This is a genomic window from Paenibacillus sp. FW104-T2 (assembly GCF_058789975.1).
Window position 1 is genome coordinate 1 of the sequence record NZ_JBYTCE010000001.1, and the last position, 115,343, is coordinate 115,343.

99 protein-coding genes, 1 tRNA gene and 1 rRNA gene (1 of these 101 running past the window's edge) are annotated in these 115,343 nt (G+C 46.7%); 81 read left to right on the forward strand and 20 right to left on the reverse strand.

Going from position 1 to position 115,343, the window contains the following annotated elements; translation table 11 throughout:
- The 3 genes from AC3WQ3_RS00005 to gyrA form a co-directional block, all read right to left on the reverse strand.
- Positions 1–655 (reverse strand): 16S ribosomal RNA (locus AC3WQ3_RS00005); the annotation flags it as partial.
- Between the two features lie 368 nt (positions 656–1,023).
- On the reverse strand, positions 1,024–2,130 hold the full coding sequence (locus AC3WQ3_RS00010; RefSeq protein WP_492471083.1) for an HD-GYP domain-containing protein: 1,107 nt from the start codon (positions 2,128–2,130) through the stop codon (positions 1,024–1,026).
- Positions 2,131–2,357: 227 nt separating this feature from the next.
- Positions 2,358–4,910 carry a DNA gyrase subunit A gene (gene gyrA, locus AC3WQ3_RS00015; protein WP_354480433.1) on the reverse strand — a complete coding sequence of 851 codons (2,553 nt, stop codon included), beginning with the start codon at positions 4,908–4,910 and terminating at the stop codon, positions 2,358–2,360.
- A 423-nt stretch (positions 4,911–5,333) separates the two neighbouring features.
- Here gyrA and AC3WQ3_RS00020 point away from each other — a divergent pair, with 423 nt between their 5' ends.
- On the forward strand, positions 5,334–6,269 hold the full coding sequence (locus tag AC3WQ3_RS00020) for a YheC/YheD family protein (RefSeq protein WP_336782679.1): 936 nt from the start codon (positions 5,334–5,336) through the stop codon (positions 6,267–6,269).
- Positions 6,270–6,341: 72 nt separating this feature from the next.
- Here AC3WQ3_RS00020 and gyrB read toward each other — a convergent pair whose 3' ends face one another.
- The 9 genes from gyrB to AC3WQ3_RS00065 all read right to left on the reverse strand — a co-directional run bounded on the left by gyrB (position 6,342) and on the right by AC3WQ3_RS00065 (position 17,380).
- The gene (gyrB, locus tag AC3WQ3_RS00025) at positions 6,342–8,252 is read right to left on the reverse strand and encodes a DNA topoisomerase (ATP-hydrolyzing) subunit B (protein ID WP_154894403.1); all 1,911 of its coding nucleotides are present in this window, start codon (positions 8,250–8,252) and stop codon (positions 6,342–6,344) included.
- 146 nt (positions 8,253–8,398) lie between these two features.
- Entirely contained in the window at positions 8,399–8,647 is a 249-nt protein-coding gene (gene remB / locus AC3WQ3_RS00030) for an extracellular matrix regulator RemB (RefSeq protein ID WP_095293520.1), read from the reverse strand.
- Between the two features lie 13 nt (positions 8,648–8,660).
- Positions 8,661–9,773, reverse strand: coding sequence for a DNA replication/repair protein RecF (gene recF, locus AC3WQ3_RS00035; RefSeq protein ID WP_095293519.1), 1,113 nt, complete (start codon positions 9,771–9,773; stop codon positions 8,661–8,663).
- 54 nt (positions 9,774–9,827) lie between these two features.
- Positions 9,828–10,043, reverse strand: coding sequence for a S4 domain-containing protein YaaA (yaaA, locus tag AC3WQ3_RS00040; RefSeq protein WP_056697580.1), 216 nt, complete (start codon positions 10,041–10,043; stop codon positions 9,828–9,830).
- 16 nt (positions 10,044–10,059) lie between these two features.
- Entirely contained in the window at positions 10,060–11,202 is a 1,143-nt protein-coding gene (gene dnaN / locus AC3WQ3_RS00045) for a DNA polymerase III subunit beta (RefSeq protein ID WP_127537619.1), read from the reverse strand.
- A 220-nt stretch (positions 11,203–11,422) separates the two neighbouring features.
- A complete protein-coding gene (gene dnaA / locus AC3WQ3_RS00050) occupies positions 11,423–12,769 on the reverse strand; it encodes a chromosomal replication initiator protein DnaA (RefSeq protein WP_095362173.1) in 1,347 nt (448 codons plus the stop codon).
- Positions 12,770–13,521: 752 nt separating this feature from the next.
- The gene (gene gntK, locus AC3WQ3_RS00055; RefSeq protein ID WP_336782672.1) at positions 13,522–15,069 is read right to left on the reverse strand and encodes a gluconokinase; all 1,548 of its coding nucleotides are present in this window, start codon (positions 15,067–15,069) and stop codon (positions 13,522–13,524) included.
- Positions 15,070–15,132: 63 nt separating this feature from the next.
- The gene (locus AC3WQ3_RS00060) at positions 15,133–16,494 is read right to left on the reverse strand and encodes a GntT/GntP/DsdX family permease (RefSeq protein WP_492471084.1); all 1,362 of its coding nucleotides are present in this window, start codon (positions 16,492–16,494) and stop codon (positions 15,133–15,135) included.
- A gap of 211 nt (positions 16,495–16,705) precedes the next feature.
- Positions 16,706–17,380 carry a GntR family transcriptional regulator gene (locus AC3WQ3_RS00065; protein ID WP_154894406.1) on the reverse strand — a complete coding sequence of 225 codons (675 nt, stop codon included), beginning with the start codon at positions 17,378–17,380 and terminating at the stop codon, positions 16,706–16,708.
- A gap of 807 nt (positions 17,381–18,187) precedes the next feature.
- Between AC3WQ3_RS00065 and rpmH the strand changes: the two genes are divergently transcribed.
- The 12 genes from rpmH (at position 18,188) to AC3WQ3_RS00125 (ending at position 30,092) form a co-directional block, all read left to right on the forward strand.
- Positions 18,188–18,322: a 50S ribosomal protein L34 gene (rpmH, locus tag AC3WQ3_RS00070; protein ID WP_024629517.1), complete on the forward strand. Its 135-nt coding sequence runs from the start codon at positions 18,188–18,190 to the stop codon at positions 18,320–18,322.
- 280 nt (positions 18,323–18,602) lie between these two features.
- Complete coding sequence (gene rnpA, locus AC3WQ3_RS00075; RefSeq protein ID WP_095293513.1) at positions 18,603–18,953, forward strand: ribonuclease P protein component; 351 nt, start codon at positions 18,603–18,605, stop codon at positions 18,951–18,953.
- Between the two features lie 74 nt (positions 18,954–19,027).
- Positions 19,028–19,906, forward strand: a complete 879-nt coding sequence (locus AC3WQ3_RS00080) for a YidC/Oxa1 family membrane protein insertase (RefSeq protein WP_127537615.1) — start codon at positions 19,028–19,030, stop codon at positions 19,904–19,906.
- A complete protein-coding gene (gene jag / locus AC3WQ3_RS00085; RefSeq protein WP_239305407.1) occupies positions 19,903–20,604 on the forward strand; it encodes an RNA-binding cell elongation regulator Jag/EloR in 702 nt (233 codons plus the stop codon). The genes AC3WQ3_RS00080 and jag overlap by 4 nt, the downstream gene beginning before the upstream one ends.
- A 148-nt stretch (positions 20,605–20,752) precedes the next feature.
- Complete coding sequence (gene mnmE / locus AC3WQ3_RS00090) at positions 20,753–22,129, forward strand: tRNA uridine-5-carboxymethylaminomethyl(34) synthesis GTPase MnmE (protein ID WP_154894408.1); 1,377 nt, start codon at positions 20,753–20,755, stop codon at positions 22,127–22,129.
- A gap of 216 nt (positions 22,130–22,345) precedes the next feature.
- Positions 22,346–24,235, forward strand: coding sequence for a tRNA uridine-5-carboxymethylaminomethyl(34) synthesis enzyme MnmG (gene mnmG, locus AC3WQ3_RS00095; RefSeq protein WP_336782665.1), 1,890 nt, complete (start codon positions 22,346–22,348; stop codon positions 24,233–24,235).
- Complete coding sequence (gene rsmG, locus AC3WQ3_RS00100) at positions 24,235–24,960, forward strand: 16S rRNA (guanine(527)-N(7))-methyltransferase RsmG (protein WP_127537612.1); 726 nt, start codon at positions 24,235–24,237, stop codon at positions 24,958–24,960. The genes mnmG and rsmG overlap by 1 nt, the downstream gene beginning before the upstream one ends.
- Positions 24,961–25,453: 493 nt before the next feature.
- A complete protein-coding gene (gene noc / locus AC3WQ3_RS00105; RefSeq protein ID WP_095293507.1) occupies positions 25,454–26,272 on the forward strand; it encodes a nucleoid occlusion protein in 819 nt (272 codons plus the stop codon).
- A 192-nt stretch (positions 26,273–26,464) separates the two neighbouring features.
- Positions 26,465–27,226: a ParA family protein gene (locus AC3WQ3_RS00110; protein WP_095293506.1), complete on the forward strand. Its 762-nt coding sequence runs from the start codon at positions 26,465–26,467 to the stop codon at positions 27,224–27,226.
- Positions 27,219–28,064 carry a ParB/RepB/Spo0J family partition protein gene (locus tag AC3WQ3_RS00115; protein WP_095293505.1) on the forward strand — a complete coding sequence of 282 codons (846 nt, stop codon included), beginning with the start codon at positions 27,219–27,221 and terminating at the stop codon, positions 28,062–28,064. The genes AC3WQ3_RS00110 and AC3WQ3_RS00115 overlap by 8 nt, the downstream gene beginning before the upstream one ends.
- Before the next feature lie 186 nt (positions 28,065–28,250).
- On the forward strand, positions 28,251–29,405 hold the full coding sequence (locus tag AC3WQ3_RS00120; protein WP_492471085.1) for an aminotransferase class V-fold PLP-dependent enzyme: 1,155 nt from the start codon (positions 28,251–28,253) through the stop codon (positions 29,403–29,405).
- 186 nt (positions 29,406–29,591) lie between these two features.
- Positions 29,592–30,092, forward strand: a complete 501-nt coding sequence (locus AC3WQ3_RS00125) for a DUF4446 family protein (RefSeq protein WP_127537610.1) — start codon at positions 29,592–29,594, stop codon at positions 30,090–30,092.
- Here the strand turns inward: AC3WQ3_RS00125 and yyaC are convergent.
- Positions 30,067–30,672: a spore protease YyaC gene (yyaC, locus tag AC3WQ3_RS00130; RefSeq protein ID WP_095362187.1), complete on the reverse strand. Its 606-nt coding sequence runs from the start codon at positions 30,670–30,672 to the stop codon at positions 30,067–30,069. The genes AC3WQ3_RS00125 and yyaC overlap by 26 nt on opposite strands.
- Before the next feature lie 162 nt (positions 30,673–30,834).
- On the opposite strand from yyaC, the gene AC3WQ3_RS00135 reads away from it, so the two are divergent.
- The 4 genes from AC3WQ3_RS00135 to AC3WQ3_RS00150 all read left to right on the forward strand — a co-directional run bounded on the left by AC3WQ3_RS00135 (position 30,835) and on the right by AC3WQ3_RS00150 (position 32,453).
- On the forward strand, positions 30,835–31,086 hold the full coding sequence (locus AC3WQ3_RS00135) for a putative Se/S carrier protein (RefSeq protein ID WP_095293526.1): 252 nt from the start codon (positions 30,835–30,837) through the stop codon (positions 31,084–31,086).
- Between the two features lie 15 nt (positions 31,087–31,101).
- Complete coding sequence (locus AC3WQ3_RS00140) at positions 31,102–32,061, forward strand: mechanosensitive ion channel family protein (protein ID WP_492471086.1); 960 nt, start codon at positions 31,102–31,104, stop codon at positions 32,059–32,061.
- Positions 32,051–32,260: a DUF951 domain-containing protein gene (locus AC3WQ3_RS00145; protein ID WP_336782654.1), complete on the forward strand. Its 210-nt coding sequence runs from the start codon at positions 32,051–32,053 to the stop codon at positions 32,258–32,260. Before AC3WQ3_RS00140 ends, AC3WQ3_RS00145 begins: the two co-directional genes overlap by 11 nt.
- A 102-nt stretch (positions 32,261–32,362) precedes the next feature.
- Positions 32,363–32,453, forward strand: a tRNA-Ser gene (locus AC3WQ3_RS00150).
- Positions 32,454–32,860: 407 nt separating this feature from the next.
- On the opposite strand, the gene AC3WQ3_RS00155 is transcribed toward AC3WQ3_RS00150, so the two are convergent.
- Positions 32,861–33,055, reverse strand: a complete 195-nt coding sequence (locus AC3WQ3_RS00155; protein WP_095362189.1) for a YjzC family protein — start codon at positions 33,053–33,055, stop codon at positions 32,861–32,863.
- A gap of 199 nt (positions 33,056–33,254) precedes the next feature.
- On the opposite strand from AC3WQ3_RS00155, the gene rpsF reads away from it, so the two are divergent.
- The 27 genes from rpsF (at position 33,255) to AC3WQ3_RS00290 (ending at position 64,997) form a co-directional block, all read left to right on the forward strand.
- Positions 33,255–33,548 (forward strand): 30S ribosomal protein S6, encoded by a 294-nt coding sequence (gene rpsF, locus AC3WQ3_RS00160; protein ID WP_024629534.1) that lies wholly within the window; start codon positions 33,255–33,257, stop codon positions 33,546–33,548.
- A 48-nt stretch (positions 33,549–33,596) separates the two neighbouring features.
- Positions 33,597–34,079: a single-stranded DNA-binding protein gene (gene ssb / locus AC3WQ3_RS00165; protein WP_154894413.1), complete on the forward strand. Its 483-nt coding sequence runs from the start codon at positions 33,597–33,599 to the stop codon at positions 34,077–34,079.
- A gap of 54 nt (positions 34,080–34,133) precedes the next feature.
- Positions 34,134–34,406 carry a 30S ribosomal protein S18 gene (rpsR, locus tag AC3WQ3_RS00170; RefSeq protein ID WP_062327715.1) on the forward strand — a complete coding sequence of 91 codons (273 nt, stop codon included), beginning with the start codon at positions 34,134–34,136 and terminating at the stop codon, positions 34,404–34,406.
- Between the two features lie 205 nt (positions 34,407–34,611).
- Positions 34,612–35,202, forward strand: coding sequence for a M15 family metallopeptidase (locus AC3WQ3_RS00175; protein WP_492471087.1), 591 nt, complete (start codon positions 34,612–34,614; stop codon positions 35,200–35,202).
- Between the two features lie 726 nt (positions 35,203–35,928).
- Positions 35,929–36,927 (forward strand): ABC transporter ATP-binding protein, encoded by a 999-nt coding sequence (locus AC3WQ3_RS00180; protein ID WP_127537608.1) that lies wholly within the window; start codon positions 35,929–35,931, stop codon positions 36,925–36,927.
- Positions 36,928–36,931: 4 nt separating this feature from the next.
- Complete coding sequence (locus AC3WQ3_RS00185; RefSeq protein WP_127537607.1) at positions 36,932–37,864, forward strand: ABC transporter ATP-binding protein; 933 nt, start codon at positions 36,932–36,934, stop codon at positions 37,862–37,864.
- 7 nt (positions 37,865–37,871) lie between these two features.
- Positions 37,872–38,834 (forward strand): oligopeptide ABC transporter permease, encoded by a 963-nt coding sequence (opp4B, locus tag AC3WQ3_RS00190; protein ID WP_127537606.1) that lies wholly within the window; start codon positions 37,872–37,874, stop codon positions 38,832–38,834.
- A 29-nt stretch (positions 38,835–38,863) separates the two neighbouring features.
- Entirely contained in the window at positions 38,864–39,778 is a 915-nt protein-coding gene (locus tag AC3WQ3_RS00195; RefSeq protein WP_127537605.1) for an ABC transporter permease, read from the forward strand.
- A gap of 17 nt (positions 39,779–39,795) precedes the next feature.
- Positions 39,796–41,622 (forward strand): oligopeptide ABC transporter substrate-binding protein, encoded by a 1,827-nt coding sequence (locus tag AC3WQ3_RS00200; protein ID WP_492471088.1) that lies wholly within the window; start codon positions 39,796–39,798, stop codon positions 41,620–41,622.
- Between the two features lie 302 nt (positions 41,623–41,924).
- Positions 41,925–42,818 (forward strand): D-alanyl-D-alanine carboxypeptidase family protein, encoded by an 894-nt coding sequence (locus tag AC3WQ3_RS00205; protein WP_492471089.1) that lies wholly within the window; start codon positions 41,925–41,927, stop codon positions 42,816–42,818.
- Between the two features lie 105 nt (positions 42,819–42,923).
- Positions 42,924–45,356, forward strand: coding sequence for a S9 family peptidase (locus AC3WQ3_RS00210; protein WP_492471090.1), 2,433 nt, complete (start codon positions 42,924–42,926; stop codon positions 45,354–45,356).
- A gap of 282 nt (positions 45,357–45,638) precedes the next feature.
- Positions 45,639–47,231, forward strand: a complete 1,593-nt coding sequence (locus AC3WQ3_RS00215) for an MFS transporter (protein ID WP_492471091.1) — start codon at positions 45,639–45,641, stop codon at positions 47,229–47,231.
- Positions 47,232–47,489: 258 nt separating this feature from the next.
- The gene (locus tag AC3WQ3_RS00220; RefSeq protein ID WP_492471092.1) at positions 47,490–48,524 is read left to right on the forward strand and encodes an LCP family protein; all 1,035 of its coding nucleotides are present in this window, start codon (positions 47,490–47,492) and stop codon (positions 48,522–48,524) included.
- A 175-nt stretch (positions 48,525–48,699) separates the two neighbouring features.
- Positions 48,700–49,125, forward strand: a complete 426-nt coding sequence (locus AC3WQ3_RS00225) for a CBS domain-containing protein (protein WP_153980486.1) — start codon at positions 48,700–48,702, stop codon at positions 49,123–49,125.
- Between the two features lie 184 nt (positions 49,126–49,309).
- Positions 49,310–49,612 carry a MazG-like family protein gene (locus AC3WQ3_RS00230; RefSeq protein ID WP_095290575.1) on the forward strand — a complete coding sequence of 101 codons (303 nt, stop codon included), beginning with the start codon at positions 49,310–49,312 and terminating at the stop codon, positions 49,610–49,612.
- Positions 49,609–50,529, forward strand: coding sequence for a DUF2232 domain-containing protein (locus tag AC3WQ3_RS00235; protein ID WP_251642846.1), 921 nt, complete (start codon positions 49,609–49,611; stop codon positions 50,527–50,529). The genes AC3WQ3_RS00230 and AC3WQ3_RS00235 overlap by 4 nt, the downstream gene beginning before the upstream one ends.
- Positions 50,530–50,540: 11 nt before the next feature.
- Positions 50,541–52,529 carry a DHH family phosphoesterase gene (locus AC3WQ3_RS00240; protein WP_095290577.1) on the forward strand — a complete coding sequence of 663 codons (1,989 nt, stop codon included), beginning with the start codon at positions 50,541–50,543 and terminating at the stop codon, positions 52,527–52,529.
- Positions 52,526–52,969 (forward strand): 50S ribosomal protein L9, encoded by a 444-nt coding sequence (rplI, locus tag AC3WQ3_RS00245; protein ID WP_095290578.1) that lies wholly within the window; start codon positions 52,526–52,528, stop codon positions 52,967–52,969. Before AC3WQ3_RS00240 ends, rplI begins: the two co-directional genes overlap by 4 nt.
- A 1-nt stretch (position 52,970) precedes the next feature.
- Positions 52,971–54,332 carry a replicative DNA helicase gene (gene dnaB, locus AC3WQ3_RS00250; RefSeq protein ID WP_095290580.1) on the forward strand — a complete coding sequence of 454 codons (1,362 nt, stop codon included), beginning with the start codon at positions 52,971–52,973 and terminating at the stop codon, positions 54,330–54,332.
- 441 nt (positions 54,333–54,773) lie between these two features.
- On the forward strand, positions 54,774–56,060 hold the full coding sequence (locus AC3WQ3_RS00255; RefSeq protein WP_153980485.1) for an adenylosuccinate synthase: 1,287 nt from the start codon (positions 54,774–54,776) through the stop codon (positions 56,058–56,060).
- A 171-nt stretch (positions 56,061–56,231) separates the two neighbouring features.
- Positions 56,232–56,993 (forward strand): dermokine domain-containing protein, encoded by a 762-nt coding sequence (locus tag AC3WQ3_RS00260; protein ID WP_336782637.1) that lies wholly within the window; start codon positions 56,232–56,234, stop codon positions 56,991–56,993.
- 551 nt (positions 56,994–57,544) lie between these two features.
- Positions 57,545–59,077, forward strand: coding sequence for a peptidoglycan DD-metalloendopeptidase family protein (locus tag AC3WQ3_RS00265; protein ID WP_492471093.1), 1,533 nt, complete (start codon positions 57,545–57,547; stop codon positions 59,075–59,077).
- 249 nt (positions 59,078–59,326) lie between these two features.
- Positions 59,327–60,049 carry a response regulator YycF gene (yycF, locus tag AC3WQ3_RS00270; RefSeq protein ID WP_095290587.1) on the forward strand — a complete coding sequence of 241 codons (723 nt, stop codon included), beginning with the start codon at positions 59,327–59,329 and terminating at the stop codon, positions 60,047–60,049.
- The gene (gene walK / locus AC3WQ3_RS00275; protein WP_492471094.1) at positions 60,049–61,899 is read left to right on the forward strand and encodes a cell wall metabolism sensor histidine kinase WalK; all 1,851 of its coding nucleotides are present in this window, start codon (positions 60,049–60,051) and stop codon (positions 61,897–61,899) included. Before yycF ends, walK begins: the two co-directional genes overlap by 1 nt.
- Entirely contained in the window at positions 61,883–63,163 is a 1,281-nt protein-coding gene (locus AC3WQ3_RS00280; RefSeq protein WP_492471095.1) for a YycH family regulatory protein, read from the forward strand. The genes walK and AC3WQ3_RS00280 overlap by 17 nt, the downstream gene beginning before the upstream one ends.
- Before the next feature lie 277 nt (positions 63,164–63,440).
- Entirely contained in the window at positions 63,441–64,184 is a 744-nt protein-coding gene (gene yycI, locus AC3WQ3_RS00285) for a two-component system regulatory protein YycI (protein ID WP_183523782.1), read from the forward strand.
- Between the two features lie 6 nt (positions 64,185–64,190).
- Positions 64,191–64,997: an MBL fold metallo-hydrolase gene (locus tag AC3WQ3_RS00290; RefSeq protein ID WP_175397035.1), complete on the forward strand. Its 807-nt coding sequence runs from the start codon at positions 64,191–64,193 to the stop codon at positions 64,995–64,997.
- Here AC3WQ3_RS00290 and AC3WQ3_RS00295 read toward each other — a convergent pair.
- Positions 64,966–65,178 (reverse strand): hypothetical protein, encoded by a 213-nt coding sequence (locus AC3WQ3_RS00295; protein WP_095290595.1) that lies wholly within the window; start codon positions 65,176–65,178, stop codon positions 64,966–64,968. The genes AC3WQ3_RS00290 and AC3WQ3_RS00295 overlap by 32 nt on opposite strands.
- Before the next feature lie 669 nt (positions 65,179–65,847).
- Here AC3WQ3_RS00295 and AC3WQ3_RS00300 point away from each other — a divergent pair.
- From AC3WQ3_RS00300 to AC3WQ3_RS00355, 12 genes are all read left to right on the forward strand, one after another.
- Positions 65,848–67,119 (forward strand): trypsin-like peptidase domain-containing protein, encoded by a 1,272-nt coding sequence (locus tag AC3WQ3_RS00300; RefSeq protein WP_154894427.1) that lies wholly within the window; start codon positions 65,848–65,850, stop codon positions 67,117–67,119.
- Between the two features lie 278 nt (positions 67,120–67,397).
- Positions 67,398–67,919, forward strand: a complete 522-nt coding sequence (locus tag AC3WQ3_RS00305; RefSeq protein ID WP_492471096.1) for a hypothetical protein — start codon at positions 67,398–67,400, stop codon at positions 67,917–67,919.
- Positions 67,920–68,200: 281 nt separating this feature from the next.
- Positions 68,201–68,368, forward strand: coding sequence for a CxxH/CxxC protein (locus AC3WQ3_RS00310; protein ID WP_068964251.1), 168 nt, complete (start codon positions 68,201–68,203; stop codon positions 68,366–68,368).
- A gap of 36 nt (positions 68,369–68,404) precedes the next feature.
- A complete protein-coding gene (locus AC3WQ3_RS00315; RefSeq protein WP_492471097.1) occupies positions 68,405–68,536 on the forward strand; it encodes a hypothetical protein in 132 nt (43 codons plus the stop codon).
- A gap of 318 nt (positions 68,537–68,854) precedes the next feature.
- Positions 68,855–69,334, forward strand: coding sequence for a 23S rRNA (pseudouridine(1915)-N(3))-methyltransferase RlmH (gene rlmH / locus AC3WQ3_RS00320; RefSeq protein WP_095362209.1), 480 nt, complete (start codon positions 68,855–68,857; stop codon positions 69,332–69,334).
- Between the two features lie 56 nt (positions 69,335–69,390).
- Positions 69,391–69,960 (forward strand): TetR/AcrR family transcriptional regulator, encoded by a 570-nt coding sequence (locus tag AC3WQ3_RS00325; RefSeq protein ID WP_127537659.1) that lies wholly within the window; start codon positions 69,391–69,393, stop codon positions 69,958–69,960.
- 153 nt (positions 69,961–70,113) lie between these two features.
- Positions 70,114–71,235 (forward strand): ABC transporter permease, encoded by a 1,122-nt coding sequence (locus AC3WQ3_RS00330; RefSeq protein WP_336782625.1) that lies wholly within the window; start codon positions 70,114–70,116, stop codon positions 71,233–71,235.
- On the forward strand, positions 71,235–71,930 hold the full coding sequence (locus AC3WQ3_RS00335) for an ABC transporter ATP-binding protein (RefSeq protein ID WP_492471098.1): 696 nt from the start codon (positions 71,235–71,237) through the stop codon (positions 71,928–71,930). Before AC3WQ3_RS00330 ends, AC3WQ3_RS00335 begins: the two co-directional genes overlap by 1 nt.
- Before the next feature lie 369 nt (positions 71,931–72,299).
- Positions 72,300–74,423, forward strand: coding sequence for a bifunctional metallophosphatase/5'-nucleotidase (locus AC3WQ3_RS00340; RefSeq protein ID WP_492471099.1), 2,124 nt, complete (start codon positions 72,300–72,302; stop codon positions 74,421–74,423).
- 576 nt (positions 74,424–74,999) lie between these two features.
- Complete coding sequence (locus AC3WQ3_RS00345) at positions 75,000–80,945, forward strand: DUF7601 domain-containing protein (RefSeq protein ID WP_492471100.1); 5,946 nt, start codon at positions 75,000–75,002, stop codon at positions 80,943–80,945.
- A 26-nt stretch (positions 80,946–80,971) separates the two neighbouring features.
- Complete coding sequence (locus AC3WQ3_RS00350) at positions 80,972–81,748, forward strand: class B sortase (protein ID WP_492471101.1); 777 nt, start codon at positions 80,972–80,974, stop codon at positions 81,746–81,748.
- Between the two features lie 271 nt (positions 81,749–82,019).
- Entirely contained in the window at positions 82,020–82,352 is a 333-nt protein-coding gene (locus AC3WQ3_RS00355) for a hypothetical protein (RefSeq protein WP_492471102.1), read from the forward strand.
- Between the two features lie 87 nt (positions 82,353–82,439).
- On the opposite strand, the gene AC3WQ3_RS00360 is transcribed toward AC3WQ3_RS00355, so the two are convergent.
- Complete coding sequence (locus AC3WQ3_RS00360) at positions 82,440–83,156, reverse strand: YheC/YheD family protein (protein WP_492471103.1); 717 nt, start codon at positions 83,154–83,156, stop codon at positions 82,440–82,442.
- A 301-nt stretch (positions 83,157–83,457) separates the two neighbouring features.
- Between AC3WQ3_RS00360 and AC3WQ3_RS00365 the strand changes: the two genes are divergently transcribed.
- The 4 genes from AC3WQ3_RS00365 (at position 83,458) to AC3WQ3_RS00380 (ending at position 86,768) form a co-directional block, all read left to right on the forward strand.
- Positions 83,458–83,988, forward strand: coding sequence for a GNAT family N-acetyltransferase (locus tag AC3WQ3_RS00365; RefSeq protein ID WP_492471104.1), 531 nt, complete (start codon positions 83,458–83,460; stop codon positions 83,986–83,988).
- Positions 83,989–84,752: 764 nt separating this feature from the next.
- Positions 84,753–85,460 (forward strand): ATP-binding protein, encoded by a 708-nt coding sequence (locus AC3WQ3_RS00370; RefSeq protein WP_492471105.1) that lies wholly within the window; start codon positions 84,753–84,755, stop codon positions 85,458–85,460.
- A gap of 98 nt (positions 85,461–85,558) precedes the next feature.
- The gene (locus AC3WQ3_RS00375) at positions 85,559–86,005 is read left to right on the forward strand and encodes an RrF2 family transcriptional regulator (RefSeq protein WP_336782610.1); all 447 of its coding nucleotides are present in this window, start codon (positions 85,559–85,561) and stop codon (positions 86,003–86,005) included.
- A 118-nt stretch (positions 86,006–86,123) separates the two neighbouring features.
- Positions 86,124–86,768 carry a nitroreductase family protein gene (locus tag AC3WQ3_RS00380; protein WP_336782608.1) on the forward strand — a complete coding sequence of 215 codons (645 nt, stop codon included), beginning with the start codon at positions 86,124–86,126 and terminating at the stop codon, positions 86,766–86,768.
- 118 nt (positions 86,769–86,886) lie between these two features.
- Here the strand turns inward: AC3WQ3_RS00380 and AC3WQ3_RS00385 are convergent, their stop codons facing one another.
- On the reverse strand, positions 86,887–87,978 hold the full coding sequence (locus AC3WQ3_RS00385) for a GntR family transcriptional regulator (RefSeq protein WP_221806015.1): 1,092 nt from the start codon (positions 87,976–87,978) through the stop codon (positions 86,887–86,889).
- Between the two features lie 461 nt (positions 87,979–88,439).
- Here AC3WQ3_RS00385 and AC3WQ3_RS00390 point away from each other — a divergent pair, with 461 nt between their 5' ends.
- From AC3WQ3_RS00390 to AC3WQ3_RS00470, 17 genes are all read left to right on the forward strand, one after another.
- Positions 88,440–90,056 (forward strand): xylulokinase, encoded by a 1,617-nt coding sequence (locus AC3WQ3_RS00390; protein ID WP_354485921.1) that lies wholly within the window; start codon positions 88,440–88,442, stop codon positions 90,054–90,056.
- Position 90,057: 1 nt separating this feature from the next.
- Entirely contained in the window at positions 90,058–90,753 is a 696-nt protein-coding gene (locus AC3WQ3_RS00395; RefSeq protein ID WP_492471106.1) for an L-ribulose-5-phosphate 4-epimerase, read from the forward strand.
- Positions 90,754–90,849: 96 nt separating this feature from the next.
- Positions 90,850–92,271: an L-arabinose isomerase gene (gene araA / locus AC3WQ3_RS00400; RefSeq protein WP_492471107.1), complete on the forward strand. Its 1,422-nt coding sequence runs from the start codon at positions 90,850–90,852 to the stop codon at positions 92,269–92,271.
- A 207-nt stretch (positions 92,272–92,478) separates the two neighbouring features.
- Positions 92,479–93,243 (forward strand): AAC(3) family N-acetyltransferase, encoded by a 765-nt coding sequence (locus AC3WQ3_RS00405; protein ID WP_492471108.1) that lies wholly within the window; start codon positions 92,479–92,481, stop codon positions 93,241–93,243.
- Positions 93,244–93,540: 297 nt separating this feature from the next.
- A complete protein-coding gene (locus AC3WQ3_RS00410; RefSeq protein WP_492471109.1) occupies positions 93,541–95,238 on the forward strand; it encodes a histidine kinase N-terminal 7TM domain-containing diguanylate cyclase in 1,698 nt (565 codons plus the stop codon).
- Between the two features lie 232 nt (positions 95,239–95,470).
- Positions 95,471–96,661: a WXG100 family type VII secretion target gene (locus AC3WQ3_RS00415; protein ID WP_492471110.1), complete on the forward strand. Its 1,191-nt coding sequence runs from the start codon at positions 95,471–95,473 to the stop codon at positions 96,659–96,661.
- Positions 96,661–96,990: a hypothetical protein gene (locus AC3WQ3_RS00420; RefSeq protein ID WP_492471111.1), complete on the forward strand. Its 330-nt coding sequence runs from the start codon at positions 96,661–96,663 to the stop codon at positions 96,988–96,990. Before AC3WQ3_RS00415 ends, AC3WQ3_RS00420 begins: the two co-directional genes overlap by 1 nt.
- Before the next feature lie 271 nt (positions 96,991–97,261).
- Positions 97,262–98,809 carry a nickel ABC transporter substrate-binding protein gene (nikA, locus tag AC3WQ3_RS00425; protein ID WP_492471112.1) on the forward strand — a complete coding sequence of 516 codons (1,548 nt, stop codon included), beginning with the start codon at positions 97,262–97,264 and terminating at the stop codon, positions 98,807–98,809.
- A complete protein-coding gene (gene nikB, locus AC3WQ3_RS00430; protein ID WP_492471113.1) occupies positions 98,809–99,756 on the forward strand; it encodes a nickel ABC transporter permease in 948 nt (315 codons plus the stop codon). The genes nikA and nikB overlap by 1 nt, the downstream gene beginning before the upstream one ends.
- A complete protein-coding gene (nikC, locus tag AC3WQ3_RS00435) occupies positions 99,753–100,610 on the forward strand; it encodes a nickel transporter permease (RefSeq protein WP_336782589.1) in 858 nt (285 codons plus the stop codon). The genes nikB and nikC overlap by 4 nt, the downstream gene beginning before the upstream one ends.
- Positions 100,607–101,407: an ABC transporter ATP-binding protein gene (locus AC3WQ3_RS00440; RefSeq protein WP_492471114.1), complete on the forward strand. Its 801-nt coding sequence runs from the start codon at positions 100,607–100,609 to the stop codon at positions 101,405–101,407. The genes nikC and AC3WQ3_RS00440 overlap by 4 nt, the downstream gene beginning before the upstream one ends.
- Complete coding sequence (locus AC3WQ3_RS00445; RefSeq protein ID WP_492471115.1) at positions 101,404–102,258, forward strand: ABC transporter ATP-binding protein; 855 nt, start codon at positions 101,404–101,406, stop codon at positions 102,256–102,258. The genes AC3WQ3_RS00440 and AC3WQ3_RS00445 overlap by 4 nt, the downstream gene beginning before the upstream one ends.
- Before the next feature lie 530 nt (positions 102,259–102,788).
- On the forward strand, positions 102,789–103,886 hold the full coding sequence (locus AC3WQ3_RS00450) for an iron-siderophore ABC transporter substrate-binding protein (protein WP_492471116.1): 1,098 nt from the start codon (positions 102,789–102,791) through the stop codon (positions 103,884–103,886).
- Complete coding sequence (locus AC3WQ3_RS00455; protein ID WP_492471117.1) at positions 103,879–104,919, forward strand: FecCD family ABC transporter permease; 1,041 nt, start codon at positions 103,879–103,881, stop codon at positions 104,917–104,919. Before AC3WQ3_RS00450 ends, AC3WQ3_RS00455 begins: the two co-directional genes overlap by 8 nt.
- Entirely contained in the window at positions 104,916–105,947 is a 1,032-nt protein-coding gene (locus AC3WQ3_RS00460) for a FecCD family ABC transporter permease (RefSeq protein ID WP_492471118.1), read from the forward strand. Before AC3WQ3_RS00455 ends, AC3WQ3_RS00460 begins: the two co-directional genes overlap by 4 nt.
- The gene (locus AC3WQ3_RS00465) at positions 105,947–106,756 is read left to right on the forward strand and encodes an ABC transporter ATP-binding protein (RefSeq protein ID WP_492471119.1); all 810 of its coding nucleotides are present in this window, start codon (positions 105,947–105,949) and stop codon (positions 106,754–106,756) included. Before AC3WQ3_RS00460 ends, AC3WQ3_RS00465 begins: the two co-directional genes overlap by 1 nt.
- 436 nt (positions 106,757–107,192) lie before the next feature.
- A complete protein-coding gene (locus tag AC3WQ3_RS00470; RefSeq protein ID WP_492471120.1) occupies positions 107,193–108,698 on the forward strand; it encodes a malate:quinone oxidoreductase in 1,506 nt (501 codons plus the stop codon).
- A gap of 148 nt (positions 108,699–108,846) precedes the next feature.
- Here the strand turns inward: AC3WQ3_RS00470 and AC3WQ3_RS00475 are convergent, their stop codons facing one another.
- Positions 108,847–109,920 (reverse strand): hypothetical protein, encoded by a 1,074-nt coding sequence (locus tag AC3WQ3_RS00475; protein WP_492471121.1) that lies wholly within the window; start codon positions 109,918–109,920, stop codon positions 108,847–108,849.
- Positions 109,921–110,316: 396 nt separating this feature from the next.
- On the opposite strand from AC3WQ3_RS00475, the gene AC3WQ3_RS00480 reads away from it, so the two are divergent.
- Positions 110,317–112,416, forward strand: coding sequence for a TerD family protein (locus tag AC3WQ3_RS00480; RefSeq protein ID WP_492471123.1), 2,100 nt, complete (start codon positions 110,317–110,319; stop codon positions 112,414–112,416).
- Between the two features lie 100 nt (positions 112,417–112,516).
- Here the strand turns inward: AC3WQ3_RS00480 and AC3WQ3_RS00485 are convergent, their stop codons facing one another.
- A complete protein-coding gene (locus AC3WQ3_RS00485) occupies positions 112,517–113,248 on the reverse strand; it encodes a glycosyltransferase family 2 protein (RefSeq protein WP_492471124.1) in 732 nt (243 codons plus the stop codon).
- Complete coding sequence (locus AC3WQ3_RS00490; RefSeq protein WP_492471125.1) at positions 113,248–113,985, reverse strand: glycosyltransferase family 2 protein; 738 nt, start codon at positions 113,983–113,985, stop codon at positions 113,248–113,250. The genes AC3WQ3_RS00485 and AC3WQ3_RS00490 overlap by 1 nt, the downstream gene beginning before the upstream one ends.
- 105 nt (positions 113,986–114,090) lie before the next feature.
- Between AC3WQ3_RS00490 and AC3WQ3_RS00495 the strand changes: the two genes are divergently transcribed.
- The 3 genes from AC3WQ3_RS00495 to AC3WQ3_RS00505 all read left to right on the forward strand — a co-directional run.
- Complete coding sequence (locus tag AC3WQ3_RS00495; RefSeq protein ID WP_336782565.1) at positions 114,091–114,228, forward strand: hypothetical protein; 138 nt, start codon at positions 114,091–114,093, stop codon at positions 114,226–114,228.
- Complete coding sequence (locus tag AC3WQ3_RS00500) at positions 114,203–115,075, forward strand: AraC family transcriptional regulator (protein WP_492471126.1); 873 nt, start codon at positions 114,203–114,205, stop codon at positions 115,073–115,075. Before AC3WQ3_RS00495 ends, AC3WQ3_RS00500 begins: the two co-directional genes overlap by 26 nt.
- Positions 115,076–115,298: 223 nt before the next feature.
- Positions 115,299–115,343 carry the start of an SMI1/KNR4 family protein gene (locus AC3WQ3_RS00505; RefSeq protein ID WP_336782563.1) on the forward strand. Its footprint extends 912 nt past the window's final position, so only the first 45 of its 957 coding nucleotides appear in the window; the start codon lies at positions 115,299–115,301; its stop codon lies beyond the right edge, outside the window.

Genomic DNA, 115,343 nt, shown 5'->3' on the forward strand with positions numbered 1-115,343 from the left:
CCAGTTTCCAGTGCGATCCGGGGTTGAGCCCCGGGATTAAACACCAGACTTAAATGACCGCCTGCGCGCGCTTTACGCCCAATAATTCCGGACAACGCTTGCCCCCTACGTATTACCGCGGCTGCTGGCACGTAGTTAGCCGGGGCTTTCTTCTCAGGTACCGTCACTCCTTGAGCAGTTACTCTCAAGGACGTTCTTCCCTGGCAACAGAGCTTTACGATCCGAAAACCTTCATCACTCACGCGGCATTGCTCCGTCAGGCTTTCGCCCATTGCGGAAGATTCCCTACTGCTGCCTCCCGTAGGAGTCTGGGCCGTGTCTCAGTCCCAGTGTGGCCGATCACCCTCTCAGGTCGGCTACGCATCGTCGCCTTGGTGAGCCGTTACCTCACCAACTAGCTAATGCGCCGCAGGCCCATCCTCAAGTGACAGATTGCTCCGTCTTTCCAGCTCCCTTCAGGCGAAGAAAGCACATATTCGGTATTAGCTACCGTTTCCGGTAGTTGTCCCAAGCTTGAGGGCAGGTTGCCTACGTGTTACTCACCCGTCCGCCGCTAACCATCAGAGAAGCAAGCTTCTCATCAAGTCCGCTCGACTTGCATGTATTAGGCATGCCGCCAGCGTTCGTCCTGAGCCAGGATCAAACTCTCCAATAAAGTATTGAAAAGAGCGATTAGCTCATTTTGAATCTGACGAGATTAAAAATCTCATTTGTTGATCTTGCAAGCAAGATCATTTACTCACTCGTTGTTCAGTTTTCAAAGATCAAACGTTATTGCGTCCGAGTATTGTTCTCTTCAGCAACTTTTATATCTTATCATATCCGAACCAATTTAGCAAGCACTTTTTTTCAAGTTTCTTTCGAAGCTTTTCAGTTTGCTTACCGCACCGTGTTTCTCGTGTTTTCTTGGCCGGAATTAGAATATACCATGTACAGATTTTTTATGCAAGTACTTTTTTGAAAAGATTTATAAAGAAAGAACCACCCCTAATAGAATGGCTCTCCTATATATACAAATAAGTCTTATCCTATAACTTCTTGGATATATAGCTGCCGCTGTTGCATAAGGTTAAGGATTGTCCCCTCCACGGAGACCATTGGACGAGTTGGATGATCCCGATCGGAGAAAATGATTTCACCAATTTGATTATTGCTAAGTTTAACCCGAATACCATTATGGATTTGCGTGGAACGCTGTATAAAGACATTGACGATGGCAGGATCCAATTTGCCAAATGCCTCACTTTTAATTTGTTCCAGAACGAGATATGGAGACTGTGCTTTACGATAAATCTTCTCCAGTGTCATAGCGTGGAAAATATCAGCGATGGCCACGATTTTGGCATAGATATGGATCTGCGTGCCGCTCAGCTGTAAGGGGTAACCTGAACCATCCACTTTCTCATGATGCTGCAGTGCTGCCAGCCTTGCTCCTTCATTAATGGCCTTGGCTTGTTTCAGAACCTGATAGCCATACTTCGTATGTTGTCGGATCTCTTCCTGCTCAGAAGCAGTTAGTGCAGTAGGTTTATGGAGAATCTGTGGGTCTACTTTGCTATTACCGATATCATGGAACAATCCTGCAAAGGCAACCTGCATCCAGTCCTTGGAGGGTAATTCCATCCACTGAGCCAACTGATACGAGGTCATTGCACTCAGTACAGCATGATGATAAACGTAATCATGCTCCTGCATCACTCTTGGACTAAAAGTCAGTACATTATATTGTTTGAGATGTACAAACAAGGCTTCGAGCTGAGTGCGCAGCTCATAAACAGGTAATTCAGCTGCCAGGGAGGATTGAAAGGCGTTCCTGGTCAATACCACCATCTTCTCATACTCTTCGTGTAAGGAGGATACTGCAGGGGCTGATACAGCAATACTACCTTTACCAGTCTGATCCCCATTTCTCTCACCGCTTGTTGAAGCGGCCGCCTTAGTACCTGCACCATTCGTTCCGACTCTTTCTTGTTCGATATCAATCTGGTGAATCATAAAGGCTCTTAGAACTTCTACATCCTTAGGCAGAATAACCTTGCCTTTCTGAAATAGAACGTTACCACGCACCGTATGTACGTCATTCCCCAGTTTAAGCCCAGGTTTGACTTCAGACAGGGTTATTAATCCCATATTAATTCTCCTCACTCTTCGTTCTTCTCAATGGTAAACAAGACTATAGTCCCGGTTTTCACGATATTTCCCATTATATTACTCATAAATCAGGCTGTACATCCTATATTCCTATATTTTTATATCAGGGAGAGACTATAAAAAAAGGAGCTCCCGAATAGGAACCCCTCTTTTCTTCATAATCTAACTTCCACTACTTCATGACTGGGTCATACTGTAAAGGTATTTTAAACCTCAGAATCAGAATCGTCGCCTTCAGCTTCCGCCTCTATACCTGCGTCTTCACTTGGGCTTACAGCTGTACCTTCCACATCTCCTGCTTCCAGTCCTTCCAGTAGCTCTTCATCTGGTTCTTCTTCATTTTTGTCAATCCGGCTGACTGTGGCTACGGCATCTTCATCACGAATATGGATCAGCTTCACACCTTGCGTATAACGACCCATCGTGGAAATGCCCTCCATACTCATGCGGATCAATGTACCACTCGACGTGATAATCATCAGATCCTCTTCCGTTTTAACCATTTTGAGACTGACTACCGCACCATTCTTATCTGTAACGTTAATGGTTTTAATCCCTTTACCGCCACGAGTCTGCATACGATAATCGCTGACAGGGGTACGTTTACCGTAACCTTTGGCTGTAACAATCAGAACGTCAAGCTCCTGATCGACAACGTCCATACCAATGACAACATCGCCCTCATCCAATGTGATCCCTTTTACCCCGGTTGCACTCCGTCCCATGGAACGAACATTACCTTCGGAGAAACGAATAGACATTCCGTTTGAAGTACCCATGATGATCTCTTGCTGACCATCTGTGAGTTTTACCTCTATGAGAGCATCGTCATCACGCAAGGAGATTCCGATCAGACCACCTTTACGGATGTTGGTGTAATCCTCAAGCGGTGTCTTCTTCACAACACCCTGACGGGTAGCGAAGAACAGATACTTGTCGCTCTCGAATTCCTGCACCGGAATCACGGCGTTAACCGACTCTCCCTGTTCAATCTGAATCAGGTTGATAATCGGTGTTCCACGAGCTGTACGTCCAAGCTCTGGGATCTCATAAGCTTTTAGACGGTATACCTTACCCTTGTCCGTAAAGAACATGAGATAGTTATGAGAGTTGGTTACAAATAGATGCTCGACAAAGTCGGTATCCTTGGTATCCATACCCACGACTCCACGTCCACCACGCTTCTGACTGCGGTATGTTGATACCGGCAGACGCTTCACATAGCCTGTGTGTGTAATGGTGATAATGACCTCTTCACGCGGAATCAGATCCTCATCCAGGATACTTTCTTCGCCAATAGTGATTTCTGTACGGCGATCATCACCGAAGCGCTCACGAATTTCTTGCAGCTCTTCACTGATAATTTCGAGTACCAGATGCTCATTGGCCAGAATCTCGCGATACTCCGCGATTTTGACCATAAGCTCGTTATATTCATTCTCAATGCGTTCCCGTTCCAGACCTGTAAGGCGCTGCAAACGCATATCCAGAATCGCTTGAGCCTGATCATGACTAAGCGAGAACCGCTCAATCAACCCTTCTCTGGCTGCGTCTGTATTGCTGGAGGAACGAATCAACGCAATAATCTCATCGATATGATCCAGTGCAATGCGCAAACCTTCCAAAATATGTGCACGGGCTTCCGCTTTTCTCAATTCGAATTGTGTACGTCTGCGAATAACCTCAATCTGATGCTGCAGGTAGTGATACAACACCTCACGCAGGTTCAGGATTTTTGGCTCCTTATTCACAATTGCAAGCATATTGATACCGAAAGTCGACTGCATTGCCGTGTGCTTGTACAGATTGTTCAGTACAACACCCGGGTTCACATCTCTGCGAAGCTCAATGACAATGCGCATGCCGGTACGGTCGGATTCATCCCGAAGATCAGTAATTCCATCAATTTTCTTGTCGCGAACCAACTCAGCAATCTTCTCCACCAGTCTTGCCTTATTGACCTGGTAAGGAATCTCGGTAACCACAATACGTGCCTTGTTGTTATTTTCCTCGATGTTCGTTTTGGCCCGCATTGTAACAGAGCCGCGGCCTGTCTGGTAAGCCTGACGGATTCCGGAGCGTCCCAGAATATAACCGGCCGTTGGAAAGTCTGGACCATGAATGTAATCCATCAATTCCATGGACGTAATATCCGGATTTTTGATCATGGCCTGAACGCCGTCAATCACCTCTCCCAGGTTATGAGGAGGGATGTTCGTTGCCATACCTACCGCAATCCCGCCGACACCATTGACAAGCAAGTTAGGAAAACGAGCAGGTAAAACAACGGGTTCGCTCTCTTCACCGTCATAGTTCGGTTGGAAATCGATCGTATCCTTGTTGATGTCTCTAAGCATCTCCATAGCAATCTTGGACAAACGTGCCTCCGTATAACGCATGGCTGCCGCCATGTCGCCATCGACGGATCCAAAGTTACCATGTCCATCAACATGCATATAACGCAGGGAGAAATCCTGTGCCATCCGTACCATCGTTTCGTATACGGCAGAGTCACCGTGCGGGTGATACTTACCGATAACTTCGCCGACGATTCTGGCTGATTTTTTATGTGGTTTATCGGGTGTCATGCCTAGCTCTGACATTGCGTACAAAATACGCCGGTGAACCGGCTTCAATCCGTCACGTACGTCAGGCAGGGCACGGCTAACAATGATGCTCATCGCATAATCCATAAACGATTCACGCATCTCGACGCCAATATCCCGATCTTTAATCTGCGAGTTCATTTCTTCCGCCATGCTGGACCTCCTTCTTGTCCTTCAACAAACGTTCCATTCAGTCATTAAAATAGTATATGTGAAAAGCCTAACAAGGCTAAAACCGCGCAAGAACGCTACTCTTTATTATATTACTTTCACAAAAGTTACACAATTAAACGTCCGCTGGGTAATAGCCTTTCTTCCGGGAACTTTAAGCAGTCTGGGGATTAGCCCTGCCTTCCTCTCCGTTTACACATACAATGCTAGAAAAGCGGCATATGTACTGCGTGTATTAAGGCTGGTGCCGTTCCCGTTCTACGTCCAAACTAGCAATTGTGCAGCCAAACGCACAAAACGTCATATTTCTCTATTATACCACTGATATCATCTCTTGTCCTTTGATTTCTCCGTACTGCTGCTCTTAGGGAACTCTGATAAAAACAAGAAAGGACTGGTGGCTTCTTGAGTATCCAGCGTGTCTCCAGCAAATGGACCAAAACAGTTGTGTTGCAGCGCAGCCGTACTGTGAATGAATATATCCCTGTCACAAGGCAATACGATCGCCAAACTCTTGAACGGATGACTGAACTGTTTGAGCTCAATTATATTAAGCCTGACCATGGGACCTACGGTAATGGGGTAATGCGAGTAAAGACAGTCCACTCCTTCAGTGAACCTCCAACCCCTGATCACTCCAATGCAGAGGAGAACATTACTGCCGAACCCTCCCTTGCTGAATCCAGCTCACAGGGTCTAGAGACTTCCTCACTCCAAGTTACATCCTATGAGCTCCAACATGGCACGAAACAGGAGTCGTATTCATCTCTTGAGGAGCTCCATCAAGCTCTGGAAGAGCGAATTCAGGGACACCTTTACCTTATTCAGCAGGGCATCCCTCTCCTCAAACACGAAGATCTGCCATTTGACTTACGCGTGCTCACGCAAAAGAATCTGAAGAACAACTGGGAGACGACGGGCATTCTCGGCAGAATTGCTGCACCGGGGAAAATCATAACCAATATTCATGGTGGCGGACGGCTGGCCACATTCGAAGAACTGGTTCTACCCCACCTCCAAGCAACCGGATTACAGAAGCTGCGCAGCGAGCTTTACCGACTTGGTGTTCATACTGCTGTTCAGCTGCAAAAGTCCTTTCCAAGACTCAAAGAGATCGGTATTGATATTGCCCTCGATGAAACAGGCCGCCCCTGGATCCTGGAAGTCAACACACTACCTGGTATCTATGCCTTTGGCTTACTGCCTGACAAAGAGGCCTATCGCAGGATTAAACGATATGCAATTGCCTACGGCAGGTTGCCCTCCAAAAAAAAGAAAACATCACGCAATGCTGCCAAACCACAAGCATCCTCTTCTAAAGTGAAAAGTCGGGCACGTTAGCCTTTGGATTTCCTGTTTTCAACAGCCCACTAAAGTGAAAAAGGCGCCCAGCAGGCGCCTCTTCCCGTATCATCAGATATCGAGGTTTTTCACATATTTCGCATTTTCCTGAATAAAATCACGACGAGGTTCAACATTATCTCCCATTAGGGTGTCAAACATTGCATCCGCGAGCATTGCATCACTGATCGATACTTGCAGCATCGTCCGGCTTTCAGGGTCCATCGTGGTTTCCCACAGTTGTCCGGCATTCATCTCGCCGAGACCTTTGTAACGTTGGACATTGAACTTGGCATTTTCACCGAGACTCGCAATAATTTCATCACGTTCCTTCTCGGAACCGGCATAACGAATTACTTTGTTGCGCTCAATTTTGAACAATGGCGGTTGTGCAATGTACACATAGCCTGCCTCAATAATTTTGCGCATGTAACGATACAGGAATGTCAGCAGCAGTGTCCGGATATGAGCACCATCGACATCGGCATCGGTCATCAAAATAATTTTGTGATAACGGGCTTTCGAAATATCGAAGTCGTCACCAATACCCGTACCCATTGCAGTGATGATCGCCCTGATCTCCGCATTGCCGAGAATCCGGTCAAGACGGGCTTTTTCCACGTTTAGAATTTTACCGCGCAGCGGCAAAATCGCCTGGAAGTGACGGTCACGACCCTGCTTCGCAGAACCTCCTGCAGAGTCACCCTCGACGATGTACAGTTCACTGATCGAAGCGTCCTTGGAGGAGCAGTCAGCCAGTTTACCTGGCAGGGAGCTCACTTCAAGTGCGCCCTTACGTCTTGTCAATTCCCGAGCCTTACGTGCTGCTTCGCGTGCACGAGCGGCTTGCAATCCCTTTTCAAGAATGCGGCGGGATACCGAAGGATTCTCTTCCAGGAACTCCTGAAGCTTCTCGGCAAACAGGGACTCTACAATTCCGCGCACTTCGCTGTTACCCAGCTTCGTTTTGGTCTGTCCTTCAAACTGCGGCTCAGGAATCTTGACAGAGATAATAGCTGTGAGACCTTCACGTACGTCATCCCCGGACAGGTTACCTGTGCTGTCCTTGATTACACCCGCTTTGCGGGCATAGTCATTAATGATCCGGGTCAATGCACTCTTGAAGCCCGATTCATGCGTTCCGCCCTCATGCGTGTTGATGTTGTTGGCAAAAGAATAAATATTCTCGGTGTAGTTGTCATTGTATTGCAGGGCAACTTCCACCTGGATATTATCTCTGGATCCTTCAACGTAGATCGGATTTTCATGCAATACTTCGCGCTTCTGGTTCAGGAAGGAGACGTATTCGATAATACCGCCCTCGTACAGGAACGAATTCGTTGCACCTGTGCGCTCATCTGTCAAAGTAAGACCGATGCCCTTATTCAGGAACGCCAGCTCACGAATACGGGTAAGCAGCGTATCGTAATCGTATACCGTGGTTTCTGTGAAAATTTCCGGATCCGGGTGGAACGTAACCGTTGTTCCCGTTTCATCCGTTGTACCTAATGTTTTCAGGTCATACTGCGGAGCACCACGGCGGTATTCCTGTTGATAAACATGTCCGTCACGTTTAACGGTAACGACCACTTTTTCGGAGAGGGCATTCACAACAGAGACACCGACCCCGTGCAAACCACCGGATACCTTGTATCCGCCGCCGCCAAATTTACCGCCTGCATGGAGCACGGTCATAACAACCTCAAGTGCAGGACGTTTCATTTTGGCATGCTCGCCGACAGGGATACCCCGTCCGTTATCGACGACAGTGACGCTGTTATCTTCGTGAATACTGATCTCAATATGGTCACAGTAACCCGCAAGCGCCTCATCGATACTGTTGTCCACTACTTCCCAGACCAGATGATGCAGACCTTTGGCACTGGTGGAACCGATGTACATCCCCGGACGCTTCCGTACGGCTTCCAGTCCTTCAAGGACTTGAATTTCATTCGCATCATATGACGGTTGATTCATAGACATGCCTTTCACCTACTTCTATAGATTCAATATCGTAAATATGCGTTAACTAAGAATGCATGCTGAATGATCATCTTTGCTTTCTTTCAGCAAGTAGTCAAAACTAAAGACAAGCAGCAGAAGACACACTATACCCTACCTGTAGAGGTCTAAAGATCAGGGAAAATGTGAGCCCGCTTCTTAAGCGTGGCTGAGGAAATAGGTGAATAGTACACAATATTCTTGGTCACGACAATAGACTTGGCTTCCTCTTCACCGATGCGTTCCACTGTTTTTTCCTGCTCGGCATGCGTGACATACTGCTTGGAGATTTTAGAGGATTTTTCAATCGATATATCAAAAATAGCGACCAATTCGGAAGAACGGATAATTTTCTCGCCGCCCAGATGAATGTACATGTACCCTCACTCCTTAGCGTTCAACCTGTCCGGCATGAACATGATAAATACTGGCATCTTTGAGCTTGTCAACGTTCAGGCTCTCGATTCCCGTAGCTGTAATAAAGGTTTGCACCTTGCTCTGGAACGTTTCGATCAGCTGCGTCTGACGAAAAGGATCCAGCTCGGACAACACATCGTCAAGCAGCAGGACCGGATATTCTCCGATTTCTTCGTGGATCAGTTCAATCTCCGCAAGTTTAAGGGACAACGCCGTTGTGCGCTGCTGCCCCTGCGAACCATACGTTTGTACTTCCCGGTCGTTAATGAAAAAGGACAGGTCATCCCGGTGCGGCCCACTAAGGGTTGTGCCCCGGCGAATCTCCTGCTCTTTCATTTGTGATAATTTTATCATAAATTGGTCCATTAAAACAGCTTCATCTTCCTCAGCGGCTTCGCTGAAGGATGGAAGATAGGCCAGACGCAGCACTTCCCCGCCTCCGGTGATCCCTTGATGAATCGTTTCGGCCCACTTTTGCAGTTTCTTTATGAATTGTTTCCTTTTTTTGACGATTTTAACACCATGTTCAGCCAGCTGTTCATTCCAGATCTCAAGCATCGTCTGGGCAGAAGCATCCTTGCCCCATAACTGCTTCAGCAGATTGTTTCGCTGCACCAGCACTTTCTGATACTGCTGAAGATGATACAGGTAGCCTGGTGCCACCTGTCCGATCTCCATGTCAAGAAACCGGCGGCGTACCCCCGGTGTGCCTTTGACAATCTCCAGATCTTCCGGTGCAAACATGACCACATTGAGTGCGCCGACAAAATCACTTAACTTTCGCTGCTCAAGCCCGTTGATTTTGGCCTTCTTCCCTTGTTGCGACAAAGACAGCTCCAGATTCACGGTTCCATACTTTTTGTCGACTTCTGCTGCAAGCCTGGCACGTTCCTCGCCGAAACGGATCAGCTCCTTGTCGCGGGAAGTACGGTGGCTCTTGGTGAGCGCAAGCACAAAGATGGCCTCTGCAAGATTGGTCTTCCCTTGGGCATTTTGCCCGATTAACAGATTCACTGGACCGAAAGATTCCAGTTTCAGATGTTCATAATTGCGGAATTGCTGCAGATCAATGCTGTTGACAAACAAGCGGTTAACCTCCCTTTTATCCCGTCCGTCAGGAGGCAGCAGGGATCAAACTGTCTATTCTGCGGCAACTTCGAACGCGCCTTCTCCGTCCACCTCAACGATATCCCCAGGGTATAACTTGCGTCCCCGGCGTTCCTCTGGCTCTTTATTCACACGTACAAGTCCTTCCTGAAGCAGGGCTTTGGCCATGCCTCCAGTCGGGATGCAATCTGCCAGTTTCAAAAATTGGTCAAGCTTAATATATTCCGTACGAATCGTTACTCGGTTCACTGGAATCTTCCTTTCGTTAGTTGGTCGTCCGGTAAGGCAAGATGACGTAAAGGCTGTGACTGTCATCCAGCGGTTTCAAAATGATCGGGCTCATGACGCCGGTAAAAGCGATCATCAGCTGCTCACTCTCCACCACTTTCAGCACATCCAGCATATATTTGGAGTTGAACGAGATTTTCAGCGGATCACCGGTAAACTCGGCCGGTTCAATTTCTTCTCTTACTTTTCCCAGCTCAGATGAGCTTGATGAAATTTCGATCGTTCCGGATTCCATCGTCTGCATGCGCACAATGTTGGTTTTCTCTTCACGCGACAGCAAATAAGCCCGGTCAATCGACTCACTTAATTTTTTGGTATCCAAAACAAGTTCTGTTTTGTACGAAGTCGGAATAATTCTAGAAGTATCCGGATATGTTCCGTCCAAAATGCGTGAATAAAACAGGACACGGTCAATTTTGAACAGGACCTGGTTGTCAGCGACTACGATATCCACAAGCGTATTTTGATCAGGCACGATTTTGCTGAGTTCGTTCAGCGTTTTACCCGAAATGACGACATTGTTGAAACGCACTCCCTCTGCATTATCCAGCATTGCTGAACGAGTAGCAAGACGGTGGCGGTCTGTTGCCACAAATTTCAACTCATTGTCAGCAAGGCTCCAGAGTACACCTGTCAGGATTGGAGTCGTCTCATGAGTGGAAATGGAGAACACCGTTTGCTTCACCATGTTTTTAAGCAGATCACCTGGAATGGATACCGTTTGGTTCTCTTCAATGCTTGGCAATACCGGGAATTCCTCCGGATCCAAACCTACGAGCTGAATTTCGGTAGCACCTGCCGAGATGAAGGTATTGAAATTGTCTTTGACCTCCATGTGGATTTCCTGGGAAGGCAGTTTCTTGATGATCTCGACAAAAAACTTGGCTGGCAGTACAACACTACCTGGTTGTTCAACCTGAACTACACTTTTATCTCCCTCTTCAAGCGGGATAAAGGATTGAATCGATATATCCGTGTCACTTGCTGTCAACGTCACACCTTGATGATTAACGTCGAATTTGATCCCGCTCAAGATGGGGATTGTCGTACGGCTGGAGATAGCTTTGGATACATGCTGGATGGATTCGTTCAAGTAGCTTTTCATTATGCTGATTTTCATGGTTTCACTCCTAGCGGATTTTTTGGGTGTTTGGGTATTGAAAGGTGTTAAACAAAAGGCCGAAGGCCGAGCATTAAACGGCGTATTTGGAGATGATATCTTTTAGATCTTTTTAGTAATAATAGTAATAGGGGCACTGAATATGTGGATAAGTGGGTATAAACCCATAAAATTAAGCCTATCCACATGTGTACACGTTGTGCATAGGCTTGGGACTTGTTCAGGTTGGATTCTTAATTTTTTCGGTTAAGTTGTTGATAACTTTGTAGAGCTCCTGATCGGATTTGATCGATTGGGAGATTTTTTCGTGCGCATGAATCACAGTCGTATGATCTCGTCCTCCGAAGGCTTCCCCAATTTTGGGCAGGGAGAAATCGGTCAGTTCACGCGATAGATACATGGCAATCTGTCTAGGGAAAGCAACGGCTTTGGTCCGCTTCCGTGCTTTGAAATCTTCAAGCTTAAGGCTGTAATACTCGCCGACCTTTTGTTGGATGTCTTGAATAGTGATCATTTTAGGACGGCTGGAAGGAATGATATCCTTCAATGCTTCTGCAGCCAGATGAGTCGTAACGTCTTGATTCGTCAGTGAAGAGTAGGCAACCACCCGAATTAGTGCGCCCTCCAGTTCACGAATATTGGTATCGATCTGATTGGCGATGTACATCATTGCTTCGTTAGGAATATCGAGGTTTTCCGCACGCGCCTTTTTCCGCAAAATGGCGATCCGTGTCTCGAGATCCGGAGGCTGGATATCCGTAATGAGTCCCCATTCAAAGCGGGAACGAAGCCGCTCTTCCAGAGTTGGAATTTCCTTCGGTGGTCTGTCGCTGGAGATAATGATCTGTTTCCGTTCCTCATGCAGCGCATTAAACGTATGGAAAAATTCCTCTTGTGTTGATTCTTTTCCCGCCAAAAACTGAATATCATCTATAAGCAGAATATCGACATTCCGGTACTTGTTACGGAAGCTCTCCCCGCGGTTGTCACGGATGGAGTTAATGAATTCGTTCGTGAATTTCTCAGATGACAAATAAACAACCTTGCTCCCCGGATCATGCTCCAAAACGTAATGGCCAATGGCATGCATCAAGTGGGTTTTGCCGAGTCCAACTCCCCCGTATAAAAACAAAGGATTGTATGCTTTGGCGGGCGCTTCAGCGACCGCCAGCGATGCGGCATGGGCAAAACGGTTGCCTGGTCCAATGACAAATGTATCGAATGTATATTTGGGATTCAGCATGCTGAGAACCGCTTCTTCCTGAACTACCGTAGGCGTTGGCGCCGGCAGCTGCGGATCGGGTTCAGCAGGCTTGTTCTCTTCGATGACAAATTTCACATCGACTTGCTTGCCTAGCAGTTCATATACTGTCGAGCCTACCAATTTGGTGTAACGGCTCTCCAGCCATTCGACGGCAAACGTAGTCGGCGCGGAAATGACAATTGAACTGTCATTCAGCTTCGTTGCTTTGGTTGCTTTGAACCAGGTATCGAAGCTGGGTTTGCTGAGTTTGTTTTGTATGATTGATAAGATTTGCTGCCATAAATCAGAAGTATGGCTGTCCACAGACTGTCACTCCTTTTACATGTTCCAAGTGTGGCTTAAGCCATGATGCAGTGTCGAAATACGAGATATATTGCCGGAATTTATCCCCAAACCCCCGCAGGTCGAAAACAAAAAAAGAATGAACAACGGAAAATTGTTCACAACTTTATCCACAGGCTGTTGATAATATTATGGGTCAGATCACATATTCACATCCAAAAGTAATACAATCATAGCAAAAGAAGCCCCGCATTTCAACGTATCGCGAGATTTTATCCACAAATTCAATAACTTGTGTATAATTTTTAATCACAACACAATATATTGTTTATAAATTGTTTAATTTTCGACAGGATGACCCAAACAGCCAAAATGTTTTATACACAGGTTGTTCGTCGAAAATCGCTAAATTGTGTGTAAAATGACTCCTTAGTTGTGAATAACACATCTGTGGATAACCACGAATTCAGAATGATCGTTGTGGGGATCTGTTGAATTATCCTCTTTAACCTCATGTAGGGTTTTATGCAATAAGCAGAGATTCGCAGCAATGATAATAGAGGCAGACAAGCTGATTAACACTAAAAAGAGGACGGTTGAAGCGCTGGCTGGATAGGGGAAGGAAGTCATAAATTTGTCGTAAATGCCGGATGGGGAGAATAGATTGAATCAAATCATTGAATTAAAAATGGACAAAAAAGGGGTTGTTCCTTAAGGCCAGCGAGTGGTCTAAGTGAACAACCTCTTTTTTTGGTGATTCTATGAGGGAACCTTTACTTGGTTCTTAAGGGCAATTTGCGTTGGAATTCTGCAATATCCGCATATTCCTCTTCAAGTTTGCGCGAGATGCGAATGAAAATCGGGAGTAGTTCCCGGTAAATTGCTGCGTTTTCTCTAACAGGGGTATGTCTGTGCGTTGTCCCCACCATAGAAGAGACGGCATGAAGTGACTTGATTCGCCCTGTAGCATACAGACCAAGGACGACGGCACCCAGACAGGAGCTTTCGAAGCTCTCGGGGACGACGACCTCCTGATTGAAAATATCAGACATCATCTGACGCCAGAGAGGGGAACGTGCGAATCCGCCGGTAGCCTGAATGGAGGTCGGCTGCCCGATCTGTTCTTCCATGGCCAGCAAGACCGTATACAGGTTGAAAATGACCCCTTCCAGGACAGCACGAATCATATGTTCTTTCTGATGATGGAGGGTTAAACCAAAGAAAGAACCACGGGCATCCGGATTCCATAGTGGGGCACGCTCTCCTGACAAATAAGGATGGAACAGTAGTCCTTCAGAACCTGGGCTGACTCGCTCAGCAATTTTGGTGAGGACGTCATATGAATTAATGCCCAGCCTTTTTGCTGTTTCCACTTCGGATGCCGCAAATTCGTCACGTACCCAGCGAAATAGCATGCCACCGTTATTCACAGGCCCACCCACGACCCAGAGATCCTCCGTGAGGGCATAACAGAAGGTCCGTCCTTTGGGATCGGTAACAGGGCGATCAACGACCGTACGAATGGCACCACTGGTACCAATGGTTGCTGCCACGACTCCGGGCTCGATGGCATTTACGCCGAGATTGGATAGCACTCCATCACTTGCCCCGATCACAAAAGGAGTAGAGGGGGAGAGACCCATTTTCTCTGCACATTCGATGTCCATTCCCTCTATTGTATATGTCGTAGGAACAAGCTGCGAGAGATGGTCAGGTGTGATTCCTGCAACCTCCAGCGCTTCCGTATCCCAATCTAGTTGTTCCAGGTTGAGAAGACCGGTGCAGGAGGCGATGGAATGATCCACGATATATTGTCCGAACAAACGGAAGAACAAATATTCTTTAATGGAGATGAACTTGGCTGTGCGCTGAAAAAGGTCTGGTTCATCATGACGCAGCCACATGAGTTTGGTTAGGGGAGACATGGGATGGATCGGTGTGCCCGTGCGCAAATAGATCCGATGACCTTGTCCACTCTCCTGTAATTGGGCTGACCAGGCTGCACTGCGGTTATCTGCCCACGTGATGCAGCGAGTGAGCGGCTTATGATCCTGGTCCATGGCAATCACACTGTGCATGGCAGAGCTGCAGGACAAAAACATGATTTGTCCTGCACTTACACTGCTCTGATCCATGACTCCACGTACCGAGCGAATAGCTGCTTGTACAATTTCCTCGGGATCCTGCTCAGCTACATCAGGAGCAGGTGTATATAGAGGATATTCCTGAGTGGAAGTGCTCACAACCTCACCTTGCTCAGTAAATAATACGGATTTGGTGCTGGTGGTCCCGATATCCATACCAATCATATATTTTTTCATCTGGTGTAATCCTTCTTTCCCTTGATACAGTAAAATTTATCTTCTAAATAGATACGATCTGTCTTAGATCACGGCACTCAGCAGCAAAATAAAGATCAGTCCGACGACGGATAATAGTGTTTCCATAACGGTCCACGTTTTCAGCGTCTGGGAGACGCTCATGTTAAAGAACTCCTTAATCATCCAGAAGCCCGCGTCATTCACGTGGGACAAAACAAGTGATCCCGCACCAGTAGCAAGTACAACCAGTTCGATATTGGCTCCTGGAGTCAGCGCAAGAACCGGAGCAACGATACCTGCTGCCGTTGTCATGGCAACCGTTGCCGAGCCTGTGGCTACCCGGATCAGTGCCGCAACCAGCCAAGCAAACAGGATGACGTTGATATTGGCGTGAGTGGCAACTTCTGCGATCGCATTGCCGACACCACTATTAATCAAGACCTGTTTAAACGCTCCGCCCCCACCAATAATGAGGATGATGGTTGCCGTAGGCGCCAGACATTCACTGGTGAAACGGGAAATGTCGTGCTTGGTAAATCCGCGTGCGAAGCCGAGCGAAAAGAGGGCAAACACAACGGATATCAACAGGGCAATAATCTCATGTCCGATAAACTCACAAAAGACCGTAAAGCCGCTTGTCGCATTGGGATCTACGATATTGGCAATGGAGCCAATTAGCATAAGGATGACTGGCAGCAAAATCGTAAACAGGGTAATGCCGAACCCTGGAAGATTGGTGTTTTTCTTCGTTGCGAACTGCTCTGCCAGCTCGGCTGGCGGTTCCGTGTGTATTCTTTTGCCAATAAACTTACCAAACAAAGGACCTGCGATAATCGCTGTCGGAATACCAACAATGAGGGAGTACAAAATGGTTTTCCCCAAATCCGCGTTGAATGCATCAATAGCGATCATAGGAGCCGGATGTGGTGGAACCAGACCATGTACCGTCGACAGACCGGCCAAAATCGGAATCCCGATCTGCAGAAGAGACATATTGGTTTTACGTGCAACGGTGAAAATAATCGGAATCAGCAGGATCACGCCAACTTCGAAGAAGACAGGAATACCTACGATAAAACCAACGATCATCATGGCCCAGTGCACACGTTTTACACCAAAGCGATCGACCAGTGTGGTTGCAATGCGCTCGGCACCGCCTGATTCGGCCATCATTTTACCCAGCATCGTGCCAAGCCCGATGACAATGGCTATGGTTCCAAGCGTACCGCCGAGTCCACCCGTAATGGAAGAGATCACATCGGCAGGTTTCATACCGGCAAGCAGACCAAGCAATAAAGCGGATATTAAAAGGGTAACGAAGGGGTTCCATTTATATTTGGAGATCAACACGATCAGAAATACGATCGCAATCAATGTCCACACCAACAATGTTGCATTATGGGATAGTCCAAAAAGAGTGCTCATGATGTATGCTCCTTTGTTTTGAATATAAACGCTTACAAGTGAATTTGCCGTCAGGGAAGTTTGTATCCCTTTAATATGCCCAAAAATTGAAACTAAATCGCATTTTGTATACTTGTCGACAACTTAAATGACAATCCATCCACTTGGATGTGATTGCGAACGGTGGTCATTATTTAAACCAAAGTCGAAAAATATAAACTTTCTGACATGATCAGGAGTCGAAGCTCTCATGCAGGGTTTTGCCGGAATCCTGAAAGTACGTACGCACGCCGGCCTGAATGGATGCTTTGTCACCTGACTCTAGTGCTTCAATCAGCAATCGGTGTTTTTGAATTACAGCGCTTACTTTTGGATCGCCCTGATCAAACACCCTGCGGGTTGTTAGCAGCATAACCGTCATGACAACATAACGAATGCTTCTCCATAAATGTGAAATACGGGAATGCTCGGCTGCCTCAATGATAGTCTCATGGAAAGTCAGATCCTGAAAAGCAAACTCGACGGCATCCTGATGCCGACCTGCCAGCTCCATTTTGTCCAGTATATTACGAAGCGAAGTAATCAATTGCTCGGGAACAGACCCTGCTAGTCGCTGCTGGACAAAGCTTTCAATTAGAAAACGGACGTCGTACAGCTCTTCAACATCCTTGATCTTCAATCCAAGGACCACCACACCCATCCGTTCAAGCCGAATCAGTCCTTCATTCGACAGTGTTCTTAGGGCTTCGCGGACAGGTGAACGACTGCTGTCAAAATCAGCGGCAATTCGATTTTCAGACAAAATCTCTCCAGGACGCAGTGTTCCACTGATGATGCGCAGCCTTAATTCGCAGGCGATGGCTTCCCCGCGGGAAGCTCCCTGCAGCCAGGAAGAAGGAAACAACATAATGGCTAACGCTCCTATTCAAGTAATCAGTTCTCTAGGTCCAGTACTCGGTAATCCATCTCAGGTGGACCTGTACACTGATCATAGCATAACCTTTTTGCAGTTTGCATGCTGTCTGATTAGCAAGCAGAAGTCTATATCTTATTTTCCTAATACCGTTTTCAAAGAGCCGAAGATCAGTCCTTTTATAAATCAAAAAGAGTGTTAGGTAACGCGGATATTCTCTTCCTGAATACTTAAGTATACTTGTATACAAGATGTGGTTTTTATCCTACACCTTTCTTGAAAGCTTGTAAACCTTCAGATTAAAGCGGATACATAAAATTTTAAACAAGGTCCTATATTCAACAAAATGTACTACATAAGTTGAGAAAATAATTAGCGAATTTTGTAGCCTTCAGTAGGAAGAAAATATTGTATAAAAGGAAAATGCCAATACGAATAAAACGTAGTTGAATTCGTTATCCACATGTGAATAACTTCTGGTTACTAAAAGTGGAGGGTGAGAGATGAACGAGAGGTCCAAGTTGGGGTGTGGATAACCGTTGGAGTGATGGAGGAAGAGACAGCGCGAGGCTTGTTGGGGATAACTTTTTTCGCTTCAAAAATTATTTTATTCAAATCAAAATCTGCTAAAGTGTTACGAGCTCTGAGGGGCAGGCTGAAAAGGGCTATAAAAAGAGGGAGAAGTGAAGTGGGTTAGAGTTGACTTTTCCAGGTGTACGTGGTTAAATGTATAAAGGTGTTTTCTGTGAAGATGAAAATGATTCATCACATAAGTATTTCCTTGTAAGGAGGTGCAATACATTGAGACCTACATTCAAACCGAACGTAAGCAAACGTAAAAAAGTTCATGGTTTCCGGAAAAGAATGAGCACGAGCAACGGCCGTAAAGTTTTGGCTGCACGTCGCCTGAAAGGCCGTAAAGTCCTGAGTGCTTAATGCATGAGAAGACCACCGAGGTGGTCTTTTTTTTCTTAAATGAGTCATTTCAGACTGGATGCTGATATAGATCGGGTCTGAATTGGCTGCGAAAAAGGGCGAAAATGTCTGTTTCTTTATGGAAGAAGGATCTAATCCGTCACGGAATTTATAAAAAAGTTTCCTTATATATAATGAAGTTGTCGTTAGAACAGTTTACCGTTATTCAAGAAAGCCTATACTAAATCAGTAATGAGGCCTCCGTCAATATGGATGGTGGAGAACAGCAAGGAGAAGCGCCGTGTATAAAAGACTGCGTTTGCGAAACCGGGCGGACTTTAGCCGCGTATACCGGTATGGGAAATCTTTTGCCAATCATCAATTTGTGGTGTATGGCTGCCGCCGTAAAGATACGGAGCAATTCCGGGTAGGTGTATCATGCAGCAAGAAAATCGGAAACGCTGTCGTACGAAACCGGATGAGACGCATGATTAAGGAAATTATAAGGCACCATGAAAAAGAGATTGTCACACAGATGGACCTGATCTTCATCGTGAGAAAAGGGGCACTGGACATGACCTATCAGGAAATGGAGAAAAGTCTGCTGCACGTTATGCGCAAAGCGGCTCTTCTTAAGCCTAACAAACGGTAAGCTTCGGTTTATTTGTCCTCCTAATTATGGTATGATTTACGGTGGAATGGAATGGTTAAGAGAGGGGTTATGAAGTGTCGCGATTGAAGACATCAAAGGGGAAGTGGATTCTCCTCATTGCAGTCATTGCAATGGTCACCGTACTAGCGGGGTGTACTCCGCAAGGATCCGGGGTTACGACGGAAGATCTGAAAAACAGTGACTCATTCTGGCAAAGCAATGTTGTTTACTGGTTCTCACTGGCGCTCGATACATTCGCCAACTGGTTTAACGGTGAATATGGACTAGCTGTCCTAGTCATGGTGCTGATTGTGCGGACGTTGATTTTGCCACTAACAATGAAGCAGGTCCGCAGCTCCAAAGCCATGCAGGCAATACAGCCGCAGTTGAAGGAGATTCAAGCCAAGTATAAAGATACACCTGAGAAAGTTCAGCAAGAAACGATGAAGTTGTTTCAGGAGAATAAAGTTAATCCGATGGCGGGTTGTCTACCACTTCTGATTCAGATGCCGATTTACATCGCACTTTATAACTCAATTTACGGTAACTCCAGTCTGAGAACACATGACTTCTTGTGGCTCCAGCTCGGAGCGCCGGATCACCTGTTTATACTGCCTGTGCTGGCTGCCATCACAACATTCGTACAAACATGGATGATGATGCGCATGAATCCTGCACAACAGGTTGGACCAATGCAGTTCATGCTGTGGGTTTACCCAATCTTGATTTTCGTAATGTCTTACCAGTTCCCGTCAGCGTTGCCGCTGTACTGGTTCTACAGTAACATCTACACGATCGTGCAAAACTATTTCCTTTACCGGAATAATGATAAAGTCGTGGCTGAAGTCAACGTGAAGCAGAATAGCTCCTCCAAAAATGGAGCTAAACGCAAAAACGGTGGCAAGGCAACCGTCTCTGGAAAAGGGTCGAAAGGGGCCAAAAAATCGAAATGACCAAAGTCATTGCGTCAGGAAAAACCGTTGAAGATGCTGTAAACCAAGGATTGGCTGAGCTTGGCGTGAGCCGGGACAAGGTCGAGATACAAGTGTTAGAGCAGCCGTCAAAAGGATTCCTGGGTTTGATCGGGGTAAAGGCGGCAAAAGTTGAAGTGAAACTTCTGCCTGTGCCCGAAGCTGTACCACAGCGGGTCGAGCCGGCCGCACATATACCTCAGGTTGAAGCTAAACTTGAGGATGTCGCAGCTAAAAATCCCTATGAGGAAGCGGCTGCTTTCTTAAAAGAAGTAGCAGCAGGTATGGGACTGGATGTTGAAGTGGATATCAAAAAGCAGCGGGATGGACATATCTTCAATATTGCCGGGGAGGATCTTGGCATGATTATTGGCAGACGTGGACAGACACTCGATGCACTTCAATATCTTACGAACATTGTAGCTAACCGTTATTCGGAAAGTTTCGTTCGAATTGTACTGGACGCGGAGAATTTCCGCCAACGCCGCCGGAAGACACTTGAGGATCTGGCTGAACGTCTGGCTGGACAAGCGATTCGTTCTGGCAAGGAAGTTGTTCTGGAGCCGATGCCTCCACTCGAACGCAAGGTCATTCATGCGAAACTGCAAAACCACCCGCAGATTAAGACGTACAGCAAGGGCGAAGAGCCCAATCGGCGTGTGGTCATCATGACGAAATAACACGAAATTGAAGACGCAATGGCTTCCTGCCCGGTGCAGAAGCCATTGCTTTTTTCGTAGATAAGTATATTGGTGAGAACTCATAAAGTGAAATTCACATGTGGTCCGTAAGGGCAACCATTTTAAAATAGAGCAGGGAGAGATAACGATGATCAGTGATACGATCACAGCGATATCCACGGCTGTTGGAGAAGCGGGCATAGCAGTTATCCGGGTCAGCGGTCCGGATGCAGTATCGGAGACGGAGAAAATTTTTCGCAGTAAAACCCCTTTGACCCAAGCAGCATCTCATACAGTTCACTACGGTCATATCATTGAACCTGGCAGTGGGGAGAAGATTGAAGAAGTACTGGTTACGGTAATGCGGGCACCTCGTTCGTTTACGACAGAAGATGTGGTTGAGATTAGTGCTCATGGTGGAGTAGTCTCCGTGAAGCGGGTTCTGGATCTGCTGCTTCAGCTCAATATTCGCCTTGCGGAGCCGGGGGAATTCACAAAGCGTGCTTTCCTGAATGGACGGATCGATCTGTCACAGGCGGAAGGTGTTATGGATCTCATTCGTTCCAAGTCGGATAGAGCATTCTCGGTAGCACTCAAACAAGTGGAGGGAAAGCTCTCCTCCAAACTGCGTGATCTGAGACATACATTGGTGGAAACGCTGGCTCACATTGAAGTGAACATTGACTATCCCGAGCATGATGTAGAGTCCTTAACTGCGGATTTTATTAAAGAAAAATCCAGTCTGGTCATGACTGAAATTGATAAATTGCTGGTAACGGCAGAACAGGGCAAGATACTACGTGAAGGAATTACGACGGCGATTGTAGGACGGCCAAACGTAGGAAAATCCTCTTTGCTGAATGCACTCGCCCAGGATAATCGGGCAATTGTAACGGACATTCCGGGAACAACACGTGACGTCATTGAGGAATTTGTAACGATTAACAACATTCCGCTCAAGCTGCTGGATACAGCCGGCATTCGGGAAACGATGGACGTTGTCGAGAGAATCGGGGTAGAACGGTCCCGCTCTGCAGTAGCAGAGGCTGATCTATTGTTGATGGTGATCAATGCGGCAGAACCATTGCATGAAGATGAGATTGAATTACTGGAACAAATCCGCGGTAGACAATCAATTATCATTATGAATAAAATGGACTTAGCTCCGCAGGCTGACCGCGACATTTTACTTCGCTACATTCCGGAAGAGCGTCTTGTTCCGATGTCAGTGAAGGATGATCTGGGTGTTGATCGTTTGGAAGAGGCCATTTCCACCTTGTTCTTCAGCGGCAAGCTGGAATCGGCTGACTTGACGTATGTCAGCAATGTACGTCATATTGCTTTGCTCAAAAAGGCAAAACAGTCCTTGATTGACGCATATGAAGCTGCTGAACAGCTCATTCCAATTGACATGATTCAGATTGATGTACGTCTGGCGTGGGAGCACCTTGGTGAGATTGTGGGCGATACCGCACATGATGCATTGATCGACCAGATTTTCTCCCAGTTCTGTCTAGGAAAGTAAAATGAACAAACATACTTCCTGTGAAAAGTAGTATGATAATGAAGTCCATTTCTTGTGAATGGTCAGCATGGCAATAACGTCTGTAGGAATCACAGACTTGATGGCTTGATATAGATCGGAATGTCCCCTGGCTGAATAGGGAGAGCATTCAAATTTTTTTACAATAGACCGTGCGCATGGGATTCAAACGTGCTGCGGCATAAGGAGGTAACAAGAATGGCTTTTGATGGCGGCAGCTATGATGTAATTGTCGTTGGTGCTGGACATGCGGGTGTGGAATCGGCACTGGCCGCAGCCCGTATGGGTTCCAAAACACTGATGATTACAATAAATCTGGATATGGTGGCCTTCATGCCTTGTAACCCATCCATTGGGGGACCGGCTAAAGGACATGTTGTGCGCGAAATCGATGCGCTGGGCGGTGAGATGGGACGGAATATCGATAAGACGTTTATTCAGATGAGAATGCTCAACACAGGGAAAGGTCCTGCAGTTCACGCTCTGCGTGCTCAGGCAGACAAGTTCTCTTATCAGCATAAAATGAAAGAAACGATGGAGAATGAGCGCAACCTGACTATGCGTCAAGGTATGGTGGATCGCTTGATCGTCGAAGACGGGAAATGTGTGGGGGTAGTGACTCAGACGGGTACAGAGTACCGTGCCCAAGCTGTTGTTCTAACTACAGGCACTTATCTGCGCGGTAAAGTTATTATGGGTGAATTGATGTACGAAAGCGGACCTAACAATCAACAGCCTTCACTCAAATTGTCAGAGCATTTGCGGGAACTTGGATTCGAACTTGTTCGTTTCAAAACAGGTACACCACCTCGTGTGCATAAGGATACAATTGATTTCAGCAAAACGGAAATTCAGCCTGGCGATGATGAGCCGAAGTTCTTTTCGTATGAGACAGAATCTTCTGAAAATGAACAGCTGCCATGTTGGTTGACCTACACTTCGGTTGAAACCCATCAGATCATTAATGATAACCTGCATCGTGCACCGATGTTCTCGGGTGTTATTGAAGGTACGGGACCACGTTACTGCCCATCCATTGAAGACAAAATTGTTCGTTTCAGTGATAAGCCGAAACATCAGATCTTCCTGGAGCCAGAAGGAAAAAATACATCCGAGTATTATGTACAAGGACTATCTACCAGTCTGCCGGAGGATGTTCAGCTTGCCGTTCTTCGCTCGATTCCCGGAATGGAAAAAGTGGAAATGATGCGTAATGGATATGCCATTGAATACGATGCGATGGTACCTACACAGCTCTGGCCTTCACTTGAAACAAAGCGTCTGCCAGGTCTGTTCACGGCCGGACAAATCAATGGGACTTCCGGTTATGAAGAAGCGGCAGGACAGGGGATCATGGCTGGGATTAACGCTGCACGCAAAGTACAAGGCAAAGAGCCTGTTATTTTGGATCGTTCCCAAGGTTATATTGGCGTGTTGATTGATGATCTGGTGACTAAAGGAACAAACGAGCCGTATCGTTTGCTCACATCACGTGCCGAGTATCGTTTGCTGCTTCGTCATGATAACGCAGATCTGCGTTTGACCGAGATTGGTCATGATATTGGTCTGGTTTCAGACGAGCGTTATGCTAAATTCCTCGACAAAAAAGCCAAAGTGGATGCAGAGGTTGAACGTCTAAAAGCGGCTAAAGCACGCCCTGCGGATGTGAATCCGAAGCTTGAAGAGTTTGGCTCGACTCCAATTCAGGATGGAAGCACACTGCTTACTCTACTGCGTCGTCCGGAAATTACGTATGACTGGGTTGAACAGGTTTCACCTTCTGAGGTAGAACTGACAGCAGATATGAAGGAACAAGTGGAGATCCAAATTAAATATGCGGGATATATTGAGAAGCAATTGATCCACGTGGAACGTTTGCAAAAGATGGAGAAAAAGAAAATTCCGGATACGATTGAGTACAACGATGTTCACGGTCTGGCTATGGAAGCGAAGCAAAAACTATCCACGATCCGTCCTATTTCAATTGGGCAGGCTTCCCGGATTGCTGGGGTAACTCCTGCGGACATTTCCATTCTGCTCGTCTACTTGGAGCATTATAACCGTGTAACCGCAGCAAGGGGACAATAATGGACGATATTCAACAGCAATTGCAGCTTCGACTGAAAGAGCATGGTTTGGATCTTGATGAACGTCAACTGGAACAGTTCGAACTATATTTTCAGGAGCTGGTATCCTGGAATGAAAAGATGAACCTGACAGGCATAACGGAACGGGAACAGGTGTATACGAAGCATTTTTATGACTCGGTATCCCTGGCCTTCTATACGGATATGACCAAAGTGGAAAAGCTTGCGGATATTGGATCTGGAGCAGGCTTTCCTGGCATTCCACTCAAGATCTGCTTCCCGCATATCAAGCTGACCATTATTGATTCGCTAAACAAACGCATTGGCTTTCTGCAGCATGTCGTGGATACACTCGGCCTAACCGAGGTTGAATTAATTCATGGCCGGGCAGAGGAGCTGGGGCGCAAGGAAGGATATCGGGACAGCTACGATCTGGTTACTGCGCGCGCAGTAGCTAAGCTGGCAGTGCTGAATGAATTCTGTTTGCCTTTCGTTCGCAAGGGTGGGATGTTTGCCGCAATGAAAGGCGGAGACCCTCGTGAAGAAATGAAGGAAGCAGAATTTAGCTTCAACCAGCTGAGAGGACGGGTAAAAGCGGTTCATCCATTTCAGCTGCCAGTGGAAGAGTCAGCGCGTCATATCATCTTGATACAGAAGTTTGATAAAACGCCTCACAAATATCCTCGTAAACCGGGGACTCCACTCAAGACACCATTGGTACAGTAAATTAATGCTGGGTAAACCAATATGCTTTGCTTACTTTGGCCGGATTATAAAATTATACTTGTGCCATATATAAAGTCAGACTAGAAAAATATTGAAGAGGATGTTTCACGTGAAACATCCTTTTTTTTATTTTCAGATACATATTACAGAGCGAGTACCATTTCAAAAATAAACAGATGAAAAAGGGAGAAATCGAGGGTAAAACCGCCAAGATGCTCGGATGGAAAGCAGGAAAATTAGGAGGGTTTAAAGAATAGGTTAGAATAGGATTATGATAGAAAAGATGATAGAATAGAAGTAGCCGATCCTGTGTATCAGAGATCATAGATTATATATAAATAGAGTTGGCAAGAAGTATAGACAATTTCATCAGAACGTGATGTAGAAAGCATAACTTATTCGAAGAACGACAACATATGAGGGGTCGCATATAGAATAGGAAGCACCTGCACTGCTGCGGGAGCTATTACGAAACTAGGTGGTAATATACGGAATGAAAGAACAATTTTCGAAGTTGTTTGGTTTGGCGGAGCGCAATAACGGAGATGAAGTGAAACAAATTCCGGTAGGCGAAATAGTAAGCAGCCCTTATCAACCGCGTACGATTTTTGACGATGATAAAATTGATGAGTTGTTGCAGACAATCAAAACCCATGGAGTCATTCAACCCATTGTTGTCCGTGTGCGGAATGGATCATATGAGATTATTGCCGGGGAACGTCGCTGGCGTGCGGTTCGAAAACTGGGACTAGAGCATATTCCAGCCATTGTGCGCGAATTTAATGACTCTCAAGCCGCTTCCATTGCCTTGATTGAGAACCTGCAGCGTGAAGGGCTCACAGCTATTGAAGAGGCGGTTGCTTATCAAAAGTTGATTGATCTTCACCAATTGACACAAGAGAGTCTTGCACAGCGATTAGGCAAAAGCCAATCAACCATTGCCAATAAAATTCGGTTGTTACAACTCCCGGAAGGAATTAAGACTGCACTGATGGAACGGAAAATATCCGAACGTCATGCAAGAGCTTTGCTTTCACTGGACTCGGAAGAACTGCAAATGAAATTGCTCAGCGAGATTATTGAAAAAGAGTTGAACGTAAAACAAACCGAAGCAAGGGTCGCCTTTTACAAGGAAGCTTCCAAAATCAAAAAGTCCAAACGCATCTCATTTACCAAAGATGTCAGACTCGCACTAAATACCATTCGCCAATCCATTGATATGGTATCTGGCTCTGGTATGGATATCAAAACAAAAGAAGCCGATCACGAAGATCATTATGAGATCGTCATTCATATTCCTAAACGCAAATAGTTGAAGCTTAAGGCGGCAATGGGCCGCTTTTTCTGTCTATAGAGCTGATTGAAGTCTGAAGTCTGTATTGAAGAACGTGCTTGAAGAACGGAACGGTAGTTGTTGTTTGTGTGGACGATAGCCACCTGCTTTTAGTTAACTGTATCTCACAACCTACAAGAAAAGACTCCTATTTTATTTGAGGTGAAGTAATTGTCTAAGATTATGGCCGTAGCAAATCAAAAGGGCGGTGTGGGGAAAACGACGACATCTGTTAACTTGGGTGCAGGACTGGCTTCACTCGGGAAAAGGGTACTGCTTGTCGATATCGACCCTCAGGGAAATACGACTAGTGGAGTCGGAATCAACAAAGCAGATGTGGCCAATTGTATATATGATGTCATCATTAATGAAGTACATCCTCAGGAAGCCATTGTGGAAACCCAAATTGAAGGGCTTCATATCATCCCTGCAACGATTCAACTTGCCGGAGCCGAGATTGAGTTGGTATCCACCATATCACGTGAAGTTCGTTTGAAAAAATCACTCGCCATGGTGAAAAAAAACTATGATTACATACTGATCGATTGCCCACCATCTCTTGGCATGTTAACGATCAACTCGTTGACCGCTTCCGACTCGGTGATCATTCCGATCCAGTGTGAGTACTACGCACTTGAAGGGCTGAGCCAACTGCTTAACACGGTTCGCCTCGTGCAGAAACATTTGAATACCTCTCTGCAAATAGAGGGAGTACTGCTCACCATGTTTGATGCCCGTACGAACCTGGGGATCCAGGTGATTGAAGAAGTGAAGAAGTATTTTCAACAAAAAGTGTATCAAACGATTATTCCGCGTAATGTGCGACTTAGTGAAGCCCCTTCACATGGGCAGTCCATTATTACGTATGATCCCCGTTCACGAGGAGCAGAAGTGTATTTAGAGCTCGCAAAGGAAGTGATATCGTATGAGTAAGCGGCTCGGAAAAGGTCTCGATGCCCTCATTCCATCGCTTTCAATAAATGACGATGACAAGGTTGTAGAAATTCCAATTGCCCAGTTGCGGGCAAACCCTTATCAGCCACGGAAGGTATTTGATGAGGATGCGATTCATGAACTGGCAGAATCCATACGTCAACACGGTGTGATACAGCCAATTATCGTACGTACTGTACTGAGAGGTTATGAGATTATTGCCGGGGAACGGCGGTTTAGAGCTTCTCAATATTGCGGTAATGCAACAGTGCCCGCAGTCGTTCGTAATTTTAGTGATCAGCAGGTCATGGAAATCGCTCTGATTGAGAATTTGCAACGGGAAAATCTCAACGCGATGGAAGTGGCAGTAGCCTATCAAGGCCTGATGGATCAGTTCTCGCTGACACAGGAAGAGTTATCTGTCAAAGTCGGGAAATCCCGTTCTCACATTGCAAATTTCTTGCGTTTGCTTTCGTTGCCGGAAGAAGTGAAAGACCATGTTTCACGTGGAACATTGTCCATGGGTCATGCACGTGCCATAGTCGGTGTGAAGGATCAGGATATGGTGAAACAGCTGGCCAAACAAACCATTGACCAACAATGGAGTGTACGTGAGCTGGAAGAAGCGGTACAGCAGCTGGATCGTTCCAAGACGGGTGAAGCCAAGGCCAAATCCAAACTCAAGAAAAAGGATCCATTCATTGACACGGTGGAGGAATCCTTGCGTGAGCGTTTCAAAACAACAGTGAAGATAAAGCACAACAAAGATAAAGGCAAAATCGAGCTCAACTACTACAGCAAACAGGATCTGGAGCGATTGTTGGAACTGCTGCAATAGATAATCCTGTAGATTAACTTACAACACGCGGGGCTTTTTTCATCTGATGACATATCGCCTCTGTACGATGGAGAAACGATATGTCATTATTTTTTCTGTAAAGGTGTTGTTTTCTTATTCGGCACTGGCGTTTATGATTGGTTTTATGGTGAGTCGCTCAATGAACAGGACAGAGGTGGTTGTGAGGTGAAGGAACTCATTTATCTGGATCATGCTGCGACATCATGGCCTAAGCCGCCTGCTGTTGGTGAAGCCATGCTGCATGCCCTTGATGTCGCTGGAGCGAATCCGGGCAGAGGCAGCCATCGAATGGCTGTTCAAGCAAGCCGTGTACTTTTTGACACGAGGAAGGTACTATCCAGTCTTTTTGGTATCAGTAATGCCAATGATATTGCACTCGGTTCCAATACGACAGAAGCGTTGAATCTTGCAATTCAAGGCCACTTGCGAGAAGGTGATCATGTCATTGCTACAATGGCGGAGCATAACTCGGTCAGGCGGCCTCTGGAATACATGCGACGGATCCGAAATGTAGAGGTGGATTATGTACCTGTGAATGCTGCAGGTGATATTGATCTGGTTCAACTCGAACGTTTGTTTCGCCCGAACACGAGATTGGTTGTATGTACACATAGTTCCAACTTGCTGGGTAGCATTTTACCTATTGGTGAAATATCGCTGATTAGCCGTAAATATGGGGCGACATTTCTCGTAGATGCCGCTCAGAGTGCTGGCATTATGCCAGTGGATGTACAACAGCTAGGTATCGATATGCTGGCGTTTCCAGGACATAAGGGTCTTCTCGGTCCACAGGGAACGGGAGGCCTCTACATTGCTCCGGAGCTTGATCTCGAACCGCTTCTTCATGGGGGGACAGGCAGTCAGTCTGAAGCGATTGAACAGCCGCTTGTTCGTCCAGACCGATATGAGGCAGGAACTCCGAATACCGTAGGTATGGCAGGGCTGGCAGCCGGCGTGAAGCATGTGATGGAATTGACTCCTGAAGCAATCTATAAGCATGAGTGGGAACTAACTCAACGTATGATGCAAGGGTTATCATCTGTAGCAGGAATTCGGATGCTTGGGCCAGAGCTTGGACAACCACGTACCGGGTTGGTATCCTTTACAGTAGAGGGATATGATTCTGCTCAGCTAGCTTTTCAACTGGACCGTCGTTATGGTATTGCTGTGCGTTCCGGTTTTCACTGTACACCTCTTGCGCATGAATCTGCCGGAACCACCTTGAGCGGAGCGGTCAGAGCCAGTGTAGGATATTCAACAACTAGCCAAGAGATAGATGCTCTAATTCATGCAGTAAACGAACTAACAAAGCCGCGGTAACTACGACGATCGGTATGAAGGGGCAGCGGATAGAGAGATATCTATTGAAATTGGAAAATAGTTGATTAATTACTATAGATAAAGGGTTTATTTATTAGGGGAAGGTCTAACGAGTGCACGATCGCTCGTTGGCAAAAATGAACGGACAGGTTGATGAACAAACAAACAGAGGGGTAGTTGCACTACATGGCTGAATTAAACGAGCTGATTCTGGAACAGCTGCTATGGATTATTGGCGGAATGGCATTATTATTGGTGATCTTACTGATTGTAAGTATTGCCCAAGGCGCAAAGTTACGCAAGTTCAAACGGAAATACGAAGCGATGATGGCTGGCAGTGGAGTAGAGGACCTGGAATCGTTGTTGATCAATCTGAAAATTCAGATGGACAGCATTGAGGACGAGCATAACTTGCAGACTAGTCAGATCCAGGAAGTCATGCAAAAACTGACCCGTATCCAGGGGAAAGTGGGTGTAAAACGGTATAATGCCTATGGAGAAAGAGGCAGTGATCTGAGTTTCTCCATGGCCATGATTAACGATAATAATGATGGGATGATCCTCACAGGGATCTATAATCGTGATGGTTCTTATGTGTATGCCAAGCCTCTTAAAGGGGGAGAGTCATCTTATACACTATCCCCTGAAGAGAAGGAAGCCATTACTCTGGCACAGCAAGCAGAGTAGAGCGTGTATGCCATTCGCGAATGGCTGAGTAAAGACTGCTCGCGATAATTTCAGACATGCGCATGACAAGACTAAGCCGTGTGTTTTGCAAAACAAAGTATTCCATAAAGCCGCCGACGTTAACGATACCTGTAAGATGGATATCGCCGACCGGCGGTAATTCTTTATTTACACCCGCACCAGGCTTAAGCGGCCCATTGACCACCTGAATACACCCTACACTGGAGGATTGCCCGAGGCAGGCGTCTATTCCTATTACATAGGGATTATGGTGTGTATTTTGAATGGTATTCAGGGTGTCCTGAAGGTTCATTGCATGTACAGGTTCGTCCAATGTACCATAGAGGTGAAATAGGGGGCTGTCCCACTTGGCAAGCGAAGAGCCTACCAGAGGACCAAGACAGTCTCCTGTAGAGCGATCTGTGCCGATGCAGACAATAACGACATTTTGCAGAGAATGAGCCTTATAGAGATGAAACATTAAACGATGTATAATGGCGGAGTGTATGCCTGGGTCGGTATGTGGTATCTTCAAACTGGTCATATCTTGGGATGAATAAGAACGCGAATTGGGATTCATAGGATCTATCCTTTCCCCTTGAGAATGGTAGTAACAGTATATGGAAGGATAGAAGGTTTTATACTTCGCAAGGACAAGCTTTTTCCTAAAGGTTTACACGGAGAGAGAACAACCCATGGATGATGCTTGGAAATCGGAAAGGAGCCGGACATGGACGAGTGGATGGATGATTGGATGCTGATTGCCTTTGATTCTACCCAGCAGGCTTTGCGAGCGGAAATGCTGCTAGAATTTGCTGAGATTGAAATTGATTTATTTCCTACCCCGAAAGAGATTACGGCAGGCTGTGCCCTTTGTATACAGTTTCCAAAAGAAGATCTGGCAAGAGTGCAGCAGATCATTCGGAACGAGTTTGTAGAGATCCGGGGCCTCTATTTCAAAACTGAAGACAGCTATGATAACATACCCATGTAGAGGAGGTCGGAATTGATGGTGCCTTTTAATTTTTTTGCTACAGCTCCTGCTAACCCCGTGGATGAGCCTACTGCCTTAGAAGAAACAGTAAAAAGTGCTGTCAGCTGGACTGATAAGTTGTGGAATTCCGTTACCGATGCGGATATGTGGCTAAACATTCTGTTCAGCTCGATTCGCATTGTTATTATTTTTATTATCACACGTATTGTAATCAAGATTGTGTACCGCATTATTGATCGCAGCCTGGAACGGAAGCAGGAAGGCAAAGTCCGTGTAAACCCGCGCAGGTTTGTCACGGTAGGTGAATTGCTCAAAAATGCGACCTCCATAACATGTAATTTCATTATGATTCTGTTACTGTTATCAGAGATCAACATACAAGTTGGACCCCTACTGGCCAGTGCAGGTGTGCTTGGACTTGCCATCGGTTTTGGTGCACAGGGATTAGTGAAGGATGTTATTACGGGTTTCTTCATTATATTGGAGGACCAGTTTGCTGTAGGGGATGTAATTCAGACAGGTACCTACAAAGGAACCGTTGAAGTCATCGGCTTGAGAACAACCAAGCTGGTTAGCTGGCAAGGTGAAGTTCATATTATTCCGAATGGTACGATTGCCAGTGTGACAAACTTCTCCATGTCCAATTCGCTTGCTGTGGTGGATATCCCGATGAAGGGGGATCAATCCTTGGATGAATCTGTTCACTTGGTCAAACAGGCCCTGGTTGGAATTGAAGACCGGGATCTCAATATTGTAAAAGTCCCGGATGTGCTAGGCATTCAATCGATGACCACTTCAGAGTATGTCGTTCGGATCGTTGCAGAGTGTATGCCAAATTCCAGAGCCTCTGTAGAGCGCCAAATTCAGAGTGATGTAAAGAAAACGATGGAGTATCATGAGATGGGTAAGCTCGCAGCATTGGAACAGGCAGCCGGGCAGGAGAAGGATGAAGGGGATGGTACTGGTGGAGCGTAAGAGTTTCCAGCTTGGAGACATTGTACAGATGAAGAAGCAGCATCCCTGTGGAAGTAATGAGATGGAGATTATTCGGATGGGGATGGATATTCGTATCAAATGTGTAGGCTGTAAACACAGTGTACTCATTCCGAGAGCAAAGTTTGAGAAAAACATGAAAAAAGTTCTTCGCTCGGCAGAGGATGCTGCAGAAACTTAAATGAAAGTCCGTGGTCAAATGCATACCATAATAACGTTTTCATGCATGCGCTGCACAGGTATTGCGTTCCGTATGTGATCATGCTATAATCAGTATTGCTGCGGAAAGGTACCCAAGAGGCCCAAGGGGGCTGACTCGAAATCAGCTAGGCGTGTCACAGCGTGCGTGGGTTCGAATCCCACCCTTTCCGCCACTTACAGCATTTATGCAATGGCATTTCAATGAACTTAGTTATATTGAGTATAATAAAGCGATCAGACCTTCCTCGAATGGAAGGTTTTTTTTATTTATTTTAACAACAAAAAAAGTCTACGACATAAAACAAAAGAGCCCCGAAGGGCTCCTTGTAGGCGATACATCGGTTAGTTAGGAAACAATCGGTCGTAAGATCAGAAACCTGGCGTACTGCTGATGCAATACTCGTGCTCAGACGAAGGGCCTTACACACTACCACTTGCTTCTTAGATTACGTGATGAATCTCCAACATTACACGATCGGCTGCGTTGTCCAACGGAACCACACCTCTCTCGTGTACCGCCTGATTGTATTATGTGCATTATTACGTTTTATATACATGTGTTATTAAAAATAATTTCCTTCTAATGAACACGGGCCTTCGTTAATCTCTTCCACTTCCGGTTTTGGTTGCTCGTTTCAGGAAAGGATTCCCCTTTTTTGAGCGTTATCCGTTTAGGATTTTGTATTTCCGTATGGAAGCTTTTTTCTCCGACTTCCGTGTACTCTCCATCATTCGGTGCTTTGTCACCTTTTTCAAACTCAGTTTGTTCGCCCATGGTAAGACCTCCTTAGATATTTTTCTTATTACTGCATCCATAGTGTCTCCAGAACTCGAATGATCATGTGCCAATACAAACAGGGAACGTTTGCTTGCATTGATGTCTTATTTTTGTTATATTAATATAGTTCGAGTTTGTGCTCGTTCCTTGCTCTCAACCTGGATTGAGGGCCAGAGTCCATAAGGAGGTGAAAATTATGCGCAAATATGAAGTGATGTACATTATTCGTCCTGACGTTGAGCAAGAAGTTGTTCAAGCTACAGTCGATAAATTCCAAGGCATCATCTCCAACGGCGGTGGTGAAGTTACAGCTCACGACGTTATGGGTAAACGCCGTCTTGCGTATGAGATCAAGAAATTCCGTGATGGTGTTTATGTTCTGGTACACTTCACTGCTGAACCAGCAGTAGTTACTGAGCTTGAGCGTCTCATGAAGATTTCTGACGAAGTAATTCGTTATCTCATTACGAACGATGTTAAGTCTGCCTAAGACAACTCGTGATTAACGCACCAATACGCTCTGAAGGAGGGGATTACATTGTTGAACCGTGTCATTCTGATCGGCCGGTTAACCCGGGATCCTGAGTTGCGTTACACTCCAGCAGGAGTAGCAGTTACGCAATTTACTTTGGCGGTGGACAGACCGTTTACAAGCCAAGGGGGAGAGCGGGAAGCGGATTTCATTCCGGTCGTAACCTGGAGACAGCTTGCTGAGACTTGTGCAAACTATTTGCGCAAAGGACGCCTAGCTGCAGTCGAAGGACGCATTCAAGTACGGAACTACGAGAATAACGAAGGTAAACGTGTATACGTGACCGAAGTCATTGCCGATAATGTCCGTTTCTTGGAGTCAGGTAACCGTGATAATAACGGTGGCGGCGGTGGGCAACCGATGCGTGAAGAGCCTTCTTATGGAGGCGGCGGGCGCGCGAACAATAACAATTCGCGTAGCAACAATCAGGATCCTTTTTCCGATGACGGAAAACCGATTGATATATCGGATGATGATTTGCCATTTTAACGTGAACCGACACTCTAGAGTGGATGGTTTAACGATAGGAAAGGACTGAAAAGCATGAGCTTCAAGCAAAGAGAAGGCGGAGACAACGATAAAAGACCGGCTCGCCGTGGCGGCCGTAACAAACGTCGTAAAGTGTGCTTCTTCACAGCTAACAAAATTACTCACATCGATTATAAAGATACGGACTTGCTTCGTAAATTTATCAGCGAACGTGGAAAAATTTTGCCACGCCGTGTAACAGGTACTAGCGCTAAATATCAACGCATGCTGACGATCGCGATCAAACGCTCCCGTCAAATCGCATTGCTGCCATACACAACTGAGTAGTCTTACTCAGCTTGCATACGAAGCAGCCGGCTATAAGCCGGCTGCTTTTTTGTGTTGTAAAATGAACGCGAACCTGAGCGAAATGATCGTGGAGAAGTAATTGGAATGCAAATCATTTATAATAGAATAGATTAGCTTATATTTGAGTAAGTGATGATTTAACCCCGTATTCCATTTATAACAGATCAAAACATCAGGAGTGCATATGAAGAAAATCAAGAAAAAAGAGCAGCGGAAGCAAAAGAAAAGTTTGCGTTTTTGGCTAATAGCTACGCTGCTAATTTCCGTTTTATACGTGTGGCTACAACAGAAAGAAGATACTTACGAAATTTGGCCCGATTATACGAGAGAAGCTGCACCCATCACAGGTCTCCATCCCGTCGTGGCAGAGAGTGAGCAGTTACTGGTACGCAAAGCAGCCCGGCGTGGTATAGATATCGTTATCACCCATGGTTATCGAAGTATAGAAGAGCAGGATGAGCTGTTTAATCAAGGCCGCGCTACGACTGGGAATATAGTTACGAATGCCAGGGGCGGGGAGTCATATCATAATTATGGACTGGCTATTGATTTTGCACTTCGGACACCAGATGGTGATGTAGTATGGGATATGGAGCGTGATGATAACGGCAATGGACAAGCAGACTGGATGGAAGTTGTCGATATGGCCAAGATGTTAGGATTTACATGGGGAGGCGACTGGGCTAACTTTCCGGATTATCCTCATCTGCAGATGGATTTTGGCTTAAGCATCAATGAGTTGAAGCGTGGCAAACGCCCGCCGGAATCACCATAAAGAGTATTATTAAAATACAACATATTGTATAAATATCGAAAAAGCCTTGCATTTTGCAGGGCTTTTTTCATTCTTTTGTAAAAAAAATGATAAAAGATTACAATTAGTCCTTTACAGCAGCAAATAAATAAAACTATACTAGAATAACTAGAATTTTAACACAGACTTAATGAATAGCATAAAAATAATTGCATAGGCATAAATTTGCTAAAAAGACAGCTGACATAGAAGAAACAAATTAAATCGAATATTTACCATAAACCTAACATATATATTCTAAAATTAAATTAATTCGACATGTAAGTACGGAATATACGTAAGGTGCATGTTATATATTTAATATTCTCACTCTCCCACTTCAAAACCTCACGCGAAAAAAGTCGAAATAATATCGAAATCCCCTTGATAGAGCACCTTAAAAATATAACTAATACCCAAAACTATGATATAAAAAACATTTATACCAAAAATCTCAAAATACTTATTGACGTCACCTAAATTTACACGTATGATTACATTAATTATTTTCCACTATAATTCCGCTAGGATTTATCAACATTAATTGACCAATGGTCTAAATAGCAATAGCGAAACTCGTTTCTCCTAAAGGATTAGTATTTAGTATAACTTTTGTTCGTCTTCTTCAAGAACATGGAAATATACAGTGGATGCATTCTTATATATATGAATACAGTCTGCGGAAATTTTGGGGTTAGGGTGATTGATTTGAACACAGAGCTATTGGAAGTCAGAAATCTAACTACATCATTCAGAATTGAAGATGACTATTATGCAGCAGTTGATCACGTTAACCTTACGGTTAAGAAAAACGAAGTACTAGCGATTGTTGGAGAATCAGGATCAGGCAAAAGTGCGTTCGCATTTTCAATTATGGGTCTTCACAACAAAGCCAAAATTGATGGTCAGATTCTATACAAAGGGCAGGATATCGCGAATATCAATCCTAACAAAATGAACAAGCTTCGCGGAAAAGAGATAGGGATGATCTTTCAGGACCCCCTTTCCGCATTAAATCCTCTGATGATTATTGGTGACCAGATCGATGAGATTCTGACACTTCATCAACCTAAAATGTCTTCTAAAGAAAAGAAAGACAAGGTTATTGATCTGCTTAACCAAGTGGGCATCCCACGCCCCGAACAAATTTACAAGCAGTATCCTCACGAACTATCTGGTGGTATGAGACAGCGGGTTGTTATAGCGATTGCAATTGCCAATAAACCGGAATTGCTGATCGCTGATGAGCCAACAACAGCACTTGACGTTACGATTCAACTGCAAATTCTTGAACTTATACGTGAGTTGAAGAACGAAATTCATGCCGGCATCATCTTAATTACGCATGATCTTGGAGTGGTCGCCGAGATGGCGGATCGTGTGGCAGTTATGTACGCAGGTGAGATTGTTGAAATTGCTGATATCTACACGCTAATGACCGATGCGAAGCATCCATACACAAGATCTCTATTAAACTCTATTCCTACCATTACTGAAGAAAAATCGAAGCTGCATGTCATTCAAGGCATTGTACCTTCTTTAAAGAATCTTCCTCGCTACGGGTGTCGATTCAAGGCCCGAATTCCATGGATTAGTGATTCGGCCCATGAAGATAACCCACAGATGCATGAAATTGCTCCAGGTCACTTTGTACGCTGCACCTGTTACCAGCACTTTCATTTCCCTGATCAAGCTGAGGAGGAATAACATAATGGCACTACTCGAAGTTGAAGGACTCAAAATACACTTTCCGATTCGCGGTGGATTGATCAAACGTGAAATTGGAAGTATCAAGGCAGTTGATGATGTAAGCTTCTCCATTGAACAGGGACAGACTTACGGACTCGTTGGTGAGTCAGGCTCAGGCAAAACGACGACAGGGAGAGCCGTCATCGGACTCAACCATGTGACAGCTGGAAGGATTCTTTTCAACGGCAAAGATCTTGCCAAAGAGCGGCGAAAAGACCGACAACTCCAGCGAGACGTGCAAATGATCTTTCAGGATCCGTACTCTTCATTAAATCCTAAAAAGAGGGTTATCGACATTATCGCTGAACCTCTTCGTAACTATGAGCGACTGACAGCCACAGAAGAAAAGAGACAAGTGAGGGATTTACTTGAAAAGGTCGGACTGAGTCCGGAATCCATCTATAAGTATCCTCATGAATTCTCCGGAGGACAGCGGCAGCGGATCGGAATTGCCCGGGCAATTGCATTGAAGCCGAAACTGATCATTGCAGATGAGCCCGTATCCGCACTGGATGTATCCGTACAGGCACAGGTACTAAATTTCATGCAGGAGATTCAAAAGGAGTTAAATCTGACCTATCTGTTCATCAGCCATGATCTCGGAATCATCCGTCATATGTGTGATCAGATTGGAATTATGTATAAAGGTCGCTATGTAGAGCAAGGAACGACCGATGATATTTTTGAGAACCCACAGCATATCTATACCAAACGTCTCATAGCAGCCATTCCGGATATGGATCCAACCAAACGTGACGAGATGAATGCTTTCCGTCAGATGGTTAAATCCGAGTACGAGAATTCATACCGAAACTTCTTTGATGAGGAAGGGCTTGCATACTCGCTCAAATCCATTTCCGATACTCACCGAGTAGCTCTACCTCAGAAAGGTTGAAGGCCATATGTGGAAAACGATAGTACGTAGAATTATCATAATGATCCCTCAAATCTTCTTACTAAGCCTTTTGGTCTTCCTGATGGCAAAGGCCATGCCGGGGGATGCGTTAACTGGATTGCTTGACCCAAGCGTTGACCCGAAAGCACTTGAGGCTCAACGTGAAAGACTGGGATTAAATAATCCTTGGTATGTACAGTACTGGGATTGGATCAAAAATGCTGTCCAAGGTGACTTTGGACAATCTTTCCGGTTTAAGATGCCGGTAACAGATCTTATTGGTCAGCGTGTTGCCAATACCTTCTGGTTGGCACTTGCGACACTCATATTAACTTATTTGATAGCCATTCCACTTGGTATTATCAGTGGTCGTTATAACGATACTTGGTCTGATCGATTGATCACAGGTTATACCTATCTGGGATTTGCCGCTCCGCTGTTTATTTTCGCTCTAGTGATGGTTTGGGTATTCGGCTTTCATTTTGGCTGGTTCCCTACAGGGGGCAGTGTGGAGCCGGGACTTACGCCAGGAACATTTAATTATGTTGCAAGTAAGTTCTATCACCTATTATTACCGGCCCTTTCCATGGCACTTATTACTACGGTTTCCACCGTACAGTACTTGCGTAGCGAAATCATCGATATTAAGCACAAGGAATTTGTACTTACTGCGAGAGCAAAAGGTGCTTCGGAATCCAGAATTTATAATAGGCACATTTTAAGAAACTCTTTGCTGCCGATAGCAGCATTCTTCGGCTATGAGATTACAGGACTTATTGGAGGAACCGTATTTATCGAAAGTATATTCAGCTACCCCGGTATGGGACAGTTGTTCCTTAACTCCATTTCCCTGCGGGACTTCAGTGTTGTGACTGCACTCGTGCTTCTATATGGTGTGGCTTCAATTCTAGGGGCGCTGTTGTCTGACATAATTTTGGGCATTGTGGATCCACGCATACGGATCAAGTAAGAACTTGAAGATTTCGGGGTGAAAACAAGATGAGCAAGGCCAATGATGTCATTGTAACTTCACAGAATTCACAGAAACTGGATAAAAGCCCCTCTAGCTTGAGTATCTTGTGGAGAGAGCTAGTGCGAGATAAGGTAGCGTTAATCTCTCTCATATTTTTGGGTCTGGTCATCCTACTCGTATATGGTACTTCCCTGATCCTGGATCAGGAGGAGATTGTTAAGGTGGATTTGTTTGCATTGTATGAGCCACCTTCCGCACAATACTGGCTTGGAACGGATTACGGTGGTCGCGATGTATTCGGCCAACTGGTTATTGGTACACGCAACTCGTTGACAATTGGTATTATCGTTACGCTAATGACTGGATTTATAGGTATCTTGGTCGGCCTTTTATCCGGTTACTTCGGTGGCATGATTGACAACCTGTTTATGCGTGTAGTTGATTTCTTCATGATCCTTCCGATGTTGATGATTGTTATCGCTTTTGTAACAGCAGTACCGAAATATAATATCGTTTCGTTCTCACTCATTATGACCGCCTTTTTATGGATGGGTATTGCCAGGTTGATCCGCTCCAAAGCATTGCAGGAACGAGAACTGGACTATGTAAAGGCATCAAAAACGTTGGGTTCTTCCCATCTCAAAATCATGCTTTCACAGGTTCTACCTAATCTGAGCTCCATCATCATCGTAACGATGACATTGAACCTCGCTGCCAATATTGGCCTTGAATCCGGGCTGTCTTTCTTGGGATTTGGATTCCCTGAAAGCACGCCGAGTCTTGGAACACTCGTAAGTTATGCACGTAATCCGCAAACCCTGGAATCCAGATGGTGGATATGGCTACCTGCGTCAGTACTTATTCTGGTATTGATGTTGAGTATAAATAATGTCGGTCAAGCCCTTAAGCGTGCGACTGATGCAAGACAAAGAAGAGGTTAAAAAGGGAGGAAAGGTTCATGAAAAAGAGATTTTTTTCACGGGGACTATTTTTCACGATGATGTTGGTCTTCGTACTGGCGCTTGCGGCGTGCTCGGAGAAAGAGGCAGCAACACCAACGCCTTCTTCGAACACAGGGGAGACGAAGACAGAGGAGAAGCCTGCTAATGAAGAGGGCGTGTACTCCATTGAGGACTTTAACAATGTTAAAACCAACGAAGGAACTGCTATTGAAGGTGGATCTATCACATTTGGACTTGTATCAGATACTGCTTTTGAAGGTACACTGAATTACAATTTTTACTCGGGCGATCCTGACGTGCAAGTTCTGGGTTGGTTCGATGAAGGTTTGCTGACTTGGGATAAAGACTACGTTTATACCAATGATGGTGCAGCTACGTATGAAACATCGGAAGATGGAAAAACGTTCACACTGACCATTCGTGATAATGTGAACTGGCATGATGGTAAGCCAGTAACAGCAGAAGATTTGCAGTTTGCTTATGAAGTAATTGGTAACAAGGATTACGATGGCCCTCGTTACGACTCTAACTTTACAAGTGTAGTAGGTATGGATGAATACCACGCTGGTAAAGCCAAAACGATCTCCGGTATCAAAGTGCTGAGCGACAAAAAAATCAGCATCACATACAAAGAATCTACACCGTCCCTGCTGACAGGTGGCGTATGGACATATCCGCTGGCTAAACATATCTTCGGGGATATGGATGTAGCCAAAATGTCCTCTTCCAAAGAAGTGCGTGAAACTCCAATCGGTTTTGGTCCATTTAAAGTTGAAACCATCACTCCAGGTGAGTCTGTAACATTTGTGAAAAATGAAGACTACTGGCGTGGAGCTCCAAAACTGGATAAAGTGACTCTGAAAGTTATCAACCCAACAACGGTTGTTCAAGAATTGAAATCTGGCGGGGTAGACCTCGTGGATGCATTCCCTACAGATCAATATAAAGACAATGCTGATATGTCCAACGTGGAATTCCTGGGTGCAATCGACCGTGCTTATACGTACATCGGTTTCAAACTGGGTACATGGGATGAAGCAAACGGAAAAGTTGTAACGAATCCTGATGCCAAAATGGCTGACAAAAACTTGCGTAAAGCGATGTGGATGGCTGTAGACAACGACCAAGTCGGTAAACGTTTCTACAACGGTCTGCGTTGGAACGCAACAACATTGATTCCGCCGTCTCACCCTGAATTCCATGATTCCAACAATCCAGGTGTAGCCTATGATCCTGAAGCAGCCAAAGCTTTGCTTGATGAAGCTGGCTACAAATTGGACGGAGAATTCCGTACCAATCCAGATGGATCACCACTGGAGATCAATTTCGTATCCATGACAGGTGGCGACACCGCTGAACCACTGGCACGTTATTATGTTCAATCCTGGGCAGCAATCGGCCTGAAAGTGAACCTCGAAATGGTTGAGTTTAACAGCTTCTATGACCGCGTAGGTAACACAGGTAAAGATGATCCAAACATCGATGTGTACCAAGCAGCATGGGGTGTAGGTATTGACGTAGACCCAGCAGGCCTGTATGGTCGCGATGCACTGTATAACTTCTCCAGATTCTCTAGTGAGAAAAATGACGAACTGCTTGCAAAAGGTGTTTCTGCGGAAGCATTTGATGTAGAGAAACGCAAAGAAATCTACAATGAATGGCAGCAGTACATGGTTGATGAAGTTCCAGTATTCCCGACGCTGTACCGTGCTGTAGTAGCACCGGTCAACAAACGTGTGATGAACTACGCGATTGGTGATGGAACAGGTATCTACCTGAGCGATCTGGCTGTTAACGCAGATAAACCAGTAGTGGCTGAGTAATTATACTTTTCTTATTCTAATTATAAGAGCCTTGTTCTCAAGGAAAGGTTACTTTTGAATCTATGAGCAGCCATAAGGATTGGGGTCCTTTGACGAAGTCGGTTGCTGGATCGGGTAAATGAATTCCTCTGGGTACGATAAAAAGTGTCAATAAAAACATGGATTCTATCACTCTGGCATGGGGTGAATAGAGTCCATGTTTTTTTGATGACAAAAAAATAAAAAAAATTTAACTTTTTTGCAAAAAAGTGCAGACCAAATGCCTCTTTCATTCGTCTATATCTATAAGAGGTGATTCACGGATGAAAAGATGGTGGAAACGAGCAGGAATGCTGCTGGCTCTGCTGGTCATTATATATGTGGGTGTTAAACCGGACATACTTATAGGGAAACCGGGAATCAAGGCAGAATCTGCGGTACTGATGGATTTGAGTACAGGCAAGATCCTGATGGATTATAACGGTTCAATGGAAATGGCCCCTGCGGGTATCAGCAAGTTGATGACAGAGCTGCTCGTGATGGAAGCTGTTATGAATGGCGAGGCACGCTGGGATGATGCGGTTAATGTTAGCCTGTACGCCAGTTCGGTGGGGGGCACTCAGCTTGCACTTAAGCAAGGTGAGAAATTTACAGTACAGGAGCTTTTCCAGACGATGGCGGTGTATTCCGCTAATGATGCAGCTGTAGCGCTTGCAGAGCATATTGGTGGTACAGAGCAGTCGTTTGTACAGATGATGAATGAGAAGTCCTCAGAGATTGGCATGTCAACGGATACCATCTTCAGGAACTCAACGGGACTAAGTGAGAAACAGCTGGGTCCTAACCGTCCTGATGTAATTCAGGGACAGACCGTCATGACCGCTACGGATGCATGCAAGCTTGCACAATATCTGATTGAAAACTACCCCGAAGTGCTCCAGGTCTCCAGCCAAACTCAGGTATCCATGCATCAAAAAGGGATTTATATGAGCAACACGAACTGGATGCTATCGTCCATTGGAGGACCTTATACTTACGATGGCAATGACGGATTGAAAACTGGCTATGATCCACATACAGGCTACCACTTTGTAGGAACAGCAGAGCGTGATGGAAAAAGACTGATCTCGGTCGTATTCGGTACTGAAAGCCGAGAAAGCCGTTTTAACGAAACGCGCAAACTGCTCAATTATGGTTTCTCTGGCTCAAAGAATTAAATGTTGCCGTATTCCCCTAACTGTAAACTTATGGATTATCATGGTAAAATGATTTACGAATAATTCCAAATTATTCTGTAATTCACTTATAAGGGGGACTTAATATTGAACGCAATTAGCAAAAAGGTATATGCTGTAACGCTAACCATGGCGATGTCGATTGCTCTGATTCAGCCTGCAGTTCTGGCAGCCGAAGCAAGCAAGCCTACAGCAGCCGTTGCTGAAGCCATAACTTCGAAGGCAGCGCAGACGCTCCAGCAACTGGGATACATAGATGGTACAACAGATGGCATGCAACAAACACAGACACCAATAACACGTGCTCAAGCAGCAATCATCCTACAACGTGTACTTAAACTCGATACACCTGCTTCTCTTACAGGCTTCGCTGATGTTCTGGCTCAGGATGAAGCCGCACCAGCCATCTATGCATTGAAGCAGAGTGGTCTCATTCAGGGACAAGCCAAAGGCTATGCACCGGATGCACCCCTTACGCGAGCACAGATGGCTTCATTATTTACCCGTGCATTTGAATTGAAGGATAACGGAATTCAGGTCGTATACAGTGATATGAAACAGATTCCCACTGTACATGCCGAGGATGCGATCCGCCTCAAGCAGCATTTTATCATTGAAGGCAGTGCATTTAATGCCAAGGGTACAGTGACTCATGGTGAATTTGCCGAAGCATTGTATCTGGCACTAGGGCTTGATGTAGCAGCCGAGGGACTTACACCATTAGAGGATTTCTTCAAGCAGCCAGCTCAGGCTGGATTCCAGATGTCGCCGGACGGCAAACATATGGCCTATCTGGAACCGTGGAATAACCGTATGAATGTTGTGGTTAAGGAAAATGGCGGCTCGGGCAAGCCGATCCGGATTACGAGTGAAACCGATCGCAGTATTGCTGCCTTTGTATGGGCGACCGATGATAAGTTGCTCTATGTGAAGGATGAAGCCGGAGACGAGAATTATCATATTTATGTTACGGATATTGATGGGAAGAACAGCAAGGATCTTACCCCATACCCCAATACAAGAGCCATGTTGGTTGATCCGCTGGAGAGCATTCCAGATGAAATTTTGGTGGGCATGAACAAACGTGATCCTCGGATCTTTGATGTATACCGCATCAACATTAAGACAGGCGAAGCTGTGCTTGCTGCCGAGAATCCAGGTAATATCTCGGGCTGGTTAACAGACCACGAAGGTAAGATTCGTGTAGCCGTATCCAGTGATGGCAACGTATCCTCGTTAATGTATCGCGATTCGGAGGATAAACCGTTTGAGCCATTGCTAACCACAGAGCTGGGAGAGACGTTTGTTCCACTGATGTTCACCTATGACAACAAAAATATCTATGTTGCGTCCAACCTGGACCGGGATAAAACAGCTATCGTGGAATTTAGTCCTAGCACCAAGAAGGTTACTAGAACCATTTATGAAAACAAAGACGTGGATGTAAGCAGCTTCGTGCCTTCCAAAGAGAAGGGGACAATTCTTGCAGCAGTTTATGAGACAGACAAGGTAAACTATGAATTCTTCGATGACGAGTTCAAAAAATTAATGCAGGATCTTCAAGCCAAAGTGCCCGGCAAGGAAGTTAGCATTTCCAACATGAGCGAAGAAGGTCAGGTCCTGTTCGCCGCTTATAGTGACAAGTCGATGGGCACCTATTATTTCTACGACTCGAAGACAGGCAAGCTGGATAAACTGGCTGATGCTGCACCATGGATTGATGAGAGCAAAATGTCGGACATGAAACCTGTGACCTATACGTCACGTGATGGTTTAACCCTTCATGGCTATCTGACACTACCTAACGGGGCAGAAGCTTCCGGGCTACCACTCGTTGTTGTCCCGCACGGCGGTCCATGGGCTCGTGACTCATGGGGCTTCAGTCCGGAAGTCCAGTTCCTTGCCAGCCGCGGGTATGCTGTACTGCAGGTGAACTTCCGTGGCTCAACCGGCTATGGCAAAGCGTTCCTGGATGCAGGAAACAAAGAGTGGGGCAAAGCGATGCAGAACGATCTTACGGATGGCGTAAACTGGCTGGTGAAAGAAGGGACAGTTGATCCAGAACGTGTAGCCATTTATGGGGGATCTTATGGAGGTTACGCAGCGCTAGCCGGACTGGCATTCACGCCGGACGTGTATGCTGCCGGAATTAGCTATGTGGGACCTTCCAATCTGTTCACCCTGCTGGATTCCCTTCCACCCTATTGGGAGTCTGAGCGGAACATGTTCTATGAGCGCATGGGTGATCCGGTGAAAGACAAGGAGCTGCTGACCGCAGCCTCACCATTGTTCCATATCGATCAGATGAAGGCGCCATTATTTGTCGTACAGGGTGCGAATGATCCGCGGGTTAAACAGGCAGAGTCTGATCAGATCGTGGAAGCACTGCGCGAACGTGGTGTGGATGTACCTTACATGTTAAAAGCGAACGAAGGTCATGGCTTCGCTAATGTTGAGAATCAGCTTGATCTATATCGGGCCATTGAGAAATTCCTCAATCGTCACCTGATGCAGGAATAGTGTACATCCAGGTTGTCTGTTTCGCTAAATTAAGCAGCCATAGGTAATCTTTATAAGGCAGCGAGCTGTCCCTCAGGTTAGATTCAAACACAATCCGGGGGCAGCTTTTTTTCATTAAAATTATGCTAATAACCAGGGTAAATTCATATTAATGAATTGACATATGAAATCTGTTTGTTTTAAAATGACCAGTTAGTCATTATTGTTCTAATTTGTTTAATATATATGTAACATCCCGGCATATGCTGGGCAATTGTGATCTGATCGGGGAGGTAAGTAGAGATGCAAAAACAAATGAAATGGCCGCTCATTTTATTTGCGATAGGGGTATTCATGGCTGCACTCGATAATGGTATTATCACGTCATCGCTGACGACGCTAAATGCTTCATTTGGAGTATCTCCGACGTGGGGAGCATGGACAATTACTCTCTATACGCTTGGTCTTGCGGTGAGTGTACCGATTGCAGGGAAGCTGTCGGACCGTTATGGCCGCAAAAAGCTGTTTTTAATTGAAGTCGCGTTGTTCGGCATAGGTTCATTGCTTGTCGCAATGAGTCCATCATTTACCTTCTTCCTGGTTGCGCGTGTCATCCAAGCGCTGGGCGGTGGCGGGATCTTTATCATTGCCAGCTCGTATGTGCTGAGCAAGTTTCCTGCTGAACGTCAGGGTACAGCCTTAGGCCTGCTTGGAGGCATGAATGGTGTTGCTGCGATTCTGGGACCGAACATTGGTGCTTTTATTTTGGATATTACGGGAAACTGGCACTGGTTATTCCTCATTAATGTACCGATCGCTATTCTCTTATTTATCGCGGGCATTCGATTCATCCATGAAGAACAGGAGTTAAACCGTGCTGCTGTGGACTGGAGTGGTATTGCTGTTCTCACACTCGGGGTACTGAGTTTGATGTACAGCTTCAGTAATCTGGACGGTGTCGATATGCTGCAGAGCCTCGGTTCTCCGATGTTCTATGGTTTCTTCCTGGCAGGTGTGGTTATTCTGGTGCTCTTTTACTTTTTGGAAAAAAGGCTGGAAGGCTCACAACGTGAACCTGTCATATCCACTCAACTTCTTGGCATTGCGTCCTTTCGGTGGACGCTGCTGATTGCCTTTTTCTCGGGAGCTATTCTGGCATCCGTGATCTTCATTCCAGGCTTCGTGGAGCAATATCTGGGTGTATCCAATACGGCTTCAGGTTATTGGTTTACCCCGCTTGCCTTGGCATCAGGAATTGGTGCAGGTGGTGGTGGTTATCTGGTTGACCGCAAAGGACCGATCTGGACCTTATCTGTCGCCGGTTTGCTGTCTGCCATTGGATTCTTGCTATTCCCGCTATGGGTAGAGCATATCTGGCAGTTTGTGATTGCGAGTGTACTCGTGGGGATTGGTTTCGGTATGATGCTGGGGGCGCCGGTAAACGTGCTCGTAACGGAACAGGCTGGTGAGAACAACAAGGGGATTGCCATGGCAACCAGCTCCTTATTCCGCCAGATGGCGATGGCCATTGCGCCTACCATCTTTGCAGGATTTCTCGCCCGTTCGTTCTCGAATTTGGGCTCAAATATCCAGACAGGTCTTGCGGATCAGGGAATCCAGGTTCCTCCAGAAGCCCTTCAACAGTACGCATCAGGAGCAGGCGGAGCATCCGGAAGTGATGTTGCGAGTCTGACGGAAGGATTGTCCCAAATTCCAGACCCGGGTATTCGGGATGTGCTGCTCCAAGCCGTTCATCAAACGACTGGTCAAGGCTACAACGGGCTGTTCTGGTCTGCGGTTATCTTCAGTGTACTGACCCTGGCAGCTGCCCTGATTACTGGACGTTTGCGTACACGAGAGAAAAACAAACGTGTAGATACAGTATCCACCAATTGACCTTATAGAATAGATATACGTATAATTTGAAGAGAACAGCCTTACCTTTGAACGAGCCAAAAAGGAAATGCTGTTCTTTTCAATTTAACCGTATTGTAACTTTTCGCCCTGTAGCAATGTTTAAAATAGAACGAGCGTGAGCGTTGTTCCTGTCCGAGATAGAGAAAAGTTCAGAGAGCACCGTGTCATAAGCAGTTTCAGACGTTTAATGATATGTAGTATCGAATTTCATTTTGACAGTGAAGAAGGAATCGATGAATGAAAAGCAGAACTAAAGAAAAGAAGAAGAAAAGAAGAAAAGGCATATATATTACTCTCGTGTCACTCGTTGTTTTGTTAATTGGCGGATATTTGTTTCGCCAGCAGCTAGCTGTAGCTGCATTTGACCTGTTCCTGGCAGGCTCTGTAGAGGGCCAATTGTCCAAATCGTATGTTCCGCAGGAGGGCAATAAAACGCCTGATCCAACCGTCTATCGCAAAGAGCCGTTTTCGGTGCTGCTGCTTGGTTCTGACAAACGTGCTTACGAGAAAACGCGTGGTCGCTCCGATACGGTAATCTATGCCGTGGTCAGACCGAAGGAATCGCGTGTATTGCTCGTATCCATTCCCCGTGATACTTATGTACAGATTGTTGGACGTGATGCCAACAAGGATGGCGTAGATGATTACGACAAGCTTGCGCATGCCTACGCTTTCGGAGGGGAGAATATGTCCATCAATACGGTGGAGAAGTTTCTGGATGCGGATGTAGGCTACTATGCGACGATCAATTTTGACGGAATCAAAAAGGTCGTGGATGCGCTTGGTGGGGTGAAGCTGCCGATTGAAGAAGATATCGTGAACAAGGATCCGAATCACGTGCAATTCACGATTGAAGGCGGCAAGCCGATCTATGATGGTCAGGAAGCCCTGTATTATGTAAGATACCGCGAGGATAGTGATTTTAATCGTACCAAGCGGCAGCAGATTTTCCTGAACACCATGGCAAACGAAATGCTGAGTTTGAATCAGATTACGAAAATCCCGGAATTGATTCAGATTATGGGAGAGAACTTCCAGACAGACATGCAGCCATCATTTATTACTGATCTGGCCAAACAGGTCATGACCCAGGATAAACCGCAAATCTCGAGCTTCACCATTCTCGGCGAAGGGATGCGCAAAGACGGTATCTATTATGGTCAGGCGGATGAGAAGGATGTCCAATATGCCAAAGAGCTGATTAACAACTGGATGGATGAATCGACCCCAGCCGGTGAAGTCATGGTTCCAGACCGGCAAGCGATCGACTAATGAATTCCATACAGACCTTGTTTATGACTACAATCAGCAGTACGTTAATGAGCGGGCTGCTGATTTTTTTCATTGGAGGGCGATTTCAACCTTTTGGAACATCTTGCGTTTTGATCCGTATAATATAAGTTGAGGCGTAACTTGAAGTAGAAATACAAGGAGGATACGTAAGGGTATGAACATCGCATTTTTTTTGCTGCCTAAGCAAGAGGTTACCTGTGTAACGTCGGATTCTACTCTGCGGCAAACGTTGGAACGGATGGAATATCACCGGTTTACGGCGGTACCCATTTTGAATAAGGAAGGCAAATATATAGGCACGGTCACTGAAGGTGATCTATTATGGTATATGAAAAACGCTGAGGGAAAGATTACATTTGAAAACGCTTCAAAATTCCTGCTCAAAGATGTACCTCTTCGCCTCGATATTAAGCCAGTATCCATTGATGCCAATATGGAAGACCTGATCAATCTGGCCAAGGTACAGAACTTTGTGCCTGTGGTCGATGATATGGAACGTTTTATTGGTATTGTGCGGCGCAGTCAGATCATTGAATACTGTGAAGGCATTGTCTCCAAAGAGTCCATGAAAGCCAAGTAAGAAATCATTAAATGAAATTAAGCTTCAGTGAACGCGGATAATCAGAGCCTCTCAGTATCATGTTAAGCATTAGGAAGCATAAGAAGCGCGGGCATTTTCCTGCCATGGGGGATGATTTTGTGGACCCCCTTTTTATGCTATAATGGAGAATAAAGCTTTTTCGGGGAGAGTGACTTTCGCCAATATGCCTAAAGAACTGGATGTAGCCAAACGCGCTAAAGTGATTGAATGGCTGAAAACCGAAGTACTTGACCAGGTATCCCGATTGTTTAAAGCGTTATGGGAAGGCAGTACCTCACGCATCGGGGACAGTCTCGCCAGTCTGATGATGAGTAGTTACATATTGGGCCGCAGGCTCGGTATTCCTTTCAAGGATCTGGATGCATTGTTAATTGAGAAGTTGAGAAAGCACAAATCGGAAGGTCACCAGCTTGAAGACTGGTACCAGGATATATCCGCGCTAGAAGATCATATGCGTAAGAGGTGAATTTGTTGAAATTTAGCTTGAAGTCAGCCGTCTGGAGCGCAGTATACCTGCTCTTGCTGCTTTCGCTGTTAACTCCTTTATCGGTTCTCGCCATATTTTTCATGATGGTACCCGGAGTTATTTTGTATGCTTCCTTATCTGTAAAATCATTTATATGGCACCTTGTTCCGGTAGCGGTCATATTAGTCTTGTTTCATCCGATCTATTTATTACTACTGCTGCTGTTCACCCTGCCTGCGATCATTATGGGTAATGCCTATAAGAAAAGGAAATCGGCCTTGTTCGCATTATTGGCGGGAACCGGAGCCATGCTGGCAGAATACCTGCTGCTCTTGCTGATTGGAAGTGTCATCTTCCAATTCGATCTGTCGAGTTATATTGATGATGTGGTGAGACTTACAATTGAACCACTAACGAATACGTCTAATCAAATGGTAAATGGCTTTGCGTGGACACCTGAAATGACTCAGGATGTCGCAAGGCAGACACAACTCATGATTCCGTTCGCTTTGGTTGTGACATCCATGGTGATGTCGCTTATCACACACGTGATTGCTCGTCCTATTCTGAATGTGATGGGTGTATCCGTATCGAAGCTGCCACCAGCGCGCGAATGGCGTATGCCTCGTGCTCTGATCTGGTATTACTTCCTGGCACTGCTCTTCGAGGTCATCTCCAGACAGAGCGATGGGACATACTGGACCATGATTGCGATGAACTTGTCGCCTTTGATTAATCTGGGCTTCATGATTCAAGCCATCGGTTTCTTCTTCTTCCTGGCACATGCGAAGAAGTGGAACCCGGTTATACCGTATTTGCTGGCGGTTGCGGTCTTCTTCATTGGGCCGCTTCGGATTATCGGGATTATCGATCTGGCGTTCCCGCTTCGCGAGGCAATATCGAGACCAAAACGTTAGGGTGATGAGTCATGCCTAAATTTCTGAAGAAACGCTGGCACGGCTACTATACCGTATGGGCGTTCATACTGCTGCTTCTGCTTGTTATGTTCGTGACCATCTATAACTGGGCGCTTGGTTTGATTAGTCTGATACTGGCTTCAGCGCTGGGAATCGTCATGATTAAGGCGGAGATGGCGTTCCGCCGCGAGCTTAACGACTACATTAACGGCCTGTCCATTCGCATCAAACGAATGGAAGGCGAAGCAATCAGCATGCTCCCATTCGGGATCGTGCTGTACAGCGAGGATCGTACGGTAGAGTGGCACAACCGCTTCGTTGGGGAGATGTTTCAGGAAAAGACGATGGTGGGCAATCCACTGCTTAACCTTTTCCCGAAGCTGCCTCAGCCGAAAGAAAAAAAGGATGGAACCAAAGAACCGGCCAAGGAACTTCATGATGAGTTCCAGTTGGATGACCGGTTCTATGGCGTTATTCATAACCCGCAGGAGCGGTATGTATATGTTTACGAGATCACGGAGCTTGCCATACTGCGCGATAAATATGAGAATGAACGCATTGCACTGGGTATTCTGGTATTGGATAATCTGGATGAGGCTTCACAAGGGATGGACGATCAGCAGCGAACTGCGCTTATCGCGCGGGTAACAAGCGAGATTACATCCTGGGCGAAGAGATATGAAGTTTACTTACGCCGTCTCTCTTCTGACCGTTATCTGATGATGCTGAATCATAAATCGCTGCAGGAGCTCGAACAGAGCCGTTTCGTCATTCTGGATGAAGTGCGAGAGATGACGGCGGATCTTAAAGTTCCGATGACACTCAGTATTGGACTCGCATTTGGTTCGGATACAATCAGTGAGATGGGTGAACTGGCACAGTCCAGTTTGGATATGGCGCTTGGACGCGGCGGGGATCAGGCTGCTGTGAAGTCCGGACAACGCCTATCCTTCTACGGCGGGAAATCCAATGCTGTGGAGAAACGTACACGGGTCAGAGCCCGGGTAATTGCCCATGCCTTGCGTGATTTGATGCAGGAGAGCGATCGAGTGCTGATCATGGGTCACAAGATGCCCGACATGGATGCAATTGGAGCTTCAATCGGCGTGTGGAAGGCAGCAAGTTTATACAATGTAGAAGCAAGAATCGTCCTGGATGGAATCAACCCGTCCATCGAACGATTAATGGAGCAGGTGAACAAGGATGAGAAATTGTCCAAAGCCTTCGTCTCACCTGAACAAGCGACACAAATGATGACGGAGCATACATTGCTCGTGGTGGTGGATACCCATAAGGCATCGATGACGATGGAACCGAAGCTTGTGCAATCGGCCAATCGCGTCGTGGTGGTGGATCACCACCGCCGCGGAGAGGAATTCATTAACGATGCGGTATTGATCTATCTGGAGCCATATGCTTCTTCGGCTGCGGAGCTTGTGACTGAGCTCCTGCAATATATTCATGACAAGGTACAATTCACTCCGCTTGAAGCAACGGCCCTGCTGGCCGGGATTACGCTGGATACGAAGCATTTTGCACTGCATACAGGTTCGAGGACATTCGAAGCCGCAGGCTTCCTACGCCGCAGTGGTGCAGACACCATTATGATCCAGCGTCTCATGAAAGAGGATTTGTCAGAATATATTGCTAAGGCAGAAATCATAAAGCATGCTAAAATGGTATACGGGAATATTGCGCTGGCGGTCACGGATCCCGGCAGCAAAATTTCACAGATGATGATTGCCCAGGTGGCAGACACATTGCTGAATATGACGGATGTGGTCGCTTCATTTGTTATTAGTGAGCGTCCGGATGGACTGATTGGCATCAGTGCAAGGTCACTGGGCCGCATGAATGTTCAGGTCGTCATGGAAAGACTTGGCGGTGGCGGACATTTGACGAATGCTGCCGTGCAATTGGAAGGAACGCTTGGAGAGGCAGAAAAACGGCTGATGAACGTACTGGCTGAAATCGAAAAGGAAGAGGGGCTGTTCGAATGAAAGTCATTTTTATAAAAGATGTAAAAGGTCAAGGGAAAAAAGGACAAGTGAAGGAAGTATCCGAGGGATACGCACAGAATTTCCTTCTGCCACGGGGAATGGCACGCTTGGCAACAGACGGTAACATGAAGACGCTGGATAACCAGAATGCAGCGGAGGAAAGACGCAAGCAGGAAGAGAAGGCTGAAGCGGAAGTACTCGGCAAAAAGCTGGAAGCAGAAGTAACTGAACTGAAAGCAAAATCCGGCGAAGGCGGCCGATTGTTCGGTGCAATTACAAGCAAACAAATCGCTGAAGCTTTGGCTGCAAAAGGTCTGAAAGTCGACAAACGCAAAATTGAGCTGGACGAGCCTATTCGCACACTCGGCGTAACGCAAGTAACCGTCAAGGTTCACCCTGAAGTGAAAGCTACCTTGAAGGTACAGGTAACGGAGGAGTAAGATGGGCGGCGAAATGTTATTCGACCGGATTCCCCCACAGAACCTGGAAGCCGAACAGGCTGTGCTGGGTGCAATCCTGTTGCAGGGCGAGGCCCTGATTACAGCGATGGAACGGGTGCAAACCGAGGATTTCTATGATAAGCCCCATCAATTGATATTTGAAGCGATGATCCAGCTTGGAGAGGAAAATCAACCGATTGACCTTGTCACGCTGACTTCGCGTCTAAAGGATAAAGGCGAGCTGGAGGACATTGGCGGCGTTAGCTATCTAGCAAAGCTGGCTCATGGTGTGCCTACAGCTGCCAACGTGGATTACTACGCACAGATTATTGAAGAAAAATCAATGCTGCGGCGCTTGATCCGTACAGCTACGCAGATTGTTAGTGAAGGCTATACGGGCGGTGAAGACGTTGCTGCGATGCTCGGTGAAGCAGAGCGGCGCATTTTGGAGATTTCCAACCGACGTTCCAGCAGCGGTTTTATCGCCATTCAGGATGTACTGATGGAAGTGTTCGACAAAGTCGAGACGCTGCATCAGAACCGGGGAACCACAACGGGCATTCCGTCCGGATTTATCGATCTCGACAAGATGACTGCCGGATTCCAGCGTAGTGACTTGATTATTGTAGCTGCGCGTCCTTCGGTAGGTAAGACAGCCTTTGCCTTGAATATCGCTCAGAATGTTGGCATTCGGGCGCAAGAGACGGTAGCCATCTTCAGTCTGGAGATGTCAGCCGCGCAGCTGGTACAGCGTATGATCTGTGCGGAAGCCAATCTAGATGCAGGGGTTCTTCGTACCGGTGAATTCAAAGGTGATGAGGACTGGCAAAAGCTGACGATGGGGATCGCTGCATTAAACGAAGCAGAGATCTATATCGATGATACACCAGGAATTACGGTAGCCGATATTCGTGCCAAATGCCGTCGTCTCAAAAAAGAAAAGGGTCTTGGCATGATTCTGATCGACTACCTCCAGCTGATCAGCGGCCGTGGTAAAGCGGGCGAGAACCGTCAGCAGGAAGTATCAGAGATCTCGCGTACACTGAAACAGATTGGCCGGGAACTTGAGGTTCCGGTTATTGCCTTGTCCCAGCTGAGCCGGGGTGTAGAGCAGCGTCAGGATAAACGTCCGATGATGAGTGACTTGCGGGAATCGGGTTCGATCGAGCAAGATGCCGATATCGTAGCCTTCCTGTACCGGGATGACTACTATAACCAGGAGACCGAGAAGAAAAATATTATCGAGATTATTATCGCAAAGCAGCGTAATGGTCCGGTAGGTACGGTTGAGCTGGTGTTCCTCAAAAACTTCAATAAGTTCGTTAACTATGAGCGGGCACATAATGATGCCTTTGCGATGTAGATGATAGTTACGTTATATTTTGCTAGATAATAGAGAAGATTCTGTGCTCATCAACTACTAGTTAATATGGACTTATAAATAGATTCCTAATACGATATGTAGAGCCTTAATTCTATCGTGCAATTAAACCGGGGTTAGCCGTCAAGCTAGTTTTAACAGGCTGCCCCGGTTTTTTGCGTGGAAATATGGGGTTAATTCCGAACATTAAACTAGTGCCTTTACCAATTGTTCGCCATTTCATTTGACTTTGAAATAGGGGACTGGTACACTAGAATTGCTGCGTTAAAGCAGCGAAAACCTTCCTTGATATGTAACACGAGGGGGATTTTCACTGTCCGTTAGCACGCTTCTCCGCCGGTATTTTCACTTCGAATTCCTGCCGAGATAGAGGACGGACAGACCAATACAAAGGTGCGCAAGGCACCCACGGAGGTATGTACGATGTCAACGGTAGTTGTAGTGGGAACGCAATGGGGAGACGAAGGTAAAGGTAAGATTACGGATTATTTGGCTGAAAGCGCAGACGTGGTCGCTCGTTACCAAGGTGGTAACAACGCAGGACATACGATTCTGATCGACAACAAAAAATATAAACTGACGATGATTCCATCGGGCATTTTCTACACGGATAAAGCTTGTGTCATTGGTAACGGCATGGTTATCAACCCGAAGGCACTTATTGAAGAAATTAACTATATTCATGATAATGATTTTACGACTAAAAACCTGTTCATCAGTGAACGCGCACATATCATCCTGCCATACCACATGGTTCTGGATGCACTGGAAGAAGAGAGCAAAGGTCCAAACAAGATTGGTACAACCGGTAAAGGGATTGGTCCAGCTTACATGGATAAATCAGCTCGGATCGGTATTCGGATGGTTGACCTGCTTGATGCGGAAGAGTTCGAATTGAAACTGCGTCATCTGGTAAAAGAAAAGAACCGTGTGATCGAGCAAGTCTACGGCGGTGAGCCAGTAGATGTAGAAGAAATTCTGAAAGATTACCTGGGATATGCAGAAATCCTGCGTCCATACGTGCGTGATACATCCGTTGTACTCAACGATTCCATTGATGAGAACAAAAAAGTATTGTTTGAAGGTGCACAAGGTGTGATGTTGGACCTTGACCAAGGAACGTATCCTTATGTAACTTCATCCAACCCTTCTGCAGGCGGTGTATGTATCGGTTCCGGCGTTGGTCCTGCTCGCATTCAGCAGGTTATCGGAGTAGCTAAAGCCTACACCACACGTGTGGGAGATGGTCCATTCCCTACGGAGCTGCACGATGCAGTTGGTGATCAGATCCGTGAGACTGGACATGAGTATGGTACCGTAACTGGACGTCCGCGTCGTGTGGGCTGGTTCGACAGTGTTGTCGTGCGTCACGCTCGTCGTGTCAGCGGCATTACAGGACTGTCCCTGAACTCTCTGGATGTGATGACAGGTCTTGAAACGGTGAAAATCTGCACAGGATACAAATACCGTGGAGAGATCATCACACACTACCCAGCCAGTCTGAAAATGCTGGCTGAATGTGAAGCGGTATACGAAGAGATGCCAGGATGGAGCGAAGATATCACTGGAGCGAAGAAACTCGAAGATCTGCCTGTGAACACACAGAACTATGTGAAACGTGTTTCCGAGCTGACAGGGATTCCAATCGCGATCTTCTCCGTAGGTCGTAACCGTGAGCAAACGAATCAAGTTCTTCCAATCTACGTATAATTAAGTTGAATCATAGTCCCCAGTTGTCGCCCCATAAGCGATGACTGGGGTTTTTCGCATATCTCCTGATATAATCCCGAGATTTCCGTCAATACTGAATAACAGTAGAATCACAGACCTGATGTGCTGACTGCCACAGACAGGTTGGATAATCGGAGGAGGAGAACAGGGATGAAGTTGCTTCAATGGTTTGCCAAAATCGTACTTACCGTCATGCTGGTTAGTTCATTGACCTTACTGACAACCGGATTAATTGTACAGTCGTATGTGAAATCGCTGCTGGCGAGTTTTAATATTGAGTGGGAAGGTCAACCGCTGGGGTTAACATCCATGTTCCAGGGTGCACTCGGTGGTAAGGCGAGCGAGGAGAACAAACCGGGAGCAGGAACAACGGATCAGCCGACTGGTGCTGAAGAAGAACAAGTTCCAGAGGACGCCATATCGGTCATGGGTAATGGAACAGACCAACCGGAGACAAGCACTGACAATGGTTCTGGCAATACAGGGAATGGGTCAGATAAAACCGACCAGACGGCTTCAAACGGTGGAGGCGAGAGCAGCAACGATGACACTGGCAGCATAGACACAGACCCCAATAAGGCTCCAGAAGGTGCTGCGGGAAGTGGAAACGGGACAGCAGCTGGCAATGGTACGGCTGGAACGTCTGGTAACTCTGCTGGTTCAGGTAATGATGCGATTGTGGTATCGCCAGATGATATTACGGGAACCAAGGACAAGCTGCCTCTGGAGGAAAAAGAGAAGATCTTCAGTCTGCTGATGGCAAAGCTTCCCCAAAATGAAATGCAGCAGATCTCGGGCGCGATGGAAGATGGCCTGACTGAACAAGAATTACGTGATATTGAACAGGTGATATCGAAATATCTGACGAGTGAGGAATACGATAATCTTATGGAAGTGCTTCAGGCTGAATAAGTCATAGTTTATAAATACACATGATGTGCAGGCATTTGTATGCAGCTTGACGTATTTATAGATTCAGGAAAGGAATTCACACTTCAAGGCCTGAGAGCAAGCGAGAAATATAGTAGGATAGCATATTCAATTCATACAACCATCCCTTGTCTGAATCATCAGGCGAGGGATTTTTTGATTGTGTTTTTATGAAAATAATTTCGCATTATTGTGGGTCTTAGAACCTAGTATTAACACTAGACCGAAACTACATAGTATACCTGAACATGAGGCATAATGGGTAAGAATATTCGCCTGCCATGTTATGGGTAATACAGGAAAACCAAGCGGGGCGCGGCTTTGGGCTGTGACGCATAGAGTTGAAATGAGTGTAAAACCTGTGTTAAAGTATACGGGTGTGATTAAAGGTTAAAATTTTGACACTTTTATGAGCGCAGCTAAAGTCCTGATTTGCGGACACCCAGAACCAAATATCGACAAACTTGAGACAGACACGGATGGGTGTGTCTTGACAGAAATGCGAACTGAGAAGTGCTGAAAAGGAGAGAATCATGAAAGGTTTCAGAGGCATACGCCAACCGGGCAAAAACCGGGTACACGAACAATCCGGAGAACACCGGACGGCCGAAGACAAAAACAACATGAGCATGTCCAACTTCAGTGTAAATAAAAAGCGCGTCCTGGCCTCGCGTAAATGGATCATTACAGCAGCATGCGGAGTGTTCATCGCTGCATCGGTTGGATTCGCAGGCAAGCAATACGTTGCTGCGAACACCGTTCCATATTACAAGGTCATGGTAAAAGGGAATGAGATTGGCAGCATTGCGGATGAAGCGCAATTACAGAAACTTTTTGCAGACAAAACCGAGGAATACCAAAATAAATATCCTGACGCGGAAATGGTGCTGAACACCGATGGCATCACGACCGAAACGGTAAAAGCGTACAAACCTGAAGTGAACAGCGAAGAAACGCTGGACAAGCTGGATGATATGCTGACAGCATATGCCAAAGGCGTGGAGCTCCAAGTGGATGGCGAAGTAATCGGCATTGTGAAGGATCAGGCAACAGCTGATGCCATTCTAGAACAAGTGCAGAGCAAATACATATCGGCATCGGCTGTGCGTAGTTCGCTCAAGACGAAGTCGGTATCGGCTAACTCGTCAAGCAAAGCGGAAGGGCCAAGTACAACGCTGAAGTCCGTGGACATCAAGGAAGATGTGGCGACAGAGTCAGTGAAGGCAGATCCGAATAAAATATGGGACGTGTCCGAGGCGGTTAAAGCGTTAACCGTTGGTAAAGACGCGCCTGTAACCTACGTGGTGCGTGAAGGAGATACGATCTCTTCCATCGCGGCCAAATATGAGATTACGCAAAGCGAGATTCGCAAGAATAATCCAGGCATCAAGGAAACGTCACTGCAGATCGGGGACGAGCTTACGCTGACGGTGCCTAAACCGGCAGTTACGGTGAAGTCGGTTGAGCAGGTCGTGGAGCAAATTGAGATCAAACCACAGGTTGAAGTACGCAAAAGTGCTGAGCTAAAAGCCGGCACAACCAAAGTGGTACGTCCTGGACAAAGCGGATTAAAAAGCATGCAGTACCGTGTAACCAAGGAAAATGGAGAGGTCATCAAGGAAGAATGGCTGGGCCAGGAAGTCATCAAGGCAGCTGTTACTGAAGTGGTGCTGAGTGGAACGAAAGTGGTTGGTGAGGGTACAGGTGAATTCGCTTGGCCTGTATCAAACGCAACGATGAGCAGCAGCTTCGGACAACGCTGGGGTCGTCAGCATAAAGGTGTCGATCTGGTAGGTAATCGGGATGTGAAATCGGCCGATGAAGGCGTGGTTACTTTTGCAGGACAGAAGAGCGGGTATGGCAATGTCATTATCATTAACCATCGTAACGGATATGAAACACTCTATGGCCACCTGGACAGCATTGGCGTAAAGGTTGGACAAGTGATTGAAAAAGGGGAGAGCATCGGCGTTATGGGCAACACGGGTCGTTCGACCGGAACGCATTTGCATTTCGAGATTATCAAGAACGGAACGCCAGAAAATCCGATGACGTATCTTAACTAAAGTGAAAGAAATCAGAAGCAAGGTTGGCTTAAATGCCGGCCTTGTTTTTTCATGCTGTAAAATATTTTCAATTTGTAGCATTTGGATCGTTGGATCAGGATGTGACTGTCCTTCAGGTATGTTAAACTATACAGTAAAGATACCTTTATAGATCAAACCTTAGAATTACGTTAGCCATAGAAGATAAGAACCAAAAGAGATAAAGACCGCTAGAGCGGATCAAGCAGGATATAGGGGTGAATACAGCCGATGCAGGGGAAGATTTTGGTGGTGGACGATGAACAGCCCATTGCGGACATTCTGAAGTTTAATTTGGAAAAAGAGGGGTACGAGGTCATCTGCGCTTTTGATGGCATTCGTGCAGTTGAACTGGCGTTATCCGAGAAACCGGATCTGATGCTGTTGGACTTGATGCTTCCTGGCAAGGATGGCATGGATGTGTGCCGCGAGGTACGCGCCCATCTGGAGCTGCCGATTATTATGCTGACGGCAAAGGACGGCGAAATTGATAAAGTGCTCGGCCTGGAGCTGGGTGCGGACGATTATGTAACGAAGCCTTTCAGTACGCGAGAGCTGCTCGCCCGGGTGAAGGCACAGATGCGCAGACGACAGAAGCCTGCGATGGCTGCCGAAGCTCCGGAAGACGACGAGAAGCAGGTCATGCGCCTGTTCGATCTTGCATTTGATATGGACATGTATACTGCCTATAAAAGTGGTGAACCGCTTGATCTGACGCACCGTGAATATGAGCTTCTCTATTATATGGCGAAGAACTCAGGCAAGGTCATGACACGGGAACATCTGCTTCAGGCAGTATGGGGATATGAATATTTTGGGGATGTACGTACCGTGGATGTTACGATCCGTCGTCTGCGCGAGAAGATTGAGGAGAATCCGAGCAAACCGGAAACGATTCTGACTCGCCGTGGGCTGGGTTATCTCGTGCGCAGTCCCAAAAGCGTGGGGATATAATGGGGCGTTTCTCGCGATTTTCGTTCTTCCGAACGATTCAGGCGAAACTGATTATAATCTATGTACTGCTGATTTTGATTGCGATGCAATTGATCGGCGTTTATTTCGTGAGTGCGATGAAGAACTCCCTGACGAGCAACTTTACCGAGGATCTGCAGGCACGGGCGGAGATGCTGTCTGTTCTTGTGGGCGAGACCATGGCTGGCGGGGAAGCCGAGCCTGGCGAGGACAAAACGGAAAACCTGCGCGTACTGGTAAACAATCTGTTCAACATTAACGGCGCCGAGATTCAGGTGCTGGATGCCAGTGGCAAAGTGCTGACCACTTCCTTGAGTTCACATTCCGATTATGTGGGTCGCAAAAATACCCAGACCGTTGTCAGCCGGGCACTGCAAGGCATCCGGGATAACGAGGAATATATCGTGGACGAAGATAATGTCCGTAAAAAGGTCGTGGCCAAGCCGGTCATGTCCGGCGGCAAGATCATCGGCGCGGTTTACATCGCCGCCTCCATGAACGAGCTGTACTCCACCATGGAGGGAATCAATAAGATTTTTATTTCCGGCATACTGATTGCCTTGGTACTGACCGCAGTGCTCGGCGTCATTCTGTCGCATACCATTACGCAGCCCATCAAGGAAGTTACCCGCAGGGCAACGGCGGTTGCCGAAGGGAACTTTGATCAGCAGACACCTGTATTCGGTACAGATGAGATTGGGCAGCTCAGTCGGGCGTTCAATTACATGACCAGTCGCTTGCGGGATGCACTCTCTCAGAACGAAGAGGAGAAAGAGAAGCTGACGTCCATTTTGACGAACATGAGTGATGGTGTGGTCGCGACTGATGAGTATGGCAAAGTCATTCTGGTCAACCGCCGGGCCAGCAGCATCCTGGGCATGCGTCCTGCGGATATCGAAGGCAGGCATTTTGCCGTATTGCTCGGCATTGATCCGGAAGATGCAGAAGCACTTGCAAGTGGTTTTACAGGCTCGACGCTGCTGCAGATTGCACCTGCCGGGCAGGAAGACCCTGTGGTGATCCGCATGACATTTACACCGGTTCATCGGCGTGAGTTGGGTATTACCGGAACGATTGCCGTGCTTCAGGATGTTACCGAACAGGAAGAGCTGGAGGCGTCCCGGCGCGAGTTCGTTGCGAATGTATCACATGAGCTGCGTACACCACTGACGACGATCAAGAGTTATGCAGAGGCACTCGATGATGGAGCACTTGAAGATCCGCAGCTGGCTGGACGTTTTGTAGGCGTTATTCAGAATGAGACGGAGCGGATGATACGGCTGGTGACGGATCTGCTGCACCTCTCCAGGCTCGACTCCAAGGAGGCACTGCTGCGCAAACAGCCGACGGATATTATGGACATGCTGGAGGAGGTAACGGATCGATTCTCATTCCAGATGCATCAGAAGGATATTCAGCCCGTATTGTCGGTTGAGAATGGCATTCCTGAGGTACCCCTTGATCGGGACCAGATTGATCAGGTCCTGGATAATGTCGTATCCAATGCACTGAAGTATACGCTGGAGGGCGGCACGATTACAATCGCGGCCAGACGCAGTGATGAACATACTCTTGCCATTTCCGTGTCAGATACGGGGATAGGTATTCCGCAGCGGGACCTGGATCGTATCTTTGAACGGTTCTATCGTGTGGACAAAGCTCGTTCCCGCAGCATGGGCGGTACAGGACTCGGACTATCCATTGCCCGGGAAATTGTTAGGGCGCATGACGGCACCATTTCTTTGGAGTCTGAAGTGGATGTAGGCACAACCGTAACGTTCACACTGCCTATGCGTGAAGAAGGAGGTGAGCACCTTGAAGGAACGGATTAAATCCCTGGTGCTCGCTTCTCTCGTTGCCGCCAGTCTGGTGCAGAGTTATTTTCTGATCTATCGTTTGCCCGGGGGCGGGGATTCCATTGTGACGTCTGAGACGAACTATGTGAAGACCGAGAATATGGGTCAGGAGCGAGATATTGAGGAACTGATCTTCCCCGATCAGATGATGATTCATCTGGGAGAGGACAAACATACCGTGTTTTATCCAGGCAATACCTTCTACCAGCTAATCTATTCACGTCTGCAAGGACGGACATTTGATGATTTTCAGCGGCGCACAGTACAGTCCGTGAACTGGGGTCAGATCCGCAAGGATAACCCGGGCATTGAGCTGTCGTTCAAGGAAGGCATTCCGGTTGCCCTGCTGCAGCGGGTGATGCGGCTGGGTACGGATTCGTTGTTTCAGGGGGAAACCATTAACCGGATAGCGATCTATACCGCGAAAAATGAAACCAAAGCCCATGCACTATTCTTCAGTGCCAAGGGTGATGTTGTCTATGAAGCTGCTCAGGCGGACCTGACGGTCCAGGACGTACAGCAGCATGTCGACTTCGGTACCAACTGGACGCCATACACACTGACGGATGGCGGATATTATATTCCGGCACAGCCACTGGATGTGGTGGAGGCTGATGTGCCGACCGGGCAGTTCACGGTGGAGCAAATGCAGCGCAGCCTGTTCTTCGATCCCAGCATGACGCGAAATATTCGGGAAAAGGATGGATCGGAGATCTATACGGACAGCAAACGAAGTCTGCAAGTGAAGCAGGATCAGCGCTGGATCAGCTATACCGACCCGGCTGCACCACCTGCAGGGCAGATTGATGCAGCGAAGGACGCGCTGTCTGCGGTGGATTTTGTGAACCAGCATGGCGGCTGGAAAGGCCGCTCACGCATGATGCTGGATACCGTGGATAACAAAACACAGCTGGAGTTCCAACAGTATTACGGCAGTTTTCCGATTATGGATTCGGTGCAGTTTCGCTTTGGCACTATCAGTATGGAGATGCAGCAGGAGACCGTGTCCAGCTATGAACGCTCGCTGGAATACCTGAACGAGGGTGCCGAGACGAAGAAACCGGTGAAGCTATCAGGTGGAGATAAGCTGAAGGCCCTTATCGAGAAGGTTGCTGGAGAGAACCGCCAAGTGGTAGATGTGTACCCGGCGTATCGTCCGTCCACGATTGAAGGCGGACTGAAGCTAATCCCTGTATGGGTGATCCGCTTCAGCAACGGAGAGGAAACCACTGTTTCTTAATAGGTTATAACCAATGAACATGCAGTTTGCTACACTGGACCACTGCGCGGTCAGAACAACCTTCCGATCGCTGTTACCCCCGGATTTCATGTATTTTTTTCAAAAGGGGAAATCGGGTGGTAAACGCGAACGCTCCGCTTCTTCAGGTTTATTCTGCCCTCTCCGTTATCGTGTAGCTTTTTAGTTTAAAGGCTATAAACGAACATGACGCAGTGGGGAAGTGTGGATAGTTTTAGTTAGGATGTCTCAAGAAGTAAAATTAACGGAGGTGAATGGTTTGGATTGGGGACGGGCGAAAAATGTATTGATCTATGCCTTCCTGCTGCTCAATCTGGTGCTGGGTTACCAGATCTGGATGGATGCACGGGAGACGGCCGGAGCCAATCTGGACTTCACCTCGCTGGCAGATAATACACAGCAGGCGATGGAAGAGAAGGGCATTCAGGTGCTGGCACCAATCCCGAACGAAACGCCGAAGCTGCCCAAGCTGTCTTATGAGTTTATAGAAGAGGACAAGACGGGGATTCAAATCGATCTGGACAAGCCGGTGGACAGCAAGCTGATCTTCTCGCAAAGAGAGCTGGCGGACATGCTGGCGGATGAAATTCCGCAGATTGGCACGTATCGGCTGGATCAGCTGATGACAGAGGATGGGGCGTTTGTGCTTCACCCGCTAGTCGATGGGAAATGGCCGCTCTTCAATGTCAGTCTGGAGCTGTTCTACAGCGATCAGAAAATTACGGGTTACCGTCAGACTCCGGTGCGGATTACAACCGCTGAGGAGAGCGATCAGCAGGTGCTTCCGGCGCCCAAGGCGCTGGGAACGCTGATCGAGAACTTTTTGCCGAACGATGCAATTGTCAAAGACATTCAGCTGGGCTACTACGGCCAGTTGTTTAATTCCGATATACAGGTAGCGATGCCGGCATGGCGGTTCGTGCTGGAAAGTGGCGAAGTGTTGTACGTGCAGGGCATCAGTGGGGATGTATTCAGTCCCAAGACAGACAAACCAGGGGAGTAATGCGTTATGGGGATATATTTTACCGTGTTATCCAGCGGTTCGACAGGGAACGCCACAGTTATACAGCATGGGGGCACGTCCCTCATGATTGACGCGGGCCTTAGTGCGAAGCGTCTGGAAGCTTTGTTTCTGGAACGGGAGATTTCTGGAACGGAGCTGGACGGGATTCTGGTTACACATGAACATTCCGATCACATTAAAGGACTAGGCGCGATGTCTCGGAAATATAATTTACCAATCTATGCAAATACGAATACGTGGGCGGCACTGGAGAAGTCGGTTGGGGCCATTCCAGAGGAAAACCGGAGGGTGTTCGAGACGGGGGAGCAGCATGATTTTGGCTCCTTGCGTGTGGAATCCTTTGGCATTTCTCATGACGCAGCGGAGCCTGTGGGATACACGTTCGATGATGGCAGCGAGAAGCTGTCCGTCGCAACAGACCTTGGCTATATGAGCGACAAGGTTCGCGATGCAATCGCAGATTCTGATGTGCTTGTGCTGGAGGCGAATCATGACGTCGAATTGCTGCGCATGGGACGTTATCCATGGAACACCAAGCGCCGCATTCTGAGCGACATTGGGCACTTGTCGAACGAAGCGGCAGGGGCAGCGCTCAGTGAACTAATGAACGGACGCATCAAGCGCACGTATCTGGCACATCTCAGCCGGGACCATAATATGATGGACCTCGCGAAAATGACGGTGCGTGAAGCGATGGAAAGCCGGGGCTGTTTTTATAAGGATCATGAGTTCAAACTCTGTGATACGTATTATGATCGGCCTACGCCATGGGATAGGGTGGGTGAGCCATAAAGCTGTCGAGTTCGGCGGCTTTGCGCTCTACTTCTTCACGGGTCAAAATGCCTTTGTCGATCAGCAGCTCGATGATGGTGCTTAACGCTAGGGTATTCCGATAATGTTCTTCCTTGAGATCGGCCAGCTTGGCCGCCATATGAACCTCATCCATAGCTGTAAGAGTACGCGTGCGTTCCATAAGTGAATCCTCCTTCTATGAACCTTCGAATTGGTCTTTTACTATTATTGTAGTCAGGCTGGATGGAAAACATTCCTCTTTTTGCCGCTATAATTTAAGTTGCGAGGCGTGTATGCTGAAGTCTGTGGCTTCCTGGGCCGTAAAAGTTCTTGGGAAATTGGAAAAAGTACGCTTAGCGAACCGGGTTTTGTGGTGATAGTTACTATGGACGTTTTATTGTAGGTCCGTTATTGATAAACCTGCTTTAGCAGAAATTTGCGTCAATCTTCGTAATGATGCAACTTTTTTGAATTTGTGGTGTTTAGTATATATGGAGCCTTGCAAGAGAGGCTTGTTTGCTCGGGAAGTTGGCATGTCGTAGAATGCGAGAACGTTGCTGGTAGAGTCATAGACAGGATGGGAGTGTCCGTTCTGTTATACATAGACGCTTCATTCCGGGATAGCGGGGATGCAGCGATATGCAAAACAACCTTGAAAAAATGCTAGAAAGCATGGAAAACCGTTGGGGTCTTCACGTAACGGAGACGACAGAATGAACTTGGAGAAGCGAATCGAAAGGTTCATCTGTCGGCAGAGTGGGCTATGTGAGAACACCATCGTTGGCCATGCCACAATGATCAGGCGGCAGTCAGGATCTGGATGCGTGACAACGAAGGGGAGAGGATCACGATGGGATTGTTCGGAGACGATTTTTATTCAACCAAAGTATCAAGACGCGCCGAGCCTGTACAGAAAGGCAAACTTCAGATTATCCGCCCCGGTGGACGGGATCGCTGGCAAAATCCACGCCGGTCGCGCTCGGGCATCAGCTCCACCGTGAAGGTGGCAGTCATTAGTTCGGTAATCAGTTCCATCGTGACCGTCACGCTGTTTAGCTTCATCATGCAGCCCGCATCTGTTCCTCTGGCCAACGCTACAGGCAATGGCGGGAATGGAGGTAACGTGCAGGCCGCGCAGACGGCTGATCCATATGACCGGATTATCCAGGCAGCAGCCAAGGTGCGTCCATCGGTCGTGAGCATCGTGAACCATAAGACGGGTAGCAGTCTATCCATGGAAGATTCGGCGCTTGGATCAGGTGTCATTTTCAAGAAGGAAGATGGCAAGGCCTATATCATGACCAATCATCATGTCGTCGAAGGGGCAAGTGATCTGGAGATCGTGACCGTCGAGGGCGAGACACACAAGGCGAAACTGGTCGGCAAGGACCGCGTAAGCGACATCGCAGTTATGTCTGTTGAGGATGACAAAGGCATTGGGCCAGTAGCGGAGATTGGCGATTCCAGCAAGCTTCAGCGTGGCCAGACCGTACTCGCTATCGGGAATCCGCTTGGCTTGGGTGGTACGCTGACTTCCGGTATTGTCAGTTATACGGATCGGATCCTGCCCGTGTCCATTAACCAGGATGGTGTATACGACTGGGAGCAGAACGTAATCCAGACGGATGCAGCCATCAACGAAGGCAACAGCGGTGGCGCACTCGTTGATCTGAACGGCAAAGTGGTCGGCATCAATACGATGAAAATCTCGGATACAGGCGTTGAGGGCCTGGGATTTGCGATTCCGATGAATGAAGTGATGAAAACTGTCGATTCACTGCTGCTGAGCGGCAAAGTGTCCCGTCCATACCTGGGCGTGTACACCGTTGATCTCAGCAATCCATATGCACCACTGGATGACGAGCAGCGCAAGGATCTGAAGCTGCCATCTCACGTCGATAGTGGGGTTGTGGTGCTCGAAGCATCCGGTCCGGCATCCGAAGCGGGCCTGAAGCTCAATGATGTCATTACGGAATTTGATGGGCAAAAAATTACCTCTACGCTGGATCTTCGGAAATATCTGTACGATAAGAAGAAGATTGGCGACACCATTGAAGTCACCTTTTATCGGGACGGCAATGCCGAGAAGGTTTCCGTGAAGCTGACCGATAAACCGGAGTAAAGGTAATCGGAAATGAATTTGGGCGAGAAGTCCCCTGCTCGTGAAAGAAGCAACACATCATTCTTTTTGGAATGGTGGAACCTTCTGACACGAATCGGGGACTTTTTTTGTTTTCTTTCCGAATAAGCGGATTGAACCAGAGCCAAAGTCTCAGTTACAGAAGGGGTAGGCTATGATAGACTATTTTAAAGTGTGCCAAGGGTGCACGAATTGTGCGAGTAACATGCATTTGTCGTGGTTGGGTTGAAAGATCAATTGGCAAGAAGAGGAGCTTATTAATGAAACATTTGATGAAACCATCGCTCGGAGGAGCGGCTTTACTGCTATCCTTATCCGTACTCTCTGCTTGTGGATCTGAGGTATCTTCCTCTGGATCTGCGGATAACAGCGGTTTGGAGGGACGAATTGCAAGTCTGGAGAAGCAGCTTGCTTCACAAGGTGAGAAGAGTATGAAGCAGGATGAGAAGATTGCTGCGCTGGAGAAGAAGCTGGAAGAGCTAAGTAGTACGGTAACAGCAGTAAATGAATTAGGTGGGAATGGTTCAGCTGCTTCAGGTAATAACGGATCTGCCGGCAAGGGGGATGGCATACGGATTACCTTTGCTCAATATGAGAAGCTTGAGGTGGGCATGACGTATGATGAAGTGAAGGAGATCGTCGGCGGGGAAGGCGAAGCCCTGAGTGAAGCGGAGAATACGGTCGTCTACAGTTATAAGGGAGCTGGCGATACGGGAGCCAATGCGATTCTGGCGTTCCAGGGTGGCAAGCTGCTGACCAAGGCCCAATCCGGATTGAATTAAGAACGTTGGACTGGAGATTGAATGCGTTGAAACATAGATAAGCGTTATTGTATGGAATCATTGGAGCCTTCTCTAGGGACACGGTAGAGTGTCGAAAAAGAACGCTTTTTTGGTTTGATTTTTGCCGGTTGGGGAAGATTATTGGGGGTTAAACACGATAAATGAGGGATAGGGGTTTCTTTTCCACCCCAGGTGTGATAGAACAGAGAAGTGGCTATCCTATATGGATAAGCGGTTGTGAATCGGGAGCATAGCTGGTTACAGAAAGGATGCTTGAACGGATGTACGTTGTATGCAAAGAACACGTGGACATTGCCATCGACATGTTTGTCGATGAGTATGAGGACGCTCCGGATATTGTTGATCTGAAGGAGACGGAATTTGCCGATTGGGACCCGCCTGCGAAGTGCGCCGAGTGCGAACAAAAGGCCGAGTTTCTCGTCGTCTAGCGTACTGTGTAGGCATCCGCAGCAGAGTCGTATCTTATGGACGCACTCGCTCGCCTGCCATCCGGTATGAACATCAAAGGCAAGAAGCAGGGAGAGCGTGTCGGAGCGCTCTTTTTGTGTTTGTGGGAGAAGGAGGAGATGGCGGTATGTGCTATCTGCTGTCTGTAGGTGAAGTCGGGTAGAGAGAATCATTCTTTGAGGTGTAATGTAAGGAACCTGAGACGTCTTAAATGGGTTGGTTTGGGCCGATATGTGGGTTAACGAACTGTAGATACGCTTTTGCCGGAAATGTACTGTTAGAGAACGTAATTCCTCGTATTAATGTGTGTGAAGTTCGCTAGCCGCGCATTATGTGTACTTGAGACTGTATAAGGTGTGTGAGGTTCGCAAGAGGATCTGCGTTTAATAAGTGAGATCATAGGTGTGGCGAAGCACTGTTCATAAATAGATACATATGGGATTGGATCATGAGGAGGAAATGGTTTTATGTTCATTCAGATTATTGGCGTAGGCAAATTGAAGGAAAAATATCTGACGCTCGGCATTCAGGAATATGCCAAGCGTCTCGCCCCGTACATCAAGTTTCAGATGATCGAGGTCGCAGACGAGAAGGCGCCCGACACCCTGAGCGAAGCTGAGGTGCGGGCGGTGAAGGAGCGCGAGGGTGAACGCATCCTTGCGCATGTGAAGAGCGAGGCGCATGTCGTTGCGCTCGCATTGGACGGCCAGCTCTGGAGTTCCGAGGAGCTGGCAGCAGAGATCGACAAGCTCGGCACGTATGGGACGAGCCATGTCGTGTTTGTCATCGGAGGAAGCCACGGGCTCTCCGATGAGGTACTGCGCCGCGCGAAGCAGCGACTGAGCTTCGGGCGCATGACCCTGCCGCACCAGTTGATGCGGCTGGTGCTGGTGGAGCAGATTTATCGCGCGGTGAAGATCAATCGGAATGAACCGTATCATAAATAGGGCGCAATTTTTGTTACAATGTAGACAAGGGTTAGCAATAAGGGACGGTGATTATCATGGGAAGAAAGCAGGCTTTTACAAAATCAGAGTTGCTTGACCAAACCAAGAAAGTGCTTCTTGAATATGGTTACGAGGGGTTCCAACTTAAATTGCTATCGAAGAACCTGGTTGGGGCAAGAAGCACGATCTATCAATACTTTTCGAATAAAGAAGAGATAGTTGCTGCATGTATGAAACGGTCAATGGAAAGTGTACTACAGAAGGCGTTGGCTATTGATGAAACGGATTGCATGATTGCCCTCCAACTACTGCTGGATATATATCTGGAGGAAGCCAGCTTCCATCAATTGTTTGGATATGCTCATAAAATAAATAAAGCCAATTCTGTGGCTGCAGCCAATGATCTTGAATTTGTTGAGCAGGCACACGTGACTTTGAAAAATCAACTGGAGCAGTTGTTTATTCGTGCTCAGAAAGAGGGACACTTGAATCCGAGTATCCCGCTCCCTGCCATTATTGGTGTCTTTTTTACCCTTATTGATACACCCAATATGATGAATATTCCTATACCTCAGTGGAGTAAGCTATTGTACCAAATATGGCTGGGCGGGGCAGGAAAGAGATAAGAAATTATATATTTGACACGCGCGTCATATAAAAACTATACTATATGTGACACGTGTGTCAAATAAATTCTATATTAAAGTACGTGCCAAAGGATAGGAGATAATTAATTTGACACGAGTGTCAATTAAATGGGTTGAGGAGATGAATGATATATGTTTTTGGCACTAAAGGAACTGAGGCACAGCAAAACAAGATTTTTGATGATTGCGATCATCTTTGTGCTAATTTCTTGGTTGGTGTTCATCCTGTCAGGGTTGGGGAATGGGTTATCTACACTTGCGGCCTCGACATTTAAGACCATGAAGGCTGATTATGTAGTTTTCGAGCAAGGATCCAAGGCTTCAATGAGTAAGTCTTTATTATCTAATGACTTGTCGGCAGAATTAACAGAGATGCCCAATGTAACTGCTGTTTCACCTATGGGAACGATGATGGCATCGGCAATCAAAGGGAATAGCACTTTAAATGAGGATAAGGTAGATATAGCGATTATCGGAATCGAGCCGGGGAGTTTCCTTGAACCGGCAATTGTGGAAGGTACGGGACTGACATCCGATCAAATGAACAAGGCCATTGTCAATGATACGATGAGAGATAAAGGATTTAAACTAGGGGACACCTTCCAGCTAGATGGTTCAACGGAATCGTTGACGATTGTCGGCTTTGTCAAGAATCAGACATACAATCATGTAACAGCTGTATTTGTTCCTATTGAAGAATGGCGTAAGCTTGCATTTGCAGCACCAGGCTCCGATAAGGGGGTGGCTGACCCCGTCAATGCCATTATGCTTCAAGGAAAAGATATTGATCCGAATGCCATAAATGAACAGCTTCCGGGTACCGAGACAGTTACTCGTGGAGAAGCGGTGCAGGGAATGCCTGGATACAAAGAAGAGAATGGCACCATCATGATGATGCTTGCATTCCTGCTTGCAATCTCTGCATTCATCATTGGCGTATTCTTCTATGTATTTACAATGCAGAAGTCCAACCAGTTCGGGGTTATGAAAGCGATCGGAGCGAAGAATGGATTTCTAGGTAAAGCTGTCGTCTCGCAGGTGTTTGTCTTGTCATTCTCAAGCATTATTGTTGGCATCTTATTGACATTTGGGACAGCGGCAATTATGCCTGAAGGCATGCCATTCATGCTGGATACGAAGCTGGTGTTCACCTATTCCGTTGTATTGCTGGTGATCTCATTGCTTAGTTCTTTGGTATCCGTCCGCACGATTTCAAAAATTGATCCACTTAAGGCACTTGGGAGGGTTGAGTAATGACTAAAGGCTTACAAATAACAGCAGCTTCAAAATATTACAACGAAGGATTAAATCGTATTACGGCATTAGATCGAGTATCCATAAAGGTGGAGCCAGGTGAGTTCGTCGCAGTAGTAGGGCCGTCCGGGTCTGGAAAAAGTACCTTTCTGTCCATTGCGGGTGCACTGCTTAAAGCCTCTGAGGGAGAGGTTATACTAAATGGGAAGGACATGTCGAAGCTTTCAGACAATGAGCTATCGGATACACGATTGCATGAGATTGGGTTTATTATGCAGGCTTCAAATTTGGTACCTTACCTGAATGTTCTGGATCAGCTGCTTGTCGTGAAAAGGATGTCGGGCAAGGTTCGTGCATCAGATAAAACAATGGCTATTAGGTTGCTTGAAGAGCTTGGTCTAGGAGACAAGCTGAAGGGCTACCCCGAGGAGCTGTCCGGGGGCGAGAAGCAGCGTACTGCTATTGCTAGGGCACTAATGAACGATCCCGCTGTTATATTGGCCGATGAACCTACAGCAAGCTTGGATACCAAGCGTGCTCATGAAGTTGTCTCCTTGATCGCCCATGAAGTAAGAAGTCGTGGCAAAGCGGCAATTATGGTTACACACGATGAGCGGCTGCTTACCTATTGCGATAAGGTATACCGAATGGAAGATGGCAAGTTATTTCTATCAGAGCTGGAGTCGATCCATTAAGGCGTTATGAGAGTCTTCATTGTAAGCTATTTAAGAGCCAGAGACGTTGGAGAGATGTCCACGTCTCTTTTTTCTGCGTTCTAAACAATTTAGATATTCATCGGCATATTAGAAGGTAAAGGTCCGATAATTATATGCAGTTATATGTGCTGCATGAGAACAAGAACACCTTAGAAGCACTGCCAGCTATTCTGGAACACTTAAAAGAAAAGAACTTGAAGTTTGTCATCTTCCAATAAAATAGCCCCGCTTCCTTCTCTATCAATCTTTAAAAATTTTTACATCCATTTGATATAATTCGCGATTTTTATGACTAGATTTATGTTAAAATATCTCAGGATCAGAAATTGGAGAGGGGTTTTTTAACGCATGTCATGGAAAAAAGTTCTGGGGAAAAGCACCATTCGTGTGGCAACTACTGCACTATTACTTTCTCAACTATTCGGCGCGGTAGGTCCTGTCTCTGCTGCAGGCACAGATGTAGAAGTACACTTGATCGGAATTAATGACCTGCATGGTCAGCTCGATACCACATCAATGGTTGGGGATAAAAAGGCAGGAACAGCTCCAATTCTAGCTACATATCTGAAAGAAGCTCAAGCCAAATATGAACACTCCCTACTCTTCCATAATGGAGACTCTGTTGGTGCATCTGCTCCAGTCTCTTCTTTGGATCGTGATGAGCCTACGATGGAATGGATGAATATGATGGGCTTCGATGTAGGTTCTCTCGGCAACCATGAATTCGACCAAGGGATTGCTGCATTGAAAGCACAAATCTTTGGCGGCCTTGATCCAAAAGAAGGAAAAGTGACTCATGCTGGAGCAAAATTTGATTATGTGAATGCAAATGTCATCGAGACTGCCACAGGCAAAACATTGATCAAGCCATATGTGATCAAAGAAGTGGGCGGCGTCAAAATCGGATTTATCGGATTGGTGACGAAATCTACACCGGCTAAAGTTTCCCCATCGGGTACAGCAGGCGTGCGTTTCCTAAGCGCTGAAGAAGAAGTGGAAGCGGTTAATAAATATTCAAAAGAATTGCAAGATCAAGGTGTTGAAACGATCATCGTTCTGGCCCATGATCCAGCAACAACCAAAGAAGGCGTAACTACTGGAGAAGCAGCTGATTTGGCAAAAGCTCTGCCAGCAGACTCTCCTGTTGATGTTATCGTTGCAGGTGACAATCACGCTTTGGCTAACGGTGAAGTGAATGGGAAATTGATCGTTCAAGCGTACTCTTATGGTACAGCATTTGAAGATATCAAGTTGATGATTGACCCAACGACTGGGGATGTAACCGAAAAATCAGCTACAGTGACAACAACGTTCCAAGAGGGTGTAAAAGAAGACCCTGAATCTTTGGCAATTATAAAAAAATCATTGGACAAGCATCCTGAGCTAACCAAGCCAGTAGGTACAACAGATGGTTCTGTCACTCGCACAGATGCTTACAATAACGAGGCACCTCTAGGAAACCTCATTGCAGATGCAATGCGTCAAGCCGACTTTGGGGATAACGCAAGCGAGGCTGACTTTGCATTCATGAACCCAGGTGGTATTCGTGCAGATCTGCCCGAAGGCGATGTGACCTTTGCTGATCTTGCTAAAATCCAACCGTTTGGCAATACTCTAGTAAAACTAGAGCTGACGGGTGAGCAAATTCAAACCTTGTTGGAACAACAATGGGGAACCAATGCGGATGGTACGCCAAACACCAAAACACTACAAATCTCTGGTTTGAAATACACTGCAGATTTCAATAAACCAGTTGCAGAACGTGTAACTAGTCTTAGCCTTGAAGATGGTACAGCTATTGATCCTGCCAAAACATATACAGCTGTAGTTAACAACTTTATGGCAGCAGGTGGAGATAACTATAAAGTGCTGGTGGATGCTAAATCATCCCTGGCCGGTCCTATCGATCTGGATGTATTCTATCAATACATTGTAGATGCATATAAAGGCGGCACGATTCAGGCTAAAACAGAAGGACGCATTAAAAACATTGCTGCACCTGCAGAGCAACCAGAAACACCGGTGACGACAGAATTCATTTCCCGTGCTGAATTTGTAAGTGCGCTAGTAGACATGTTGAAACTAAACGAAGTTGCTACAGCACCTGCATTCAAGGATGTGGCTGCTGACGCGGCATATGCAGATGCCATCGCTGAAGCTGCTCACGCTGGATTCATTCAAGGCTTTGGTGGCAACTTCAACCCTGACCGTGATATCACTCGTGAAGAAGCAGCTACTATTCTTGCTAAGTTGTTGAAAAATCCAGCTTCGGATAAAGATGCTGCTGCGATTATTGCTGGTTTCAAAGATGGTAAATCTGTATCTGCCTATGCAGTTAAATCCTTGGCACAATTGATTGAGCAAGGTATTCTTGGAGCGGCAGAGAACAACGAACTCGAGCCGAAACAAGGCCTCTCTACTGACGATGCCAAAGCTCTCATTCAAAAAGCGGTGGCAGCAAAAGCTTCATAATATAGAACGTATTCAAACCTTATTTTAAGACAGGAAGACACATCCTTTTTGGAAAATAGCTCTTCTCTAAGAATAAACCTCGAACCTACGAAAGGGTTTATCCAGGAGAGTACTATAACTCCACTAAGGATGTGTTTTTATTATGCTTTTATATGAACGGATAGGAATTTCAAGAAATAAGATCACTTCAGAAATACAATCCAGAAATAAACTCCTTCAAGCCATAAATCCCCTCAATTCATCCAAAATGAATCACTTTTCTATTCAAGTAGATCCTCAAATAGGCAGATGTTCTTGTTCTAGTTGTCATTGTTGAGATTTTGTAGAGACTCGTTTTTTAAACTAAACAAGAAAGAGTGGAAACTCGGACCAAAGTGCATCTTCACGAGCCATCGATCTATGAAGGTGAACAGGAGGAATCTTCGCAAGATCTCATTGAGGCAAAGATCTACTAGAATCATACATATAGAAGAGATTCATTTGGATAAATGTGATCAGGCTGGATCCTCCTGCAGTTGATGGATTTTGGCAATTTAGGGAATGGAGGAGAAAGGGATCTTGAAACGACAGCGCAACATGGGAAAAGCAATACTCTCTTGCTTCTTGGCAATGATGCTGGTTTTGCAGACGATGGCATTCTCGGTCACGGCCTATGCGGATAGCGAACCAAGCGACTCTGGGGCCGCGGTTATTAGCGAAACCGATTCGCCAAGTCTGGACGAACCGCCTTCAGTAACCGAGGCGGTGTACGATATGCCGAACAATTCCTTGGCGATGACGGCAGCTCCGACCGACAAAACGGTGGTGTTCATGGATGCAAATGTGACCTTCCCACTGCAGGTGACGCAGGGAACGGTTGTTAGCCCCGGCGGTACGATCCAGGGCCGGCAGGCTTTTACCCTCAAATCAGAGGGCCTCAAGGTTCCGGTTAAAGGGGATTACGCAAATACACCGGATGAGAATGATACAACCAAGTACATTCAGCAGGGTGATTCCATCGAGTTAAGACGGGATACCTACTTCAACGAAGTAGTACTGCCGACAGCTACTAAGCCGTTAATGGCAACAACCGATATGGGTGTGAAGCAGCTCGGTACTGCGTATTTCACCCCGGATAGCATCAAAATTGTGTTTGATGGTGATGACTGGTTTTTTAACGGTGTCGGACGAGGGGTTACCTTTGGCTTCGAAACCACTGCCAATTCGGATATCACAGGCATGAATTACGGTGATACGAAGCCTATCACGATTTTCGGGGGAGCGTATGAGTTAGTTAACCCGGATGTGACGGCAGCGTACAGCATCACGTTAAGCTCCCCTGGAATGATCCGGTGGGATCAGTATAGCTACCGCGGGATTCAACCTGCGCAGTTGGTGGAAGGCGCGATTACCTGGGAGTCAACGGTATCCGCATTTGATCAGTTTGATGCAGCAGTCCAATTACCGTTGGACGGAAAAATATTTTATACAAATCCCGCTACATATAATACAGGCTTTGGTAATGTGCCCGGGATTTATATGGAAGGGTCATTCAAAGTTAACGGCCAGGATGTAACTCCAGTTGTTGAGGCCGATGGTTCGTTAACTTATCTATTTCCGGAGGGAACAGGTCTCAATCCCAAGGTTGAATATAAAACCTGGATTCCCAAGGAAGCCTATTACTATGAGTATCGGAATCCGCCAGGCAATCTTGGTCGCAGCCACCGGGATATGCATGGCAAAGTGGAACTGAGACAGGACAGCACCATGCTGGTGCAGGCGAGTCAGGAGATTTCTTTTGCCCCTGACTGGATTCAAGCCAGCGCATCCTATGACCATGCGAGTGAAACTATTACATGGAAGGTCACAGTTAACCAATATAACAAAAAAGGGTTAAAGGACTTTACGATTACAAATGTATTGCCTGCCGGGCTGGACTTTATATCAGCGGAATGGCAGACGTGGGTGGATAATACTACATCTGGGGTACAGCCCATCACACCGGATGCAAACAGCACGTATTCCTTTGGGGAGATCAACGGCAAAGTAGAACTAGTGATTAAGAGCAAGGTCACAAGCGGTTCCAGCTTCAGAATTGACCCACGTGCCAACTGGAATCTGGATACACCGAGTGGCATACAGAACAACGATGTCAAAGCCGGTACAAGGCCTAATGCCGTGACGGATGAGGCCATTGTCAACATCGGGGCACATACGTTTACCAAAACAGGCGCCATTTCAACTGAGGATTATAGCCTGGGCGGCGTTACATGGACGGTCAATCTGGCACCACAGTATAACCTGCCAGATGCCGTAGTATACGATGTGCTGGTACATGGCGGTGATTTGAACGTTCTGGACAACGCAGTGGATGTAACTGGCGAAGTGAGCACAGAAACCATTGCCAAAATCAAAGCCAACGTTAACTCGTTCCAGCTGTGGAAGCAGTATCATGAGGGATCCTTAAAAACAGCTGCAGCTGGACTTGCGACAAAGGCCATTCCTTTAACTGTAGACGGTAAAGTGGTGGCAGATTTGATCAAGGTGACCGGATATACGGATAAGGCTGCATCTTTCAGCTTCCGTTCACTGGAGACCAACCCGGATATTCTCTTCAGACAGAATATTGAATCCGGGAAAACGATTCAAAATCGGGCGCTGCTGTTTGATGGAGATACCGTAAAAACGGCAGATTACTCTGTTAATCTTCATCTGCGCATGCTGAACAAAGATATGCTCTTTGCATCGAAGCCATTGAAGACAGATGGCACACTTGAAAATGTAAGCCCGAATAACATTGGCAGTTATATTCGAAACGATAACAATGAAGCATGGACCATTTCCGCCTATGACAGGACAACCAAGACGGTCACATTCCGTTTAGGGGTAAACATGCCTGGATATAACACAGAAGAAATGGCTAAGGCTGGCGGTAATCGGGTCATTAGTAATATCAAGCTGGTGGACACACTGCCGGAGGGATGGGAATTCGTTCCGTTTTCTGAAGATGAGGAGTTTGAGCTGTGGAAAGGATTGTCCGACAATGGATCAGGTACAGAATATGGTGTCCGCAATGATGCCAGAACACGTATTGAACCAGGAACAAGTGCTCATGTCGTTAGTTTCTCCCATCAAGGAAACGAGGGGACGTTCACTTTCTCCAAGTTGGAGAGCCCATATGTCATTCTGGTAAAAGCAAGACCCTCCAATACTGCTCTGCAGAAGTATTTGGAAGAATATACTACCAGCGGCATCGACAAGCAGGTAATGTATAACAAAGCCGACCTCCATATGACATGGGGTGGTGTGGAGAAGGTCCTCACTGAACAGCGCAAAGTGATTGTACCGGTTCAGACCCTGGGCAAGTCAGTAACAAAGCCAGTTCCAGGTGTGCTCGAATGGACAGTAAACTATACCCCTCCATTCAATATGGCACAGGGTGTATATTTGCAGGATACCATAGGTGCAGGTATGGATCTGCGCTATGAAGAAAATGGACAGCTTGTGCTAACAGCACCTAGTATGGCTGTCTATCGGGCTAAGCTGTCTGCCAGCGGAGCTCTGGAACGAGAGGGAGAAGCACTGGATCTTAGCGACCCGAATAGTGAAGTTCAGGTAGAAGCTGTCCCAGGTGCCGATGGCACAACGGTGCTAACATTTAACATGGATGACCCTAATCAGTTCTACCAGTTTGTCTATCAAACAGAGGTTGACCCTTCCAAAGCAAAAGCTGGGGATAAAATGGGCAACGAAGTAAAGCTGATGGGCGATGATAAGCTGAAAACAGTCAGTGCCAGAAGTGAAAGTACGCTGGACAACTCAGACGTTGCCGGAAGTTCAAGCTCCAATGCCCTTCTGCCTCTGAGGAAGGTGGATCCCGACAACAATCCGCTCAAAGGTGTAGAGTTTACACTGTATAAGAAAGACGGCGGAACCCAAGTTGCCAAAGGAACAACCGATAGCGGCGGGAAACTGAATCTGTTATTCCCGGATCCAGGGTACTATGAGCTGAAGGAAACGTATATCGACACTACAACGTGGTTGCCGACTACCAAAATTTATCAGGTGTATGTAGGCAATACGCCTGGAAAGCCCATCTGGGTAGATGGCGTGAAAGTAACCTCGGAAAATCCGCTGGTTGTTCCTACACCAGCACAAGGAAAGCTGACCATCACCAATAAGGTGGAAGGGAACGGCAGCGATCCTGCCAAAGATTTTGAATATACCGTAACTTTCGACGGTGAAGGTAAGGACGGAGAGTATACCTATAAGAAGCCTGATAGTACGATTGGCACGATCAAGAACGGTGACAAGATTATCCTGAAGCATGGAGAATCTGTAACACTCTCGGCATTGCCTGCAGGTCTGGTATATACCGTAATGGAGGCCGATTATACAACCGTTGACGGATACACGACTAACCCGGAAACGAGAGAATTGACCGGTACAATCGTGAATAAAGGGGATCACAAGGCAGACTTCGTCAATGAACGAACCGTTAACAAGCTGACAGTCAGCAATACCGTCATGGGGAACGGTGGCGACAAGACGAAGGACTTCGAGTACACAGTCATTTTTGAGGGTACGGGTAAGGATGGAAGCTACTCCTACGTGAAGTCGGACGGCAGCACAGGTACGATCAAGTCCCTGGATATCTTCAAGCTTAAGCATGGAGAGACACTGGATATTTCCGATCTGCCTAAGGGGCTGAAGTACACAGTTACCCAAAAGGAATACACAGCCGATGACTACATGACCAACCCTGAGGAACGGGAACATACCGGAATCATGGAAGGCCAAGATGAATTTGCCCCATACACCAACATTCGGGTGCTGAAGGGCGGCCTGCTCATCAGTAATACAGTTAAAGGCAAAGACGATGACAAAAAGAAACTGTTCAAGTACACCCTTAACTTCACAGGAGAGGGCGAGAACGAAGCTTACACCTATGAAAAGTCAGACGGAAGCAGCGGCACAATCAAGAACGGGGAGACCTTTGAGCTTACAGACGGTCAGACACTTATTGTGCAAGGACTTCCAACGTATCTCGAGTATAAGGTGACCCAGGATGATTACACGGAAGATGGTTATGTAACGAATCCTGAAAGTTTCGACCACACAGGCACTATTCCAGAGAAAAAACTGGCCGAAGCGCATTTTATCAATACTCGCCCATATCTGGAAGGCGTTCTGCGTAACAACAACACAGGAGAAGTTATTCCAAATGCACCTATTACGATAACGGACCTGAAGACCGGCAAGGAGATTCAAACGGAAACGAATGACAAGGGTGAATATGCTATCCCGGCCACAGCGGATACGGACTACACAATCACATATACCAAGTGGTATCAGGTAGGCGGAAAAGATGTTCCAGTCGAGTTCACGCAAAAAGCGAATGTAGACGGCAGCGTGACGGACGAGACCATTCCGGCTGACATTACAGCTGTAGGGATCATTCTGTTTAAGCAGCTGGATGGAACAACAGAACTATTCAGTGAGTCATTAACCAGTCAGATGTACATCTATTTAAGGGATACGGACGGCAAGTATGTTGAGGAGAACGGTCATCCCAAGGCATTCCGGATGGCTTCGAACGGTACCTTCTCTGTGGAGGGGCTGAGCGAGCAGAGATATACCATGGAAGTTCGTTATAAGGCTGAGACGGGGGAGGAACTGCTCTTCAAAGTGACACAGCTGAACGTGAAAGCGAACGGGGAGCTGAATATATCCGAGGCATTGGTCGATCCTTACGGTACGGTTTATGACGAAACGACAGGAGATGCCACCACAGGCAAGAAAATTGAAGGAGCCAAAGTTACTCTCTACTATGCCGATACGCAGCGTAATCGAGATAACGGCCGCACTCCGGGTACGAAAGTTACACTTCCTCCGGTTCCTAATTTTCCGCCTCATGACAACGCGAGCCCAGAGCAGATGAGTGATGCCAACGGCTTCTACGCGTACATGGTGTTCCCTGAAGCAGATTATTACCTGATCGTAACCAAGGATGGATATGAAACGCACAGAAGCGGCACCATTTCTGTTGATTTTGACATTGTAAAATACGATGTCCCAATGAAACCGATCCGTTCCGGTGGCGGCACCGGTGGTAACGCTGGGAATGGGAACAGTGGAACGGGCAACAGCGGTAACAGTGGTACAGACAATGGCAGTAACGAAAACAATAATAATGGTAGCGGTGAAACCGACAACGGTAGCAGCGAGACCGACAACGGTAGCAATGAGACCGACAACGGTAGCAGCGAGACCGACAACGGTAGCAGCGAGACCGACAACGGTGGCAGCGAGACCGACAACGGCAGCAGCGAAACCGACAACAGCAGCAACGAAACTGGCAACGGCAGCAACGAAGCCGATAACAACAGCAACGAAAGCAGCAATGTTGGTGACGAGCTGGATGATGCTCCAAAAACCGGAGACAACAGTGTTTCACCAATGTGGTATATGGTTCTGGCGCTGATGTCTTTGGTGACAATCGGACTCTGTCTACTCGGTAATAAGAAGAAAACGCAAATGTAGTAGATTGGAAAGGCGGTAAGAAAGGAATGAGCAAAACCAAAAAAATGCTTATCGCCGTTTCCTCCCTTTTGTTGGTGTTTTCTCTCGTCAGTATGACAAGAATTTTTTTGCGGGATTATACGGAGCAACAGAAAATTGAAGAGCTGACAGAGGTTTGGGAGGAAGGATCAAACCAAGAAGGAGGGGATACAGTCCCCTCCTTTTTGTCCAATAAGGCGAATAAGCAGGTCATGCTTCCCGAATTCCGGAATCTTTACGAGAGGAACTCGGACATTATTGGCTGGCTGAAAATGGACGGCACCCGGATTGAGTATCCGGTCATGCAGAATCCACAGGATGCCGAGTACTATCTCAATCATGATTTTGATAAAAGGGATAATACAGGTGGGCTTCCTTTTTTGGATAAGGATAGTCAGGCTGACACTTCGAACATTTTGCTGATTCATGGACACCATATGAAAAGCGGCTGGATGTTCAAAGACTTGATGAAATATAAGGATGAGAGCTTCTATAAGGAGCATGCCACGTTCCAATTCAGCACACTTTACGAGAAAGAAGAGTATGAGATTGTTGCTGTTATTCTGTCAGAGGTCTACCTGAAATCGGATGACGTTTTTAAATACTACCAGATAGGGGAGATCAATACCCCCGCCGAGTTCGATTCCTATGTACAGAATATTAAGAAGCTTGCGCTTTATGACACAGGTGTAACAGCCCAGCATGGCGATAAGCTTGTTGTGCTGTCCACGTGCGAGTACTCGACTGAAAATGGAAGGCTGGCCGTGGTCGCGCGAAAGCGTTGAGGTGCTGCTGATACAAGAAACGATACAGGAAATGATACTAGAAATAAAACAGGAAATGATTCTGCTTCATATCGCGTTCTCCCTCAAGAGGACGCGATTTTTTTGTCCCCAAAACGTTGAGTCTACTTAATTTCAACGTAGCTTTTTACCTCTTATTCAATAGAACGTTAATCGGACAAACGTACTTTTTGTTTCTTGTCCACATTTATACCTCACTAAAAGCAATCCTATTGCATTTAATAAAACTATCAATAATAAGGAGGTTTTGAGAATGGGAAATAGAAGACCTGGAGCTGGCTATGATCTTGTTCAGATCGTTAACTCCACTCCGTATAATGCGGTTGGGAGAGTAGAGTATGCATCCATCTTTTGTGCTGACGACAATTATAGTGTTCAGCGCGATGAGACTTGGAGAGCGTCTAGTCGCGGGGCCTGCCTGGTGACTAGAATAACGGCAACGGTTAGAACACCGAGTGGAAATGTTGAAGCCGAACCGTATACTTCTTCGGGTACTTCGTACAGCCAGTTCGCTATTATACAAGTCGGGGCTAATAGATTTCAAGTGACACGTGTAATAAGTGCTGCTAAACGCCAAAAGAAATAACAGAAACCGATTATGATCGGTAATAGGCAACAAAATATAAAGAGGCGACCTGCCAAAACTACAAGGCGGTTCGCCTTTCTTTTTGCTTCAATGCTCCTTATACCATAATATTCTGCTATACATCGAAGAATCTTGTAGATGCTGGAAAGGGCGCAGGTCTGGTTTATAATTGCCTTCAATGATCCAAATCCGCCGCTTTCTGTCGATGCCTATATCGAACCCCACCTGTCTAAGCTTGGGGTAGTGCTCTCCCAGTCGTTTGGCAGCCAGCAGGGCAATTCGTTCTGCCTTAACAAGTAAGCTTCGGCCTCCAATATGAGATAATTTTAATGCTTTTAGCACGGGGATGGTGCGGCTGGTCACATTCGTGACACAGTATCCTTGCTCTGCAACTTTTGCGTATGAGCCTGTCACGTTCCAGGGGGATGAAGGACTTTTTTGGCGTTGAACCATAATGCGGATATCGAAGGGTCGATCTTGAACCTGGGCAAGCTGCAAACGTCTTTGGACGACATATCCATGATCCTTGTTTTTGTTATGAAATAATTGAAGTAACTGATTCATGTCTTTCATGGTAGTCACATGGTCCTCATGTTGAATACGTATGGATTTTGCACCATTTCGATGAATGAACAGGATATCTCTTCCGTAACGCCCGTCGCGAGGCTTCACAACAACGCTTTGATATTGATGCAGCATCTTTGATAAATTGTTCTTTCGAAGCAGCCGCGTCTTAGGCAGACGTTTGGCAAGAGAAGGGCCCTTACGGAGGATGCGATACTGAGTCCATTTGTCTCTTTTCATTCCAATCGGAATCACAGCCTTTTCCATTCGTTTACAGTCATTCTAAGGTAAAGTAACGGTTAGCATAAGCGGCCATTCGTCTATATTTAGGATAGTGCTCGTTCAACTCACGTGCTCAACGAGGTTCGGCGTGGGATGCCGACCGGTTCCATGATGTCCAATTTGCATGGTAGAATGGTGGGTATATGGTTTTTTTAACCATTTGATATAATAGAGTGAATTCAACATGGAAGGGACTGAACTATGCGCAGATATCAATATCTTGAACCTACCCTATCCCAAAACAATGGAGGTGAAAGTATTGATTACAGAATTACAGACAGAGCGTCTGCAGCTGAGGAAAATGCAGGTATCAGATTCACCGGGTTTATTTAAAATCTGGTCTGATCCGGAGGTTACTCGATTTATGAATGTTCATTGTTTCACGGCTGAAAATCAAGCAATAGAAATGATTCAGCTTCTGGATGATCTATCACAGGACAATAAGGCCATTCGTTTCTCCATCATACACAAAGAATCGGGCGAAATTATAGGATCATGTGGGTATAATGCCTTTAATTTTGTAAATGAAACAGCAGAAATTGGTTATGACCTAGCCAAATCGTACTGGGGAAAAGGTTATGCTTCAGAGGCGGTTTCGAGTTTGGTTGAGTATGCTCTCTCATCACGGAAGCTGAAACTAATCGAAGCAAAGGTAGAACCTGAAAACCTGAATTCCATAAAGCTCTTGCAGAAGCTTGGTTTCACGTATGAAGGAATTTTTAGTCAAGATAAAGGCGCAGAAGAAGCAGCGAGTGATCTCTATTTATACTCAAAATCAACATCCAATTAAACTAATCTATCAGGATTACGATAGCAGCATAAACTTTAGAATAGCCGTACGGGCTCGTAGACCGTACGGCTATACTGCATTTTACGTAAAACAACAGAATTTTATATTAAGTCGTTAGTCAAATAAGATACAATGAAATGTAGTATAGGGCATTTAGGCGGTGCCTTTAGGTTTGCATGCGTACAAGGCTATATCGTGTGGAACATATTCAAAGATATTCGAAGATATTAAATTTGAATTGAAATGGTGGGTTCATGAAAGAATTATACAGTCATGTAAACCGAAGAACATATTATATATCCATGTTAACGATCATTGTGCTTATGGTGTGGGGACTTATCCTATCGACGTCCGAGTTAAAGGGCATTACGATAGGCTATGGTATCCATTTTGCATGTGTAGCAATTATATCGGTGTGTTTGCTGATCTATCCGAAGTATGAGACTTATGTTTTTAGAACGATCATCATTATGATGGGGTTCGCTTATTTCTATACGCTTTTCTTTTTGTACCCGGATACTTGGACCACCTATATTCTGATATGCCTCATTCCTTCTCTTTCCATTTTGTTTTTTGATATGAAATTGTTTTACTTCTCCATGGTTTTAAATGGAATACTGATCCTGATGAGTTTCGTTTACATTACTCTAATTGACCAGGGACAGGTGTATACATACTTACATTACGATCTGGTAGGCAATTTAATCAATATCATAGCCAGTCAAGTGCTGCTGTTTCTCATATTTCATTTATCCTTTAGTCGGATGAAAAAGCAGCATCTCTATTATGAGCAGGTACAACAAGCAGAGCGTTTGAAGATGATCGCTAATTTGACCGCTGCTGTGGCGCATGAAATTAGGAACCCGGTTACTGTTGTTCGAGGTTTTTTGCAGTTATATCAGCAAGATCCCGCTTTTGACGTTTCGGACAAGAGCAAGTTTAAATTAATGATCGATGAATTGAATACGGTTGAACACATCACTTCTCAATTCCTAACCCTCTCCAAGCCCAACGGAGATCTGAAACCGGAGAGAGTCGATGTGAAGGATGTCCTTCATAGTGTTACAAGTCTGCTAAGTTCATATGCAATGCTATCGGATAATCATATTGATATAGATGTTGAGGAAGACTGCACGATTCTCATTAATATGATTGAGTTTAAGCAGCTGCTTATGAATTTAATCAAAAATGCAGTGGAAGCGTCGGAGGCGGGCATGTCTGTCTCTGTCACGGCAAGGAGAAGTCGTCATGATATTGAGATAAGAATTATCGATCAAGGAAGCGGAATGTCAGAAGATGAGGTGAAGTCACTAGGCACTCCTTTTTATTCGTTAAAAAGTAATGGGACAGGGTTAGGGTTAATGATTTGCTTTAACATTGTAGAAAAGTATGGTGGAGAGATTCATTATCATAGTGTGATAGGACATGGAACCACGGTTACTGTTCGCTTCTTAGCTGTGAGTGAGAAGTAAACAGTCATCGTAGAATGGTTCCTCTTCCTGTTGTTGAATGGGACTTAAGGGTTTGTTATAATGCACACATTACATCACGAAGAAGGGAGCACTGTATAATGAAAAAGGCCAAACATACCTGTCCATCCAACAGCAAGGCATTCGGCTTGGCTCTGCAGGCTCTTGTGTTCATGTCAGATAGTCCAAATCGCTATCCAAGCACCAATATTGCTGATCACTTGTGTTCGGAAGCGACGTTGATCCGCCGGATATTGGCGAAGCTGGCTCAGGAAAATATTCTTGAAGTCCGGGAAGGTCGCGATGGGGGATACCGGATGAAGGCAACACCGGAGTCAGTCACGCTGGCTGATATATATCAGGCACTCCAGACCGATATATCTCTATGCGAAGGTATGCTTGAATCTACAGGTGAGCACGCATTCGGCTTACAGATGCATGATATGTTCAGCGATATATCGGATGAAATTAACAATAGCGTTCTGAATATTTTACAAAAATACACCATTGCCGATATGACGAGTAAAATGAACCCCGTAACGGAATAATTGACAACGATCTATTCCGCATATATACTGTGCTTATATTAGCACAGTTAAGTGGTTTATTTTTTTGTTCTTAACTGTGCTAAATAATACACAGTATAGATATGGGAGGCTAAACGGAATGGAGAGCACAAAACAAGAGCAAAGTTTCATGGGTGTTGTCAAAGAAAGACGTTCAGTACGGCATTACGATCCTGCCTTCAATATTTCCGAGCAGGAACTGAAAGATATTTTGACTGAAGCTACTCTTGCTCCGTCAGGTGCAAATATGCAGCCATGGAAATTCGTTGTCTTCAATGATCAGGCTTTGAAGAAACAGCTGCTTCCCATTGCGAATAACCAACAGCAAGTGGTGAATGCCTCGGCTGTCATCGCGGTGCTTGGTGACCTGGAGTACATTAGACAGGTGGACTCTGTTTATGACGCTTCCGTAGAAGCTGGTTACATGACCCAAGAAGTCAAGGAAACACTGGTTACCAATATGAAGGGAATGCTGGCATCCATGGATCCTCAATATATTAAGGATGGTGTAATATTCGATTGTGGTCTTGTATCGATGCAGCTCATGCTAGCCGCACGAGCGCGCGGTTACGATACCGTTGCCATGGCTGGGTATGACAAGGAGAAATTCACCCAGGCATTTGATATCCCCAATCATTATGTGCCCACTATACTCATAGCTATCGGTAAAGCATCACAACCGGGACATCCAACCACACGTCTTCCGATTGATGAGATGACATTTTGGAATGGCATAACAAGATAATGGGAAGAATGCTCCCGAGGATTTCCCTTGGATAGAGTTCTTCTAATGATTGTAGATAGGTAAAACATAAAAACGTTAAAGGCTGCCATGATGGCAGCCTTTTTCTATGGATAATACCTTATTCTACTTCAATCTCCTTCACCGTCTCACCCTCCACCAGGACAGGCTGGTAATAGGTGTTGGTTGGTAGATCCTTTTTGCCTTGCAACTTCTTAATGACCCAATCGGCAGCGTCGCGGCCCATTTGCTCTTGGGGATGGGTTAGCGTGGTGAGTTTAATGTTGGCGTTCTTGGCAATGTACGAATTGTCCTGTCCAATAATGGATAACTCATCCGGAATGGATATGCCCAGTCTTCGGCAGGCATGCACCACTTCCAGCCCCACCTCATCGTTGTAACATACGATGGCAGTTAGAGCTTCCCTGTTATCGTTCAGAAACGTTTCCAGATTAGCGGATAGATCCGGCTTCGAGGCCGTATCGAACGAAAGCACCTGCTCGGGATGGAACCGTAACTTGGCTTCGCCCAATGCTTTGATATACCCCTTCATCCGGTACTTTCCTTGCAAATCATCCATTTTCGCAATAAGCCCAATCTGGGTATGCCCATTGGCGATCAATTCCCGGGTGGCCAGATAGCTGGACTGTACGTCATCCAGACAGAAGAAGGGAACCTCCAGCTCTTCGTAAAAGGCATTGATCATCGTGAACGGTACATCCTGCTCCTTAAATGACAGGTAGTACGCAATGTTGGGATTGTACAGATTGCTCTTGGTCGGCTCCACAATCAGGCCATCGACCCCGTAGGAGAGCATCATCTCCAGCGCTTTCTTCTCTTGGGCGACATCATTATTGGTGCTGGCTAACAGCAATGAATAATTATCCTCGTTCAATCGGCTTTCAATACCGCGAATGATGGAGGGGAAGATGTAATCAGAGATGTACGTCGTGATGACACCAATCGTTTTCTTCATCGTTGTTCCGCCGGATCTGGATCGGTATTGGTTGCTGACATAGGTTCCAGAGCCCTTCTCGCTTCTCAAAAAACCTTCGTTCGATAGCTCCAAAATGGCTTTCCGTACCGTCTGGCGGCTCACATTGTAGCTCTCCTGCAGAGCAGACTCGGTTGGGATCTGTTCGCCCACGTTATATGTCCCCGAAAGGATATGGCTCTTTATATCATCAATAATGACTTGGTATTTTGGCTTCATGCAATCCACTTCTTTCATGATTACTCATCTTTAGAAACGTAGGGTTCAAATAGTTGTACGTACATATTTTAGCATGATTCTAGTCTAATGAAAATAAAACAGCATGTTTCCCGAAATAAACCGTACAATTTAGGTTCAATTACATGAAACTGTACACTACAGCATACCCTTAAGCAAGCATAAAAAGACATGATAAACAGTAATAACATGTTCTTTGTAAGTATAAATATTATATATTATTGACAGATGTACGTACAAAAATTATACTAAGGCTGTCAGAAAAGGAAAGCGCCTTCTTAAATAAGGATTGCTGCTGTTCATTCACCAGAAGTGATCACAACAGCAGTACACATTTTATACGAATTCATAAATTCATCCTAAGCCGTTGCAGCTTTGGTCCTTTAATGTAACTACCAGCCTTGGGATATAAAACGGCGATCAGAGAGGGGACAACCATGGTTATGAGTCATGAGCAGATGAAAGAGGCCATTGAAAAGGGAGCTACATCCCTGGGCATCGAGTTCGGGTCAACGCGGATCAAGGCCGTATTGATTAATGAACGTTTCGACACCATCGCATCCGGAAGTTACGAATGGGAGAATCTCTTGAAAGACGGATATTGGACGTACAACCAGGAGGATATCATCACGGGCATGCAAACCGCGTATCGCGAGATGAAGCAGGATGTAGAACAGAAGTACGGCATCACGCTGCAAACCATTGGTTCCATCGGATTTTCCGCCATGATGCACGGATATGTTGCACTGGATCGTACGGGTGAATTGCTGGTACCATTCCGGACGTGGCGTAATGCAACAACTGGAGTGGCAGCGAAGGAGTTAACAGATCTTCTTCAGTTCAACATCCCGGAACGCTGGAGCATCGCACACTTGTATCAGGCCATATTGAACGAGGAGGAGCATCTGCCTCGTATTGATGCCCTGACCACACTGGCTGGATACATTCACTGGTTGTTAACCGGCAATAAAGCGATTGGAATTGGTGATGCTTCAGGCATTTTCCCAATCGATGAGTCCACACATAATTATCATCCAACCATGATCAAGCAGTTCGACGAACTGATCGCAGGCCGAGGCTATCCATGGACATTGGAAGAGCTTCTTCCCAAGGTATATCTCGCTGGCGAGGATGCAGGTACGTTAACGGATGCCGGGGCCAAGCTGCTTGATCCTGCAGGAGACTTGCAAGCAGGTATTCGGTTATGTCCGCCGGAAGGTGATGCCGGAACAGGCATGGTCGCGACGAACAGCGTAAGAAAACGCACGGGCAATATCTCTGTCGGTACATCCGTCTTTGCCATGATCGTCCTGGAAAATGAGCTGTCCAAAGTGTATCCCGAGATCGATATGGTCACAACGCCGGACGGCAGCCCGGTGGGTATGGTTCATGCCAACAACTGCTCCAGCGACATCAATGCCTGGATCGGATTGTTCCGTGAATTCTCTGAGGCGATGGGATACGAAGCTGATAGCGGCAAGCTCTTCAGTGTCTTGTTTAACAAAGCACTTGAAGCAGACCCGGATGGCGGCGGCCTACTGAGCTACGGCTACTATTCCGGCGAGAACATTACGGGGATCGATAAGGGCCGTCCGTTATTCGTTCGTTCACCTGAAAGCCGGTTTAACCTGGCCAACTTCATGCGTACCCATCTATTCACAGCCTTCGGTGCACTGAAGATCGGGATGGATATTTTGACGGAAAAAGAGCATGTAGCTATCGACAGCATCCTGGCTCATGGTGGATTGTTCAAAACGCCAGTCGTTGGACAGCGGATCGTTGCAGCAGCGATGAATGTGCCCGTATCCGTTATGTCCACGGCGGGGGAAGGGGGGGCATGGGGCATGGCGCTTCTCGCTTCGTACATGATCAATAAGGATGAGCAGGAGAGTCTGGATATATTCCTGGAGCAAAAGGTATTCAGCGATGTCGCTGGAGAGGAAGTAGCACCGGACCCATCGGATGTCAAAGGATTTGAATCATTTATCGAACGCTACCGGAAGGGCCTGGCCATTGAGCAGGCGGCTGTTGATCATCTGGTAGAGAACGGGAGGGACTAAGATGTTAGAGCAATTGAAACAAGAGGTTTACGAGGCGAATCTGGAGCTGCCGAAGCATGGTCTTGTGAAGTTCACTTGGGGCAATGTCAGCGCCATTGATCGGGATAGCGGATTGTTTGTAATCAAACCAAGCGGTGTCAGCTACGATGTCATGAAGCCAAGCGACATGGTTGTTGTCGATCTGGATGGCAACGTGGTCGAGGGTGAGATGAGACCCTCCTCGGATACAGCAACCCACGCCGTTTTATATAAGCATTACTCCGAAATAGGCGGGATTGTGCATACGCATTCCACATGGGCGACCATCTGGGCGCAAGCTGGATTGGATGTACCTGTTATGGGAACGACACATGCGGATACGTTCTATGGTGCGGTACCTTGTGCACGTTTCCTGAACCAGAATGAGGTTGATCGCGGGTACGAAGCGGAGACAGGACGCGTCATTATTGAAACGTTTGAACAGCGTGGGATTGATGTTATGGCCGTTCCGGCCGTGCTGCTCCATGGTCATGCACCGTTTACCTGGGGGAAAGATGCGAAGGCGGCTGTGGTGAACAGTGTTGTGCTGGAGGAAGTATGCAAAATGAACCTGTATGCGCGGCAGCTAAACAACTTTGCCAAAGAACTGCCGCAAGGCATTCTGGATAAGCACTATCTGCGGAAACACGGGAAAGACGCGTATTACGGACAGAAGTAATTTGGTTATGTAGCGATCGGAAGATGGTACTGCAATCGGAGTGATAAGTGTAAACCCATATGTTCAACTATAAAAAAATGAAATGAGGATGATTACATGTCAGCAGCAGCAAAAGAATTTTGGTTTGTCGTTGGTTCGCAGCATCTCTATGGTGAAGAAGCACTGGGCGAAGTAAAAGCCAATGCACAGAAGATTACGGACGCCCTGAATGCAAGTGGCGTTCTGCCATACCCACTCGTATTGCAGGATCTGGCGGTAAGCGCGGATAAAATCACAAGCATCATGAAAGAAGTCAACTACCGCGACGAAGTAGCGGGTGTTATTACTTGGATGCATACCTTCTCTCCTGCGAAAATGTGGATTCGTGGTACAAAATTGCTGCAAAAACCACTGCTTCATCTGGCTACGCAATACAATGAAAGCATTCCTTGGGCCACCATCGATATGGACTTCATGAACCTGAACCAGGCAGCACACGGTGACCGTGAGTATGGTTTCATCAATGCCCGTCTGAGAAAACAAAACAAAATTGTCGTTGGTTACTGGGAGCGCCCAGAAGTGCAGCAGCAGGTTGCGGATTGGATGGACGTGGCGGTTGCCTATAACGAAAGCTTCAACATCAAAGTAGCCCGTTTTGGCGACAACATGCGCAACGTGGGTGTAACTGAAGGGGATAAAGTGGAGGCACAGATCCAATTCGGTTGGACAGTCGACTACTTTGGCATTGGTGACCTCGTACAGGTTGTGAATGCGGTGACAGAGCAGGAGATCGATGACCTGATCGGCCAATACGCAGAGCTGTATGAATTCGATTATGGTACAAACAGCAAGGAAGCTTGGGAAGCCAGTGTTCGTGTGCAAGCCAGTTATGAAATTGCGATCAAACGTTTCCTCGACGAGGGCGGATACACTGCATTCACCACCAACTTCGAAGATCTGCATGGCATGAAGCAGCTTCCAGGTTTGGCTGTACAGCGCCTGATGGCCCAAGGATATGGATTTGCTGGCGAAGGTGACTGGAAAACAGCTGCACTTGATCGTTTGCTGAAAATCATGAGCCACAACGAGAATACGGGCTTCATGGAAGATTACACATATGAAATGGCTGCCGGACAGGAAGCGATCCTTCAATCTCACATGCTTGAAGTAGATCCTACACTCGCCAGCACCAAACCGAGAATCATTGTGTCTCCACTGGGTATTGGTGATCGCGAAGATCCGGCACGTCTGGTATTCGATGGCAAAGCAGGCGAGGGTGTTGTCGTATCCATGGCTGACTTCGGTACCCATTATAAACTGCTAATTAATGAGGTCTCTGCATTCGAGCCAACTGTACCAGCACCGAATCTGCCTGTGGCACGTGTACTGTGGAACGTGAAGCCAAACTTCCAGGATGGGGTTAAAGCCTGGATCGAAAATGGCGGCGGTCACCACACTGTAGTATCCTTGAACCTGACAACAGATCAAATCGTAACGTATGCGAAGCTGGTTAACCTGGAGTACGTAGTTATTAAATAAATATAAGATATTTTATCGTGATTGGACTCATATCGATGATTGCTTGGCGGCCGAGGGATTCCCTCGGCCCTTTGTCGTGCTGTAATGCGGTTGGCAGGGCAGCCACATTCACAGTCTGTAGCGCAGTCTCAGGAGGGGCATACTGCTGCGCACCATAGAGTTTCTTTCATTTTGCTATAATAGCCCAAAGGAGGTTATCGATTCATTATGCATACTCAACAAAGCTTGCTTGATCAGCTCCACCAGCTTGGCATTGACAGACGAGGTACGCTGCTTGTTCACTCTTCCATGAAAAGTATAGGTGAGGTCGAAGGTGGGGCGGATACCGTACTGGATGCCTTTACAGAGTATATGAAGGACGGACTGCTGGTGCTGCCAACCCACACCTGGTCCACCATCAATGCGAGTAATCCAATGTTCCACGTGGAATCATCACCATGCTGCGTTGGAATTCTACCTGAGCTATTTCGAAAACGGCCAGGTGTAGTACGTTCTTGGCACCCGACTCACTCGGTTGCAGCAATCGGTCAGAATGCAGTGGCATTCACGAAGGACGATCACCTATATGACACGCCTTGTGCAAGAGGCTCAGCTTGGGGCAAGCTGCTGGATCGTAAGGCGACCATTCTCCTTGTTGGCGTTGACCTGAAACGAAACACGTTCATCCATGGCGTAGAGGAATGGGTGGACATTCCGGGACGTTTAACAGATGAGCATGAGCAGCTCTACACGGTATTGCCAGATGGAACAGAGATTTCAGTACCTTCCCGCAGGCATTGCGGGTTGTCGTGGTCGGAGCATTTCTGGAAAGTGGATGAGGTGTTACAGCGCAAAGGCGCGATGCGCATAGGAAGGCTTGGGGGTGCTATTGTACGAGTATGTGATGCGGCCATGGTGGAGGCAGTTATCACAGAGATGCTAAGGGCGAATCCGGATCTATTCTCGGATAACCTGCCACTAGCGAAGGAGTAAGAGTAGATGTATCAGAGGACCGCTCGGCAACGGGCGGGAGATGGTTCTTTTCTCAATAGTTAAACGTTCAAAAACACTCACAAATCAGCAAAATAGATGCATAAATAAAACAGTGCTTGGCTGTATTTCCAGTGTATGGCCTACTCACCCATAGGGGTGTGTGATAAGATATGGTTAATTTAACCAAAATTTTAGTCAGGGAAAGCAATATTTAGTTTCACTACAGCTTCAATTAGATTTACGAAAACAGCCTAGCTCAATGATATCGAAGTAGCGCAACCAAGAAGGAGAAGATTTGTGAGCCCATTGGTATGGTATGATCTCTTTTTATTCGTCCTGTTGTTTGGTGTATACGTTTATGTTTTTGCTACCGCTAGAATCACGAACTTACATAAGGTTTACTTTCTATTTCATGGGTTGATGATGCTCTGGCCCTTCTGTCAGTTTGCAATCGTGCTGTCGGATAACCCGGGCTGGCAATTATTTTATGTGACCCTGTCTTTCGTCGCTGTCTCACTGCTTGGAAGTGGCTGGCTGTTGTTGACGATCTTCATTACTGGTTATGCAGACCGATTAGGGACAAAAAGAGTTATGCTGCTGTTCGTGCCAGCTATTGTTGCAGCCATAGGTGTGATTATCAACCCGGCCAATTGGTTTGTAACCCCGCTGGAGGGTGGTTATGTCGAACGGGCGTATGGCTCATGGTTCTGGGTTGTCATGATTGTTTTGGTGAGCTACTTTGTAGCTTCCCTCTTTATTTTGTTCGGGGCACTTCGCGCCTCCGATAAATCACCAACGATTAAAAAACAGGTGAAAATTACGCTCTGGGGTATATTCGTCCTGGCTGTTTTTGCAGCCATTGATGCCCTCCTGAATGTGGTTCTGCGAGCGTGGATACCGTTCATCATTCCCGGACTGACGTCGCTGGGGATTTTTCTGTCGGATTTATTTTTTGTCTATGTCATCAAGCGGTACAACGTCTTCGATCTGGTTTCCATTGCCCATGAGGATGTGATTAATACGATTCCCCATGGCATCCTGGTTTTGGATGAGAATGAGACTATTATTGAAGCAAACAAGGCATCCAGGTCCTTCATGGATCTGCATGTTGGGGATTGTTTTGATATGGAGGCATTTCTGGGATCGGTTCGTGTAGAGGGCGACAGCGGGCTGTTTCTGGATCAGTATCGGCAAAGGGAAAATATGCTGTCTCAGATTGAGGTTATTGTGGAGGAGCACGACATGGAGCGTCACTACATCCTCCAAACCTCTCCAATCATTGATCATTATCAGATGCCTCTTGGTCATCTCCTGACGTTTCAGGATGTGTCGCAAGAACGCTACTATGTGAAAGAAATGAATCGGCAGAATGAGATGCTTCAGGAACGCAATTATGCCCTGGATCGCATTCGGCAGGAGTTATCCGAGGCTAATCTCAAACTGGAAGAACTGGCGCTTACGGATAGTCTGACTCACTGCTACAATCGTCGTTATCTGACCCAGCAGCTGACGCATGAGGTCATTACGAATGTTCACTATAAGACGCCGTTTTCACTCCTTCTCCTGGATATTGACTTCTTCAAGGCAATCAATGATCGCTATGGACATGTCATCGGGGATGAAGTGCTGTACCGTACAGCTCAGGCTGTGAAACAGTCCATCCGGGAGACCGATATCCTAACGCGCTACGGCGGGGAAGAGTTCATGATCTACCTTCCGCACACCGAACGCCAGTTAGCTCAAAAAATCGCAGAACGCGTGAGGCTGTCCGTGGAGTCCAACCTTATGGCGGTGGATCATGAGGTTGGGCAGGTATCCATTACGATCAGTATTGGGATTCTATCCATTGAGGATTTTGAATGTGATTTTGTACCGGATAATCCGGAAGGGTATCTGACGCAGCTATTTGCAGCAGTAGACAAGGCACTGTATCAGGCGAAGCAGAATGGGCGGAATCGGATTGAGTTTGCGGAGCTAGAGCGGGGCGTTTCTTGATGAGGTGAGAATCACAACACCTCTATAATATGTCTTAGAAATGGCACCAAGCCAAATTGGTGTCATTTGTTTTTTTTACCTTTAACTTGGGTATATGCATATAGGACCATAGGACTGATGAGAACAGGCTTTAATGCTATTAATTAGGTAAAATCAGGATTTTAGCCGGATGTATTGCGTTTGGAACTTCTGCTAACATAGGTTAATCCTATTTCAATGAGCGGAGATACATATGAGTACAATAAAAGTTACCCCTGAACAACTACATGACGTATCCAATCAGGTAGATCAGGCCAGACAACAATTGGAGGGCATCCGGAGTGATCTGACCAGGCAGATTATGTTCATCCAGGCGATGTGGATGGGTGCAACGCAGGAACGTTTTTACTATGAGTTTGAGCGATCCAAGCCTATACTGGAGAAAGCACTAGAGAGTATGGTCAACACGTCCAAGGATCTGAAGGATATCGCTACCCGTTTTCAAGAAGCAGATGCGGAGCAGGTAAGTTTGGCAGGTGCAACTGGAGCTGTTGGTGCGATGGCGATGACGACAAGATTGACCGGTAATGGAAACCCGGAAGATAAGGGTTATCGGATGGCGTATAACTCAGCATTTGGAGTATGGCTTCCTGTGAATGAGAAAGGCGTTACGGATCAGGCGGCTCTCCAGGCTTATGAGAAGGATAAAGGGAATTTGGATGTAAAAGGCATGCAAGGTCCTATGAACATGGAACCGCCAGGGGAGGATATCTTCGCGCTCCAGATCAAGGCATTTGAGAATGGGATTCATCCGTTTACAGGCGAGCCTGTCTCAGATAAATATGCTCAAACAATGGTTACATCGCTTAAGCTTAGTCAGATTTTTATGGCCGTTTCGATGGTTAAGGGAAGTATGCCGGGCAGCAAAGGTCCATTCCGTTTGCCATCATCGAACCCAGCTGTGGCGAAGATTAAAAAGCATATTGAGGCTGCTAAAACGAAGAGTGGTGAAGAGATAGGACCATCTTCTCCAGTTTCAGTTAAGCAAGAGTCGTATAAAGAGATTAATATACATGGCAAGTTAAACAGTGAAATTGACGAAATAGATTTAAAAAACAAAATAATATATGAGGATAAATCGGCGAAGAAATTGTACATGGATAACCCCAATGTTCCGCAAACGGAAGAACAATGGGCACTCAAACAGATATTTAAAAAGGGTTCAAACAGAATAATAGCGCTTCAACAAACAGAAGTGAAGCTGTCAAGTTCTATATCTCAAGATGTTCCCCTATTTGAGGATATAACGAACATTAGGAACTATGTGTTCAGAATTGATGCAGATACTCCAAAGTTAAGGTTGGCAGTTCAAAATGAACTTAATAATTTAAAAACCAAATATCCGGATTACAATTTTTCAGCTGAATTTGGAGGGAAAGAATAATGTCCATAGGTCTATTTAGATATAACGGTGACATCAATGATCGGAACGCAGAGCTGACACTCAGTGAGAATATATCAACTCAAGATTTCTATGAAGAACATTGGGAGACAGCAATACATGAATTAGGAATAAAAATTATTCAAGATGGATCTGAGATTAATTATAGTCAATTAGAAGCTGCAGTAGATGAGTTAGCACTTTTAAAGGAATGGACAATAAAAAACTTGGTTGGAAATGATTTGGAGTATATGAAGGGGAGAATTGAGAATCTACAAAAAGTGCTGCCTGATGCATTTATTAATGAAGACACGGTACTTTATATATTCTAGGTAAGATTTAAACCTTCTGTACGATGCAACTAATGATCGTAGAGGCTAGGTCACATTAAAAGAACACAATCAGCGTAATAGGAACCATGATAAAGCCCTCATATGTAACAAAAAACATGAAGAATCCGCTCTCATCTGAGAGACGGATTTTTTTGCGTTCCACCACCAATATATCTCTTGTCAAAACGTAATCATTACGATAAGATAATACTCATTGTTTAAATAATAATAATTACGATTAAGACAACGATTAAGAGAGAGGGGCATTACCTTGAATAAAAAGACGCCGCTGCTGGTGCTGACCTCCCTGGTCCTGAGCGCCGGACTGCTGAGCGCCTGTGGATCTTCCGAAACGAGTCCCGCTGCGCAGCCTTCCAACGATAAAAACGTTCACTTCCTATATAACTTTTCCACAAACTCGCTTGACCCACATGTCGACTCCAGCTACGTTCCGCTTCGTGCAGGCATTACGGAAACGCTGGTTCGTCTCGATGAAGAGAATCTGACCGTTGCTCCATGGCTTGCTGAGAGCTGGGAAAGCGAAGACGGCCAGCATTGGACGATTGATCTGCGCGATGATGTAACATTCCAGAACGGCAAGCCGATGACCGGTGAATCTGTTAAGGCATCACTTGAGCGCGCATTGACCGAAAGTACGGCCATTCAGAACGCACTTAAGATCGACACGATCGAAGCCGAGGGCGACAAACTGGAGATTACAACAACACAGCCGTTCCCAGAATTCGCTTCAGAACTGGTGAACCCCAACACGGCCATTATAGACGTGAGTGAGCCGGACATTGTGAACAAGCCTATTGGTACGGGCCCGTTCAAGCTGACTTCTTTTACCCCAGGCAGCAAGCTAGAACTGGATCGCTACGATGAATACTGGGACGGTGCTTCACCTCTCGACTCGGTAACATTCTCGTTTAACGAGGATGCCAATGCTCGTACACTCGCACTTCAATCCGGACAAGTCGACATCGTATACCGTCCGGAAGTAGAAAGTTTGGAATCCCTTAAAGCAATCGATGGCATGACTGTGGAGTCCACCTCCACGTTCCGCGTTCACCAGATGACGATGAACATGCAGCGTGAAAGCATCAAGGACCTAAACGTGCGCCGTGCACTGGATGCATTAATTGACCGGCAGGGGATCGTTGATACCATCCTGCTTGGCTACGGTGAGTCGGCAATCGGGCCGTTCCTTCCGTCTCTGCCGTTTGCACCTACCTATGACAAGGCAGCATCACAATCAGGTGAAGAAGCTGCGGTTAATTACCTGAAGGAAGCAGGCTACACGCTGCAAAACGGCGTTATGACCAAAGATGGCAAACCACTGCAACTGACGCTGCTTACATACTCGGCTCGCGCAGACCTGCCATTGATCGCCCAAGTCTTCCAGTCTGACGCCAAGAAGATTGGCATCGATGTGCAAATTCGCCAGATCGATACGCCGGAGGATTATATGGCGTCCAATCGTGATTGGGATATCGCAACCTATAGTAATCTGACCGCACCGCGAGGTGACGCGGGTTATTATCTGAATGCAACTTATCATCCGAAGGGTGCACTCAACTTCAGTGGATCAGAGGATCCGGAGCTGACGGCGATCATCGATGAGCTGAATCTCACAGTAGATCCGGAGAAGCGCGCAGAGCTTGCGGAAAAGGCCGCCAATTACGTGCACGACAACGTGCTGAATTCATTTGTCTTGCATCCGGGTACGATCGTTGCCTACAACGGCAAGAAGATCAAGAACTGGCTTACCACGCGCAGTGAGTATTACATGATCACCAATAAGCTGGATGTGATGTAATGTTTCGCATTTTGCTCCGCAAGTTTCTCGAAGTATTTATTTTTCTGCTGTTCATTATGTTCGTGAGTTTCCTGTTCATCCGTCTGGCTCCAGGGGACCCGGTGCTGACCATTCTGAATGTGGATGAACTGTCCGTCAGTCAGGAACAGGTTGAGGCTATGCGTGAAAAAATGGGCTTCAATGATTCCCTGCCTGTTCAATTTGGCAATTGGCTGCTGGACTTCATCCGCCTGGACTTCGGCGTATCGTACTCGACAGGGCAGCCGGTTATGCAGACGCTCATGCGGGCGCTTCCGGCTACAGCGGAACTGACAATCGGAGCTCTGCTGGTCATGCTGGTTGTGGCGATCCCACTTGGATCCCTGTCGGCATTGCATCGTGGCAGCTGGATCGACCGGGGCAGCCGCATGCTGTCCATTGTCGGTGCAGCGGTACCAAGCTTCTGGCTGGGCCTGATTCTGATCGACTTGTTCGGCGTACGCTTCGGTAATCTGCCGACAATGGGACGGGATGGATTTGTATCGCTTATTTTGCCGTCTCTGACGCTGGGGCTTGCCATATCCAGCGTTTATGTGCGTCTTTTGCGCTCCAGCCTGTTGGATTCACTGAGCCAGGAGTTCGTCCGGTCCGCCAGGGCGAGAGGGTTATCCGAAGGCCGCATTTTCTTTTTACATGCTTTTCGCCACAGTCTGCCACCCGTCATTACAGTGTTCGGTGTCAGTCTGGGAAGTCTCATTGGAGGAGTCGTCGTTATCGAGGTGCTGTTTGCCTATCCGGGCATTGGCAAGCTTGTCGTTGATGCCATCCGCCAGCGCGACTATCCATTGATTCAGGGTTACATTCTGATCATGGCGGTCGTTGTATTCTTCGTAAATACGGCAGTTGATCTGTCCTATCGATATTTGAATCCGGAAATGAAACTCAAGGAAAGGGAGGCCCACCGATGAAAACGATGCTTCTGCGCCCACTGGCCGCTAAAAAATCGAAAAAACACAGCATACAGGCGATCACCGCCTTGCTATTTGTGCTGCTGATCATCGGGGCTTCCATATATGCCTTTGTTTATCTTAAACATGACCCTACACTAACCGACCTTCGCGGAAGGCTGCAGGGTGCAAGTGCTCTCCATCCATTTGGCACCGACCATCTGGGTCGAGACGTTCTAACAAGGCTGCTGCTTGGAGGCGGCCAGACGCTCGGTTATAGTCTGCTGGCGCTCGGAGCGGCACTGCTCATTGGCATTCCGTTTGGCCTGATTGCGGGATACAAGCGAGGTTGGGTGGATAAGCTCTTTATGCGAATTGCCGATGCTTTCCTTGCCTTCCCTGACACCATTGTGGCTATTGTATTAAGCGGGCTGCTTGGGGCGGGTATCGGTAATTTGGTGCTGGCGATCGTGATCGTCAAATGGGTCAGCTATGCACGCCTTGTCCGCAGTACCGTTCTGTCCGAGTCGCAAAAGGACTACATTCGTATCGCACGAACCAATGGACTGTCAGACGCACGCATTATGACCAAGCATCTGCTCCCGCATATTGCCGGGCATGTGCTCGTACTGGCAAGCCTCGATCTGGGGAAGATCATTCTGCTCATCTCTTCGTTGTCCTACATCGGACTTGGGGCTCAGCCACCAACGCCTGAATGGGGAGCTATGCTGAATGACTCCAGACCATACTTCCAGTCACGGCCAGAGCTTATGGTCTATCCGGGTCTAGCCATCGTAGTGGTAGTACTGCTTGCGAATATGCTCGGCGACTATCTGAGAGACCGCTTTGACGTGAAAAAGGAGGTGCAGCCGTGATTCTCTCCATTGAGGAACTGAGCATCTTCAGCTGTGATCGTACCATTGTCGACAGCGTCTCTCTCGCCGTTCGAGAAGGTGAATTCATGGCGCTGGTTGGGCAGAGCGGTAGTGGCAAAAGTCTGCTCTCACAGTCGATCGGTCAACTGCTTCCATCCAACCTGCACGCAGCGGGGCGAATCATGTTTGAAGGCAGCAACCTGCTCGAATGTAAACCGAAGGAGATGCGCGCCCTGCGGGGAAGCTGCATCTCATATATTTTTCAGGATTATCAGGGAGCGTTCACGCCGTTTCGCAGTATTGGCGGACACTTTGACGAATACCAGAAGATCCATGGAGAAAAGTCTTCTGCTGTCCGGCGTAAACGCGCCATCGAGGCGCTGGAGTCCGTTGGACTTGGGGCAGAGCTTCTCCGCCGCTATCCGTTCCAGTTGAGCGGTGGTCAGCTTCAGCGTGCATCCATCGCAACATCGCTTATGCTATCGCCAAGGCTGCTAATTGCCGACGAGGCGACTACGGCGCTCGACAGCGTCTCGGGTCACCGCGTGCTGGAGCTGCTGGCACGTAAGCAGGCAGAGACTGGCTGCGCCATTCTGTTCATTACACACGACTGGCGTCATGTGCGCCGCTACGCCAATCGGCTAGCAGTTATGAAGGAAGGACAGATTGTCGAATCGGGCGGGAAACACCGTATTCTGGACCATCCGCAGCATGAGTATACGCGTCAACTGATTGAAGCAGCTCCTGTCCTGAGCCGCTCGTTAAAATCGGGTCTGAAGGAGGCGGAAACGCAGTGAAGTCTATCGAAATGGAGTACCATAAGGAATCATTGCCGGTTGAGCCATCTATCCAACAGGACAAGGAGAAATCTGAGTTGTCTGCCCAACCGGTGCTGGGCGTGGAACATCTCAGCCGTACCTATGCTGGCGCTGAGCGTCCAGCTGTTAACGGCGTGTCTTTCACCTTAAACCAAGGCGAGTGCCTCGGACTGGTTGGCGAGAGCGGCTGTGGCAAGAGTACACTCGCTCGCTGTCTGCTGCGGATCGAAGATGCTGATTCCGGCTCGATCATGCTTGGTGGTGAGGACATTGCGCGGCTTAGCGGCCGACGCTTGCGCCCACATCGCAGGAAGATCCAGATTGTGTTTCAGAATCCGGCTGCGGCGCTGAATCCAAAGCTGAAGATTGCTGATTCATTAATCGACCCGTATGAACAGTTCGGGAGAGACGTTAAGCTGTCCCACTTTGCCTATACATCGAAGGACGCCTACTTGAAGCAGCTGCTGGAAGCTGTTGAGCTTCCAAGTGAACTCGCGGGGCGTTATCCGCATGAGTTAAGCGGCGGGCAGCGTCAGCGCGTAACCATCGCACGTGCCATAGGCATTGAACCGGACGTTATCGTTCTTGATGAACCAACAGCCAGCCTGGATGTGATATCACAGGGCGCTGTACTGCAATTGCTAACCGACCTACGGACATCACTGGGACTTTCATATTTGTTCATCTCGCATGACCTGGCTGCCGTACACCGTATGAGCCAGCGTATCATCGTGATGCGAGAAGGACAAATCGTCGATCGATTTGGTGCGGATGCGCTGTTCGCAGATGAACGTCATCCGTATACGAAGGAACTCATCTCAATCTTCTGAGTAAACCCCGAAATGGAGGGTATAAAGGCATACCCAAACCTAAAAGCCACTTTCAATGAGAATTGATTGTGGCTTTTTGATGTTACTTTTGTTTTCTTTACGTTTGAAAGCCCATACTTTTGCTGGTTTGTTCATTAAACGTAAGATATCTAGGAATATAATAATTTGTGTCCCCCCCTTTATTTCATGATTCCCGATAGTATGCATCCATATTTTTTGTTGACAATCGACTAAAACAAAGGTAGATTTGTGATATCGATAATCATTATCAGTATCACAATGAGTAAAAATGCATAAATATACGAAGCTTCATTCTCTACTTTGCTATAGGTTGTTTTCGCACCGATACATATAGACTGGGGTTTCAGGTGAGCAGATGCATGCCACGATTTTGCAATATCAGCTTCATTCAATCGCTCAGATTGATTGAAAACGTTCTCGAAATGATTCGTGATCGAGGTTACAGCAAGACAGGATAGTTAATCGATTTATTCAAAAAATTTTATTTTAGAAAAGGAAGGGTCTAACACATGAAGGGGAAACGTAACATTTCATTGAAAGCACTAATCATCTCGGTGATTATGATCTTGGTACTGGTGGGCTGCTCAACGCAGCAATCCGATTCGACCACGGGTTCAGCGCCAGCAGCAAACAGTTCGGCAAACACAGATGAAGCAGCTACGGAAACAGCGGTTACGCCAGATGAAAGTACACAATATCCAATCACCATCAAGCACGCTCTTGGTGAGACGGTTATCGAAAGCAAGCCTGAACGCGTGGTTACCGTACAATGGGCCAACCATGACATCGCTCTTGCTCTAAATGTTGTCCCTGTTGGATTCTCGGCAGCAAACTTTGGTGTGCAGGATGACAGCGGACTGCTTCCTTGGACCAAAGAGAAGCTGGACGAGCTTGGTGTAACAGATCCGAACGTGTTCCAGGATACAGATGGTCTTGATTTTGAAGCCATTTCGGATGCTAACCCTGATGTGATTCTTGCCGCGTACTCCGGTATTACACAAGAAGACTACGATACATTAAGCGAGATTGCTCCAGTTGTGGCTTATCCAACAGCTCCATGGGCAACGACGTGGCGTGAACAAGTAAACCTTAACGCTAAGGGCATGGGCATGGAAGCGGAAGGTGAGCAGCTGATCAAAGATACCGAAGACATGATTAAGGAGAAACTGAGTGCCTATCCTCAGATTGCAGGCAAAAAAGTAGTTTGGGTGAACTTCTCTGCCCAAGACATGTCCAAATTGCATATTTATACGCCAGTTGACTCTCGTGTTTCTTTCTTGGAAGAACTGGGATTGAGTAATCCCGAAAGTATCACCGAACTCATTAAGGATCCAAAAAGCTACTCATTGGAACTGAGTGCTGAGAATGCAGAGGCTCTTAACGATGCCGATCTGCTGATCGGATACGGCAATGATGAATTGTTAAAGGCTATTCAGGCCGATTCCTTGCTGGGTAAAATCCCTGCGATCGAGAGAGGCTCTGTTGCCTTCATCGATAGTGACACACCTCTGGTGGCTGCCGGAACACCGAATCCGCTTTCGATTGCGTATACCATTGATGAATACCTGAAATTAATCGGTGCGGCGATCGACAAGATCAATGAATAGTTCTTCGACTTCCCAAAACAATCCTTTAAAACTTCATATGCCTAAACATTTCAAGACGGTGCTGTTCCTTTGCATCGTCTTGCTCGGCGTTTGCGTGTTGGCATCACTCACACTAGGTTCCCGGCTTGTGAGATGGAATGAACTGATGGATGGTCTGTTTCACTCCAATATGGACTCCTATGGGGCAAATATCGTTCGCAAACGAATATCCCGGACCGTGTTCAGTTTATTTTGCGGAGCTGCACTGGGCGTTTCCGGAGCATTGATGCAATCGGTCACGCGCAACCCGCTCGCTGACCCGAGTATTCTGGGTGTCAATACAGGGGCGTCCCTGTTTGTTGTTTTCGGCATTGCCTTTCTGGGCATAAACACGGCAGGCCAATATATCTGGCTGGCCTTGGTTGGTGCTGCACTTACCGCTGTATTTGTATTCGCTGTCGGTTCCATGGGGCGGGGCGGCGCTACACCCATCAAATTGGTGCTAGCAGGAGCAGCCATAACGGCAGCCCTTTCCTCTCTGGTGACTGCCATCATGATTCCACGCGCTTATGTAATGGATCAATTCAGATTCTGGCAAGTCGGCAGCGTCGGTTCAGGCAACTGGAGCGATATCGGTACGTTTGTGCCGTTTCTGGCCATTGGTATCATCATTGCCTTTATTACGGCTCCAGCACTGAATGCATTGGCACTGGGTGACGACGTGGCAACCGGGCTGGGTGTTCGAACGGGAGTGCTCAGGCTGATTGCAGCACTTGCGGCGGTTCTATTGTGTGGTGCAACAACGGCACTGGCCGGTCCCATTGGTTTTATCGGACTTTTGGCGACGCATGTGATTCGGCTTATACTCGGCTCTGATTTGCGTTTTGTTATTCCGATGTCGGCGATTTCGGGTGCGATTATCTTGACGATATCCGACGTGCTTGGCAGGCTCATCGGCAGTCCGGGAGAGCTCGAGGTCGGTGTGGTTACAGCCTTCATTGGAGCTCCAATTCTTATCATTCTAGCGATTAAATCGAAAGTGCGTTCATTATGAAAAATAATACGATGGAATTGATTATATCGGGCAGACGTCATAGACGACGTCGGTGGGTCGTTGTTACTGCATTACTTGCCATACTCGCGCTCGCTCTATGCTGTGCCATGCTTTTGCTGGGAAATACCATTTACCCGCTTGGTGATGTCATCCGGGTCCTTTCCGGTGAGCAGGTTAAGGGGGCGACATTTGCAATCCATACCATACGTTTACCAAGGATGCTTGCAGGGCTGTTTGCCGGATTTGCCTTCGGTATGGCGGGTTATATTTTTCAGACCATGCTGCGCAACCCCTTGGCGAATCCGAATGTCATCGGTATAACCTCCGGTTCAAGCGCAGCAGCCGTGTTTTGCATCACGGTCATTCATGCAAATGGAGCCGTTGTTTCCATTGCTTCGGTCATTGCGGGTCTTGCGACGGTGGTATTGATCTATATATTATCCAAGGGAAGAACCTTCTCGATCGGAAGATTGATCCTTGTCGGAATAGGCATACAGGCCATGCTGGATGCGGTCATATCCTATCTTTTGCTGGTCAGTTCGCAGCAGGACATTCCAACTGCGCTTCGCTGGCTCAGCGGCAGCCTTAACGGCTCCAAGATGGACGAGCTTCCGCCTTTAATCATTGCGGTTCTGGTCCTGTCTCCTTTTATTATACTGCTAGGCAAACATCTTGGTTTACTGGAGCTTGGAGAACAATCGGCTACATCACTTGGTGTTGCTACGGATAAGACAAGAGTTGTACTCATCTTGTGTTCTGTAGGCATGATTGCTCTCGCGACAGCCACTACCGGTCCGATCGCTTTTGTTTCTTTCCTTTCGGGACCTATCGCGAAGAGACTAGCCGGATCAGGCTTCTCAAATGCCATTCCGGCGGGACTTGTTGGCGTTAATCTGGTCTTGGCTGCAGATCTCATCGGGCAATTTGCGTTCGAGGTCAGATATCCTGTGGGCATCATTACCGGAATCCTCGGTGCACCTTATCTGATCTACCTGCTCATCCGAATGAACCGAAAGGGAGAATTATAATGAAACCGACGCATGTGTTCCAAGCGGAAGACTTAGTGGCTGGCTATGACAATAAAACCGTTATTCATGGCGTAGACCTTGCGATTCCCAGCAACCAAATCAGTGTCATCATTGGAGCTAACGGCTGCGGGAAGTCTACGCTTCTCAAAACATTGGCCCGGCTGATCAAGCCGATATCGGGAAAAATTACGCTGGATGGGAAGCCGATCAGCAAATTCCCACCCAAGCAGCTGGCCAGGGTGGTGGGACTGTTACCCCAATCCCCTATTGTCCCGGAAGGGATCTCTGTTGCCGACTTGGTGGGAAGAGGGCGGTTTCCGCACCAGTCCTTGCTGAGCGGATGGACCAAGAAGGATTACGAAGCGGTAGCTGAAGCCATGGAGATCATGGACATTACCGAATTTGCCAACCATAACATCGATGAGCTTTCAGGCGGTCAACGACAACGGGTCTGGATTGCGATGGCTCTGGCGCAGCAGACGGATATTCTCTTTCTAGATGAACCAACAACCTTCTTGGATATTACCTATCAGGTTGAGATTCTCGATCTGCTCACCGACCTTAACCGGAAGCATGGAACAACCATTGTCATGGTGCTGCACGACATCAACCTGTCAGCCCGTTATGCGGATCATATCATTGCGCTGGTGGAAGGGAAGCTTGTCGCAGAGGGTGCTCCTTCTGACGTCATTACAAGCACCATGGTGAAAGACATATTTGGCCTGGACTGTACTGTGGTAGAAGATCCGTTGTCAGGCTCCCCTTTGGTCGTACCCCGGGGAAGATATCATGTAGATGCTAGCGAATAAACATGCTAATCGGACGTTCTGCTCTAAGAGGCCACAGTAAAACAAGCTTATTCCAGGAATTCATCATCTGGAATAGGCTTTTTCCTTGCCGAGAGCCGGCTGATTCAATCCCATTTTCCTCATGAGGAGAAATACGTACCTAGAAATTTGACTAGAATGGCGTTATGGCTTGCCATGTTTTCTATTATCTTGAAAAAATAAATCTTTCACCCCTATAAGCGGGTTAGCGGTAAGGTTGAAACTAAAGTATACTAACAGGTAAACCAAGTAACTTAAAATTGCATATTTCAATCTAACCGTAATATTGATACACTATGACCAAGGTTTAATTTCGTTCAGAAGAGGTTTGGGCCAGTTCGAGAACGGGCTCGCTGCAAATGCCAAATCGATAACGCTTACATCCTTTTGGCAAATATAGGATATAAGGACGGTAGACATGAGCCAGGGACAAACGAGTACAGATGTTATCTTGATTGGTGCCGGAATTATGAGTGCAACATTGGGAACCTTGCTGAAGGAATTGGCACCAGATTGGAATATTAAGGTTTATGAGAAGCTCGCCAGTGCAGGAGAGGAAAGCTCCAACGAATGGAACAATGCCGGAACCGGCCACTCTGCACTTTGCGAATTGAACTATACCGTTGAACGACCGGACGGAACCGTAGATATCAGCAAAGCCATTAAGGTGAATGAGCATTTTCAAGTCTCCAGACAATTTTGGTCCTATCTCGTTAATAGCAATCTGATTCGTAATCCGCGGGACTTCATTATGCCGCTTCCCCATTTGAGTTATGTGCATGGAGAGAGCAATGTCCTGTTTTTGAAAAGACGTTTTGAAGCCTTATCGAACCACCCTTTATTTGAAGGTATGGAATTCTCGGACGACCCGGCAAAATTGCGGAAATGGATTCCTCTGATGATGAAAGGCCGCAAGGGGAAAGAACCGATCGCAGCTACCAAAATCGACTCCGGTACGGATGTTAACTTTGGTGCTTTAACGCGCATGCTGCTCGATAACCTGAAGAATCAAAACGTGGATATCCACTACCAACATAGTGTGAAAAATATTAAACGCAAGCAAGACGGAGCTTGGGAATTAACGGTGAAGAATCTGAGCAACGGTGCAGTAGAGCGCCATACAGCCAAGTTTGTCTTTATCGGTGCGGGTGGCGGAAGCCTGCATTTGCTGCAAAAAACCGGTATTCCGGAAGGTAAACATATCGGCGGATTCCCGGTCAGTGGACTTTTCATGGTGTGCAAAAATCAGGAGGTTGTGGAGCAGCATCATGCCAAGGTGTATGGTAAAGCTTCGGTGGGCGCTCCGCCGATGTCTGTTCCGCATCTGGATACCCGCTATATTGATAATCAGAAGTCGCTGCTGTTTGGCCCATTTGCCGGATTCTCACCCAAATTCCTGAAGACCGGTTCGAATACCGATCTCATCACGTCGGTCAAAACACATAACCTCTTGACCATGCTTGCTGCAGGGGTCAAAGAGATCTCACTGACCAAATATCTGATTCAACAGCTGATGTTGTCCAAAGAGCAGCGTATGCAGGAACTGCGTGATTTTGTTCCAAGTGCCAAAAGCGAAGATTGGGATATGGTTCTGGCAGGTCAGCGCGTGCAGGTCATTAAGGATACGGTGCAGGGCGGCAAAGGCACACTTCAGTTTGGTACAGAGGTCGTTACTGCTGCCGATGGCTCAATAGCGGCATTACTCGGCGCTTCGCCAGGGGCTTCCACTGCGGTGCAAGTCATGCTGGAGATTTTGCAGCGATGCTTCCCGCAGCATATGGATTCATGGGAGCCGAAGATTAAGGAAATGATCCCTTCCTACGGAGAGTCCCTGGTGGAGAATCCGGATCTTCTTCGTAAAGTTCACACGACGACAGCTAAGGCACTTGGGCTGACAGTTGAGAAGAAGGTTGCTTCGGTGTAAAGAGGCATCAGAGATAGAACGTATTGCATATTTACTGTAATTAATACAATGGACAAGAATAAAGTGTAAAAAGCCTTTGCTGACATTAACGTCGGCGAAGGCTTTTTGACGTACTATTCTGGATTAGTGCGCGGCTCTCCCTCCGGAGCTACAGATAGATTCGTTTTGCTTCGTCCTCAAAGAACTGAGTAACATTCGGGTACGCGGTTATATCGATGCGCTTCTGTCGCATTATTCGCTCCATGAAGATTGTGTCCATAAAGATTTTATTGATAATCGTTCTGACCCACACAGGGGTGTCTTCGAAATATTCCACCAATCCATGAATCTCATCAAACCTGAAAAACAAAATATACGAAGCATAGTTCTGAAGCAGCGACGTGAAACAGTGGTCCCGATAGGGAGTGGAACGGGCTTCCGTCAGGAAGTTTTTTATGATCTCAAACAGCGTGCTTTTATTTTCGTCATGCATTTGCAGCATTTGATCCACGTTATTAATAAGCTGTAGTACCGCTTCTAACCCTTCCTCGGAAGGCATGCTGAGCTTGACTGTCTTACCCTCAATCGATCGCAACAACTCCAGTGTAAGATGTTTGCAGGTCTGGATGTCGTATGGAGCAATGGCGATTTGCTCGCTGTACTCATTAATATTTGTACTATAGTGATCATGAAATGCCGTAAAATAATATTCCAATGAAATATCGGTTTTGGTATGCACCAAGTTCTGGCCTTCAAATGAACACGCGTAGAGCGTTTCTTCGTTAACTGGATGTGCATAGAGATAGAAAAAGAAGAAAAAGTCTCTTAGCTGGTGCTTCTGCTCCTCGTTTAAACGAGTGATCTCACTCAAGTGAGACAGCTGAAAGAAGCTGTAGCTCTTCATCCATTCATTCATGGCACTGTATGCATTATACGAATGGATCGACAGTGTGGTGTTTATGGTGAACAGAAGATGATACAGGACCTGTTCATCATATATATCCATCTGTTGAAAAACATCTGCGAGAACAGGCTGCCAGTTTGGCTCGGATACATAATGGGGATCCCTTGGTTGCAAGTCATACATCCAATTCGTAAAGGTCACCTCAGGGTGATTCGGTAGAAACAGATCAGCACTGTCATCTTCATACAGGCCATATTCGAACGAATTCGTCCGTACAGGCGGTAATCCGCGTTTGAATTTGATATTCAGATACTCGTTATATATCGATTGAAGCTCCATCTATCCCAACCTCGATTCATGCGTAGTTCTATTCTAAGTCTTACATAGTGGTATTCGACGCCAATGGGGTTGTTCCTATTCGGCCTTCCATCAAGCGAGCTGTATGGATTACGGGTGATATTGGAAAACGATTGATGCAGTCGTAATACTTTCACCCTGTTGGGAGATCGTGGAATCTGAGATGATGGGTCTACCAAAGGTTCGGGTCACGAACTTCGGACCTCTGGCCTTCAGGCTATTGCGATCCTTCCTTCTAACTCAATTGGATGAATAGGGTCGCAGCTCTCCTGAAGGATTTCTATTCAGGAGAGGAGGCGTCCAGGCTATTATATTCCTTCCTTCTCAAGCTAACCTTCCACGTTATATAGGGATATAGCTTTCCTGGACTCTTTTATCATGAACCATAACACCATTTATTTAAGACGAGCAAACAAACTGATTATTGAACATCAAGGGGAGAAACAACTGCCCAAGTCTTACCTGGCTACAGCCCTTAAAAATATTGAAACGCTAGGATACACGTTCTCCGATGAACTGATGCAAGCCGTACGAAGATTATCCAAGGAACAGTTTGAAGCCTTCGTTGTTCAGTTGGTAGCGGATTTGAGAGAGATGGTCGGGGCACATGTGAAGTACAAACCGATGTATCCGGGATTTCCCATGCAGGTCATGCAGGAAGATGAAGCGGAGCTGTATCTCAATGCCATCATTCACTACCTAACCCTTGTATATCCTGATCGTGAACCGGTTGATAGACAGCCTTTGTCTGACAAGACAGATCTGAAAGTGATCCACTTGGGAAGTGAGGAAGGGTTCAGAACACTCATCCACCAGCTGATTGAAGCAAAGGGTTCCATTTCGGAGACGGACAAGAATGACATCGATACAGTACTGGAACATGCGGAACCGGATGAGGTAGATGCGATATTGCCTGCTGAAATTCCGTTCAAGGAGAATGTTGGCTTCGTGGTGGCTTCGCTGTTGAAACATGAAAAGGCGAGGTTGGAACGAATCGGCCCGTACTTCAAAACAGCCACGGACGTCCTGCGTCTGGCTGCTGCCTGGTCGAACGGCGATGTCAGTCTGGCTGCGCCTGCACGCTTCCGCAAATTCAAACGTCGTGAGAGACGTCTATTGCTGGGTCTACTGGAGCAATGCGGACAGATCACCGAGGACATGCTCCGGTATAAGGATCGCTGGGTTCGTCTGGGGGAGATTCTGCACCCTTCCGAATATAAGCTTCGGTATCCTCGCTGCGAGGAAGCCTTTGATATTCTGCGCAATAACAAGTCGTTTGCCACCTTTAACGGAAGCGTGGAGCTTGCGTTCCAGTATCGCAACACCTGGAGCCTGATCGATCTGCTGTCGCAGCGTCCGGGTGAATTTGCCAGAAGACTGGACCATGTACTGCGAATCACCGAGGATGAGGCCTATGTATTGTTGGCATTTAGTGAGGTAACTGCACAGGTATCGACGCCGGTGCTGCTGCAGGTGAGACAGCATTTTGCCCAGCGTAATGAACCACAGGATATTCGTGTCTTTTTCCCAAAAGGCAACGTGGCAAAGGCGTTTGGCATTCCGAATCAGCTGTCAGAGCTGGATGAGGCGACATGCCGGGAAGTTGTGCAATTGTGCGAGCAGGCTCTGGTCGAACGGTTCGCAGCTCTTCCACCGCTGGGTAAGACGTATATCGATGAACAGCTCCATGACTATCTTGTGCCTTTTTCCCAACGTTCCGCGAGCAAGGCCCTGCGTACCCTCGTGAGAGGGAGCCGGGTACCCATGGGCGAAGGAGATACGATTCGTTTCTTCAACTGGTGGAAGGAAGGCATGGTCAACGGGCAGGACACAGGACGCGTCGATATTGACCTGTCTGCGGTGATGTATGACGAGAACTGGAATTATGTTGAGCACATCTCCTATACGAATCTGCGTTCCACCAAGTACAAGGCTGTTCACAGCGGAGATATCGTATCGGCTCCGCAGGGGGCATGCGAGTTCATTGACCTGCATATTCCGTCGATCGTTAATTATGGCGGCCGATATGTTGTTGCATCATTGCTGTCGTTCACGAGTCATCCATATTGCGATCTTCCGGAATGCTTCGCGGGGTGGATGATGCGCAAGAAGCCAGGATCGGGTGAGATTTTTGAACCGTCTACGGTGGCTAACAAAATTGATATTACAGCCGATACACAGATTACAATTCCTGTCATACTTGATCTCGTAGATCGCATCGTCATTTGGACCGATCTTGCCCTAACCAGCCATCCACACTACTACAACAATGTAGAGGGCAATGAAAAGGGAATGGTCTTGATGGGCAAAGCCATGACCGGGTTGCGCAAGCCAGATCTATACGACCTGTTCATGCTGCATGCAAAGGCCCGAGGTGAACTTGTGGATACGCGGGATGAGGCGGACACAGTCTATTCGGTGGAGCAAGGGGTTACGCCCTTCGATATCGAGCAGATTATGGCGGAGTACCTGGCTTGATAAGATAGAAAAACCTACAGATATACATTGAAGAAGAGCAGCTGATCGCTGCTCTTTTTGCTGTGTTATTTCATTTTAAATTCACAGAGATCAGGTGAAACTATTTGTTAGATAAGTGAGCACGTACGAATCTTCTTGGATTCTTCACTTTCAGCACCTTCACATTTTTCGTCAAAAGATCTCTATCACTCACAATCCATGTGTGATCTGCGGAGTTCCTTCTACGGATCGCAAGGAAGTTTGACGGACTCCCTGCGTAAATCCTGTAGCCTTTTGCCAAGCTGTCCGAACAGAATGCTACGCATTCTCCTCGATTTTTATCACGAAATCCAACCTCAGTGGCCACCTGTCGTTTAACAAGAAGGGTTGCGCCCTGGATCAGGGGGACATACTGGTTCGCCTTCGTAGGATAACGGAGCAGAAGGAGCTTTTTGCTGTTTAGGTACATATAGTGGGCTCGTTTGCCTACAATATCTGCATTGGTTTTTACCAGGGTACGTACACTATCCCTTAGATAGCTCGGTGCATAATAATCGTCGTCATCGAATTTGGCAATGAGGGTATATCTGGCCAGTGCAGTCCCGTGATTAAGGCAAAAGCCAAGGGATAGATTTTGTGGTAAGGAGATTACCCTTACGTTCTCATATGAGCTAGCGGCCTTCATATAGTTGCTCACCTTCAGCTTGTCATTGTTTAATATGACGATAAGCTCCTTATTCCTGTAGTTCTGCCTGTTGTAGTTGCGAAAAAGGTTGTCCATGCATTCGTGCCGGTTGGTACAAACAATGATGGAGACGGCATGTTGATTACGACTCTGAACCGGGGCGGCCATCAGAATTTGCCCCTTGGTTTTTTCTGTACAAATCGTTTGTAATGCTTCCTGGTTCGAATTTTTTTACTCTGTGAGATGAGTTCCTTATCGCTGATGATCCATGTATGATCGGATGAGTTTTTCCTGCGGATCGCAACAAAGTTATGTCTTCCTCCCGAATAAACCTTGTACCCCATTTGCTTGCTTCTAATGCAAAACAGATCATCCTCTCCGACGTTTCGATCCGGAAACTGAACATGACGGACTACATGCCTTTTAAAGACAAGAGTGGCGCCGGGGATCAGGGTCACCGGGCGGTGTTCATCCTGGGGAAAACGAAGGAGCAAGTTCCTGGATCCGCGCAAATACAGATAGTGGGCCCGCTTCCCAATGACATCGGCATCCGTTCTCTTGAAGGTTTGCAGGCTTTCCGTCAAATAATAGGGAGCATAATAATCGTCATCATCAAACTTGGCAATATGGCCATACTTTGTTTTCTTGATTGCGTAATTGAGACAAGCACCGAGAGAGGTCCGTTCCGGCAGACGAAAAACGTGTACGTTCCGGTGCTTTTTGGCTAAGCTTTGATAAGGGGCAAGAGGGATGTTATCGTTGTTGACGATAATGATCATTTCTTTCTTGAGATGCTTCTGGCGATTGTAATTCCTAAACAGGTTTTGAATATAGTTATGGCGCTTGGTGCAGGCAATAATGGACACGCCTTGCTTGTTTAGTGATGTTCCCGAACTGGCTCCCATTCAATCGCGCTCCTTATCCGTAAAATTCAAAACTATCTTTCTATAAAATATGTACATGACAAGTAAGAGGAACGGCATAGCTGTAAAATGGAGAATTCGCCGTCTATGCTGGACATCTGGCTGGTCATTAAATTGCTGCCTGCAGAATGGTGCAGGGAATGTCGGATGCCGGAAGAAACGCTTTGTTATGCTTGGATCAATGGGGGAGGGAATGATGATGAATACACTGGCACGGCTGAATGAGGGTTTGGCCTATATTGAGGAGAATTTGTCGGAGACAATTGATATGAAAGAGGTAGCGCGAATCGCGTGCTGTTCGGAATACCATTTTACACGTATGTTTTCCTTTCTTAGCGGCATTACCTTATCCGAGTACATCCGTCGCCGGCGCTTGACGATGGCAGCAATGGAGCTTAGCACCCATGACAGCAAAGTCATCGATGTTGCGCTCAAATATGGATATACCTCACCGGATTCCTTCGCCAGGGCTTTTCAGAGCATGCATGGGGTCACACCCTCCGAAGCGCGGAATCATGGTCCATCCCTCAAGGCCTTCCCCCGGATGACATTCCAATTGACCATTCAAGGAGGAAATGAAATGAACTATCGTATTGAAGAGAAAGAAGCCTTTCGAATTGTGGGGATTAGCAAAAGGGTACCGATTGTATTCAATGGGGTGAATCCGGATATTGCTGCGATGTATCAACTGCTCACCCCGGAATTGATCGAGACGATTAAAGGGCTATCCAATGTTCAGCCGCTGGGGATCATCAGTGCTTCGGCTCACTTCAGCGAAGGACGGATGGAGGAGAAGGGGGGACTGGATCATTATATCGGTGCTGCCACCACCCAAGTGGCCCCCGAGGGTCTGGCATGCCTGGAAGTACCCGCATCGACATGGGCTGTGTTTACGTCTATTGGTCCTTTTCCAGAGACGCTTCAGAACGTGTGGGGACGAATCTATTCCGAGTGGTTTCCTTCGTCAGATTATGAACTTAGCGAAGGACCGGAAATCCTGTGGAATGAGCACAAGGATGTCACTTTACCGGAATACAGAAGCGAGATATGGATCCCGATCCGTAAGCGATAATGCAATATTCGTTCATTCCATGATGAAGCAGGATCTTAGATGGGATGAACGGAACTGAATTTTCCAAGACATTGTAGGTGTCATCCAAGTCGTCTGAATAGACTTGAATGACACCTATTTCATTATAAAGTTCTAGGCATCTGCATTGCTGGAGAAAGTGATCTGATAAGTGGTATAATTTTTAGCAAGGTATGTAGAGCGAATGAACAGGGAGGCAAGCGGGATGAGAGACGAGCTACTGGAGCAGCTGGAAGAGTGGCATGAACAG

Bases quoted from the DNA above. Each gene is read 5' to 3' on its own strand.
- AC3WQ3_RS00375 (WP_336782610.1), top strand. From the start codon at position 85,559: ATGAAAAAGGCCAAACATACCTGTCCATCCAACAGCAAGGCATTCGGC.
- AC3WQ3_RS00305 (WP_492471096.1), top strand. From the start codon at position 67,398: ATGAAACATTTGATGAAACCATCGCTCGGAGGAGCGGCTTTACTGCTA.
- yycF (WP_095290587.1), top strand. From the start codon at position 59,327: ATGCAGGGGAAGATTTTGGTGGTGGACGATGAACAGCCCATTGCGGAC.
- rlmH (WP_095362209.1), top strand. From the start codon at position 68,855: ATGTTCATTCAGATTATTGGCGTAGGCAAATTGAAGGAAAAATATCTG.
- jag (WP_239305407.1), top strand. From the start codon at position 19,903: ATGACCAAAGTCATTGCGTCAGGAAAAACCGTTGAAGATGCTGTAAAC.
- AC3WQ3_RS00475 (WP_492471121.1), bottom strand. From the start codon at position 109,920: ATGGAGCTTCAATCGATATATAACGAGTATCTGAATATCAAATTCAAA.
- AC3WQ3_RS00010 (WP_492471083.1), bottom strand. From the start codon at position 2,130: ATGGGATTAATAACCCTGTCTGAAGTCAAACCTGGGCTTAAACTGGGG.
- dnaB (WP_095290580.1), top strand. From the start codon at position 52,971: ATGGGCGGCGAAATGTTATTCGACCGGATTCCCCCACAGAACCTGGAA.
- AC3WQ3_RS00215 (WP_492471091.1), top strand. From the start codon at position 45,639: ATGCAAAAACAAATGAAATGGCCGCTCATTTTATTTGCGATAGGGGTA.
- AC3WQ3_RS00345 (WP_492471100.1), top strand. From the start codon at position 75,000: ATGGGAAAAGCAATACTCTCTTGCTTCTTGGCAATGATGCTGGTTTTG.
- AC3WQ3_RS00315 (WP_492471097.1), top strand. From the start codon at position 68,405: ATGGACGCACTCGCTCGCCTGCCATCCGGTATGAACATCAAAGGCAAG.
- AC3WQ3_RS00340 (WP_492471099.1), top strand. From the start codon at position 72,300: ATGTCATGGAAAAAAGTTCTGGGGAAAAGCACCATTCGTGTGGCAACT.
- walK (WP_492471094.1), top strand. From the start codon at position 60,049: ATGGGGCGTTTCTCGCGATTTTCGTTCTTCCGAACGATTCAGGCGAAA.
- AC3WQ3_RS00450 (WP_492471116.1), top strand. From the start codon at position 102,789: ATGAAGGGGAAACGTAACATTTCATTGAAAGCACTAATCATCTCGGTG.
- AC3WQ3_RS00205 (WP_492471089.1), top strand. From the start codon at position 41,925: ATGAAAAGATGGTGGAAACGAGCAGGAATGCTGCTGGCTCTGCTGGTC.
- AC3WQ3_RS00465 (WP_492471119.1), top strand. From the start codon at position 105,947: ATGAAACCGACGCATGTGTTCCAAGCGGAAGACTTAGTGGCTGGCTAT.
- AC3WQ3_RS00255 (WP_153980485.1), top strand. From the start codon at position 54,774: ATGTCAACGGTAGTTGTAGTGGGAACGCAATGGGGAGACGAAGGTAAA.
- AC3WQ3_RS00330 (WP_336782625.1), top strand. From the start codon at position 70,114: ATGTTTTTGGCACTAAAGGAACTGAGGCACAGCAAAACAAGATTTTTG.
- AC3WQ3_RS00335 (WP_492471098.1), top strand. From the start codon at position 71,235: ATGACTAAAGGCTTACAAATAACAGCAGCTTCAAAATATTACAACGAA.
- remB (WP_095293520.1), bottom strand. From the start codon at position 8,647: ATGTACATTCATCTGGGCGGCGAGAAAATTATCCGTTCTTCCGAATTG.
- AC3WQ3_RS00265 (WP_492471093.1), top strand. From the start codon at position 57,545: ATGAAAGGTTTCAGAGGCATACGCCAACCGGGCAAAAACCGGGTACAC.
- AC3WQ3_RS00295 (WP_095290595.1), bottom strand. From the start codon at position 65,178: ATGGAACGCACGCGTACTCTTACAGCTATGGATGAGGTTCATATGGCG.
- AC3WQ3_RS00500 (WP_492471126.1), top strand. From the start codon at position 114,203: ATGAATACACTGGCACGGCTGAATGAGGGTTTGGCCTATATTGAGGAG.
- AC3WQ3_RS00470 (WP_492471120.1), top strand. From the start codon at position 107,193: ATGAGCCAGGGACAAACGAGTACAGATGTTATCTTGATTGGTGCCGGA.
- yyaC (WP_095362187.1), bottom strand. From the start codon at position 30,672: ATGAATCCCAATTCGCGTTCTTATTCATCCCAAGATATGACCAGTTTG.
- AC3WQ3_RS00370 (WP_492471105.1), top strand. From the start codon at position 84,753: ATGAAAAAGCAGCATCTCTATTATGAGCAGGTACAACAAGCAGAGCGT.
- AC3WQ3_RS00125 (WP_127537610.1), top strand. From the start codon at position 29,592: ATGGCTGAATTAAACGAGCTGATTCTGGAACAGCTGCTATGGATTATT.
- AC3WQ3_RS00395 (WP_492471106.1), top strand. From the start codon at position 90,058: ATGTTAGAGCAATTGAAACAAGAGGTTTACGAGGCGAATCTGGAGCTG.
- noc (WP_095293507.1), top strand. From the start codon at position 25,454: ATGAAAGAACAATTTTCGAAGTTGTTTGGTTTGGCGGAGCGCAATAAC.
- AC3WQ3_RS00230 (WP_095290575.1), top strand. From the start codon at position 49,310: ATGCCTAAAGAACTGGATGTAGCCAAACGCGCTAAAGTGATTGAATGG.
- AC3WQ3_RS00360 (WP_492471103.1), bottom strand. From the start codon at position 83,156: ATGAAAAGAGACAAATGGACTCAGTATCGCATCCTCCGTAAGGGCCCT.
- AC3WQ3_RS00460 (WP_492471118.1), top strand. From the start codon at position 104,916: ATGAAAAATAATACGATGGAATTGATTATATCGGGCAGACGTCATAGA.
- AC3WQ3_RS00155 (WP_095362189.1), bottom strand. From the start codon at position 33,055: ATGGGCGAACAAACTGAGTTTGAAAAAGGTGACAAAGCACCGAATGAT.
- AC3WQ3_RS00480 (WP_492471123.1), top strand. From the start codon at position 110,317: ATGAACCATAACACCATTTATTTAAGACGAGCAAACAAACTGATTATT.
- AC3WQ3_RS00455 (WP_492471117.1), top strand. From the start codon at position 103,879: ATGAATAGTTCTTCGACTTCCCAAAACAATCCTTTAAAACTTCATATG.
- AC3WQ3_RS00490 (WP_492471125.1), bottom strand. From the start codon at position 113,985: ATGGGAGCCAGTTCGGGAACATCACTAAACAAGCAAGGCGTGTCCATT.
- AC3WQ3_RS00380 (WP_336782608.1), top strand. From the start codon at position 86,124: ATGGAGAGCACAAAACAAGAGCAAAGTTTCATGGGTGTTGTCAAAGAA.
- AC3WQ3_RS00350 (WP_492471101.1), top strand. From the start codon at position 80,972: ATGAGCAAAACCAAAAAAATGCTTATCGCCGTTTCCTCCCTTTTGTTG.
- dnaN (WP_127537619.1), bottom strand. From the start codon at position 11,202: ATGAAAATCAGCATAATGAAAAGCTACTTGAACGAATCCATCCAGCAT.
- AC3WQ3_RS00390 (WP_354485921.1), top strand. From the start codon at position 88,440: ATGAGTCATGAGCAGATGAAAGAGGCCATTGAAAAGGGAGCTACATCC.
- AC3WQ3_RS00355 (WP_492471102.1), top strand. From the start codon at position 82,020: ATGGGAAATAGAAGACCTGGAGCTGGCTATGATCTTGTTCAGATCGTT.
- AC3WQ3_RS00115 (WP_095293505.1), top strand. From the start codon at position 27,219: ATGAGTAAGCGGCTCGGAAAAGGTCTCGATGCCCTCATTCCATCGCTT.
- rsmG (WP_127537612.1), top strand. From the start codon at position 24,235: ATGGACGATATTCAACAGCAATTGCAGCTTCGACTGAAAGAGCATGGT.
- gntK (WP_336782672.1), bottom strand. From the start codon at position 15,069: ATGAAAAAATATATGATTGGTATGGATATCGGGACCACCAGCACCAAA.
- AC3WQ3_RS00175 (WP_492471087.1), top strand. From the start codon at position 34,612: ATGAAGAAAATCAAGAAAAAAGAGCAGCGGAAGCAAAAGAAAAGTTTG.
- opp4B (WP_127537606.1), top strand. From the start codon at position 37,872: ATGTGGAAAACGATAGTACGTAGAATTATCATAATGATCCCTCAAATC.
- AC3WQ3_RS00220 (WP_492471092.1), top strand. From the start codon at position 47,490: ATGAAAAGCAGAACTAAAGAAAAGAAGAAGAAAAGAAGAAAAGGCATA.
- AC3WQ3_RS00185 (WP_127537607.1), top strand. From the start codon at position 36,932: ATGGCACTACTCGAAGTTGAAGGACTCAAAATACACTTTCCGATTCGC.
- AC3WQ3_RS00060 (WP_492471084.1), bottom strand. From the start codon at position 16,494: ATGAGCACTCTTTTTGGACTATCCCATAATGCAACATTGTTGGTGTGG.
- AC3WQ3_RS00225 (WP_153980486.1), top strand. From the start codon at position 48,700: ATGAACATCGCATTTTTTTTGCTGCCTAAGCAAGAGGTTACCTGTGTA.
- AC3WQ3_RS00300 (WP_154894427.1), top strand. From the start codon at position 65,848: ATGGGATTGTTCGGAGACGATTTTTATTCAACCAAAGTATCAAGACGC.
- AC3WQ3_RS00310 (WP_068964251.1), top strand. From the start codon at position 68,201: ATGTACGTTGTATGCAAAGAACACGTGGACATTGCCATCGACATGTTT.
- mnmE (WP_154894408.1), top strand. From the start codon at position 20,753: ATGATCAGTGATACGATCACAGCGATATCCACGGCTGTTGGAGAAGCG.
- araA (WP_492471107.1), top strand. From the start codon at position 90,850: ATGTCAGCAGCAGCAAAAGAATTTTGGTTTGTCGTTGGTTCGCAGCAT.
- nikB (WP_492471113.1), top strand. From the start codon at position 98,809: ATGTTTCGCATTTTGCTCCGCAAGTTTCTCGAAGTATTTATTTTTCTG.
- AC3WQ3_RS00325 (WP_127537659.1), top strand. From the start codon at position 69,391: ATGGGAAGAAAGCAGGCTTTTACAAAATCAGAGTTGCTTGACCAAACC.
- AC3WQ3_RS00200 (WP_492471088.1), top strand. From the start codon at position 39,796: ATGAAAAAGAGATTTTTTTCACGGGGACTATTTTTCACGATGATGTTG.
- AC3WQ3_RS00495 (WP_336782565.1), top strand. From the start codon at position 114,091: ATGCTGGACATCTGGCTGGTCATTAAATTGCTGCCTGCAGAATGGTGC.
- AC3WQ3_RS00195 (WP_127537605.1), top strand. From the start codon at position 38,864: ATGAGCAAGGCCAATGATGTCATTGTAACTTCACAGAATTCACAGAAA.
- AC3WQ3_RS00405 (WP_492471108.1), top strand. From the start codon at position 92,479: ATGCATACTCAACAAAGCTTGCTTGATCAGCTCCACCAGCTTGGCATT.
- rpsR (WP_062327715.1), top strand. From the start codon at position 34,134: ATGAGCTTCAAGCAAAGAGAAGGCGGAGACAACGATAAAAGACCGGCT.
- rpsF (WP_024629534.1), top strand. From the start codon at position 33,255: ATGCGCAAATATGAAGTGATGTACATTATTCGTCCTGACGTTGAGCAA.
- nikC (WP_336782589.1), top strand. From the start codon at position 99,753: ATGAAAACGATGCTTCTGCGCCCACTGGCCGCTAAAAAATCGAAAAAA.
- gyrA (WP_354480433.1), bottom strand. From the start codon at position 4,910: ATGGCGGAAGAAATGAACTCGCAGATTAAAGATCGGGATATTGGCGTC.
- AC3WQ3_RS00485 (WP_492471124.1), bottom strand. From the start codon at position 113,248: ATGGCCGCCCCGGTTCAGAGTCGTAATCAACATGCCGTCTCCATCATT.
- AC3WQ3_RS00135 (WP_095293526.1), top strand. From the start codon at position 30,835: ATGGATGATTGGATGCTGATTGCCTTTGATTCTACCCAGCAGGCTTTG.
- AC3WQ3_RS00420 (WP_492471111.1), top strand. From the start codon at position 96,661: ATGTCCATAGGTCTATTTAGATATAACGGTGACATCAATGATCGGAAC.
- AC3WQ3_RS00260 (WP_336782637.1), top strand. From the start codon at position 56,232: ATGAAGTTGCTTCAATGGTTTGCCAAAATCGTACTTACCGTCATGCTG.
- AC3WQ3_RS00415 (WP_492471110.1), top strand. From the start codon at position 95,471: ATGAGTACAATAAAAGTTACCCCTGAACAACTACATGACGTATCCAAT.
- mnmG (WP_336782665.1), top strand. From the start codon at position 22,346: ATGGCTTTTGATGGCGGCAGCTATGATGTAATTGTCGTTGGTGCTGGA.
- gyrB (WP_154894403.1), bottom strand. From the start codon at position 8,252: ATGTCTATGAATCAACCGTCATATGATGCGAATGAAATTCAAGTCCTT.
- AC3WQ3_RS00140 (WP_492471086.1), top strand. From the start codon at position 31,102: ATGGTGCCTTTTAATTTTTTTGCTACAGCTCCTGCTAACCCCGTGGAT.
- AC3WQ3_RS00290 (WP_175397035.1), top strand. From the start codon at position 64,191: ATGGGGATATATTTTACCGTGTTATCCAGCGGTTCGACAGGGAACGCC.
- rplI (WP_095290578.1), top strand. From the start codon at position 52,526: ATGAAAGTCATTTTTATAAAAGATGTAAAAGGTCAAGGGAAAAAAGGA.
- AC3WQ3_RS00240 (WP_095290577.1), top strand. From the start codon at position 50,541: ATGCCTAAATTTCTGAAGAAACGCTGGCACGGCTACTATACCGTATGG.
- AC3WQ3_RS00065 (WP_154894406.1), bottom strand. From the start codon at position 17,380: ATGTTGTTTCCTTCTTCCTGGCTGCAGGGAGCTTCCCGCGGGGAAGCC.
- AC3WQ3_RS00385 (WP_221806015.1), bottom strand. From the start codon at position 87,978: ATGAAGCCAAAATACCAAGTCATTATTGATGATATAAAGAGCCATATC.